The following is a 111,435-nucleotide window of genomic DNA, read 5'->3' as shown; positions in this document are numbered from 1 at the left end:
CAATTTCGTGCTTCCGAACCTGGTCTATCCCGGCGGCGAGGATTTCGGGCGATTGCTGCTCCATGCGATCGTGCTCTCCATTGAGGCCGCGGCCCTCGTCTGGGTCGCCATCACGATCGAACGCATGTTCGGCGCTGTATCGCAGGAGGCCGCCCACGCCGAGCAATCAAGGTTAATGGCCGAACAGAGCCATGACGCCGCACTGGCCGCCGCCAGGGAGGCGGAGACGGCGCGGGCGCGCAACGAGCAAGATCGCGCGCGCGTGATGCAGGACGATGAGACGATCCTCAATAATTTGGCGCTTTCGCTGAGGCGGCTGGCCGAGGGCGACCTGACCGCGACGCTGGATGTCGACCTGCCGGAAAAAGCCGAGGGCCTGCGCGCCGATCTCAACGCAACCGTCAGGAGTTTGCGATCGGTCATGCAGGCCGTGGTGCGCGCGGCCGCCGGCGTCAGGGCGAGCGCCAACGAGATTTCGACCGCGGCGAGCAATTTGTCAGGCCGCACCGAACAGCAGGCCGCCAATCTTGAGGAGACCGCGGCCGCTCTTGACCAAATCACCGCCACCGTGCGCAGGACCGCGGAGGGCGCCGCCCGCGCGCATGCGGTGGTCGGCGCCGCCAGGACAGACGCCGAACATTCCGGCCAGGTCGTGCGTCAGGCCATCGCGGCGATGAGCGCCATCGAAAGCTCGTCGAGCCAGATTGGCCAGATCATCGGCGTCATCGATGAAATCGCGTTCCAGACGAATCTGCTGGCGCTGAACGCGGGCGTCGAAGCGGCGCGCGCCGGCGACGCGGGCCGCGGCTTTGCCGTCGTCGCCACGGAAGTGCGGACCCTGGCCCAGCGCTCCACCGAAGCCGCCAAGGAAATCAAGGCGCTGATCTCGGCTTCGGCGGGCCATGTCGGCCATGGCGTCAAACTCGTCGCGCAGACCGGCGCGGTGCTGGCGCGAATCGTCGAGCAGGTGAACGAGATCAACCGCACTATGGCGGAGATCGCCGCCTCCTCCGGCGAACAGGCGAAGGGCCTCGATCAGGTCAATTCCGCCGTCAATCAGATGGACCAGACGACTCAGCAAAACGCGGCGATGGTCGGCGAATCGACCGCCGCCACCCAAACGCTCGTCCAGGAGGCCGAGGAACTGAGCCGGGCCGTCGATCGGTTCAAAGTCGGCCAGGCCGGCATGGATCATTCCCTTTCGGCGAGGCCGCGCCCGGCCCTCGCCTCCTCGCCCGTTCGGGCGCTCAAGACAGTCGGTCGCGGGGGCGCGGCGTGGAAACCGGCCTGAATGCTGTGCGGGCCGATGGCGCGCATTGACCGTCCGTCGAAAGATGTGATTGCAATATCCGGCGGCGCTCCTGGATGGAGCCGCTCGCTGGAGGGCGCCCGATGAGCGTGGAGGGACTGATTTCGATTCCCAGCGATTTCGACCCGAAGGAAACAATGGATCGGCTCGAAGCGGCGCTGCGGGCCAACGGCGTCACCATATTTGCGCGGATCGATCATGCCGCCGGGGCGGCCAAAGTCGGCGAGGATCTGCGTCCGACCGAACTTCTGATATTCGGCAATCCCAAAGGCGGCACGCCGCTGATGCAAGCCGAGCAGACGATCGGCATCGACCTGCCGCTCAAAGCTCTGGTCTGGCGGGACGCCGCGGGAAAGACCTGGCTTTCCTATAACGAGCCGGGCTGGCTCGCCGAGCGGCACGGGCTCGGCGCCGCGGCAGCCGGCCCAGTCGCCAATATGGCGGCGATGCTCCATGGGATGGCGAACAAGGCGGCGAGAGCAATCAATCCTTGACCCCGCCGCGCGCGGCGGGCAGACCAGCGCCAAATATCGCTGTTTCTCGATTTCGCCAGAGCCCCCGGGACCCCAATGATCCGCTCCGCCCTAATGACTGTGATGACCGGCGCGGCGATCAAGGCCGGGCGCGGGCTCAAGCGCGATTTTGGCGAAATCGGCAATCTGCAGGTTTCGATGAAGGGCCCCGGCGATTTCGTCAGCCTGGCCGACCAGCGCGCCGAAAAGATCATCTTCGATGAGCTCTCCAAGGCGCGGCCGGGCTATGGCTTCGTCATGGAGGAGAGCGGCGTAGTCGAAGGCGCCGATAAGAGCCATATCTGGCATGTCGACCCGCTCGATGCGACGACCAATTTCCTGCATGCGATTCCGATGTTCGCCATTTCGATCGCGCTGGAGCGCGAGGGCCAGATCGTCGCCGGCGTGATCTACAATCCCGCCAATGACGAAATGTATGTCACGGAAAAGGGCCAGGGCGCGTTTGGCGACAACCGGCGTCTGCGGGTCGCCGCTCGCCGCGAACTTTCTCAGTCGCTGATCGGCTGCGGCATTCCCCATCTTGGCAAAGCCGAGCACCATCCGCGCTTCAAGGCGGAATTGGCGACCGTGATGGCGCGCGTCGTCAATGTCAGGCGCATGGGCTGCGCGGCGCTCGATCTCGCCTATGTCGCCGCCGGCCGATTCGATGCGTTTTGGGAGCGCGGCCTGCATTCCTGGGACATCGCCGCCGGCGCCCTGCTGATCCGCGAAGCAGGCGGCTATGTCAGCGGCGCCGACAATGAGGAGAATTTCCTCGAGACCGGCTCGATCTGCTGCGGCAACGAGACCATTCACCGCCAATTGCTCGCGCTACTGGCCGAGGCGAAGTGAGGCGTTCGTCCTCAATGCGCCCCGGCGGCTGAGCCCTGCGCCTTGCGGGCGAACAGCAATGAGATGGCAGCGGCGACCAGCAGCACGCCAATGACCGCGAATGTGTCGCTGAAGCCCATGATGAGAGCCTGGCGCTTGACAACATTGCCGAGGTAGACGACGGCCTCGTGCATCGCCGCGACGCGATCGGTCACCGCATGCGACATGAAATAGGCCGTCATCTGGTCGAGCCGCTGGCCGACCTCGTTGCGGGCCGACGTCACGGACTGCCCGATGATGTTGGAGTGAAACTGCTCGCGTTTGACCAGCACCGTCGCCAGCGTTGCGGTGCCGACCGCGCCGCCGAGATTGCGCAGCATATTCGACAGCCCGGAAGCTGCGCCTGCTTCGCTCGGCGCGATGCCGGCGGTGGTGATCGCGCTGACAGGCGTGATGATAAGGGCCTGGCCGATCGCGCGCACGATATTGGGGATGAAGAATTGATCGCCTGACGTATCGAGCGACAGCGTTGTGTTCATGAAGCAGCTCGCAGCGAACAAAGCGATACCGACAAAAGCGACATAGCGCGCGTCGAAGCGCTTCATCAGCATCGGCACGAACGGGATCAGCAGAAGTTGGGGCAGGCCCGTCCAGGCCAGAACGGCGCCGATCTGCTCAGCGTTATAACCCTGCGCCTGCCCCAGATATTGCGGCAGGATATAGACGGTGCCGAACAAGGCGAAGCCGACCAGCACGTTGGCGATCACGCCGATCCCAAAGTTGCGGCGCGCCAGCAGGCGCAGGCTGACCAGCGGCTTCTTCACCGTCAGTTCTATCCAGATGAAGGCGCCAAGGAACAGGGCGGCGACGATCGCGAGGCGGAAAATGAAGGGCGAGGCGAACCAATCGTCCTTTTCGCCTTCTTCGAGCACGGTCTGGAAGGCCGACAGTCCGATCGCCATCGTGACGATGCCGGCCCAGTCGCCCTCTCTGAGGAGTCCCAGCCGCATCGGCTGCTTTTCGAGCGTGAAGGCGAGCGCGACGACCATGATCGCGCTTGGAAAAGCGTTGATGAAGAAGATCGTCTGCCAGCCGTAATTCTCGGTGAGATAGCCGCCAATGGTCGGTCCGATCGCCGGGGCGAAGGTCACCGACAAAGCGAAAAGAGCAAGGCCGATCGGCTGCTGCGCCTTGGGCAGCTTCGTCAGCACAATGGTGAAAGCCATCGGGATCAGGATCCCGCCGGCAAAGCCCTGCAGGCCGCGCATGGCGATCATCGAGCCCAGATCATGCGTGAAGGCGCAGGCGATCGAAAAAAGCGGAAACAGAACCGCATTGACGAGAAGATAGCGCCGAAACGAGAAGACCTTGCTCAGATAATCGGTCAGCGGAATCACGACGATCTCGCCGATCAGATAAGCGGTCGAAATCCAGGCGCCGTTGTCGACGCCGGTTCCGATGCCGCCTTCGATGTCGAGCAATGAGGCGTTGGTGATCTGGATATTGAGGATCGCCATAAAGGCGCCGATCATGCACGCCAAAACCGCGATCCAGTCTTTCGTGCTCGCGCGGGGCGAGGACGCGACCATGGGAGCCGCCGAGGCGGCCATGCTGATGCTGGACATCGCTTGAGCCCTCCAGGGCTTTTTCCATCAACCCTTGGGGGCGCTTTCAGCCGACGTTTTGACGTCGATGGTCGGCGTGACCGACATGCCCGGGCGCAGGTCTCCCGAATTGGCGCTATTGCGGTCGAGCACGACCTTGACTGGAATGCGCTGGACGACCTTGGTGAAATTGCCGGTGGCGTTGTCGGGCGGCAGCAGCGCGAATGTCTGACCGCTGGCGGGCGCGAGGCTGTCGACATGGCCGTGATAGACGCGGCCCGGGAACATATCGACGGCGATATCGACCGGCTGGCCACGATGGACGTCGGTCAACTGGGTTTCCTTGAAATTGGCCACGACATACGCCTCGGCGCTCGGCACGACCGACATCAATTGCGTTCCCGCCTGAACGTATTGACCGACGCGCAGCGTGCGGTTGCCGACAATTCCATCCGCCGGCGACGCGATCGCGGCATAGCTGAGGTTGAGCTCCGCCTGGCGACGAAGAGCCTCGTCATGGGCCAGCACGGCTTGTGCCTGGGCCAGTTCGGCCTTTTGCAAGGCGACCTGCTTGACCGCCGAGGCGAGCGCCGCGTTGTCGCGCTGAATGCTGGCGTGAGCCGCCGCTATGCGCGAGGTCGCCTGCTGCGCGTTCTGGACGGAGCCGTAGCCCGTCGCGGCCAAATCGGTATAGCGCTTGTTTTCCTGCTCAGCGAAGGTTTCGCTGGCCTGATCGACGACGATCGTCGCTTTGGCGGAATCGATGACCGATTGCTGCGCATCGATCGCCGCGAGCTTGCTGGCGATCGCGGCCTCAGCCGCCGCGACATCGGCTTTGGCCTGATCGAGCGCAACCTGATAGTCGCGATCGTCGATCCGGGCGAGAATCTGGCCAGCCTTGACGGGCTCATTGTCGCCGACCAGCACCTCGCTGAGATAGCCCGACACTTTGGGGGCGATCGTCGTATTGTCGGCTTGGACATAAGCGTCATCCGTCGAGACCTGGAAGCGCCCGACCGTCCAGTAATCCCAAGCGAAATAGGCGCCCGCGGCGAGAACCGCGACGCCGGCGCTGGCCATCAGGAGCCCGCGAAGACGATTTTTCGCCGGCGCGACCGAGGGAGCGGGGGCCTCGACGGGCGCCGCCTCGGCCGCGAGGCGGCCGGCGCCCATCTGCAGCATTTCCCTCGCTTCCTTCTCCGAAATCGCACGATCGATCTCCACCGAACCGGGATGACGCGCCATGACTGCACCCTTTCTTCAGATTGAGCCGAACCGCTTAAAGCCGCCGCCCAACAATTTGGAAACTTGATATTCTCCAAAATAACGTCTACATGGGTTCTGTCAAGAGCGCCCGAGGTAAAATTCGCATGAGCGACATCGAGGCCACCGGTAAACGCCCGCGTGGGCGCCCGCCCACCAGATCGGACGACGAAACGCGCCACCTCATCGCCGAGGCGGCGCAACGCGAATTCATGGCGCATGGCTATGCCGGCGCCTGCATGGACGACGTCGCCAAAGGCGCCGGCGTGTCGAAAAAGACGCTCTATCGGCTGATCCCCGCCAAGGCGGAGCTGTTCAAAATATCCGTGACGGATCGGATCGCCCGCTTCATGCTGGCCGTCGACGAGGAGACAACGGGCTCGCACGACGTCGCCACCGCCCTCGAGCGGCTGTTGATCGAATTCGGCAATCTGACGCTCTCGGCGGAGACGATAGCAATCCAGAAGCTCGTCGCCGCGGAAAGCGACCGGTTCCCGGAACTGGCGGCGAGTTTCTACGCCGACGCGATCCTGACGACCTATGCGGCGATGGAGGCCTTTCTTGCAAGGCAATGCGCGCTGGGCGCGCTGGAGCTTGACGACCCGCATATCGCGGCAGGCATGCTGAGAGGCATGATGGTGATGGAGCCGCAGCGCGCGGTGATATTGGGAAAAGCCGCCGTCCCCACCATCGCCGAGATCGCGCAAAGAGCCCGGATTTGCGCCCGCCTGTTTTTGAAGGGGTGCCTGAAAGACCGCGCCCGGACGATCCCCGCCGCCGTGTGAGCCGCCATGCCAGTCAGGCGTCAGGCCGTCTGCCGGAAATCATAAGGCGCGGATCAAAGGCTCTCAACAGAATGGCGCGCGCTCACAAATCATGCGGGTTTTCGACGCGCGGCCAAATCTCGCGCGAGAGTTTCCTGTATTGCGTCTCGCGCGGATGCGAGGGATAGGGCGCGCCAGCGTCGATATAGATGATCTCTTGCGCGATCGGCGCGAAGCCGGCGTAAAAATGGTTGGTCGACTTGATCAGCAAGATCGCCTTTTGCATGGGATCGACGCCGAGATTGGAGAATACGTCGGGCTCGAAAGTCTGCGTGCGATTGGTGTTGAGGATCACTTCGATGTCGGAGCCCTCCAGCCGCACCAGCGCCGCTGGACCGAGCGTCACGCGGCTGGCGCCAAAACTCTGCCAGGATTCCGGCACGGCCCGTATCACCTCCACGACGGCGTCGATCGGCGCGCCGCCGTTGGGCCCCGCCTTGCCGCCAAAACGCAGAGCCAGCTTCGCGCTCTCGCCGGCCGCCAGGCAGAAGACGACGGCGATGGGGTCCCAGATCGTCGCCACCGCGACATTGCCGATCTTGCGCGCGAGAATGCGGTGCAAGATGAGCGTGCCGTCGCCCGCCACGCCGCCGCCGGGGTTGTCCCAGACGTCGGCCATCACAACCGGTCTGCCCGTCTTCCTCGCGGCGAGCGCCAGCGCGCTGTCGAGTCCCGCGTCAATGCCGAGCATCGGCATGGCCGTGCGCCCGCGCATCGCGAAGACCTCCAACCCCAGGCGCCTGGCCAGGGCCGCGCCCTTCGCGGCATCGCCGTCCGTCACGACCAGCATCTGCGTGCCGAGTTCGGGCACATCGGCGGCCATAAAGCCGTGAATGAGCGAGATGGAAAGGATTCCGTCCTGTCCCTGCAGCGCGCGAATGCGGTCGACGAAGCCGCGCATCGGCTCGCGGCTCGTGGGGAAAACGTCGATCATGCGGCAATCGAACATAGAGATGACGGGCCGGATTTCGCCGCGCAACGCGCGCAGAGCGAGGTCGACCACATGCTCGGCGCGATCGACGAAGTCCGTGTGCGGAAATTCGAGGAAAGCGGCGAGGATGTCGGCGTTCGCGACGCGCTTCCTAGTCAGATGACTGTGCGGATCCAATTCCGCGGCGATCAGAACGCCCGGGCCGACGATGTCGCGCACGCACGCGAGCAGGTCGCCCTCGCAATCGTCATAGCCCTGCGCCACCATCGCGCCGTGCAAGCCGAGCACGACGCCGTCGACCGGGAGAGCGGCGCGCAATTGGCCAAGAATCTCGTCGCGCAATTCCTCATAGGCCTTGCGCTGCAGTAGCCCGCCCGGCTCCGCCCAGGCGGCCGTGCCTTCAATTAAAGTGAACCCCTCTTCCCGCGCACGGCGGCGCAGCACCACGATCGGCGCCGAACATAGCGTCGGCGTGTCGGGATGCTGGCCGGGGCCGGCGTAGAACGCCATTTCGAAACTCGCTCTGTCGGTCGGCACCGGCGAGAACGTGTTGGTTTCGGTGGCGAGAGAAGCAGTGAAAATGCGCATGTCGGCTCTTGCTGGATTATGAATTGGAAATGTCGCGGCGTCACAGCGGCTTATAGGCCACCGCCTCGACCTCGATCTTGATCTCGATCATCAGCCGCGCTTCGATCGTCGTCCGGGCCGGCGGATTCCTGGCGAAATAAGTCGCATAGACTTCATTGAAGGCGTCGAAATCGCGTGCGTCCGCCAAGATCACAAAGGTCTTGATCACATCGGCAAGCTCGCCGCCGGCGAGCTTGAGCGCGGCTTCGATATTCTCCATCGTCTTGCGCGTCTGCGCCGCAATGCCGCCGGAGACCACGGCGCCATTGCTGCCGACGGGAACCTGACCGGACACGTAGATGAAATCTCCGGCTCGCACGGCTGGAGAAAGCGGCACATGCGAGGCGCCAAAATGCTGTCTGTTCATCGCTTGATCCCAAAGTTACTTGACGGCGCCCAGCGCCAGCCCGCGCACGAGATAGCGTTGCAGCCAGGCGAAGATGATCGCGACAGGCACGGAGGCGACGAACGCGGCCGCCATCACATAATGCCAGTCCACGGAATAACGCCCCGCTACCAGCGAGAACACGCGGATCGGCAGCGTGTAGGTCTCCTCGCGCCGCAGCATGGTGAGCGCGATGATGAATTCGTTCCAGGCGTTGATGAAGGTGAAGATCGCGGTCACCACCATCGCCGGCACGGCCAGCGGCAGGAACACGGCGACGAGCGTGCGTCCGCGCCCCGCGCCCTCCATCCAGGCGGCCTCTTCGAGGTCGCGCGGAATCGTCGAGAAATAGCTTTGCAGCATCCATACGCAAAAGGCGATGTTGAAGCCGACATAGACCAGCGTCAGCATGTTGAGGTTGTCGATGAGCCCGACGCCGACAACCAGTCGAAAAAGGCCGATGACCAGCACGATGGGTGACAGCATCTGCGAGACGAGCAGGAACTGGCGGAACGCGCCCTGCCCGGCGAAACGGAAGCGGCTGAGCGCATAGGCCGCCGGGATCGACACGGCGATGGTGAGCGCGGTGGTCAGAGCCGACACGTAAAGCGAGTTGACCAGCGCCGGCGCGAAGCCCGACGTCTCCCACATCTCCACGAAATTCCGCCAACGCCACTCGCTCGGCCACCAGGTCGGATCATGCACCTCGGTCGCCGACTTCAGCGCGGTGATGGTCATCACTGCGAAGGGGAACAGGATGGCCACGACAACGGGCGCCAGGAGCGCCCAGAACAGCAGCGAGCGCAGGATCTTTTTGCGGGTCGTCATGCCGCCTCCTCGCGCATCGCCAGCCGAACATAGATGATCGTGAAGACGAGCAGGATCGCGAACATGATCAGCGACACCGCCGACGCTTCACCCAACTTTCCGAGCCTGAAGCCGAGCTTGTAGAGATAAGTGACGAGAATGTCGGTGGAATTGGCCGGCCCGCCCTGCGTCGTCGCCCAGATGATCGGGAAGGAGTTGAACACGTAGATCGTGTTCAGCACGAAAGCGATGTTGATGAAGGGGCGCAGCAGCGGCAGCGTGATGAGGCGGAATTGGCCCCAGCGTCCGGCGCCTTCGATGGCGGCGGCGTCGTAGAGATCCACCGGCACGGAGGAGAGGCCGCCAAGGAAGATCGTGACGGTGAAGGGGATCGACACGAGGACGCCGATCAGAATCTGCATCGGAAAAGCGGTGGAGGCCTGCGCCAGCCATTGAATGTTCTGGTCCATCAGGCCGAGATCGCGCAGGCCGGAATTGAGCATGCCGCTTTCCCCGTTCAGCGCCCAGCGCCAGATGACGGCGGTCATGGTCAGCGAGATCGCCCAGGGCAGCATGATCAGGATGCGGGCAAGGCCGCGCCCGTAAAAATCCTCATTGAGGATGAGCGCGATTGGCGCCGACACGACCAGCGTGCCAAGCACCACGGCGACCGTCCATTCCAACGTACGCCACAGCGCGGCGTAAAAATCAGGATCGGCGAAAAGTTCACGGAAATTGTCGAAGCCGTTAAACGCCCTCAACACGCCAAAGCGGTTGACGTCGTGCAGCGCCAGCGACACGATCTCCCCGACCGGCCATAAGATGATCGCCGCCGCGAGCAGGAAGCTCGGCAGGATCAGGATGTAGGGGGTGAAGCTGCGGTTCATGCGGCGCGCGCCAGACGGCGGGAGGAGCGACCGCGCCACCTTCCGCCCGGAGCGCGGCGGGAGACGGCGCGGCGTCGATTCAATGTCGTTCAGTTCTTGCTGAGGGTCTCGTTGATCTTGGCCGCCGCATCCTTCAGAAGCGGCTCGATCTCGCCCTGACCGAGATAGATCTTCTGGATGGCGTTCGACGAGGTCTGCGCAATGTCCTCCCAGCCGGGGATCACCGGAGCGAAGCGCGCCTTGGGCAGCACCGAGGCGAACACTTTCAGATCCGGGTCGTCGGCGAACAGCGGATTCTTGGCCTCTTCAGCATTGACCGGCAGGAAACCTTCGATCTTGTCGAACTTGACGCGCTGTTCCGTGGTGAAGATGAAGTCGAGGAATTTCCACGCTTCGTCCTTCACCTTGGAGTTTTCGAACATGACGATCGAATCGGTCACGCCATAGGTGCCCTGATCGCCGGTCGGCCCGGCGGGAATCGGCGCCACGCCATAGTTGAGATTGGGCGCCTCCTTCTTGATCTGACCGGAAAGGAAAGGCGCGGTGATGACGGTGGCGACCTTGCCCTGTTTGAACAGGTTCTGCACATCTTCGCGGTTGTAGGAGGTGACGCCCGGCTCGGTCAGGCCGCCATCGATGAAGCCCTTGTAGAGCTTAGCCGCGTCGATCGCCGCCTGGCTGCCCAAACCCGATTTGCCGTTTTTGACGATCTCGCCGCCATAGGACCACAAGGCGTAATAATAATAGACGTCGGTCTCGATCTCCTTGCCCTGCATGCCGAAGGGAAAGACGCCGCCGCCCGTCGCCTTGATCTTTTCGGCCGCAGTTTTGAAGTCCGCCCAGGTAGCGGGCGGGGCGTCGTAACCGGCCTTCTTGAAGACGTCCTTGTTGTAATACATCGCGCGAGCCGAAGCGGCGATCGGCAGCCCGTAGACCTTGCCGTCCATGACCGAGGGCGACAGGAACGTATCGATGAAGCGCGCCTTGAATGGCGGCGTGATGTGGCTGTCGAGCGGCGTGACGACGCCCTGCTTGACATAGTCGAGCAGCCAGCGCGTGCCGATGATGGAGAGGTCGGCGTTGGCGCCGGCCGAGATGTCGGTCGTCAGCTTCTGCTGCAAATTATCCCACGGCACCACTTCGATCTGAATCTTGGTGCCCGGATTGGCGGCCTCGAACGCCTTGGCGGCTTCATCGAAATAGGGGCCGGTGCCCTTGGAATATTCGGCGATGGTGACGCGCACGGTGCCGGCTTCGGCCGCGCCGGCCAGCGCCAACAGGCTTGCGCCTGCGAAAAGAAAGGCCTTGTTGAACTTTGTCATCTGGTCGTCTCCCCTTTTGAATGTCTCGGCGCAGCCGAATGTCTCCCGCGTCCCTTGCAAAGGCGCCCCGCCGCTCGATCGGACGCGATGCCGAAGACACTCTCTTATGTAATTTAATTTCTTGCAAGGACGTTTTTTGGCTTTCTATTTGTATTTTTATGTTGCTTTATTTCACAGACTGAATTTTTCTGGCGCATGTCCGCGGAGATTCCTCCGCGCGACGCATATGGGCGAACGATGGCGACAGGCGACCTATTCCTTCCCTTCCGTCTCGACGGGAAGCGCGCGCTGATCACGGGCGCTGGCGGCGGCATCGGCCGCGCGCTCGTCGCGCTGTTCGCCGCCGCGGGCGCCGAGGTCTCGGGCGCGGATCGCGAAGCGAGCCTCATGGATGGTCTCGATCTCGCCCATCGCCTGGCCTTCGATCTGGCGGATGGCGCTGCAGTCGATGCGGCGTTTGCCGAGCTTGAAGCCGCCGGAGCCGCGCCGGATGTGCTGGTCAGCAACGCCGGCTTCACGCGCGGCGAGACGCTGGGCGCGGTCAACCGCGCGGTGTGGGATAAGGAACTCGCGATCAATCTCACCGGCGCCTTTAACGTCGCAGCGCCCGTCGTCGAAGGCATGGCGAGGCGCGGCGGCGGCTCGGTCGTCTTCATCGCTTCAGTCAACGCCCTCGCTCACTACGGCAATCCGGCCTATTCGGCGGCCAAGGCCGGCCTGATCGCCTATGCCAAGGCGATCGCGGTCGAGCGCGGCGCGCAGGGCGTGCGCGCCAACGTGGTGTGCCCCGGCTCGGTGCGCACCCGGGCCTGGGATCACCGTCTGAAGGAAGCGCCCGACCTCTTGAGCCATGTGTTGCCGCACTATCCGCTCGGCCGCCTGGTGACGCCGGAAGAGGTTGCGCGCGTCGCGCTGTTTCTTGCCTCGGACGCCGCCTCGGGCGTCACCGGCGCCGTGCTGCCCGTCGACGCCGGGCTGACGGCCGGCAATTTGCGCTTCGTCAAGGACGTGATCGAGAGGGAGTGACATGGCTTCGCTGCGCATCAAGGAGCTGGTGAAGGCCTATGGCGCCGCCCAGGTGCTGCACGGCGTCGATCTCGATGTCGCGGATGGCGAATTCGTGGTGCTGGTCGGCCCCTCGGGCTGCGGCAAGTCCACCTTGCTGCGCATGATCGCCGGCCTCGACGACATTTCGTCGGGCGAGATGTGGATCGGCGACCAGCTCGCCAACGCGCTGCCGCCGCAAGGACGCAACATCTCGATGGTGTTCCAGAGCTACGCGCTCTTCCCGCATATGAGCGTGCGCGACAATGTCGGCTTCGGCCCGCGCATCCGGCGCGAGGCGAAGGACGCCATCGTGGCCAAGGTGGCGAAAGCCGCCGGCACGCTGAGCCTCGCCGCTTATCTCGATCGCTTTCCGCGCCAGCTTTCGGGCGGCCAGCGCCAGCGCGTCGCCATGGGGCGCACCATCGTGCGTGAACCGGACCTCTTCCTGTTCGACGAGCCGCTCTCCAACCTCGACGCCCAATTGCGCGTGCAGATGCGCACCGAGATCAAGGCGCTGCACTTGGCGCTCAAGACCACCGTCGTCTACGTCACTCACGACCAGATCGAAGCCATGACCATGGCCGACCGCATCGTCGTGATGAACGCTGGGCGGGTAGAGCAGATCGGCGCGCCGCTGGCGCTCTACGACCGTCCCGTCAATCGCTTCGTCGCCGGCTTTCTCGGCTCGCCCGCCATGAGCTTCATCCCGGGCATTCTGGAGCGCGGCGATGGGCCAGCCCGGCTGCGCACGCAGGCCGGCGCCGTTCTGCCAGTGGGTGAGACGGCCGCGGCCTCGGGCCAGGCGGTGGAGATCGGCATCCGGCCCGAACATTATCGCCTGTGCGGCGAGGACGCGGGCTTCCCCTTCCAGGTTGCGGTCGTCGAACCGACGGGCGCGGAAACCCAAATCTTCGGCGCCATCGCGGGCACAGAGGTGCGCTGCGTCTTCCGGGAACGCATTGACGCCTCGCCCGGCAGCGTGCTGCGGCTGACTGTCGATCCCACCCATGTCCATGTGTTCGACGCTGCGACAGGCGTCAGACTTTGAGCCGACCGATGCTCCCGCCGCACATCGACATCGTGGCGCGCCTGCGCGAGATCGCGGCGGCTGGCAGCCGGTCCGACCAACGCCTGGCCGCGGAAATCCTCGCCGATCCCGATTTCGCCACCCATGCCGCGATCGCCCTGCTCGCCAAGCGGGCGGAGGTCAGCGAGCCGACGGTGACGCGCTTTTGCCGCGCGCTCGGATGCGCGGGCCTGCGCGACTTCAAGGTGCGGCTGGCCCAGGCCGTCGCCACCACGGGGCGGTACATCAAGCCGGTTGGCGAAGGCCGCGAGGGCGCGCGCGTACCGCAAATCATCGCCACGGCCGCCCATGGAGCCATCGAGGCCGTGTGCGCCGGCATTGACGTCGCCGCCCTCGCGCGCGCCGCGGACCTCATCGTGGGGGCGCGCATGGTACGCGCCTATGGCTCTGGCGGCAGCTCCTCGCTGGCGGCCGTGGAGCTGGAGAACCGGTTGTTTCGGCTGGGCGTCCTGGCCTCCGCGCATGTCGATGGAGAGATGCAGCAGATGACGGCGGCCGCAGCCGATTCCAGCACCGTCATCGTCGCCTATTCGGTGTCGGGCGAGGTGCGCTCCGTGATCGACGCCGTCGCCACGGCGCGGCTCTATGGGGCGTCCGCTATCGCTTTCACGGCGCCGGATTCGCCGCTCGCGGCGGCCGCTTCGCTGGCGCTGCCGTTTCGCGTCGACGAAGGCACGGATATCTTCCGCCCAACCCCGGCGCGCTACGCTCTGCTCGCCCTCACCGACATGCTGGCGCTGTCGGTCGCCGAGCGCATCGGCGCGCCGGCTGTCGAGCGCATGCGCCGAATCAAGCACCATCAAGGACTGAACAAGCGCGACGCCACGCGCCTGCCGCTCGGGGACTGAAGCCGTCGCCTCCCGTCGCGGCGTCGCAAAATCCAGTGTTATGATGATATCCGCCTGATATCCGACGAAGGCCGGCGCGAACGTAACGAAGCGGCGCGATTGACGTTCAGAACGCCGGAGCCGGAGTGTGTCTTTTCGCGGCGCCGTCAGTCAAAGGACCTCCAATGCTCACGCTCTACTTTGCGCCGGGATCAAGTTCGATGGCGCCGCACATCGCGCTGCATGAGATCGGCGCGCCATTCGAGACCCGGCCTCTTTCGTTTGCCAAGAAAGAGAACCGCGCGCCCGCCTATCTCGCGATCAATCGGGAAGGCAAGGCGCCGACCTTGCTGATCGACGGGCGGCCGCTGACCGAGGTCGCCGCGATCCTGTTCTATCTCGCACGGCGCTTCCCCGAGGCGGCTCTGATGCCTGATGGCGATATTGAAGCTGAAGCGCAGGTTGTCTCCTGGATGTCGTTTCTCGCCGCCACCGTGCATCCGGCGCGGCGACAGGGGATCGTCCATGCCAGCGCTGTATACGCGATCGCCGATCAGCGATTGGGGGATCGGGAATGGGCGCTGGGACGCTATTCAATCGCCGACATCCATCTGTTCCGGCTGTTTTGGCGCTTCCGCAACTCCCTCCTCCCGCCGGCTGGCCAATTCCCCAACCTTTCCGCCCATTATGTACGCATGATGGCGCGCCCCGCAGTACGACGAACATGCGAAATCGAAGCCGCGATCGGCTATGAATTGTCGCCTTAGCCGCGCGTCAACCGCTGAATCGATACCTCTCTTAGAACGCGACCTCGATCTTGCCCTTGATCGCATTCTCCTCGTCGCGGTCGCCGAGCGCGCCGGAATAGAATACGCCCACGGTCGCATTGTTCGTGAGTTTCCAGTCGAAGCCCGCTTCCACCACCAGCGCATCGCGCGCGATCGGCGCGCCGGATATCGCGAAAGGAATCGATGGCGCGCTGGCGAAGGCGAGAGTCGAACTCGGCGTTACGTCGCCAAAGACATGACGCCAGCCCAGCATGCCCCGCGCCAGCAGCGGAACGCCCGAAAACAGCGTCGCCTCGGCGCGCACGCCAAGCGTCGTCGCGCCATAATCATAGCCGCGCGAGGCGCCGATGAGCGCAGCCGCGCCGCCCGCCTCGGTAAAGCTCGCCGTGTCAATATGCATCGCCATCAGGCCGACGAAAGGCTCGACGAAGGTCGGCCCGGCAAGGCCCGCCATCGGCAACCGCCAGCCCGCCTCGCCGAACGCCTGCAGCGTATCGCCGCCATAACCGGAGCTTGCCGTATCGTAGAAGCCGGGGAAAGAGATCGCGCGGTCGGCGCCGTACCGATTATAGGCATAGAAGGCGCCGCCGCGCAGTTGCAACGCGTTGAGGCTCGCGCCGCCATAAAGTCCGGCGAATGTGCTGTCGACATGGCCGCTGGAGCCCCGCGCGTCGATGGTGAAGGACGATTGGCTGTAGCCGGCCGCCACGCCAAGCCGATAACGATTGTCGAGAGTCGCATCGACGCCCAAGATGAAGCCGCCCATCGAGCGATCCACCGTCGCGGCATTGCCGTCGCCGCCGATATGGCCGAATGATCCGAACGCCTGTCCCCAGGCGGCGAACACATCGGCCGGCAAGGTCGGCGCGGCGATCGCGTTCATCGCGGCGAAGCCGGCGGCGCCGCCGCCGACCGGCAGGGCGCCATAGGGGCTCGACAATCGGTCGAGCACCGCCTCGCGCGGCAGGCGCGCATCGTCGAACGCCGATGAGACCGCGCTCGCATGAATCTCGCCTGATAGCGCGTCGAAGGCCGCGCGCGCGCCCGCCACGCTCTGGCCGACTACGGCGGTGTAAAGCGGCGCACCAGGACCGAGAATCTGCAGCGTGGTCGCGACCGCGTTCTGGTTTGGCGTCATCGCGACCGAGGGGAAAGCCGCCGTCTGCGCAAATCCGAGATAGACATCGTCCGCGTCATAGCTCAGCCCGGGCGTCAGGAACGCGAGGTTCGAACTCGTGGTCAAGGACGCGAAAGCGCCCGACACGCCCCCGGCAGCGGTCAAAATCGTGAAGCGGGTGGCGGTCGAATAGCTTCCACTTGCCGCCAGCACATTCACTGTTCCCCCCGATAGCGTCGCAGCGCCTGTCGCGGCGATCTTGTCGCTGGCGCCCGCCGCATCGACGTCGACGACATAGGTCGAGCCGGAGAGGAAACCGAGCGCGCCCGCCACATGCAGTGTGTTGTAGGGCGTCAGCGCGCCCGGCGCGACTGTCGCACCCGCGGGAACGACAAAGCCCGGGACCGTGCCCGACCCGCCCAGCGTCGCGCCCGGAGCAATCGTCAGCGACGACGAGGACGCGATCGAACCATCCACCACGAGGGCGCCCACCGAAACAATCGTGGCGCCGGTATAAGTGTTGGTCGCCGTCAGATCGAGCGACCCCGCGCCGATCTTGGTCAGCCCTCCGATCCCCGAAATCACGCCAGACATCGTCTCGTTATTGCCCTGCGTGTCGATCGTCGGATCGACCCCGGGAAAGATAATGGCGTTGGCGAGATTAAGCCCGTTGGCGGTGAATTGCAGAATGGTCCCGTCCTGCATTGTCAGCGGACCCGAGCCGAGCGCGGCGGAATTGCCGACGCCAAGCGTGCCCGCATTGAGATAAGTTCCGCCGGCATAGGTATTGGCGGCGGTCAGCGTCAGCTCGCCCGAACCGATTTTGGCGAGACTGCCCGCGCCGGAAACCACGCCGGACAACGTCAAGGAATTGGCCTGCGCGTCGATCGTATCGGCGCCCGTCAATGTAACCGCATTGGCGAGGACGAGATTATTGGCCACGGCCTGTAAGGTGGTCCCGGCCGCCATCGACAGGCCACCCGCGCCGAGCGCGGCGGAATTGCCGACGCCGAGCGCGCCCGCGTTGAGATCAGTACCGCCGGCGTAGGTATTGACGGCGGTCAGCATCAGCTCGCCGGAGCCGATCTTGGCGAGACCGCCCGCGCCCGAAACCACGCCGGATAGCATCAAGGCATTGGCCTGCGCGTCGATCGTGTCGGCGCCCGTCAATGCGATCGTATTGGCGAGGACGAGACTATTGGCCACGGCCTGTAAGGTCGTCCCGGCCGCCATCGACAGGCCGCCCGCGCCAAGCGCGGCGGAATTGCCGACGCCGAGCACGCCCGCGTTGAGATCAGTGCCGCCGGCGTAAGTGTTGGCGGCGGTCAGCGTCAGCTCGCCGGAGCCGATCTTGGCGAGGCTACCGGCGCCAGAAATCGCGCCGGACAGTGTCAAGGCATTGGCCTGCACATCGATCGTATCGGCGCCCGTCAATGCGATCGTATTGTCGAGGACGAGATTATTGGCCACGGCCTGTAAGGTTGTCCCGGCCGCCATCGACAGGCCGCCCGCGCCAAGCGCGGCGGAATTGCCGACGCCGAGCGCGCCCGCGTTGAGATCAGTGCCGCCCGCATAGGTATCCGTCCCGGTGAGGACCAGCGTTCCGAGGCCGGTCTTCTGCAAACCGCCCGCGCCGACGATCGGCGCCGAGATCGTCGCCGTCAGGCCGCTGTCGACAATGATCGGCGCGACCCCCGTCGGCGTCAGCGCGCCACTTCCCGTCGCCGCCACGACATAGCCCGTCGTCGAGAATTGCAGGCCCTGATAGGAAACCGCTTCGCCGACCGTCACCGTTCCCGCCGCGCCCTCGAAGACCGCCATGCCGCCTTGCCAGGAGGCGTTGATCGTCCCGTTCGGCGTCGTCCAGTTGGCGGCGCTGTTGTTCCATGTTCCGCTACCGCCGTGAATCGTCCCGTCGCCGGCCGTCGTCGCGCCATCCCAGAATTGCGTCAGCGCGCCGGGACCCGAGACGACAAGATTGACCTCGCCAGGGATCGCGGTCTGGATGATACCGGTATCGCCGTTCGGCAGAGATCCGATCGTAAGCTGGCCGCCGCCGCCAAGCGCGCCGGCATAATCGATGATCTGATAGACGCCGAGCCCGAACGAACCGGAATTGGTCACATAGAGCGTGCCGCCGTTGATCGTCAGCGGGCCGTTGACGACGGTGAGGTCGTTGGTCGCCCCGCCGACGACATTGGCCGTTCCGAGCTGATAGGAGAGGATCGAGCCGCTGTTCAGCGTCAGCGCCCCGACATTGATCGTCCCGGGCGCGTCGCCGGGCGTGAGCGTGCCGCCGCTCGCGATCGTCACCGAGCCCGCGATCGAGCCTGTCCCTTCCAGCGTCCCGCCGCTTGCGACCGTCACCGCCGTCTGGCCCAGCGATCCCGCGACATTAAGAACGCCCGCCGAAACCGTCGTCGCGCCAGTGTAGGTGTTGGCCGCGGTCAAGGTCAGCGTGCCCGAGCCGGCCTGCACGACCGCGCCGTGTGCGCCGGCCTCGTCGGAAATAACGCCGTTGAACGCATAGGCGTTCGAGCGATCGAAGATCAGCGCGCCGCCGTCTTGCACGTCGCCGACAAGGGATCCGCTTGTTCCCCCGTTCCCGAGTTGCAACGTTCCGCCGGCAATCTCCGTGCCGCCGGAATAGGTGTTGGCGCCGGAGAGAGTGAGTGTGCCCGTGCCGGTTTTCACCAAGGCGCCCGGACCCGCGCTGAAACATCCACAAGGATTGTAGTCAGCAATCAAGCCGCTCACGGTAGTCGAGAGGTTGTTGCCGCCGACCGTGAGCGTATTGCCGGCCCCGATATGGAAGATGCCGGAGCCCTCGATTGAGCCGGCGCTGACCTGGCCGTCGCTGTTCGGGCCGATGGTGCCGGAGAAGTCGACGATGCCGGTTCCATTGGCGATCAGCCGTGCGTTGCCGCCGGTGCTGTTGTCGTAGAAATAAGTCGCGGCGCCGCTGTTGGTCGTGATGGTGGCGTTGCCGGCGGTGGAGAAGGCGTTGAAGTCCGTCTCAGAGCCTGAATTGTTGGTGATGGCGGCGTTGCCGGCGGTTGGGGTATCGGCGCCCCCGGGCGCGCCGAATATGGTCACGCCGCGCATTTGATTGGTGATGGTCGCGTTCGCACCGGTCGCGGAATCGAAAAATTCCGTTCCGCCGTAATTGCGATTGGTGATGTTGGCGCTGCCGGCGCTGGACATCGCCGCGAAAATCGTTCCACCGTCATTGTTGTCGATGGTTGCGTTCGCAGCCGTGCTCGTATCGGAGCCGCCGGGGATGCCGAAAGCCGTGACGCTGTTAAGATTCGTGATCTTGGCGCTGCCAGCGCTACTACTGTCCAGGAAATCCGTCTCGCCTCCAAACTCGTTCGTGATGGTCGCCGTACCCGCCGTATTCGCGTTGAAGAACTGAGTTTGGCCGCCCTCTGTCGTGATGGACGTAATGCCGGCGGTGTTGGCGTTGACGATGGCGAAATAGCCTTCGTTGGTCACGGCCCCGACAATCGAGCCGGTCGTGCCGGCGTCGCCCAACTGCAAGGCCCCGCATGCGCAGATTGTCGTGCCGCCGGTGTACGCATTGGCGCCGGTGAAGATCACTGTGCCGCCACCGAACGAGTCGATGATCGTCAAAGCGCCCGGGCCGCCGCTGTCATTGATGTTGCCAGCGATCGTGAGAGTGTAGCCGTTGGCGTCGATCGCGCTTCCGCCAACTACGCTGGTGAGCCCGAACGCATTGCTGAAAACAAGACTGCCAGCGCCGGCCTGGAACGCGCCGCCGTTCAGCGTCACCCCGCCCGTCCCGACCGAGCTGTTGTTCGTCACCTGCAGGAAGACGCCGTTGCTGATTGTCGTGCCGCCCGAATAGGTATTGGCGCCAGACAGGACGACAATGCCGCCGGGGCCTGAGCTGTCCGTCACAGTCAGCGCGCCGTGCGCACCGGCCGCGTCGGCGATGTCGCCGGAAAGGGTGAGAAAGTTGGTGTTGGCGTCGATCGTGCCGCCGTTCGCAGTAATCTGCGCCGCGTTGGCGATCGTGTAGGAACTGAAGGCGCCGTCGCCTTGCAGCGTACCGCCGTCAAACGTCAGCGTTCCGGTACCGATTGCAGAGGACACGATTCCGCTCGTTGGATCGCCCGGCGTGTTGAACACCGAATCCACGCCGACCCGAACGATACTGCTGCCGCCCGGCGCGCCGCAGACCGTGCCGCAGATCGTCGTGCCGCCCGAATAGGTGTTGGCGCCCGACAACGTCACCACGCCGCCGCCGTTCGTTGAACTGTCAACGATAATCAGGGCGCCCGGGCCCCCGATATCCAAGATTGTACCGGAATAGGTGAAGGCGTAACCATTCGAGTCGATCGCGCCGACCCCAAAGACGCCCGCTGTGTTGGCGATCGTGAAATTGCCGCCGGCCTGCAATGCGCCGCCGGCAAAGATCAGAGTTCCCGTGCCGATCGCGGACGAGACGATCGCACCCGGCGATCCGACGGTGTCGACGCCGACCTGCGCAATGCCGCTTTCAAGGATCGTGCCGCCGCTATAAGTATTGGCGCCCGTCAGTGCGACGACGCCGCCATTGTTCGCGGTGTCGATAATCGTCAAGGCGCCGGGCGTGGCGCCGTCGGCGATCACGCCGGAATAGGTGAAATGATCGCCATTGGCGTCGATCCCGCCGCCGGCCCCTTCGATGAGCGCCGCGTTGGCGATGGTGAAATTGCCGCCTGCCTGCAGAATGCCGCCGGCGAAGCTCAAAGGCCCTGTGCCGATCGCGGACGAGACGACCGAACCCGGCGACCCGACGGTATCGATGCCGACCTGCACGACGCCGCCCTCCAGGATCGTGCCGCCGGTATAGGTGTTGGCGCCGGAGAGCGTCAGCGTATCGGCGCCGATTTTGACGAGCGAGCCGCCCGTATAGGGAACAACGTTGCCGGGTATCCCGAAGCCGAAGGCCGCTCCGCAAGAAGGATTCGAGACGGGGCCGCAGTCGCTGATGATTCCGCTGACGGTCGTCGACAGGCCATTGCCGCCGACGGTGAGCTGATTGGCGCCTAACCAGAATGATCCGGCGCCTTCGATCGAGCCGGCCGACAGTTCGTAATTGCCGAGCGGGCCGGTGGTCCCGGAAAAATCGACTTCGCCGAATTCATTGATGATAAGCCGGGCATTGCCGAGCGTCGCATTTTGGCCGAGATTGACGCCGCTTTGCGCATTGGAGACGATCGTCGCGTCGCCGCCGGTGCTGTTGTCTCCGAAGTTGATGGTCGAGTTGCCGCCGTTGGCGGTGATCATGGCGTGGTCGGCGGAGCTTGAATCCGCGAAAACAAGCTGGCTTAAGCCCTGGTCGCTCAGAGTCACGGCGGCGCTGCCCGCCGTGGTCGCGTCCTGGAAAAAGAGGACGCTGCTGTTCAGGGCGACGGGGCCTGTGCCGAGTGTCCCGGCGCCTGAAACAAACACTCCGCCCGCGTTGACCGTCGTCCCTCCCGAATAGGTATTGGCGCCCGAGAGCGTAAGATCGCCGGAGCCGACCTTGATGAGCGAGCCGCCGGCGCCGCCGTAATGACCGCCATCGGAAATGATCCCGCTCACCATCGACGAAAGATTGTCGCCGCCGACCGTTAGCGCCTTCGCGCCGAGGAAATAATTTCCCGCGCCCGCGATCGATCCCGCCGTCGTCCCGCCCGAAGTCAGGCCCGAAATGTCGAACGCGCCGCCAGCATTGGTGGTGAAGGCCGCCTCGCCGCCGCTGCTGGCGCCGACGAAGGATATTGTTCCGCCGCTGTTGGTGGTGATGGTGGCGCTGCCGGCGGTGCTCGCATTGCTGAATTGCAAAGCGCCGGAATTGCTGATGGTCGCGGTACCAGCGGAGCTCTGGTTGTTGAACGTCACCGTGGCCCCGCTCGCATTGGCGATGTTCGCGCTGCCGGCCGTCGTCGAATCGAAGAAGTCCATCTCGACGTTGTTGGCGATGTTCGCGCTGCCGGCCGAACTGTTGTTGCTGAATTGGATGATCTCGTTGTTGACGATGGTCGTATTGGCGTTGCCGGCGTTGCTCGTATTCTCGAAATAGATAAAAGCGTCGTTGTTATAGACGACGGCGCCGGCGCCGGCATTCGCCGAGCTGCCGTTCTGGAAGACCAGCGTGCCGGTATTGCCGGTCGACCCGCTGGTCGTCACGTTAAAGGTTTGCGTATTATTGGAATTGTTGACGACGCCCGTCCCTGTGATCAGGAAGGCGTTATAGATATTGATGGTGTAGGCTTGCGCATTGAGGTCGCCCACATTGGGCGTGTCGACGCCGGTGAACTGGATCGCGCCGATCGAGACAAATCCATTGTCATTGTCGATCGATGTGGAGCCGGTATTGGCGAAAGTGGCGGTTCCGGAAGGGACCGTCGTCGTGGTCCAGTTGTTGGGCTCGGTCCATTCGGTCGGGTCGCCGCCATTGCCGCCGACCCAGGTCGCATTCTGGGCGCGCGCGGCGCTTGCGCCCAGACACAAGCCGCCCATCAACGCCGCCGCGCCCAATCGGTTCAGAAGAAAACAGCGGGCGAAAGTCAGCATCTTCCGGCCCCAGATGGCGCCCGCGCGCCAACCTTTCCGCTCGCCCCTCGCCGATCGACAATGCGAAGGGCAGGAAACCCCACGCGCCGTCCGGCCTCCGGTCGCGCCGCCGGCCTTGATATGAAGCGATTGCCGCCCTCGGGAACAAAACAGCCGAGCCAATCAGCTTCTTTCATCGGCGCGCGCACAAACCCGGCGGCCGCGCTACGCAAACTCATCAACGCCCCCAGCGGCCAGAATGCGTGCCGTCCCGGATCCATCCTTTGCAGAACGCCTCGCGGAAAGCCAGTCTCGCCTCAGGTTCGCCACATTTCCTAATAAAGTGTTGCAATCTTGAGACAATCAGGCGCGATCCCGCTGGAGAAGGCGGCGGCCGTAGCCGCGCACTCATTCCATCGACCAAGCCCATGATCGAAATCGCCCCCGCCGCGCGCCGCCAATCGCCGCGCCACGCTAGAAGAGGTTCGCCAAAGCAACAATTTGAATTGGCTGAAGCCGCCCGACTTTTATTGGGAGGATTTTGCGCCGGCGGCTGGGCGTCGCCTCACGCAGAGCCGGTTCGCGACAATTTCACCTTGGGTCAGCCAGGCGACCCCGGAGAGGTGTGGAAAATGAACCGCGCCGCCTTGACGCCGCCGATAGACCTTGGCGCCATCCCCCTCTCATCTGCTAGAACAGCCTTCAAAAGTTCTTTTTTGCTGTTTAGCTGAGGCGGCATGGCCACGAATCCAGAAGTAAAGCCTCTTTCGTCGCCGAACGTTTTTCTCGTCGGCATGGCGTGCTTTCTGATCCTTGTCGGCTTTGTCGCGCTGATTCTCTACAAGCAGATCGCCACCGCCTTTAGCGCCAATCCCGGGCTGAACGGCCTGATCATCCTCGTTCTCGTCATCGGCACCGTTTTCGCCTTTCGCCAGATCATCCGGCTGTTCCGGGAAATTCGCTGGGTCAATTCCCTGCGCAACGAGCGCGTCCAGCCGCCACGGCGAGGCCCGCGGCTGCTGGGCCCGATGGCCACCCTCATCAACGCCGGCGCCGGCGCCCGCGGCCTGTCGACGGCGACCTCGCGCGCGATCCTCGATTCGGTGGGAACGCGGCTCGACGAGGGGCGCGAACTCAACCGCTACCTGATCGGCCTCCTGGTTTTCCTCGGGCTGCTCGGCACGTTCTGGGGCCTGCTGGAGACGGTCCATTCGATCAGCGGCGTCATCAACGCGATGACGACCGGGTCGGATGCCTCGACCATGTTCGACGATCTCAAGACCGGTCTTTCCGCGCCGATCGCCGGCATGAGCATCTCCTTCACCTCCTCGCTGTTCGGCCTGGCCGGTTCGCTCATTCTCGGCTTCCTCGATCTGCAGGCGGGTCAAGCGCAGAACCGCTTCTATACGGAACTCGAAGACTTCCTCGCCAGCCATGCCGAGGCGAGCCCGGCGAGCGCGGAGATCCTGCCCGAGAAAGCCGCCGGCCTCGATCCGCTGGACCAGCGCAAGAGCGCCGCCGCCCTCGCCAATCTCGCCGAGGGCATCCAGGGCCTCGTCTCCCATATGCGCCAGGAACAGCAGCTCATTCGCGATTGGGTCGAAGCGCAGGCGTCGCAGCAGGAGGAAGTCCGCAAACTGCTCGAGCGGCTGGCGAGGGAACACGAGACACGCTGAGGCGAGAGCTCCTACGGAGAGTTGAAAATGGCGCTTGCGCGCGGACGCCGGATTGAAAGCGTCAATTATTGGCCGGGCTTTGTCGACGCCTTGTCGACGATGCTGCTCGTCATCATCTTCCTGCTTTCCGTCTTCATGCTGGCGCAGTTTTTTCTCTCGCGCGAGGTCACAGGCAAGGACACGGCGCTGGCCAAGCTCAACCACCAGATCGAGGAGCTGACCAGCCTGCTGGCGATGGAGCGCACCGCCAAGAACGACGCGCAATCGAATCTTGGGGCGCTGAGCGCCACGCTCGAGGCTTCGAAAAACGAACAGTCGCGGCTGCAGGGGATCATCGCGCAAGGCGCCGCGAACGCGGAGGAGGTCGGCGGCAAGGCTTCGGCCGCGGCGATCGCCCTCGACGCCCAAAAGGATATTTCAGCGCGTGCGCTGGCGCAGGTCGACATTCTCAATCAGCAGATATCGGCTTTGCGCCGCCAGCTCGCGGCGATCGAGGATGCGCTGGCCGCTTCGGAAGCGTCGGGCAAGGACGCGCAGACCAAGATCGCCGATCTCGGATCGCGGCTGAACACCGCGCTGGCGCAAAAGGTGCAGGAACTGTCGCGCTATCGTTCCGATTTCTTCGGACGCCTGCGCCAGATTCTGGGCTCGCGGCCGGGGATCCGGGTCGTGGGCGACCGTTTCGTGTTTGAATCCTCGGTGCTGTTCGAATCGGCCAAGGCGGACGTCAGCCCCGCCGGGCATCAGTCGCTCGACGATCTGGCCGCCGCCATCATCGATCTCGAACGCGAGATACCGCCTGATATTCCATGGATCCTGCGCATCGACGGTCATACCGACAAGCAGCCGATCACCGGTGGCCCGTTCAAATCGAATTGGGAATTGTCCTCCGCACGCGCGGTCGCCGTCGTGCAATATCTCATCACCAAGGGGATACCGCCGGACCGCCTCGCGGCCGCCGCCTTCGGCGAGTTTCAACCGCTCGGCCCGGGCGAGGATGAAGATTCGCTCGCGCGCAACCGCCGCATCGAGTTGAAGCTGACGGAAAGGTGAGGCGGCGCTTTTCGAAGAGGAAGGCGTGCTACGCGACGCTGGCGTCGCCTGATGGATCTCATCAACTCACGCGAGGAATATCCCGATCAGCCGCACGCTCTCCTCGACGATCCCTGCGATCAGGGTCTCTCCCTTTTTCGCCGTCGCGGATGTTGGATCGCCAAAGACGCCGGATTTGTTGAAGCTGTCGAGCCCGATCGGCGCCATTCCGAAAATCTCGGGAAAGACCGGATATTCCGGCGCGGCCTTGTCCATCCGGACGAGTTCCGGCGCGAGCGCAAGCATCATCGAGGTCTCGACCTCGTCGGCATGGTAGAAGGTCGGCGCCGCCGGCTTGCTGTCGCAAATCTTCTCCGCGATCCGCTCCATACCGGGATAGTCGAGATGCATGACAGGAAAACCAACCTCCTGTTTCAGCATGCGCGCTGCGAGCGCGATCGGCTCGCGATTGCCGAAATGGCCGTTGACAATGACGAGCGCTCTGACGCCCGTGCGCTTCAATCCATGTCCGAGATCGAGCAGGATCGCCCGCAGCGTGTCGGGCGAAAGGGAGAGCGTGCCGGCGAAACCCTCATTGTTCCACGCGTCGCCATAGACGATTGGCGGCAGCAGCAAGCCGTCGATCGCTTCGCACACGCGCCGCGCGACGCCATGCGACATGACGCTATCGGTCGAAAGCGGCAAATGAGCGCCGTGCTGCTCAAGCGCGCCGACAGCGAGCACGGCGACCGCGCCTTTTTCGATCGCTTCTTTGACTTCAGGAGAAGTCGCGACGTGAAGGTCGAGCATGGTCAGGCGTCTCCGGAACGTCCAGGCCGAAAGGGAACGCCGAGCGCAGCGGGAGCCCCGCCGCGTCCGACGAAACCGGCTAGGACGACAATGGTGAGAACATAGGGCAGCATCAGTAGAAATTGGAGTGGGACGCCAATCGGTAGCAATTGCGCGCGCAGTTGCAGCGCATCCGCCGCGCCGAACAGGAGCGCGGCGAGCAGTACGCCGATGGGATGCCGGCGACCGAGGATCAGGATCGCGAGGGCGATGTAGCCGCGCCCCGCCGTCATATTGTCGATGAAGACGCCCGTCGCCGAAAGCGAGAGATAGGCCCCGCCCAGACCCGCCAGCGCGCCAGAAATAGACAGCGCCGCATAGCGGATGAGAATGACGTTGACGCCGAGCGTCTCGGCCGCCTGCGGATGCTCGCCAACGGCGCGGACGTTCAAGCCGAAACGCGACTTCGCCGTGACAAACCAGGCCAATGCGATCAACGCCAACGCGATATAGGCGAGCGGATCCTGCCGAAAAAGGAGCGGCCCGACCAGGGGAATATCGGCAAGCTGGCCAAGATCAAGTTGCGAAAAAGCGTCGATACGCGGGCTTTGCGTTCCCGCGCCGAAGATCAGGCGGTAAAAATAGGCGGTGAACCCGGCGGCGAGCAGGTTCATCGCGATCCCGACCACGACCTGATTGGCGCCGAGCGTGATCGCGTAGAACCCCAGGATCAGATCGAAGACGACGCCAGCCAGGATCGCCGCAAGAACGCCGACGACGAGATTGCCGCTCGCGAAAGCCGCGACGAAACCGACGAAGGCGCCGATCAGCATAGCGCCTTCGAGGCCGATATTGAGCACGCCGGACCGTTCCGAAAACAAGCCGCCAAGCGCCGCCAACAGGATCGGAATTGCGAGCCGCATCGAGGCGGACAAGAAGCCCGCGAAAACCGGGTCCGCAAGGAAGGGAAGAAAGCGGCTCACGTGACGCGCCTCGCCGCTATTTTATCGCGAAGCATCGGCGCGGCAGAGCGGCCGATGAGGAAGAGCACGACCAGGCCTTGAATGATCGTCGTGAGCGTGCTCGGAACCCCGGCGGCCGATTCCATCGTGGTCGCGCCGATCTGAAGCGCCGCGAACAGAAAGGCGGCGGCGAGAACGCCGAGCGGGCTCGTCGCCCCCAGCAAGGCGACCATGATCGCGGTATAGCCGAATCCGGGCGAGAGATTCTCGATCATTCGCCGCTGCACGCCGGAAACTTCGGCGAAGCCGGCAAGGCCGGAGAGAGCGCCGCAGATGAGAAAGCCGAACACAATCATCGCGCGCACATTCATGCCGGCGTTCTCAGCGGCTCGCGGATTCAAGCCGACGACGCGAAGGCGGAAACCGTTGGTCCGCTTCCACAAGAAGAGATGCGCGAGCGCGGCGGCGACGATCGCCATTAGAATGCCGGCGTGCAGCCGGGTCCCGGCAAGCAAAACAGGCAGACGCGCCTCGTTCGTCAGGCGCGTCGTCTGGGCGAGCGCGGCGTTGGGATCTTTCAGCGGTCCGTGCAGCAGATACGAGACGAAATGGATCGCCACATAGTTCAGCATGATCGTGGTGATGAGTTCGTCGGCGCGAAAGCGAAGCTTCAGCACGGCGGCGACGCCTGACCAGAGGGCGCCAGCGAGCATGGCGGCCATCGCCATCGCGGGCAGCAGCAGGACGCTTGGCCAGCCAGCGCCGGCGACGCCGACCGCCGCCGCCGCGGTTCCGCCGAGAAAGAGTTGCCCCTCGGCGCCGACATTGAAGACGCCGCTTCGAAAAGCCAGCGCGACGCCAAGGCCGCAAAGCGCAAGCGGCACGGTGCGCAGCAAAGTCTCGGCGATTCCATTCCGACTGCCGAGCGCCGATTCGAATAGCGCTGCATAGGCTGTTAGGGGATTGACGCCTGCCGCGGCGATCAACGCCGCGCCGACCAGAAAGGCGGCGAGCACCGCGAGTGCGCCGCCGGCAAGCGCCGGCGATAGCGCCCATCGCGCCGCACGAGTCGGTTCAGTTGCGCTCACGCCGCGCGCCCCGCCATCATCAAGCCCAATTTCTCCGTCGTCGCTTCCGCGCGCGCGAGTTCACCCATGATCGCGCCCCTGAACATGACGACGATGCGGTCGCAGAGCGCCAAGATTTCGTCGAGCTCGGTTGAGATCAGCAGCACGCCCGCGCCGGCCGCCCGGCGCGCCAAAAGCTCGCGATGCACGAAGGCCGTCGCGCCGACATCGAGCCCGCGCGCCGGCTGCACCGCAATCACAAGCCTGGGATCGCGAGAGAACGCCCGGGCAAGCACGACTTTCTGTTGATTGCCGCCGGATAATGCGCCCACTTTCTGGCCAGGCCCGGCGGCGCGAATGTCGAAGCGGGCCATGACATCCTGCGCCAACTTTCCCGTCGCGCGTCGATCGAGCCATCCGCGCTGCGACAAAGGCGGCGCGCCGACCGTCTCCAAAATGACATTGTCTTCGATCGACATCGACTCGACCAGAGCGGTTCTATGCCGATCCTCTGGGATATGGGCGAGCCCGAGTGCGATGCGTCGTCCGACCGAGGCCGCCGTGACGTCCTCTCCATCGATGAAGACCGCGCCGCTTTCAAGCCTGCGCAGCCCAACGATCGCCTCAGCGAGCTCTTGCTGGCCATTGCCGTCCACGCCGGCGACGCCGACGATCTCGTTGCGATCGACATTGAGGCTGGCGCGATCGACGCGGAGCGCGCCGCGCGCATCGCGGCAAACGGCGCCCTGAACGTAAAGCACGCCGCCGGCCTTGAGCCCACCACTGGTGGAGGAGGCCGACGAGGACGACTGGCGCACCGCGTCCTCCAGCTTCGGCAGGTCGACCTCCGCTCCGACCATCATGCGCGCGAGGCTGCGCGCGTCCGTGTCTCTCGTCCTGACAGTCGCCGCCACCCTTCCCTGCCGCAGAACAGTGACGCGCGAGGACAGCGCCATCACCTCGTTGAGCTTGTGGCTTATGAAGACAATCGCCGACCCTTCGGCCGCCAGTGTGCGGAGGATGCGAAAGAGGCCTTCAGTCTCGGGCGGCGTCAGCACGGCGGTCGGCTCGTCGAGGACCAGAATGCGCGCGCCGCGATAAAGCGCCTTCAGAATTTCGACGCGCTGCTGGCCGGCGATCGAAAGATCGGCGACGTAAGCGAAGGGGTCGACGTCGAGACCGTAGTTTGTCGCCAGCGCGCGAATCTTCAGGGCGGCCGATTTCAGGTCTGGAAAGAAGCGGCCGGTCGAGGCGAGGCCGAGACAAATATTCTCGGCGACCGTCAGGGTCGGCACCAGCATGAAATGCTGATGCACCATGCCGACGCCCAGCCGTATCGCTTCTCTGGGCAAGCCGAGAGGCGCCGGCGCGCCATCGATCCACATTTCGCCCGCGGCCGGCGCGACAAGCCCTGCGAGCACACGCATCAAGGTCGACTTGCCGGCGCCGTTCTCGCCAAGCAGCGCATGAATCTCGCCCGCCTGGACGACGAGATCGATTGCGTCATTGGCGACGAAACGGCCGAACGCGACGCGAATGCCGCGCATGTCGAGTAGAGCCGCCGCCGCCCCTTCCGCCCTAACTTCCCTCGCCGTCATCGCGGGCAAAGCTTAGTCAAGATCGGACGCCTCGGAGAGCTGCGAGCCGCCTTCAACGACGAGGCGCGCCAACCGGCACGACGCGCCGCCCCGATAAACCCACGGCTCAATTCGCATTGCTCGTATCAAGCGGCGGCGTGAAAGCGCCGGATTTGATCGCCTGGAACTTGGCCTGAACCGCCTTCAGCACTTCGGGCGGCACGCCGGCGTCGAGACCATGGAAATCGGCAAGGTTCACTGAACCCTCAGGAATGCCGAAGGACCAGTTCTGGCTCTTCCAGGTCTTGTCTTGAACCGCTTTGCCGGCGGCGGCGACCAGCGGGCCGAGATCCCATGTCACGCTGGTCAACACGACTTTCGGACCCAAATGATTCTGATCGGTCATGGCGCCGAGCGCGTAAACATTTTTGGCGATCGCCGCGTCGATCACGCCGACGCCCTGGGCCGAAAGCACATCGGCGCCCTGCTCCACCTGGGCGATCGCCGCCTCCTTCGCCCTGGGCGGATCGAACCAGGAGCCAATGAACGTATGCAGCACCTTGGCGTTCGGCGCCATTGCCTTGGCGCCCGCCTCGTAAGCATGCAGGTTGGCGAGCATGTTCGGCGCCGGCATGCCTCCGACCCAGCCGATCGTCTTGGTCTTGGAAGCGCCCGCGCCGAGCATGCCGGCGAGATAAGCGCCCTGATAGTCGGGATTGGAATAAGTGCCAACGTTAGAGGCCAATTCCTTGGCCGTTCCGGCCATGAAAATAATGTTCGGAAAGTCCTTGGCGACGTTCAACGTCGCATCGCCATAAGAAAAGGAATGGGCGAAAATCAGCCCGTAACCGCGTGAAGCATAATCGCGCAGCACACGCTCGGAATCGGCGTCGGAGACATTCTCCGAATAGGCCACTTCCACGCCGAGCGTCTTGCCGGCCGCTTTCAAACCGTTGTAGCCGACCGAGTTCCAATCATTGTCGCTGATCGGTCCAGGCAGAACCATGGCGATCTTCAGCCCGTCGGCCTCCGCCGTCGCCGCGCCGCCCAGGCCGCCCAGTATGATGGGCAGCGCGAACGCCGCCATGCGAATTCCCCGTTTCAGTTTCTCGAACATGTGCGCCCTCAAGTCCTCGATCGTTTCGTTCCGCAAAATGGAAGCAATTTTCGGTCCATCAAAACGATCAGCCTCGTCTTGCCGCCCGCTCTCTCCGTTAAAGGATTGCTTCGATACCCTTGCACCGGATGACGTTGAGCAGCACCAAAGCCGGGCCGGTCGGTCGCTTTGCGCCGCGTTCCAGTTGCGAGATATAGCCAACCGTCAGGTTCAGATAGCGGGCAAAAACAGCTTGGCTCATATGCGCTCGCGCGGCGTTCGGATATCGTCGGGCGTGATCGGGGCCGCTGTGGGAGCTTTGCCTATGTCGCCCAAGCGCCGCATGGTATTTTTTTCATAAGCAGCCGCGTCTATGACGCCGCTGGCCTGCATATCCTTGGCCATTTCCAGCAATTCCCCCTTCAGCCGCGTGTTGGTTTTCGCCTTAGCCGTCATGTGGCGCCTCTGTCGCATTTCCCTCCGCGAATATTCGTAGTGGGCGTCAGATCGTATTATTTCTAGAATTTCCATGCGGTTTTATGCTAATTAGGCTTTTATGATCCATCTGTCTCCAGAAACCGAGGCGCTGGCCAGACGCTTGGCTGCGGCGCAACGGCTCTCCCTTGAGGACGCCATCAAGTTGGCGATTGAGGAGAAAGCGTTCGCCGCCGGCGTCGCAACTAAAGCGTCGCGCCAGCGTATGAGCGTTGAGAATATGCTTGCGTTCGGCGCCGAGATCGCGGCCATGCCCCTTCTCGACCGGCGTTCCCCGCGCGAAATCATGGACGATCTTAACGCCGCATGATCGTCGTCGACAGCTCCGCATTGATCGCCATACTTGAAGCGGAGGCTGACGCGGCGACCTACGCCACGGCGATCCAGCAAGCGGACCGGCTGCTGATTTCGGCGGTCAATGTCCACGAGACCGGCATTGTGCTGCGCGCTCGTCACGGCATCGCCGCCGCCAATCGGCTATGGCGCTTTCTCCAAGTTGAAAACGATTTCGAGGTCATCCCCTTCGACGAAACTCAGGCGCGCGAAGCGCTCTCGGCCTTCGACCGCTACGGCAAAGGCATCGATCCAAAAGCGCGACTCAATCTTGCCGATTGCGCGGCCTATGCGCTCGCCAGAACCATGAATTTCCCACTGCTGTTCAAGGGTAGCGACTTCACGGAAACCGACGTGAAGGCGTGTCTTTGATTCTTGCGCTGACTTAACGCCGCCCTCACTCCGCCGCGTTGCGCTCGCTCTCCAGCGCCGCCGCGCCCGCCTCGAATTGCAGCCGAGCGAGGCGCGCGTAGAGGCCGCCCTGGGCGAGCAGGCTCTGGTGCGTGCCTTCCTCGACGATGCGGCCGCCCTCCATCACCAGAATGCGATGTGCGTTGACGATGGTGGCGAGGCGATGAGCGATGACGAGCGTGGTGCGTCCCGTCATTAGCGCGTCGAGCGCGCCCTGGACGAGCGTTTCGTTTTCCGCGTCGAGCGCGGACGTCGCTTCGTCGAGCAATAGAACCGGCGCGTTTTTCAGGATCGCTCTCGCGATCGCCAGCCGCTGCCGTTCGCCGCCCGACAGCGTCACGCCGCGCTCGCCGATCAGCGTGTCATAGCCTTGCGGCAATGCCCTGATGAACAGGTCGGCGGCGGCGCGCTCGGCGGCGGCGCGGATTTGTTCGCGAGTCGCTCCAGGGGCGCCGTAAGCGATATTGTCGGCGATGCTCGCCCCAAAGATCACAGGATCCTGAGGCACCAAGGCGAGACGCGCACGCAATTCGGCCGGATCGACCCGCTTGATGTCGATTCCATCCAGCAAGACGGCGCCACCCGTGGGATCGTAAAAGCGCAGGAGCAATTGGAAGACCGTCGATTTCCCGGCGCCCGAGGGACCGACGATGGCGACGACCTCGCCGGGCGCGACGCGAAAGCCAAGGTTCTTCAGAACAAGGTCGGCCGGCCTGCCGGGATAGGCGAAGGCGACGCGGTCGAACGCGATTTCGCCACGCGGCGGCGCCGGCAACGGCAAAGGATGAGCGGGCGACTGGATCCTCGGCTCGACCGCGAGGATTTCGGCGATGCGGCCGGCGGCGCCGGCGGCCGCCGACACTTCGCTCCAAACCTGGGAGAGTTCGCCCAGTGCGCCTGCGCCCAGCACCGCGAACAGCAGAAACTGCGACAGCGTCCCCCCCGTCATCCGGCCGGCCAGCACATCCTGCGCACCGAGCCACAGCACGACGACGACGCTGCCAAAGGCGAGGAACAAGGCGGCAATCGTGACGATCGACCGGGAGAGGGTCGTCGATCGCGCTGCTTCATAAGCGCCCATCGCCGCCTTGCGGAAACGGGCGACGCTCGCCGCTTCCGCGAGGAAGGCTTGCATGACGCGAACGGCCGAGAGACTTTCGGTCGCGAAGGCGGTGGCGTCGGCGAGCGTGTCCTGGGCCGCCCGGGAGCGCTCGCGCACCGCCCGTCCGGCCGCATAGAGCGGCAGGATGATGAGCGGTATGGCGACGAGCACATAGGCCGAAAGCTTGGGGCTGGTGACGACCATCATCGCCACGGCGCCGATGAACATGAAGAAATTGCGCAGAGCGATCGAGGCTGACGAACCGAAAGCCGATTTCAACTGCGTTGTGTCGGTCGACAGCCGCGAGACAATCTCGCCGGTCTTTTCGGCGTCGAAGAAGCTGGCGTCGAGCCGGGTCAGATGAGCGAAAAGATCGCCGCGCAAATCGGCGACCACCCGTTCGCCGAGCGTCATGACGAAATAATAGCGCAGGCCCGAGGCGAGGGCGAGAACGGCGACCACGCCGATCATCGCGATGAAATAGGCATGGATAAGCCCGGCGCGCTGTTCGGAAAAGCCGTAGTCGATCATCCGGCGCACCGCGATCGGCACCACCAAGGTCGCGCCGGAGGCGACGATGAGGGCGATCAGGGCGCCGGCGATGCGGCCGCGATAGATCAGCGCATAGGGCAAAAGCGGGCGCAAAGCCGCCAGGGACGCGCGCGCGGCTCTATTTCCCGCGTCAGCCGATTGACTCATGTCCCTGCGAGGCTCCCGCCCTAGTTTGTCTCAAGAGCTTACCTATGACTTTTCGCCGAAAATCAAGCTGCGCGGCGGGCAAGCGGCGCTTGTGTCGCAGGCCGGCCTCCATTATAGCAAGCGCCAACGCGCGAGACGCTGGCCATCCAGCGGCTCCAAACCGCTTTGCAAGGACGAGACGATGAAGGCCGACATCCACCCCAATTATCACATGATCAAGGTCGTCATGACCAATGGCGAAGAGTTCTTCACCCGCTCGACCTATGGGACCGAAGGGGCGACGTTGAACCTCGACATCGATCCCAACACCCACCCGGCCTGGACCGGCGGTTCGCAGCAATTGCTGGATCGCGGCGGCCGTCTGTCGCGCTTCAACACGCGCTTTGCCGGCCTGTCGCTCGGCGCCAAGAAGTAAGACGCTCCGGCGCATCGGGAAACGCTGGCGCGTCAGATAGCGCTGGCGCGTCAGGCATAATCGACCCGCGCCAAATACAGCCCGCAGGCCGGCGCGACCTGGCCGCAACGGCTGCGGTCGGCGGCCTCCAGCGCCGATTTGAGATCGGCGGCGCTCCAATAGCCTGCGCCGACGTGCTCAAGCGAGCCGACCATCGAGCGCACCTGCCGATGCAGGAACGACAGCGCGCTGACCCGCATTTCGATAAGATCGTCGACGCGCGCGACCTCTAGGCTCGTCAGGGTGCGGACCGGGCTTGCCGCCTGGCATTGCGAATCGCGAAACGTCGAGAAATCGTGACGCCCGAGCAGCGCCTTGGCGGCGGCGTTCATCGCATCGGCGTCGAGCGCGCGTTTCACATGCCAGGCGCGGCCGCGCTCGAAGGTCAGCGGCGCGCGGCGATTGACGATGCGATAGACATAGTGACGCATGCGCGCGGAATGGCGCGCATCGAAATCGGCCTCGACCTGTTCCGCGCGCAGCACCGCGATGGGCTGAGGCGCAAGATGCGCATTGAGCGCCTCGCGCAGCCGCAAACCGTCCCAGCTCTTGACGAGATCGACATGCGCGACCTGCCCGCTCGCATGAACGCCGGCGTCCGTGCGGCCGGCGCCGTAGGCGACGATCGCTTCGCCGCATAAAGCGAAAAGGGCGGCTTCCAGCGCCCCCTGCACGGAGGGCCCATTGGCTTGTCGCTGCCAGCCCACGAAAGGCGCGCCGTCATATTCAAGCGTCAGTTTGTAGCGCGGCATGAGCGAAGAGGCATGAGAAAGGCAAGCCCCCCAGCGAACCCAGGCAGGGCGCGCCGAGGAGCGCCGCGGGCGCGCGAATGTCAAGCCAGGCTTGCGGCGCGTTGACTTCAAGGGATGGAGGACATCAAAATATAAATTTGACAAAAAAAATAAAATTATGATCTATTTCTTTGTGTTTACAATGATTAATGTTCCTGCCTCGGTCGTGAAATGACGCCATTGACGGGCCTTTGGCCCATTGTGCAAAGTCAGTCCCTGTGCCAGCTTCGAGACATCGGCGGGATTTCACAAGTTCTGCGCGGCGACGCCCGAACGGCGTTGCGCCGGGCATCGTTCTTGCTTGGTCACTTGGCGCGGCCGCCGGCGCATGGAGGGCTTAAGTCAATGTTCAAATCGACCCATAGCTTGCTGCTGGCGGGCGTCAGCCGCCGATCGTTCTTGAAAACCTCCGCGGCTCTGGGCCTCGGCGCCGTCGCTTCGCCCGCCATTGTGAGCCAAGCCCTTTCATCCTCGGGCGAACTCAGCATCCTCAACTGGGATGACGAATTGCCCGATCCCGTCATCCCCGATTTCGAAAAAGCGACCGGCATCAAGGTCAATTCGACGCCGTTCTCGCAGAACGAAGAACAGATCAACAAGCTGCAGGCGACCGACGGCGCGGGCTTCGATCTCTGCCAGCCGACCCATGACCGCGCGCCGCAATTCAAAGACATCGGCGTCCTGCAGCCGCTCGACGACAAGCGCGTGAAGCTCGACCTGATCGTTCCGTCCTTGCTCAAGGCCTCGGCGGCCAATTGGACCTGGGACGGCAAGCTTTATCACGTGCCCCATTGCTGGGGCACGGAGGCGATTTCCTGGCGCAACGATCTGACCAAGATCGCACCCGACGAGCTCTCCTTCGGCACGCTGTGGAACGACGAATACAAGGGGAAGGTGCAGGGGCGCCCGCATTCGCTGCTGCTGGGCATCGGCCTTTGGCTGGACGGGACCGGCAAGCTGCCGACGAACCGCATGCTCGACGCTTTCAAGAACGAAGACCAGATGAAGAAAATCTACGACGTGCTGTTGAAGGAGGCGATCGACCGCAAGGCCTGGATCAAACAATTCTGGGACTCGGCCGACAATACCAAATCCGGCCTGATCTCGAACGGCGTCGTCATCGGCCAGACCTGGGACGGGCCGGTCATCAGCCTGAAAAAATCCGGCAAGCCGATCTCCTATCAGGCGCCCAAGGAAGGCGCGATCGGCTGGGTCGACGGCTGGTCGCTCAGCAAGGCTTCCAAGAATGTCGAGCAGGCTTATGCTTTCCTGAACTATCTGCATTCGCCCGAAGGCGCCGCCAAAGTCGCCGAAGGCTCCGGCTACAATCCTTCGGGGATTGGCGCCGATAAGCTCCTGTCGGACAAGGCGCGCGGCATATTCAGCGAAGCCTATCCCGGCGCTTCGATCGACAAGATGTGGTGGCGCCCGGTCGAGCCCTCATGGTTCGCCGAATTGCGCTCGCAATATGCGGAGAAATACAAGGCGGCTTGATTTCCATCGACGGCGATCGAACCCACCTCCGTCATAGCCGGGCTTGTCCCGGCCATCCACGCCGAGCCGCCGACGCCAGTCTCGGAAGTTATGTGCGATGGCGCCGCGTGGATGGCCGGGACAAGCCCGGCCATGACGACGGGGGCTTAGCGGCCCTCGACAGCCGGCGCGCCTTTTGCATGAACGATCCAGGCTTTGAGATGACGATCGCATGAGCGCAGACATCGAATTGGACCGCGTCACGATCCGGTTCGGCGATTTCACAGCCGTCAAGGACGTTTCTCTTAGGATCAACGGCGGCGAGTTCTTTTCGATTCTGGGTCCGTCGGGTTGCGGCAAGACGACGCTTTTGCGCACGATTTCCGGCTTTCTCGAACCGACCGAAGGCGCCGTTCGCATCGCCGGCCAGGACATGGCCGGCATTGGGTCGAACAAGCGCCCGACCGCCCTGATCTTCCAGAATCTTGCGCTCTTCCCGCTAATGTCGGTCGCCGAAAACATCGGCTACGGCTTGCGCGTGCGCGGCGTCCCGAAGGCCGAGCGCAAGCGCCGGGCCGACGAACTCTTGCGCCTCGTCGCTTTGCCCGATCAGGGCGACAAGCGCATCAGCGAATTGTCGGGCGGTCAGAAACAGCGCGTCGCCGTGGCGCGCGCGCTCGCGGTCGAGCCCAAAGTGCTGCTGCTCGACGAGCCGCTGTCGGCGCTCGACCTTCGCCTGCGCCAGCATATGCGCACGGAACTCCGCGCGATCCAGAAGCGCGTCGGCATCACCTTCATTTACATCACCCATGATCAGGGCGAGGCCTTGACCATGTCCGACCGGATCGCCGTGATGAATGCGGGCCATGTCGAACAGGTCGGCGACGGACGCGCCGTTTATGATCGCCCCGCCACGCCTTTCGTCGCCTCGTTCGTCGGCGAGAACAATGGCGTGTCGGGAATCGTCGAGGACATCGCGGTTGGAATGGCGTCTCTCAAGACGCCGCTCGGCGTTCTGAAGGGACGCGCCGGCGCGGGCCTGACGCAGGGCGCCCTCGCGACGATCTTTCTGCGGCCCGAAGCGCTGCAGCTTTGCCCGCCCGGCGCCGCGCCCGACCTGACCGCCGAATTCGTCAATTCCGCCTTCGAGGGCAATTTCACGCTGGTCTTCCTGCGCGCGGCCAACGGCCAACCGATGACGATGTCGGTCGGGCGCGGCGCCGACATCGCGACATTGGCGCCCGGGGCGCCTGTCGGGCTGACATTTTCGAGCGCCGATGCGCTTGTGCTCCCCCTCTCGCGAAATGAGTGAGGCGGCGCTTTGACCCATCCGTTCACCGCCGCGCTCATTTTCGCAACGCCGCTCGTGGTGATCCTCGCGTTCATCGCAATGGCGTTGCTGGATCGGCGACGCCGCGGTTTTGTCCAGGGCCCGGGTTTCTTCCAGCGCAACGGAACGCCGATCGCGATTTTTCTCATTGGCGCGGCGGTGTTCTGGGCATTGATCCTGATCGTCTTCCCGCAACTTTATATGGTCGATTATTCGTTCCACCCGAAACTGCCGCAGATCAAACGCGGCGGCCCCGAGGACATCTATACGCTCGAGAATTATCGCTACTTCCTGTTCGGCTCAACGCGCAATACCGACCATTGGAACACGACCCATCTCAATGCGTTCTGGATCACGATTTTCGTCTCGACGATCATCACGATCGTCAATTTCGCGATCTGCTATCCCCTCGCCTATTTCATGGCGCAGGTCGCCAAGCCGCAGACCGTGTTGAAATTGATGGTGCTGCTGGTGATCCCTTACTGGATCAATGAAATCCTGCGCGCCTTCGCTTTCCGCATTCTGCTGGGCACCGGCGGGCTCATCAACAATGTCGCAATCGCCGCGGGCCTGATCAGCGAACCCGTGGATTTCATCGGCCACGATGTCGCGCTCTATGCGGGACTCACCTACGCCTATCTGCTGATCATGATGTTCCCGCTCTACAACGCGATCGAGAGTCTCGATCGCAATCAGATCGAAGCGGCGCGGGATCTGGGCGCGCCATGGTGGCACATCCATCTGTTCGTGGTGATGCCCTTCGCCAAGCCTGGCATCGCGTCCGGCGCGACGCTCGTGTTCATGCTGTGCGCCGGCGCCCTGGCCGCCCCGCTCGTGCTGGGCGGACCCAAGACCCTATGGTTCACGCCGATCGTCTATGACCGTTTCTTCCAGGCGTTCAACTGGCCGCAGGGCTCGGCCTACGCGATGATCCTGTTGCTGACCTGCATGGCCTTCGTTTCGCTGACGATGAGGCTGTTCAAGGTCAGCCTGTCGGAGATCACCCGATGAGCGCGCGCTTCGTCTGGAGGCTCATGCTCGGCTTTTACATCGCGCTGTTCTTCGCCTTTCTGTTCGGGCCGCTGATCGTCATGGGCGTTACCGCTTTCAACACGCCCGACTATCCGCAGGTCTGGCCGTTCGAGGGCTTCACGCTCGACTGGTTCGCCAAGCTCACCGCCGATCGCAATTTGATGGAGGGGCTGGTCAACAGTTTCATCATCGGCGCCTTTGTCGTCGCGCTCTCGGTGCCGCTGGGCCTCGCCGGCGCGATCCTGATGACGCAGATCTACCGCCCGGCCCGTTCGCTCTATTATCTGATCGTGGTGTCGCCGGTGCTGACGCCGGGCGTCATCATTGGCATTTCGACGGTGATCTTCTGGAAGGACGTGACCGAACTGACCGGTATGCAATCCTTGTTCAACGGCATATTCCTCGCGACGCTCGGCCAGGCGGCCTTCATCTCGGCCTATTGCATGCTGATCTTTCTGTCGCGCCTGCAACGCTACGACCGGGTGCAGGAGGAGGCCGCGCTCGATCTTGGCGCGAGCCAGACGCAGGTGTTCTTCGACATCCTGCTGCCGTTCCTGCGGCCCGCGATATTTTCGGCGGCGGTGATCGCTTTCCTCTCGTCATTCGAGAATTACAACACGACCACTTTCGCGATCCTCGCCGACAAGACGCTGACGACGGTTCTGGCCGGGCGCGTGCGCGCGGGCACGACGCCGGCGATCAGCGCAATGGCGGTCGTCATCATCGGCGTGACGGTCATCGGCGCGATCGTCTACGAAATCGTCAAGCGCGCGGAACTGCGCCGCGAGGCGGCGCGGGCGAATGCGCTGGCGGCGGCTTGAGCGCAGGCCTGTTGCCTCTTGGCCGACAGATTCCTTGATATAGCTCCTATATTGTAGTAACAATAATTTAATGAAGGTCGAGTTCGATCCCGTCAAGCGAGACCGGACCTTGAAAGACCGGGGCCTCGACATGGCTCGCGCGAATGAAATCTTTGCCGACGAGACGCTGACAGTGGCCGACGATCGGCGCGATTATGGCGAATCGCGCCACATCACGATCGGTTTCCTCGACGCCAGGATGGTCGTTGTCGTCTGGACGCCCCGCGCCGGCGCATTTCGTATTGTAAGCATGAGAAAAGCCAATGACCGCGAACAAAGCCTCTACGGCCCAAGATTTTCAGGACGACGCCCCTGATCTCTCCACGCCCGAGTGGCGCAAAAAGTTCGCGGCCGCGTCTGTCCGGCGCGGCCGCCCGCCGATCACTGCGCCCAAGGTGTCGACGACGATTCGTCTCGACCCGGACATCATCGAGGCCTTTCGCGCGCAGGGGCGCGGTTGGCAGTCGCGCATCAACGCCGCCCTGCGCGAATGGCTCGGGCGGCCTGGCGCGCATAAATAGGACCGGGCGCCGCGCATCCCTGTCTCCTCGATCTTGCTGGCGGGTTCCAGCGCACGAGACTTTTCTTCTACCGGGCACGCGCTGGCGAGCGACCGCGACACCGCTCGACTCTGACGGCTTCGCGCGGCGACGGCGTCACGTTTTGGCGCGCAAGACGCTGACGACCAGGGCGGCCGCGCATCCCAGCACAATCGCGGCCCCCGTAACGATCGACGGCGCGTGCACGCCGAGAGCAAGCACAATCGCCACCGCCACGACGCCAAGGATCGAAAGCGCGAGGCCCTGGTCGTCGACAAAGAGTCCGAGGATCTCGTTGACTATGGCGGCGATGGCTTTCATGGCGAGACTTTCGCATCGGCGGGCCGCGCGATCCGCACAAGAATGAGCGCCGTCGCGAGGAACAGGACGATCAATCCTGGGATGGCGAGATCGGCGCCGGGCCAGGCGACGCCGAGGCCCTCGCCGGTCCAGAATATGCCGAAGGCTGACAGCATGATTCCGACGCAGAATTTGAGCGCGTTTTCCGGAACGCGGGTCAAAGGTTGGCGGATCGCCGCGCCTGCCAGCAGCACGAGCGCGCAGGCCGCCAGGGCGCCGAGACTCGCGGGGACGATCAGGCCGCGGCCGGCGCCGACCGCGATCACGATGAAGACCACCTCGACGCCCTCGATGACCACAGCCTTGCAAGCGGTCAGTCCTGCCAGCCAATCGAGGCGGCTCTCTTGTCCCAAAGCGTCGTCGCGCAGCCGGCCCGTCTCCTTCGCATAGGCGCCCGCCTCGTCATGCAGGCCGATATGTCCCGCCGCGCGCAGAATCGCCTTGCGCAGCCAGCGTAGGCCAAACAGCAGGAGAAGAACGCCGATTACCAGTTGCAGCAGCGAGAGCGGCACGGTCTCGATCGCCGACCCGAAGGCGAGGACGATCGCGACGAGCAGGACCAGCCCGGCCGCTGCGCCAAGCATCGCCGGACGCAAGCCGCGCACGCTGGCGACGGCAAGCACGATGGTGAAGGCCTCGACGACTTCGACAAGCGAAGCAAGGAACGAGGCCAGGACGGCGGGGCCGACGGTAGTCCAGGAGAACATCGAGCGCCTTCCAAGAATGCTTGGCCTACAAAAAAGCGCCTGAAGCCAGGCCAAAGCGTGACGGCCCACTATCGCCGATCAGTTTGCCGCGTGCAGGCTGGTCAGGAAACCCTGCACGAAATCGAGATAGGGCGTTCGATAATTGTGACCGACGGCGATCGCGTCGCCGAACTCGAGGTAGGGATCGCTGACCGCATCATAGGCGGGCCAGCGCGGCAAATTTCCGCCGTTCGGATCGCCAGTCGCCGCGAAGCGCACCCAGGCTTCCATCATGGCGTCGGAAAGCTGTCGATCGGCGGCGTTCATCTTGCCGCGCGGCACCCAGCGCGGCGCGCCGAAATTGCCGAAGACATAGTCGATCTCTTCGCTATGCGTCGGCGCGATCGTCTCGCCGGCGGGCGCATGGGTGAACAGGTAGCGCCAAGTCTTCGGCTGCACGGCCGACATGCCGCGGGCCAGCCCGCGAACGCCATAGTTGAATTGCGTGTCGCCAAACGCATAGGCGAGCGCGGGCTTGACGGATGCATCGCTGTCGAAGCGATACAAAGACATCACCGCATCCGCGGAGCCGCCAAAATTCTGCTCGGCATAGCTGCGGGCTTCCGCACCGGTGTGGATCGGCCAGTCCTTGACGAAGGCGCGGCCCTCATCGCTATTGCCGCCAACGATCAGCGGGACCTTCCGCATCAGGCCGCTTGCGAACGCTTCCGTGTCGGTGCGCGGGACCACCCAGCCGTCGCGGATCGGTCCAAGCGCGCGCGGGGTCGTCAGATGACGCACCGGCGGCACAATCTTGCCGTTCAGCGCCAGCACCTCGGAGGCCGGCATGGCGCGCAGCACCGCAAGATCCGGGCCCGCGACGTCCGCGATGGCTTCGGCCTCCGGCAGCGTGCTTAACGGACGCATGGCGCCTGGGCTTTCAAGGATGGCGCGCTGCATCAGCCCTTCGGACAACGGCGAGACCAGCACCATATCGAGAATGCTGGCGCCGGCGGATTCGCCGAAGATGGTGACGCGATCGAGGTCGCCGCCAAAGGCGCCGATGTTCTGCTTGATCCAGCGCAGCGCCTCGATGACGTCGAGAACGCCGTAGTTTCCTGCAGAATGCTGCGGCGATTCCGCGGCAAGAGCGCGATGGGCGAGGAAGCCGAAGACGCCGGTCCTGTAATTGAGCGTGATCAGGACGACGCCTTTGCGCGCCAGCGCCTCGCCATCGTAGAGCGGCAAGCTCGCCGAGCCCTCGACGAAGCCGCCGCCATAGACCCACACCATCACCGGCAGCCGCTGCTGCGGGGCCTGCGCCGGCGCCCAGATGTTCAGCGTCAGGCAGTCCTCGCTGACGCCAGGAGCGCGGCTGTCGGCGAGCGGCTTCTGCATGCAATCGGCGCCGAACCGCGTCGCGTCGCGAACGCCGGTCCAGGGCGCGATCGGCTCGGGCGGGCGCCAACGGAGAGGCCCGATCGGCGGCGCCGCATAGGGAACGCCCTTGAAGGCGCGTATGTCGCCGCCGCTGCCCGCCAGATCGCCCGATGCGGTATGGACGATCGGCGATTGCGCCTGCGCCGGGATCGCGCAACAGAGGCCGGCCGCCAGCGCGACGGCGGCGAGAATTTTGCAGATGGGCATGGTTCCTCGCAACGTCTCGTATCTGTGCAAGAGTTGCGGGAAGCTACATGGCGGGCCGGACGATGTCACGGTGGGGCGGCGGAGCCGCGACGCCAATCGCCTCGAAAGACTTAACCGACCACGCGCAAAAAAACGCCCGGCGTCATCGCCGGGCGTTGGTCGGGCGGCCGGAGCGCCCTGACAGCGCGTCACACCACCGAATTTCCGTTCGCCGTGGCTTCCGGGATTGCTTCTTTCACATCCCAATGTTCGACGAGCTTGCCGTTGCGAATCCGATAGAGGTCGACGACCGCCGTTCCACGGTCCTCGGCATGGGCCTGGAACAGCGTATGCGCGACGACCAGATCGCCCTCCGCCACCAGACGCGCCACGGTGAAGCGGCCCGCCGGAACCTGGCCGAACAGCCCCTCAAGAAAGCCTTCAAGCGCCGCCCGGCCATTCGCCAGATGGGGATTGTGCTGGATGTAATCGTCGGCGACATAATCTTTCAGCGCATCGAGCGCCTTGGCGTTCCAGACCCTCGCGTAATAATCGGCGACGAGGGCTTTGTTGTGCTCGACTTCAGAGTGAGCGATGCGATTGGACATGGGTCTTCTCCTTGTTTGCCGGAGGTCGGCGGGCTTGCCGGGCCGGGATTGGGTTGCGCCTGGAATGATCAGGCCGAGGCGGCGCAGAGTTCCGGCTTCGCGGCGGCGGCGCGGCGCGACAGCCACAGCGCGCCGAGGCCGCATGTGAGGAAGGCCACCGAGGCCGGCGGCAAAGCCGACAGGCCAAACAGCGGATAGAGGCCGCCGGCGACGAAGGAGCCGGTCGCCATGCCGACATAGATCGCCGAGGAATTGAGCGCGAGAACAAGCCCGTGGACTTCCGGCGCCAGTTCGACCATGCGGCGCTGCTGCGAAGGCATGAAGAGGTCGCTGGCGAGCGCCCAGACGATGATGAGCGCGATGGCGGCCGGGTACCAGGCCGGCGCGGCATAGAGCGCGGCGAAGACGACGATCAACCCGAACAGCGCAACGGCGACGGCGCGGTCCGCGCTCCAGATTCCGGCGATCTTGCGGGCGAGGAAATTTCCCGCGACGCCGGCGACGCCAAGCGTCATGAGCGCGAAGGAGGTCGCCTCCGGGCTCGCGCCGAAATGATCGCGCAGGATCGGCGCGATCATCGTATAGGTGCTGAACATGCCAGCCATTTCCAAAACCATCACGGCGATCCCGCCAGCCGTCGCCGGCCGCCGCAGAATGTCGGCGAGCTGGGCCAGGCGGACGCGCTGGCCGGCGCCGCGATCGCGGACATGATGCGCCACGAGCAGAGCGGCCGCGACCGTAAGCAGGCCGATGATGGCGAACATCGGCCGCCAACCGACCGCCTCGCCAAGCCAGGCCGATAGCGGAACGCCGACAACGGAGGAGATGGTCATGCCGCTGAAGACGATCGCCAAGGCGCGGCCCTGGTCGCGCGGCGGCGCGAGACTCGCGCCGAGCGCCGAAGCCACCGGCCCGATCGCCGCCGCGCCAAGACCGGCGACGATGCGCGCGCCGAGCAACACCGCGTAGTTGGGCGCCAGCGCGGAAGCGGCCGCGCCGATCGCCATCAGCGCCAATCCAGTTAGAATGAGCGTCCGGCGCTGCCAACGGCCAAGCGTCATCTGCAGGATCGGGGCGGCAAGCGCGAAAGTGATGGCGAAGGCCGAGACCAGCATGGCGACGGCGCCGCGGTTCAGCGCGAGCGAACTCGCAATCGACGGAAGCGCGCCGACCACGGCAAGCGAGCCGGTACCCATCGAGAAATAAGCGAGGCTGAGCAGCCTCAACGAAACGGCAACCGAACGATCCGCCATGACATTCTCCGCGTTTGATGGAGCGAACGAATGTCTTGATAGCGGCGGCCATGATATATTAGAAATCGATTGTTTATATCGGACCTATAATCATGATCGATATGAGAGGCGTCGACCTCAATCTGCTGGTTTCGCTCGACGCGCTGATCGAAGAGGCGAATGTGACGCGCGCCGCCGCCCGGCTTGGCGTCAGCCAGCCCGCCCTCTCGGCGCAGCTCGCGCGTTTGCGCGATCTCTTCCGCGATCCGCTGCTGGTGCCATCCGAGACCGGGCGGGGCATGATCGCGACCGCCCGCGCGCTTGAACTGAGAGTTCCGCTCCATGCGGCGCTCAAGGACATCGAGATGGTCGTCAAGCGGCCGCCTGTCTTCGACCCGATGATTGCCGAGCGCGTCTTCTCGATCGCGGCGAGCGATAATGCGACCGTGGTGCTGGGTCTTGCATTGATCGAGCGCCTGCGCGAAACGGCGGGTCCCGGCGTCAGGGTTTCGTTCCGCAACTCCAGCGCGGACCTCATCGCCGCGCAACTCAAAAGCGGCGAGGTCGATCTCCTCATCGGTTCGGAGCGGATGATCGCGCCCGCCATGAAAGCGCGCAAGCTCATCGACGAGCGCTATGTCATGGCCCAACGCAAGGGCCATCCGCGCGGCGCGAAGGCGCTCGATCTCGTCGCCTATTGCAGCCTGCGGCACGTCCTCGTTTCAACCAGCGGCGGCAGCTTGCATGGCTTCATCGACGAGCAGCTTGAGCGCATCGGCTATCGGCGCAATGTCGTGCTCTCGGTCCACCAATTCATTCTGGCGCCGATGATCCTGGCGGCCACCGATTATGTCTGCACCCTTCCCGCGCGCCTCACGCAACGCTTCGCCGACCGGCTCGACATGTTCGAACTGCCGTTCAAGGCCCAGGGCTTCACGCTGTCAGCGGCCTGGCATCCGCGCAACCAGGCCGATCCCCCCCATATCTGGCTGCGCCAGCAGCTTGCCGATGTCGCGGCGGTCCCGACCCATCCGCTCAAGCGCCGCGGCGCGGCCGCCAACGCACCGCTCCATCCGTCTCCGTTACCGCTACGGCGACGCCCATGATGGCTTGGGCCCTGAAGTCTGCTTGCAGCCGCGATGTCATTCAACTTTCATTCGCACGCTATCATTGACGCCGAACGCGCTGTTTGCGCTCTCGCGTCAGAAACACAGGCCGCTTGCGGCCCGGAACGCTCTTCCGCTGGCGCGCTCAATAGCGTAAGCGCCCCGCAACGGTTCCCGGCTCCATACGCAAATGATTCGTCTCGAAAACATCAGCAAGCAGAATGGTCACCAGATTCTCTTCATCGAGGCCTCCGCGGCGCTCCAGAAGGGGGAGAAGGTGGGTCTCGTCGGCCCGAATGGGGCCGGCAAGACGACGCTCTTCCGGATGGTCACGGGCCAAGAGCAGCCCGACGAGGGCCAGGTGGCCGTCGATCGGGGCGTCACTATCGGCTACTTCAGCCAGGACGTGGGCGAGATGTCGGGCCGCAGCGCCGTGTCCGAGACGATGGACGGCGCCGGCCCGGCGAGCGTCGTGGCCGCGGAGTTGAAGACGCTGGAGGCCGCCATGGCCGATCCCGACCAGGCGGAGGACCTGGAGGAGATCATCGAGCGCTACGGCGAGATGCAGGGGCGCTTCGAGGAACTGGGCGGCTACGCCCTGGAGGGGCAGGCGCGCGAAGTCCTCGCCGGCCTGAGCTTCAGCCAGGAGATGATGGACGGCGACGTCGGCGCATTGTCGGGCGGCTGGAAGATGCGCGTCGCGCTCGCCCGTATCCTCCTCATGCGCCCCGACGCCATGCTGCTGGACGAGCCGAGCAACCATCTGGACCTCGAAAGCCTCATCTGGCTGGAGGATTTCCTCAAGGGCTATGAAGGCGCGCTGCTGATGACCTCGCACGATCGCGAATTCATGAACCGCATCGTCACCAAGGTGGTGGAGATCGACGGCGGCGTGCTGACGGCTTATTCGGGCAATTATGCGTTCTACGAGCAGCAACGCGCGCAAAACGAGAAGCAGCAGCAGGCCCAGTTCGAGCGCCAGCAAGCGATGCTCGCCAAGGAAATCAAATTCATCGAACGCTTCAAGGCGCGCGCCTCGCATGCCGCACAGGTGCAAAGCCGCGTCAAGAAGCTCGATAAGATCGAGCGCGTCGAGCCGCCGAGGCGCCGCCAGACGGTCGCGTTCGATTTCCCGCCGGCGCCGCGTTCCGGGGAGGACGTGGTCAGTTTGAAGAACGTGCGCAAGGGCTATGGAAACCGGCGCATCTACGATGGATTGGACTTTGCCGTGCGCCGCAAGGAGCGCTGGTGCGTCATGGGCGTCAATGGCGCAGGCAAGTCGACGCTGCTGAAGCTGGTGGCCGGCGCGTCGCAACCAGACGATGGCGCCGTCGCCCTGGGCGGCAGCGTGAAGATGGGTTATTTCGCGCAACACGCGATGGACTTGCTGGACGGCGAGCGCACAATATTCCAGTCGCTGGAGGACTCGTTCCCCCAGGCTGGGCAAGGCTCGCTGCGCGCGCTGGCTGGCTGTTTTGGGTTTTCCGGCGACGACGTGGAGAAGAGGTGCCGGGTGCTGTCGGGCGGCGAGAAGGCGCGGCTCGTCATGGCGAAGATGCTCTACGACCCGCCGAACTTCCTCGTGCTCGACGAACCCACGAACCATCTGGACATAGCAACGAAGGCGATGCTCATCGCCGCGTTGTCGCAATACGAGGGCGCCATGCTGTTCGTCTCGCACGACCGGCACTTCCTCGCCGCATTGTCCAATCGGGTGCTGGAGCTGACGCCCGAGGGCATCCACAAATACGGCGGCGGCTACACGGAATATGTGGCGCGCACGGGCCACGAAGCGCCCGGCCTGCGCGGCTGAGCGGCGAGGCGAAACGCGAGCGTCATCGCTCGATGACGCCCGTCCGCCGCATTTTCTTTTGCAGCAGCAGCACGGCGTAGAGCAGCGCCTCGGCTGTCGGGGGGCATCCCGGGACATAGATGTCGACAGGCAGGATGCGGTCGCAGCCGCGCACGACCGAATAGGAATAATGGTAATAGCCGCCGCCATTGGCGCATGAGCCCATCGAAATGACGTAACGCGGCTCGGGCATCTGATCGTAAATCTTGCGCAACGCCGGCGCCATCTTGTTGGTGAGCGTCCCCGCCACGATCATCACATCCGATTGCCGCGGCGAGCCGCGCGGCGCAAAGCCGAAGCGCTCGGCGTCGTAGCGCGGCATGGCGAATTGGATCATCTCGACGCCGCAGCAGGCGAGGCCAAACTGATTCCACATGAGAGAGCCGGCGCGCGCCCATTGAATCAGCCGGTCCGTTTTCGTCACCAGCCAGTTCTTGTCCGCGAGTTCCGCGCTGATCCCGGCGAAGAAAGGATCGGGCGTTTTGGTCTGAGCATTCACGGGAATCGTCCATTATGATGGAAGATCGGCGGCGCCCCGCGCCAGCCTGCCCAATATGAACCCGTGGGGATAAATGGTCAATGGATAATTTTATACGACGTATAGAAATAGAAGAGCCGCATGCCGGCCGTTGAAAATCCGGGCCGGCGCGAACGCAAGCGCAGCCGGACGCTCGACCATCTCGCGGCGACGGCTTTCGCCCTATTCGAGGCGCAGGGCTACGATTCCGTGACGATGGAGCAGGTCGCCGCCAAAGCCGATGTCGCCAAAGGCACGCTCTACAATCATTTCCCGGTCAAGGAGGCGCTGCTCGCCCATTGGATCCACAGCGAACTCGCCGCCCATCTCGATTTGCTGGCGGCCGATGTCGCGCGGCAGGCGAGTTTTGCGCCACGCATCTGGGCGGTGCTCAATTCCGCGATCGTCTGGTGCGAGGGACACCGCGCCTATCTCCCGCATTATCTGCGTTTCCGCTTTCTCGACATCAACGCCGGCACGATCGCCGAAGAGGGCGCGATGAGCAACGGCGTCGACCGATTGTTCGAAGCGGCGATCGCGGCGAGCCAGCACTCGGGCGAATTGCGCAAAGACCTCGGCGCCGCCCATCTGGCGGCCTTGTTCAACCACCTCTATCTCGGCGCCCTGATCCGCTGGCTGACCGTCCCCGACTCGAAGCTCGAAGAGGAATTCGCGGCGATCGTGACCTTGTTCGTCGCGGGCGCCGGGGCGGCGCAGAGGCCGGCGAAGCGCGCGGCGTTAGCGAAACAACGCGCGCCCGTTCCCTCACGCAGCGGTGGAAAGCGGCCGGCGAAGCCGGCAAGATAAGGGGCGGCGCCATCCTTTGACGAGATTCTACTGACAGCGGGGCGACGCCAAAATGAGAACGGCTGGCGATCGATGACGCTTGTTGTCTGCAAAGCCAAACCGGCGCAATATCCTCCTGAAACCGGCGGCCCGGGCATGTCGGATTGTCGAATTACGAAGGCGGCCATGAACGAACAACTCGTCGATCGTATTTACGAAAGCTCGTTCGTTCCCGAGCTTTGGCCCGGGGTCCTCGACGAACTCGCTGAAATCGCCAACGCCCGCGGCGGCGTCTTATTCGCCGCCAACACGGAGGTTCTGCGCTGGACGGCGTCCGCCAGCCTTCGCGAAGAAATGGCGCGCTATGTATCCGACGGCTGGTTGATGCGTGGACAACGGCGCGGTCGTTTGTTCGGCGCGCGCCATGCCGGTTTTTTAGCGGAAAGCGATATTTACTCGGACGGAGAACTGGAAGTCGATCCGGTCTATAGCGACTTTCTGCGGCCCGCTGGCCTCGGTTGGGCCGCGGGCACCGGCATTCCGCTGCCGACCGGCGACATGCTCATTGTCAGCCTGGAGCGGGACTATGAACGAGGGCCGGTGGAATCGGCTGTCATCCAGCAGCTCGATCTCCTGCGGCCTCATCTGGCCCGCAGCGCGCTTCTGTCGGCGCGCATGCAGTTGGAGCGCGCCCGCATCGCCAGCGAAACCCTCGCTCTTATCGGCGTGCCGGCTCTGGTGCTGGACGATGGCGCCAAGGTTCTGGCGGCTAATTCATTGATCGAGGCGCTCACGGGCTTTGTCCAATGGCGGGCGAGGGATCGCGTTTCGCTCAAAGATCCCAACGCCGACAAGCTGCTCTTTCAGGCTATGGCGACGCCTGATCTGACAAGCGCCGCGACGCGTTCATTCGCGGTTCGCGACGCGGACAGCGGCGCGCTGATGGTCGCGCATGTCATCCCGATCCGGGGAGCGGCGCGCGATATCTTCGTTCGCTGCGCCGCGGTGCTGGTGATGACGCCTGTCGCCGCGCCGCAAGCACCCCCCGTGGAATTGGTGCAATCGTTGTTTGATCTCACGCCGGCGGAAACGCGGGTGGCCCGGAGTCTCGCCACCGGGCAAACGCTCGATGACATTGCTTCCGCGGGCGGCGTCTCGCGCAGCACCGTCCGTTCGCATTTGAAAGCCGTCATGGAAAAGACGGGCTGCAACCGTCAAGCAGAAGTGGTGGCGCTGCTCGGCGGGATCGCATTTCCGCGCGTCTGATCCACAAGGCAGATAAAGTCACCGTAAAACGTAAAACCTCGCGCCAGTATACTGGCCAGAAATTCCGATGACGCCACCAATAAAATACAATGAGAAATAGATACTAATATTGTGAGAAATATTCGGTCAATCGTAATGACCGGCGCGATCAAAGTAATAATTATCGCTCCCTCTCCTCGTCCATGCAGTTAATACAAATATCGCAAAAGGACAAAGCGCCAGTGGTGAAAATCTGACGCTTGGTTCCCATCGCGCCCGTCGGCAACTGGGGATAGCGGCCAATCGCGGGCGCCGTCTGTTGACTTCATTGCATCATTGGCGAACTGTCCCGCCATCTTCATTCTCGCCGTCAAATGCGAGGCCGGAATGGTCGTCTTGTCCGCCGCCATTAACCCGTTCGTAGCCGACGCTAAGTCCGCAAGAGACGTCTCGCTAGACTACCTCAGAGCGACATTGACGCTGATGGTCGTAGCGCACCATAGCGGTCTCGCTTACACCAATTTCGCCCGCATCGATTCCGCAAACTATTTGGCTTCAACCGCGCCGGTTGTCGACGGAGCGCGTTGGCTCTTCCTCGATTATGCCGAGAACTTCAACGACGTATTTTTCATGTCGCTGATGTTTTTCATATCCGGCCTGTTTGTCTTGCCCTCGCTCAGGCGATCGGGCGCGCCGGCTTTTCTGAGTCACCGATTTCTCCGGCTGGGTTTGCCCTTCGCCGTCGGTGTGACGGTGCTGATGCCGGCGGCCTATTATGCCGCGTGGCGCGCAGCCGGTCATGACGACGGCTACCTCGACTACTGGCGTCAGAATATCACAACCCACGGCTGGCCTCCTGGCCCGCTTTGGTTTGTCTGGATGCTGTTGCTCTTCGACGTCGTCGCGGCGGCTATATTCGCTGTATTTCCCCGGCGCACGTTCAATTGCCCGTCGGCCTTCCGGTGGTTCATCGAGCGCCCGCTGCCGGCCTTCGGCGTGATGCTTGTTGTTTGCGCTTTGATGTATCTACCTATGCTCTCCATCTTCGGCTTTGGCGTCTGGGCTCCTTTGCTGACCAAGCCGTTTTATCTCCAGGTCTGCCGCATCGGTCTCTACCTCGCCTGGTTTTTCGCGGGCGCCTTGGTCGGCGCGCAGAATCTCGATCGGGGTTTGCTGTCGCGGGATGGGGGGCTGGCGCGCAACTGGCGTTGGTGGATCAGGGGCTGTTTTGTCGCGTATAATTTATTGGTCTTTGTCCCGCGCAGCCAAAGCTTGATCAGCATCCTCTCACCGCGCGGCATGGGCGCTTTGGAGTCGATTTTGTGGGTGCTCAGTTGCGTTGCAAGTTGCTTCGGCTTCCTCGCCCTGTTTCGGGGCGCTGTCCGCACGCGCCGCCCCTGGATGGATTCACTCGCGCGCAGCGCCTACACGATCTATCTCGTCCATTATGTCTTTGTTCTCTGGGCGCAATTCATGCTCCTCGATCAACCCGCCCCCGCGAGCATAAAATTCGCGGCGACCTTTACTTTCGCGCTGCTGTTCAGTTGGATGACCGCACAGGCGTTGCTTTGGATTCCGGGCGCGCGGCGCGTCTTGTAATCATGGCTTGGCCACCCCGATGATCTCCTGGTTTTACGGTGGCTACGTAATCAATTCTCTTTTTCTTCTGCAAAACAACAAAATAGGGATTGAGTAAAGCGTCACCGTAAAACTAAAGCGTCACCGTAAAACCGACGTTCGCTTGACAGAAGGAGGATCCGTGCAATCGTGAACCGAAGTAATTCTTTTCGAAATTAGCGGGTCCTTTGCTTATGCCCACCGTGCTGCTCGCTGACAGAGCCTTTGTGCGCGTCGCGGGCCGCGATGCGATTTCGTTTATTGATGGGCTAGTCACATGCGATATGGCCCGACCCTCGGAGAATTATGGCTGCCTTCTGACGCCGGAGGGTAAGATCGCCTTCGATTTCCTGTGGACGCGCATCTTTCATGACCCTAAATTTCCTGATGTTCCGCACTTGTGGCTCGACTGTCCTCGCTCCTTGGCTTCGAATTTCGTTCGCCAACTGATCGAATATCGCCGCGAAGAGAACGTCGTGGTTGAAGATATCAGCAGTGCTTTCTCCGTCGGAGCCTCCTGGGATGCCCGCCTACAGACGAAGTGGCGCACCTACCGGGACGGGCGTCATAAGGACCTAGGCCATCGTTTCATCGTGTACGGCTCCCCTGAACAACAGCACAGGCTTCAATGGCGTGCCGACCCGCACCTTTATGAGGATTTGCGGACGAGGCTGGGCGTCCCAAAAGGCGGAGTCGACTTCGCTTATGGGGAGGTGAGCCCGTTTGAGATCGGGAACGCCTGTTCGAACGGATTGAGCGGAAAGAAGACCCACTACATCGGCTTTGAGAAGATCGCACAACTTCGCAGCGAGGGCGCTGGAACATTGAGCGGTACGCATTCAAAGGTGAGCCTTCCTTGAACGACTTCACGAGGAGCGCCAGTTGACGCTCCTCGTCGGAATCGCTGCCAAACTAGCCTGCGCGTATCACCCGCGCCGCCAACCTCAGAGCCGCGCCTCCTCGAACGCGCGCACCCACATCGCGCAGAGGCCTGAGCGCACGATGTCGTCGAGGGTGAATTCGATCACCGGCACCGGCAGGCCCTGCGCGCGGACCAATTGCAGCACGGCGCGCAGGCCGGAGGCTTCGGCGAGATCGCATTGGCTGACATCGCCATTGACCACGACCGAGCAATCCTCGCCGATGCGGGTGAGGAAGGTCTTGATCTCGGCGGGCGTCGTGTTCTGCGCCTCGTCGAGCAGAACGAAGGCGTTTTTCCACGACCGGCCGCGCATGACTTCGAAAGGGACCATTTCGATGTCGCCCTTCTTGAGGGCGATCTCATAGGCGGCGGCGCCGATCCGATCCTTGATCGCGTCGACGATCGGGGCGGCCCAGGGCGCGAATTTTTCTTCGAGGGAGCCGGGGAAAAATCCGAGCGAGCGGCCGCAGGGGACATTAGGCCGGGTCAGGATGATTTTGGCGATGCGCCGCTTGCGATAGAGATCGGCGGCATAGGTGGCGGCGATCCATGTCTTGCCGGTGCCGGCCGGCCCCAGGACCACCACCTGGGGGGAGTTGCGAAGGGCGTCGAGATAATCTGCTTGGGTCGGGTTGAGAGCCTTGATGGGGGGAAGAGCGCGTTCCGTTTCGAATTTGTCTGGCCGATGGAGTTCGATGATTTCAGCCGTTGCGAATGAACGGCCGTTCCGGCGTTTCTGTTTTTCGAAGCGCTTGCTCAAGGGCAAATTCCTTCTGACAGGCCGACGCAAGATCTCGCGTCCGGACGCCGCGTCGATACGCCCGGACGGTAGTCTTCTGGAAATTTGGGAAAGTGGCGGAAAGCGACGGAAGGACTGGCGAGGCGCGAAACTCTGAACGGGAGTGCGCCGGACCGCTCATTTAATCCTCAACTCCGCGCATCGTATCCGCACCTTGTCGTTAGTATGCTTTGTCGTTGATTCTCATGACAGTTTAACGGAGGCGCCGGCATCGTCAACGCCATCGTCTGAGATAATTGACAAGCAATTATCTGAGATAATCGACAAGCAATTCCTAGGCCAGTTTTACCGCTAAAGCGTGAAAACAATCTTACCGATATGCGCCGAGCTTTCCATCCGCGCATGCGCGCTCGCCGCCTCGGCGAGCGGATAGGTCGAATCGATCACCGGTTTGCAGCGCCCCGCCGCCAGCAGCGGCCAGACTTTCGCATGCAGCGCGTCGGCGATAACAGCCTTTGCCGCCGGGGCGCGCGGGCGCAGGGTCGAACCGGTATGGACGAGGCGCTTGATCATCAACGGGCGCAGATCGAGCGTGGCTTTCGGCCCATTGAGGAAGGCGATCTGCACGATGCGGCCGCCCACCGCCGCCGCCGCATAATTGCGTGCGACATAATCGCCGCCGACCATGTCGAGAATGACGTCGGCGCCGCGCGAATCGGTGGCGGCCATCGTCGCCGCGACAAAATCCGACGTCCGATAGTTCACGACGAAATCGGCGCCGAGCTTGGCGCAGGCGATCGTCTTGTCGTCCGACCCAGCCGTCGCGATCACCGTCGCGCCAAAGGCTTTGGCCAAAGCGATCGCCGTGGTGCCGATGCCCGATGTTCCGCCATGCACGAGCAGGGTTTCGCCCGCCTTCAGAGCGCCGCGATCGAAAACATTGGTCCAGACGGTGAAGAAGGTCTCGGGGATCGCCGCCGCCTCGATCATCGAAAGGCCGGCGGGGATCGGCAGCGCATTGCTTTCATGCGCCACGCAATATTGCGCATAGCCGCCGCCGGGAACCAGAGCCAGAACGCTGTCGCCCAGGGAAAAGCGCGTCGCCTTGGCGCCGAGCGCGACAATCTTGCCCGCGACTTCCAGCCCCAGAGTGTCAGGGGCGCCGGGCGGCGGCGGATAGAGCCCCTGACGCTGCAGCGTATCGGGCCGATTGATTCCGGCCGCCTCGACGGCGATGAGAATCTCGCCCTCGCCCGGCGACGGGCGCGGCCGCTGCTCGACATGCAGCACTTCGGGGCCGCCGGGATGGGCGACGACGACGGCGTTCATCATTTCGGGCAGATCGGACACGGCGGCCTCGCTTCACAATGGGGCGGGCCATGGCGGCCCGGGACTTGGTTCTAGTGCGTCAGAAAATCATGTCCGCGATCTTCTCCCCTCTCCGCGGAGCGGGGAGGGGCCGGGGTGGCTTTCGAGGGCAAAACTCGCTCGCGAGGGTCGATTCGCCGGAGAGGTTCAGCGGCGCGAGACTTGGGCATCCCAACATCGCACAACCCCCACCCCTAACCCCTCCCCCGCTTCGCGGGGAGGGGGAATTGATCAACGCGCGGGCAAGCTGACGGTTGCGCCATCTTCGGCGGGCGCCGCGCGAAACTCTGGCAGTTCTTCGGCGCGTGCGCTGAACGAAGCGATGGCCCCGTAACGCGCCTTGTCGACGATATCGCTGAGATTGCCCTGGGTGAAGGCGAAGGCCGCCGCCAAGGTGATGTCGGCGAGCGTCAGGCGATCCTCGAACAGCCAGCCCCTGCCCTCATTGATCTCCAGCTCCAATGCGTCAAGCCCGGCGAGCAATTGGCCGCGCACGCGCGCCGCCCAGGGCTCATGCTGCTTTTCGGGCGGGCGCAGCTCGCGCTCATAGTGAAACTGCACCGCCTTTTCGCAGACGACGAGCGACAGGCCGATGAGCCTGGCGGCGCGCAGCTTCGCCTTTGGCGCGCGCGGCCAGAGGCTGCGCGCGTCCGGCGCGAGCGTGACCGCATAGTCGATGATCAGCGTCGAATCCATCAGCACGGTTCCGTCGTCGGCGACCAGCGTCGGCGCTTTCAGCAGCGGATTGATCGCTTTGAACTCATCGATGTGACGGAACAGCGAAATCGGCCGGTGCTCGAAGGGCAGATCGAGCCGCATCAGCGCGATGGCGACGCGGCGCACATAGGGAGAATCGAGCATTCCGATCAGTTGCATGGCGAATTCCGTAAGAGCCTGACTGTTGAGGCGAGCGCGGGAGGCGAATATTCCTTATATTCGGCTGAGCAAGCAAGCGGGAGCGACCGATGGCCGTATCTGACGAGGAGAGCATTTTTGGCGCGCCGCGCAAGGCGGCCGCGGTACATGAGATCGGCCAGCCCATCGATTTGCTCTCGGCGCCGGAACTGGCCGAGCGGATCGAGAGCCTCAAACAGGAAATCCTCCGCCTTGAGGCCGCCATCAAGGCGCGCGAGGCGACCAAACAGGCCGCGAGCGCGTTTTTCAAGAGCTGAGGGGATGGGCTGGCGCGGAGAGGAACGAGCCCACGGCTGTCCAGCTGGGGAGCGACGTAGGATGGGCCACGCCGCCGAGCCGCCGTCAACCGGCTGCGCCGGTCCTCCGCTTCGCTTCGGCGCCTTCGGCGTGACTGCGTCTCGTCGGCGCGGCAAGTGGCATCCATGTTGTTTTGGTGCACGAAAGCGGCCTTTTGGGGCCGCTTCGGTCACCAAAACAACATGATCAGCCAAACGCCATCGGCGCGCGCAGCCGTCAAGGGGCGCGTAGCGCCCGCGAAGCGGCTTGCCCTTTACGGCGAGCACGACGATGGCATCCGCACGGTCGCTCGCCGTGCGGGCTTAAGCCTCTCCGGACAGCCCCGCCGATAGCGGAGTAATATTCTGTTTCTGAAAATAAGAATCCATGATAGTGTTCTTGCCTTGTTTCCAAAAGAGATATTCCCGGGGGGAAACCTGGCTTGAACGCTCCCGTCCTCTCCGCGCGAAAGCCCGATCGCTTGAGCCGAGGCGCCCGGCCAGTCCGACTGCCTCGCCGTCCGTCACAGGGCTCGTCGGCTCGATTTGCGCCGGAAAATTTCGATGTGGAAGTCCGAAGGGATCCAAGTCGTTGATATCGCCCGTTTCACGGAAGCCGGCGGCCTTCCGCGCCAGCGAGAATCAAGGACTTAGCAGGGATTTCGACGGGCCGTGTCGGGTCCTTAGGGCGCTCCAGCTATTCCGACGCTATTCCATCGGCGGTCCTCATCGACGTCGTGCGCGGCGCCAGACGATGCGCGAACCGGTCCCGTCACCGTCGAGGGACGCTATGACTGGGCGAAATTCGTCGATCTGGAAGAGGGCGCCGGCCTGATCTGGCTCTGGCTGTCGCGTAATCAGGCGGCGGTGATTCCGGCGCGCGCCTTCCCCGACGCCGAGCAACGCGCCGCCCTGCTCGCGCTCCTACGCGCCAAAATCAAGCGCCGCGAGGCGTAACAATCCGGGAACGCCCCGCCCCGCCCTGTCCGAAATTGAAGCGACCGGCAAGATTTTCTCGTCAGCGGCCGTCCATTTTAACGTCGCGTTAACGATTACCGATTATGAATCAAACCAATCCTTCTTTTTGGATTCTGAATGGCTCCTGTCCATTCTGTTCGACGCCTCCCGTTTTCCAACTCAAAGGCCGCCTCCGGGCGGCTTTTTTTTATTTGCGCGATTTCATTTAACGCCTCGTTAACCTTATCAAAAAGTAAATTGCCAGCTTCGAGTTGGAGGCGTTAATCTTGCGTTGCTCCTTGCGCCGCCGAGGCCGCCTTACCAACAAGGCGGCCGCGGATCGGTCGGCGAGGCAAGGACGAGAGAATTCATCATGACGCGCCAGTTCGACGGCTCCCCGTTCGAGCCTTCCAGGCCGGGCCCCTCCTGGCCCGATTCTTCGAGATCGGGGACCATTTCCTTCGTTCAAAGGCTCACCGCCTCCGACAGCTTCAAGACCCTGTTCAAAGAGGGCATGGCGCTGGTCGAGGAATCGGCCGGCTATCTCGATGGCGCGGGACGCGACGAGTCGCGCCAATTGCGCCGCGCCGCGGCGATGGCCTATGCGAGCGAAAGCATGCGCCTGACGACGCGCCTGATGCAATTGGCGTCGTGGCTGCTGCTGCAGCGCGCCGTGAACGAAGGGGATATGACGGCGACGCAGGCCGCCTCGGAAAAGCACAAGGTCCGGCTGACGCGCCAGGAGATCGCCTGCGCGCCCGAATTATTCGACGAACTGCCGCAGCGCCTGCGCGCCCTGACTTTCAAATCCATGCGCCTGCAGGCGCGGATCGTTCATCTCGACCAATCGCTGTTCGCCGCGCGCGCGCAGGAATTCGGCGGCGCGCCGAGCGCGATCGCGAGCCAGGTGGAGCGCCTGCGCATGGCTTTCGCCGCGCATTAGCGCGACGGACGCCGAAATGAAGCCAGAGCGTCGCCGCTGAGCGCCCAGCGCTTGCGCGGCTCACGTTTTAGCCTCATTGCTCGGCCAAAATCCGCGCCGAGAACAATCCAAGACCATGGCCAATACCCAATCCGGCAAATTATACCTGCTCACGCCGCCCCTGCGCGTGACCGACCTCGACGATTTCGCGTCGACCCTCGCCGCTGCGCTTGAGGCCGGCGATGTCGCCTGCGTGCTCGCGCGCCTCGCGCCGGACGCCGAAGGCGACGCCAAGAAGATCGTCACGCGGCTTGTCGAGATCGCGGCCCATGCCGGCGCGGCGCTGCTGGTCGACAATGACCCTCGCCTAGCCGCCAGAGTCGGCGCCGACGGCGCGCATATGACCGGCGGCGGCGCCGTGCTGAATGAAGCGCTGGCCAGCCTCAAGCCGGAACGCATCGTCGGCGCCGGGCTGCTGCGCACGCGCGACGAAGCGATGAACGCGGGAGAAGCGGGCGTCGATTACGTCATGTTCGGCGAGCCCCGGCGCGACGGCTATACGCCGCCGGCCGACGAGACGGTCGAACGCGTGGAATGGTGGGCCGAGATATTCGAACCGCCCTGCGTCGGCTATGCCGCCTCGCTGGAGGACATCGCCCCACTCGCCGACGCCGGCGCCGATTTTGTGGCGCTCGCCGATGCGATCTGGAGCGCGCCGGCGCCCCTGGACGCGCTGGCGCAGGCGCGGGCGATCCTCGCGCGCCGACCGGACTGACTTTCATGTCGCGGCAGCGCTTTCGCCTTTGCTTCATTCTCGCCGTGCTTGTCGCGTCTGGCCCCGCGGTCGCACAGTTTTCGGTGAATGGCGTCGTCATGCCGCCTCCCGCGAGCGGCGCGCCCGCCGCGCCTCCAGCGGCGCCTTCGTCAGGCCCCCCGCCCGATCTCGCTTTTGGCGCCTATCAGCGCGGCTATTATGCGACCGCGCTGAGAGAGGCGATGAACCGCCTCGCGGCCAATCCAAAAGACGGGCCGGCGATGACTTTGATCGCCGAAATCTACAAGGACGGCGTCAGCGTCAAACGCGACCCCGCCGAAGCCGCGCGCTGGTATCGCCTCGCCGCTGACGTGGGCGACCGCCAGGCGACGTTCGCGCTTGGGCTGATGCTGCTGACCGGCGCGCCGGGCGTGACGAAAGATCGCGCCGGAGCGGCGGCGCTGTTTGAGAAAGCGGCGGCGCAAGGTCATGCGGGCGCGCTCTATAATCTGGGCGTCATGGCGATCGAGGGCGACGGCTCGTCGCCGCCCGACTTCGCCAAAGCCGCCGATTTTTTCCGCCGGTCGGCGGAGGCGGGCGACGACGACGGGGCTTATTCCTATGGCGTGCTGCTGCGCGACGGACGCGGAGTGCCCCTCGATATCGCCGCGGCGGCGCGTTGGCTGAAGCGCGCCGCCGACGGCGGCATCATCGCCGGAGAGGTCGAATATGCGATCATGCTGTTCAACGGCGTCGGGGTCGGCAAGGACGAGGCTGGCGCCGCCAAGCTCTTTTTGAAGGCGGCCGGCAAGAACAATCCGATCGCCCAGAACCGTCTCGCCCATCTCTACGCCACCGGGCGCGGCGTTCCCAAGGACCCGGTGCAGGCGGCGGCGTGGCATCGTTTCGCCAAAGCCGCCGGCATTCAAGACGCCGAGCTCGACGCCCTGACGGCAAGTCTTTCAGCCGAGCAAATGGCCAAGGTCGAACAAGCCGTGCGCCGGCAGGCCGAATTCTAAACCGCTAATCGGACAGCCTGGGGCCGCGCCGCGCCTGCGCTAACGCGCGCGAGAACTTCGAGGCCAGTTCAGCTTTCTGGTCGGGCCCGAGAAAAGAGCCGACCTCAAGGCTGCGCCCCTGGCTGACAAGCGAGAGGCGCTGCGTGCCAAACTCCTCGTGCTCGACCCGCTCGAAACGGACCCATGAGGGATTGAAGCGCCATTCGCGCCGCGCGCCGCGCATGCTGACGCGCGCGAACAAAAGTTCGAGAGACGTCAGACGCAATTCTTCATAGGCGCGGGCCGAGCGAAAATTGGCGCGAAACGCGATGTAAAGCGCCAGGACGTCGAGCCCCATGAAGCCGACCACCGGCCACGCGCCCATCAGATAGAACGGCAGGCTGACCACGGCGCTGAAGGCGAAGGCGGCCATCATCAGCTTGCGAAATCCGCTTGGCCCCAGCGAGCGGTGCGGGTTCAGCCGCGCGTCGAACAATGGCGCTTCATAGGCTCGCGACAGATCGTCCATTGCGTCCTCGCTTCATGAGCGCGCCTGACGAGCGCCCTTGGCGGTCCCGCGCAGGCTCATTATAAGGCGGACGTGGAGCGAGAAAAGCTGAAAAAATTAGCGGCCGCCGGCGTTGCGAAAAAACGCGGCGCGTCTTCGCGCTCCGCTCAGGCGGCGCGGGTGGAGAAGATTTTCGAGCGTTTCGCCGCCGCCATGCCCGAACCCAAGGGCGAGCTTGAATATGTCAACAATTTCACGCTGCTCGTCGCGGTGGTTCTCTCCGCCCAGGCGACGGATGTCGGCGTCAACAAGGCGACCCGCACGCTATTTGCGATCGCCGATAGTCCGGAAAAAATGCTGGCGCTCGGCGAGGCCGGGCTTGCCGAAAAGATCAAGACGATCGGTCTTTACCGAACCAAAGCCAGAAACGTGATCGCGCTGTCGCGAGCCTTGATCAGCGATCACGGCAGCCAAGCGCCTAACAGCCGCGAGGCGCTCGAGGCGCTGCCCGGCGTTGGCCGCAAGACCGCCAATGTCGTGCTCAATATCGCTTTCGGCGCCGAGACGCTCGCCGTCGACACGCATGTGTTTCGCGTCTCCAATCGCATTCCTATCGCCAAAGGCAGAAATCCGCTCGAAGTCGAAACGGGGCTTGTCAAAATCATCCCCGCCCGCTTCATGCGCCACGCCCATCACTGGCTCATCCTGCATGGACGCTACACGTGCAAGGCGCGCGCTCCGTCATGCGGCGTCTGCGTCATCGCCGACCTTTGTCAGTTTGCAGACAAGACCGTTTAATCCCGGGCGCGCAGCGGTTGCCGCCGCAGAGGCGCGCAAAATGATCGGATGATCCGGCTTCAGCCTGTTGTTTCCGCCAGTTCGACATCGGCCGGATCGATCTGACGGGCAAGACCCTGTTTCAGCTTGTCGCGATCAAGCTCGCCTTCCCACCAAGACACCACGATGGTGGCGACGCCATTGCCGGCGATGTTGGTGAGGGCGCGAACTTCGCTCATAAACTTGTCGATGCCAAACACGATCGCCAGTCCGGGCAGCAGGCGCACATCGGCCGAAGCCAGCGTCCCCGCAAGCACGACGAAGCCGGCGCCAGTCACGCCGCTCGCCCCCTTGGACGTCAACATCGCGACGACGAGGATCGTCAGCATCTGACCCCACGAAAGATCGACATGCAGCGCCTGCGCAATGAACAGGGTCGCCAGGGTCATGTAAATATTGGTGCCGTCGAGATTGAAGGAATAGCCGGTCGGAACCACCAGCCCGACGACCTGTTTGGAACAGCCCAGACGTTCGAGCTTTTCCATCAGCGAGGGCAGCGCGCTTTCCGACGAGGACGTGCCCAGCACGATCAGCAGTTCATCCTTGATGTAGCGGACGAACTGAACGATCGAGAAACCCGCGACGCGCGCGATCGCGCCCAGGCAAATGAAAACAAACAGCGCCGACGTCACATAGAAGGTGAGGATGAGATTGAGGAGATTGCCAAGCGCCGACGGGCCGAATTTGCCGATGGTGAAGGCCATCGCCCCGAAGGCGCCGATCGGCGCGACCTTCATGATCATCGCGATGATTGCGAACATCGCATGCGCGCCGTCGTCGATCAGCCCGCGCAAGGCATGGCCGCGCTCGCCCAGTTTCATGAGAGCGAAACCGAATAGAACGGCGAAGAAAAGAACCTGCAAAATGTCGCCAATCGGAAAGATCGTCGGCGCGCCCGGCTTGCAAAGGCCGGGGTCAGGGCTGGAGACGAAAGCGCCGATCACGCTGTCGGGGATAATATGCAGGATGTATTCGACCGGCGTCGTTTTCTGAGCGGCGTCCTTGTAACAGGCGACTTGCGCGAGTTCCGAGGCGCTCAGCTCCTTCACCGGAAAGTTTGCGCCGGGCTGCCAGATGGAGCCCACGGCCAGACCGATGATCAGGGCGAGCGTCGAGACCAATTCAAAATAGACCAGCGCTTTGACGCCGACCCGGCCGACGCTTTTGGCTTCCTGGATATGCGAGATGCCCGACACGATCGTGCAGAAGATGATCGGCGCGATCGCCATCTTGATCAGCTTGACGAAGGCCTTGCCGAGAAACTCGGTCCATTCGTTCTTTGCAAGGTCGGGAAGCAACCAGCCGAAGAGGACGCCCAGAACGATGCCGATGAGCACCTGCACATAGAGAACGGTGTACCACGGCCGGGTCGATTGCATGAGCGTTCCTCAAATCCAGGTCCGCTCATTCATTCGGGCCTTGTCAACGCTTCCAGTCGCGGCGGCGACCACTGGGATGGCGCGGGAATCCAAATCGAGACTCCGCCCGTTTTGTGACAAATATTTCAGGGATGCGCCAGCCGCAATTTGGCAGGGCGGAGCGTATTCGCGGATCGCCCCATCAGGACCAAGCGACAGGCCCGCAAGCCTCGGCCCTCAATGCCGGAACTCCGACGGCTATCCCGCGTGGTACCGCCACCCCGGCTTGAACGGGGGACCTCTAGATCCACAATCTAGCGCTCTAACCAACTGAGCTATGGCGGCCCGGGCGGGAACGCGGCGGAACCTAGTGACAAAGCGGCGTCATTGCAAGGCCCGGAATCCGAGCGCGGAGGCCGCGAGCGGACAGAAAAAAAAACGCCGCTCCGAAAAGGGCGGCGTCTCGGCGCGACGCGGGGGAGGGAACCGCGCGGCGCCAAATTCCAGGCGTCGGTCAGACGGCCAGTTTGAAGGTCTTGGCGATCTGGCTCTTGATCGGCGCGGCCGATTCGTCGGCAACCTTCTGGCTCAAGGCGGCGATTTCCTTGGCCTGAGCGGTGATCGTCTCAGCCTGCTTGCGGGCGTGTTCGCCCTGCAACGCAACAAATTCCGAGACCGACTTGACGCTGATGAGGGCCTTGAGGAAATCGAAATTGGCTTCCGCATTCGTGCGCAGAGCCTCAAGCGCCTTGGTGTTGAATTCGACGACCCCCTTGGCGGCCGTCGCGCGGCTCGACTCCAAGGCGACGCTCGTCTCTTCGGCGGCCGCCTTGGCCTTGGCGTAAGCGGCGCGGGTGTCGGCGACACCCTTTTCGAGGGCCTTGCGGACATTGTCCTGAATCTCGGCGATCGGCGCCGAAAAAGCTTCGACAGTTTTTTCGATTTTGGGCTCGGGCGACTGCGCGACGGGCGCAACTGCGGCGGGAGCGGGTTTTTTGATTGCGGTGGCCATGGGGAACGATCCTTCGTTTGGATTCAAGCGGGACTTCTGAGATTTCAACGCAAGCGAGACTTACTTGGCCGATCGGTCGGCGGTCTTTTGAATCAGCGCGCCCAGTTCTTTGGCCTGACCCTGCAATGCGTCGATCTGCGTCTTCAGGAACTCGCTTTGCAGCGCGAAAGCCTCCTGGGGATCCTTCGCATGCACCAGTTTCTGGGCGAGATCGAAGGCGGCGTTCACATTCTTCTCGGCAAAGCCAAGAATCTGCGAGCCGACATGTTTGGCTCCGGTCTGGGCTTCATGCGCCGCGCCATCGACCGTTCCAGCCGTCTTTTGGGCGACCGTGACAAAGCCCTCGAAGGCTTTGCGCGCCTGATCGACGCTGCGCTCGGCAAAATCGCGCAGTTCATTGGGAATTTCATAGGGAGCGTTGGCCATTTCATTTCCTCCGTATCCGCGCCGGATGCGGCGCCTCGTTTCGACCCGCCTCCAATATAGACCCGTTTATGTTGCATTGCAATATTATATTGCAGCGCACCAGAGAATTTTAACCCTTAGGTGAGGAGAACCTCCCGGCGGCATGGACGAAGCGTAAGGGAAAGCATTAAGGTTTTAGTAACATTTGAACCTTTGGGGAGGTTCCCGATTCTACCAGCCTGCCCTGCCGTAGCGCTTCGATTTCCTGGATCCGATAACCGCCAATGAACCCGATCGATCAGAAAACCGCGGATACGGATATTGCCGATCTTCTCGCGCGATCGTCTTTTGCCGGACCATTGCGCGAGGGCGCCCCTTTGCTCGTCGCCGCCATGGAGCCGCCGCGCATCGTCTTCGCCAATCCGGCCGCCCATGCGATTTTCCGGACCGAAAACCTGGCGCAGATCAACGCCGCTGCGATGGCTGGGACGAGCGCCGGGGCGCGGCGTTTGCGCCAATTGGCGGGCGCGTTGAGCGCCGGCGCGCCGCCCAGACTCGAACTCCTGCGCTTCTACATCGGCCGGCTGCCGACCCAATTGGCGCTGCTTTGCGCGCCTGTGGCCGATTCGCGCGGCGAGGTCTTCCTCGTTGCGACGCCGCCGGCCAGCGCGCAAGACAAGGCCGAGAGCGCCGAGCCGCTCCAGGAGGCGCCGCCGCCGGCAAGCCAACTCTCAAGCCCCACGTCCCGACGGTTTCTGTGGAGCGTCAACGAGCATTCCTGCTTTGAGGCTCCTGCAAAGGGGCTTGTCGACGCCGTCAGCGACGCGGCGCCGCGCCCCGCCGAATCGCTCGACGCTCTGAAAGCCAGGACCGGCCTTGATGAGAGCGGCGAATTCGCCCATGCGCTGGCGGGACGCGCGACCTTCGGATCGTTACATTTGCCCTGGCCGCGCGTTTCCCCTCAGGATTCGGGCGGTCAGGCGATCATCGTCGCCTTGTCCGGGACGCCCATCTTCGATCGGGAGCGCCGCTTTTTAGGATATCGGGGTTTCGGCGTGTTCACCGGCGAAACGGCGCCGTTCGAAGCGAAGCGACAGCCCAGCGAAGAAAGCCCGGACGCCCCGGTTGCGCCTTCCCTCGACCAGCCTATCGAAGCGGCGCCGATATCCGCCCCGACCGCCGACGAACCGATGGCGAGCGAGACGCCGCTTTCGGTTGAGGGTTCTGAATCCGGATCGCCGGCTTCCACCGAGCGCAGCGCCGACATCGTGCCGCTGCGCGCGCCGGGACCATCCTATGCGGCGAGCCCCAATGTCGTGCCGATCAGGCCAGGCGCCCTGCGGCACTTTCTGTCAGTTGATGAGAGCGCGCGGCGCGGCGAAGACGACGAGAGCGTCGAGTTGACGACGCATGAGCGCGACGCGTTCCGCGAAATCGCACGCGCGCTTGGCGCGAAGGTCAAGGATCGGAGCGAGCCCGCGACAAAGGAGCCCGAGGAGCTTGCCCCGCCAACGGAGGAGCAAGCCCGCGATCTGATCGATCTGGGCGCTCCCGATGCGCCGCACGGCGCCGCGCCGCTATCAGAGAATGCTGTCGCACCCGCGGCCGCGCATGACGGCGCGGTGGCGCTTTCCCCCGATTCAGCCGCGCGCAACGCCAGCCGCTTGCTTGATCGGCTGCCGATCGGCGCGTTGGTCGCACGCGGCGGCGAGGCGCTCTATCTCAACCAGACGCTCCTCGACCTGCTGGGCTATCAGGATTTGGCGCAGTTTCGCGCGCGCTCTGGATTGACTCAAATTTTCAAAGGGCGTCGGCCTGAGCAAGTCGGCCCGCCAAGCGAAAGCGGCGCGTTGTCGCTCGCGGCGGCCAATGGCGAGCCCATTGCTGCGGACGCACAGATTCAGACGATCGAATGGGATGGCGCGCCCGCGACATTGATCGCCTTGCGCCGCTCGTTCGAAGCGGAATTCGCGCCCAAGCTGCGGGCGCTGGAATTCGATGCGCGGGCGCGCGAAAGCGAAGCGCGGGAGCTCTCGACCGTGCTCGACACGGCGACGGATGGCGTCGTCATGCTCGATTCGCAGGGGCGGATTCTCTCCTTGAACCGGCCGGCCGAAGCCCTGTTCGGCTTCGATCAGAAAGAGGTCGCAGGCGAGAATTTTCTCACGCTGCTTTCGCCCGAAAGCCACGCGCCGATCAAAGCCTATTTCGACGGTTTGCAGAAAAGCGGTCTGGCCAGCCTTCTCAATGACGGTCGCGACGCGCTGGGGCGGGAGCGCCATGGCCGGGCCATTCCGCTGTTCATCACAATGGGGCGCATGAATTCGTCGCCCGACGCCAAATTCTGCGCCGTGCTGCGCGACATGACGCAATGGAAAACGATCGAGCGCGATCTTGAGACGGCGCGCGGACAGGCCGAAAAGGCCAGCGCGCTAAAATCGGAATTCCTGGCCAAGATCAGTCACGAAATCAGAACGCCGCTCAACGCCATCCTCGGCTTCGCCGAAGTCATTATGGACGAACGCTTCGGCCCCATCGGCAATGATCGCTACAAGGAATATCTCAAGGATATTCATTCGTCCGGCGCGCATGTGATGAGCCTGGTCAATGACCTGCTCGATCTCTCGAAGATCGAGGCGGGGAAGCTCGATTTCAACTTCGCTGCGATCGACGCCAACAGAATCATCCAGGAATGCGTTTCCCTGATGCAGCCGCAGGCCGCGCAGGAAAGAATCATCATGCGTCTGTCGCTGTTCGACAAGCTTCCGCGAGTCATCGCCGACGAACGTTCGCTGCGGCAAATCATGCTGAATCTGATGTCGAATGCGGTGAAGTTCAACGAGCCGGGCGGACAGGTCATCGTCTCGACTGCTATGAACGATTCCGGTCAGGCCGTGATCCGCGTACGCGACACCGGCATCGGCATGAGCGATGCGGAACTTGGCACGGCGCTCGAGCCCTTCCGGCAGATTTCCTCCGCGCGCCAAAAGGGCGGCACCGGTCTTGGCCTGCCGCTCACCAAGGCTTTGGTTGAAGCCAACCGCGCCGGCTTTTCGATCAAAAGCCGCAAGGAACAGGGAACGCTGGTGGAAGTCGCGTTCCCGACGGCCCAGGCCGCGGCCGCGCAATAGTCAGCTCAAGGCAGCGGAAAGTCCGGCTTGGCGAGGGGCCGCAACGTGGCGTAGGGGATTTTGCAGGTGAAGGAGCCCTCCACATAGGAGCCCACTGCGTAAGGGTCATAGCTGACATCGGCGGCGTCCGCGCCAAAACTCCAGGTGCTCAAGACGCCGGTGGCGGCGGCGACGTCCTTGCGCAAGCTCTTCAGCCCTTCGGCGTCGAGATCGCCATCGGCGCCTTCGTTGCTTTTTCTGTCGGCGACGACCTGATCCATGCAGAGGGTGAAAATCTTCTCCGCGCCGGTCTTGTCGAGCAATGAGTCGAAGGTTGCTTCGCGCCCGGCGCCGACATCGATATTGATGTCCTTGCTATAAGTATTGGGATGCGCGCCGCCCAGCGAGGCATAGCCGTCGGCATGCGCGGAGATGAGGCGCGGCGAAGCGTAGGCGAGGCGCATGTTCCAGGAGTAGGCGTAATCGTCGCGCTTGGCGTCTGAATTTTCCGGCTGGAAAATGTCACTGGACAATTTGTCGACGGCGGCGTTGAAGGCGCGCTCGCTGGCATTGGCCGGAGCAGGGAATCGAAGAACCTCGATATCGACGTCCGTGCGGCCTACGCCGCCCGCTTCAATCCTGAAGGCAGGAACAAGCTTGCCGGGATATCCCGGGCCAACCAGCGCGCCGCCTGAAAGGAAAAGCCGGCGTTCGTTGCTTTCGCCGGCGAGACAAGAGGCCAGCGCGGCGCCTTCCTTGTTGAAGCAGGCGCCGTCGCGATTGGTGATCCATTCGACCTGCGACTTGAGCAGAGCGGTGCGTTGCTTGGCGTCGAGAGCGGCGTGCAGCGCGCCATAAGCTTTTGTCATATCCGCATCGGCAGCGAGCGCGGCGGGGTTGGCGCAAATCGCTTTCTCCGTCGCGCTTGCGGCCTTGGCGCAATCAAGCGCCAAAGCGGGACCAGCCGTAATGCAAAAACTGAGCGCGACAAGACATGCGAAAATCGAACAACGGGACATGGCTGGCTCCTGCACCGAACGTTGTTACGGGATGAGAAGCCTAGCGATCGCGCATCCTGCGAGGAGATCGGCCGTCGCCTGACATCAAGTCCGGAGCGCCCGACGAACCGGCGCCGAAGAGACTCGAAGCGCGCAAAAAATCCCCGCTTCGTTCAGTGCGACCTTGTCCATTCCACCGTCTTGCAGATGAGGCCGCCAAAAACGCAGCCGGCGGTGGAAAGATGATCGCCTGCGAGCGTCATCTTGCCGGTATATTCCCTGCCGTCTTCGGGATTGAAAGCCGAACCCGCCCAGGCGTCGTCGCCCTTGGGCTTCATGTCGAAGAACACGCGCTGACCGACCTTGCCGGCGCCGCTTGTGTCCTTCAACCAGGTGATCGCGCCGCACACCGCCGCGCCGCAAGGCGCAAAGCGCACTCTCGCCTTGCCGTCGTCGCGCGACCATTCGCCAAGAACGTCGCCCGCCAAAGCGAAATTAATCGAAGCGGCAAGGGCGAGAAAAGCGATAAGCGATCGATGGGCCATGTCTTCCCCCTCACCTTTTCTGGTTGCACGAAGTCGCGCGATTTGGCCGCAAAGCCGCCGGCGCGTCAAGGCGTCGACGCGGCCCATCGCGGCCGATAGCCCGCTGCGATCGCGCTAACGATCGAAGCCGGCGTCAGCACTGGCGCGGCGCCTTCGCCGGGCCGCCTGCGCGGCGCCCCATAGCCGTCAAAGCTCCACGGCAGGAGCGCGTCGCCGCGAATGGCGTAAGCGCGGCCTTCCAGCGCGACCATGGCGCCGTCGGGCAATTGCGCGAACGCGCTTTCCCAGAGACGTTTGCCGCGACCCTCACGCCGCTCCGCATGCAAAATCGCATCCATTTGCGGCGCGCTCAAACGCCTGGCGCCGCCAAAGAATGCGCGAAACGCCTCGGCCTCCGCGCGCCGGCATTCAAAACAAGGGCGGTGGCCGGCAGCAAGCGCGGTGACCTCATCGAGAAAGAACAATTGCGTATAGCCAACCGCCCAAACAGCGCGCCTTCGGCCCTTGAAGGCGCAGACGCAGGCGATCCATTGCTTTGAGGCCCAACGCCGGCGCCCCAGACTCTGGTCGTCGCGATGAAACTTGCCGCCGCGATTGCCAAGCAGCATGCCGCGCGCGGGCGTCGCGACAAGCTCGCCAAAAGGATCGACGCGATTTTGCAGGGGTCGCCGCGCGCTCATCGCGCCGGCGTAGGCTCTGGATTGACGGCGGGCGCGGCGGTCAGCGGCGCGGCGTTGGCGGTCGCTTCGCCGACCGTGTCGATGCCATAGACATCGTCGCGGAAACTGACGAGCCCGTCGCCATTGGCCCAGCCGGTGAGATAGACCCAGATGACGGGGACGATTTTCGCAAGCTTGATGTCTTCGCGCGCGCCGTCCTTGATCTTGGCGAGCAAGGCTTCCTTATCCCAGACGCCGTTGCCGGCGGGCGTGCCTTCCAGCAGCCATTGCGCGAGATCATAGACGCCCTGGACGCGGACGCAGCCATGCGAGAGGAAGCGGTAATCGGCGCCGAACAGACCTTTGGACGGCGTGTCATGCATATAGACCGCCAGCTTGTTGGGCATGCCGATGCGGATGGCGCCAAGCGAATTGCTCGCCCCCGAATCCTGCCGCAAGGTGTAATTGACCGCGCGCTGGCTGTTCCAGTCGACGCTCTTCGGATCGACGACATTGCCGGCGCCGTCGAGGATGCGGATCTTGGCGCGCGTGAGATAGCCAGGATCTCTCTGCATCTTCGGGATAATCTCCTTCTTGATGATGGAGGTCGGCACGGTCCAGGTCGGATTGAGGTTGATGACAGATATTTTGGCGGAAATTTCCGGCGATTGATGTTCGACGCCGCCGACGATCGCCACATAATGATGCACGACGCGGCCGTTCTCGATCGCCTCGACCGATGTCGAGGGAAGGTTCACAACGACATAGCGATCGCCAAAGGGAAAATTGACGCCGGCCAGCCGCTGGGCGCTGGAGGCGAGCTGCTTGAAGCGCGTGGCGGCGGGAACATTCATCGCCGTCAGCGTCGCGCCCGCAACGGCGCCGGTCTGGCGCAGCCCCATACGCGACTGGAAATGCTTGACCGCCGCGGTGACGTCCTCGTCCCAGACGGCGCTTGAGGGACCCTCGGCCGCCTTGGCTGAATCGAGATCGCCCTCAGCCGCCAGACGCTGGCGCAAGATCGCCACGCTGGCGCCTTTGGTCCCGGCTCTTAGCGGCCCCGGAACGCGAGGCCAGCCGCCGGCGTCGGCGATCGCCGCGTAACGCTCCGAGGCCTTGGCGGTCGCAAAGAAAGTGTCGGGCTGGAAAGTCGGGGTCGGACTGTCGGACAAAGCCGTCTCGCGCGGCGGCGCCACATGGACGATCTTCTTCGGCTTGGGCGTCTCGATCTTGGGCGGCTCGATCGGCGGCGTTGCGCCCACATCAGCGGGAATCGGCAAAGCCGCCCCGCCGGGCACAGCGGGAATGGGCGCAGGCGTCAAGGCGGGCGCGGGGGTCACGGCGGGGCTTGGGGCGGCGGCGGCCGGCGCGGGCGCGCTCGGAGCGGACTGAGCCGGGGCGGCCGGCGCGGGAGACGAAACATCCTCCGCCACGGCGGCGCCGGCCCAAACCAGGGCGAAAGCCAGAAAGCCGCCTGTTGATATCAGCCGCAACGCCATCGTTTATGCCCAATCATCCCAAACACCGGAACGCCTAGAAGCAGAATCAGACCCATTGTTGACCAGTAAATAGCACAGACGGCTTTCTTGCGGCGAAACCGCTACGCCCCTTTGACGATCACGATATGCAGCCGGCGCGGTCCATGGGCGCCCAAAAGCAGCGTCTGTTCGATATCGGCCGAGCGCGACGGGCCCGTAATAAAATTGACGGTTCGCGGCATCGCGCCCTTGCCGTAACCGCCCCGCAGCTTGCGCCAGACGCTCTCGTAATCGCCGACAATGTCGCTAGCCGCCACAACGACGAAATGATTGTCGGGCAAGAAATTCAGCGTCGTCGGATTATCCGGACCGGAGACCAGCGCCAGAGTGCCCGATTCGGCGATTGCGGCGAAAGCGGCGCTGACCGCGTTCAGATCATGGCCGTCGGAAGCGCCATGGGCGGTGTCCAGCGCCGTCGCGCTCCAGGGCATGGCGGCAAGACGCGGGTCGTCGCCCATGCGTAAAGTCGCAGGCAAATTGCTGTCGCGCAGGAAGCGCGCGATCTCGCCGGGCGCGTCGGCGGCGGTTTCGACCTCGACGACGCTCGCCTGCGCGCGCTCGGCCTCGTCCTTAAACGTTGCGACGCGCGCCGCCTGATCGCCCTGTCCGCGCTGCGGGATGATTCCCGAACGCGCCTGCGCCAGGCGATCGTCCACCGCCATCCGGCGCGGCGCTTCGGCGCCCGTGACGCCAAGCGAACGGCGGATATTGGCGAGAATCTCCTCGCGCGCGCTCAATGCACGCTCCCGCTTTTAGCGCGCCATTGGCTCTGGAATGTCGCGCCCTGGGGCGCCGGCAGATCGCGATATCTAGTCCAGCCGCCGGCGAACGGCAGCGACGCGAAGCGCCCCTTGGCGCGGCCAAGCCAATGCAGCGCGCGCATCGCGACATTGGTCGACAGCCGGTAGAGCGTCGGACGCTTGGCGAAGAAGGCCCAGAATCCGATGCCGTAGCGCATCGCTTTGGGCGACAGATGCCGCTCGAACTCGCGCTCGCGCCAGTGGCGCATCATATTGGGCAACGGAATGCGCACCGGGCAGACCGCTTCGCAGCGTCCGCAAAAAGTCGAGGCGTTCGGCAATTGGCCGCCCTCTTCGACGCCGATCAGCGACGGCGTCAGCACCGCGCCCATCGGGCCGGGATAGACGGAACCGTAGGCATGTCCACCCACCGCATGATAGATCGGGCAATGGTTCATGCAGGCGCCGCAGCGGATGCAGCGAAGCATATCCTCGAAATCGCCACCCAGCATCGAGGAGCGGCCATTGTCGATAAGGATCACATGATATTCTTCCGGGCCGTCGGGATCGCCCGGGCGGCGCGGCCCGGTCGACAGCGTCGTATAGACCGACATGTCCTGGCCCGTCGCCGAGCGCGCAAGCACGCGCAGCAATTGCGAGGCGTCTTCCAGCGTCGGCACGATCTTCTCGAGCGAGGCGAGAACGATGTGAACCTTGGGCAGGATCTGCGTGAGATCGCCATTGCCTTCGTTAGTGACGATGATCGAGGTGCCCGTCTCGGCGATCAGGAAATTGGCGCCGGTAACGCCGATGTCCGCCGACAGGAACTTGTCGCGCAGGATGCCGCGCGCCTCGGTCAGCAATTGCACGGGCTGCGACAGATCGCGATCGCTTGGCAGATCGCGATGCACGCGGCGGAAGTCCGCCTCGACCTGCTCTTTGTTGAGATGCACCGCCGGCGCGATGATGTGCGAGGGCGCTTCGCCGCGTAGCTGGATGATATATTCGCCAAGGTCGGTCTCGATCGGATCGATCCCCGCCGCTTCAAGCGCCGCGTTCAGGCCCATCTCCTCGGCGATCATCGATTTGCCTTTGGTCACGGCCTTGGCGCCGCGCTCATGGCAGAGTTTCAGCACGATATCGACGCCATCCTTGGCCGTCATCGCATAGTGAACATGGCCCCCCGCTGCGACAACCCGCGCCTCATAGGCCTCGATATAAAGATCGAGGTTGGCGAGCGTATGGTCCTTGATGTCGCGCGCGCTATCGCGCAACGCCTCGAATTCGGGGAGGCGCGCGACGGCTTTGGCGCGCTTGTCGATGAAATTGACGCGCACATGTTGAAGCGCCTTTTGCAGAGGCGCGTCATGCAACGCCGCATGGGCGTTTTCCTTGAAATGCGAAGAGGTGGGCGTCTCGGTCAATGGGGCGCCCCCGCGCTGGGCGTCGCCGCCTTCGGCGCGCCGATCGCCGGCTCATCGGTCATGCCCGCGAGCACTTCAGCGACATGACGCACGTTCACCGCGCTTCCTTGCCGTTGCAGCTTTCCCGCCATGTTCATCAGGCAGCCAAGATCGCCCGCCAGCAAGGTCGGCGCGCCGCTCGCCAGAATATTGGCGGTTTTCTGCGCGACGATGGCGTCGGATATTTCGCCGTATTTGACGGCGAACGTGCCGCCAAAGCCGCAGCAGACATCGGCGCCCGTTAGCTCGACCAGTTGCAGTCCCTCGACGCTGCCGAGCAGCTTGCGCGGCTGCGCGGCGACGCCCAATTCGCGCAGGCCCGAACAGGAATCGTGATAGGCGACTTCGCCCTCGTAACGCGCCGAAACTTTCGTCACTTTGAGCACGTCGACAAGAAAGCTGACAAGTTCGAAACATCGGGCGGCGAAGGCGTTGGCCTTGCGCGCCAGATCCGGCTCGCCGGCGAACAGTTCGGGATAATGTTTGGCGAGCATGCCTGCGCAGGAGCCGCTCGGCGCGACGACATAATCGCAATCCTCGAAGGCGGCGATGGTCTGGAGGGCGATCTCTTTCGTCGTCGCCCGATCGCCCGAATTATACGCCGGCTGTCCGCAGCATGTCTGGCTTGGCACGAAGACGCGACAGCCCGCATCCTCCAGCAATTTGACCGCGGCAAAGCCGACGCTGGGTCGGATGAGGTCGACAAGACAGGTGACAAAGAGCCCGACCCGAATCGGGGCGCGAGTCGGGGGTTCGGCGGCGTCGACCAAGGCAAGATCCTTCATTCCCACGGGCGGCGCGACATTGTACCAGCGGGTCGAGGGTTTCAAGCCGTCTTCCGATGCGCCCCGGCCTGGACGCAGGCGGCTCACGCCATTCTGCTTCATAAAGAATTCGAAATTGACGCGACCGCGAAAGGAGAAGTCATGGCTTTGACGATCAGGTCCATATCATGTTCCGAAATATTGAGCAGACCAAAACGAAAGGCGTAACCCCAGTTTTGCTTGTCTCTCGTCAGTTCAAGGCGCATCCGCAAGGCATGGATCGGCGCCTCGACCGATTGCCGCCATTCCACGTCGCGGCGAAACGGGCGGAAGCCGCCGCCCATATCGACCTGATACGCTTGCTCGCCGCGAACCGTCCCGATCGCGGTGAAAGCCTGCCGCTTCTCCCGGCCGCCGAAAACGATGGTCGGCGAGTAATAGGCGACGCGATCGCCGGCGCGAACGCGCCCGAGCGGACCCGCCTTGCCGTGGCAGACCTGCATCATTCCAAGTTTTCGGCCGCGATCGACATGATCGGCGCAGGCGACCGCCACCCAGTTTCGACGCGGCGGCGGCGCGTCGACGCCTTCGCAAGGGCAGGAAAGCGTTGGTTTCTTGAGAGTGACGGCGCGCATGGCGGCTCCTTTCGTTCGGATCCGCTTCTAGCGCCCCTCACTGTCAGTTTATGTCAGCAGCAAACGGGGCGGCGCAGCCTAACAGGCTCCTCGCCCCATTGGCGGCCGGAACAGGGTTCACGCCCTTGATCGCCCGATACGGCCTGGACCGACCCGGGTTTGCCACGCGCATCCATGCACAAGCGGCGCACTCGATCGTGTTTCCCCCATCCCTTGTCGTCTCCGGCACAAGCCTCTACGTTCGCCGTCATGCTCCCCGATATCGCCACGCGCGTTCACAACCACACCTTCCGCATCGACCCGATCGTGCGCACGCTGCTCGATACGGATTTCTATAAGCTGTTGATGTTGCAGATGATCTGGAAGCTGCACGGCCAGCGCAAAGTGACGTTCCAGCTTATCAACCGGACGTCCAGCGTCCGGCTCGCCGACATTGTCGACGAGCGCGAATTGACCGACCAACTCGATCACGCGCGCTCGCTGCGCCTGGCCAAAAACGAATTGATCTGGCTCGCCGGCAATAGTTTTTACGGCACCAAGCAGATTTTCGAACCCGCCTTCATGGAATGGCTCGCCAATTTTCGCCTGCCCGAATATGAGCTGGTTCGTCGCGACGGCCAGTATGAGTTGCGCTTCGAGGGCGCGTGGAGCGAAACCACGATGTGGGAAATCCCCGCGCTCGCCATCATCAACGAATTGCGCGCCAGGGCGGCCATGCGTTTCATGAGCCGGTTCGACCTCGACGTGCTCTATGCCCGCGCCAAAGCCAAGCTGTGGCTCAAGGTGGAGCGGATGCGCATTCTGGCGCGCGAAGGGCCGCTGCGCATTTCGGATTTCGGCACGCGCCGGCGCCATAGCTTTCTATGGCAGCGCTGGTGCGTCGAAGCGATGCAAGAGGGCCTGGGCGAGAGCTTCATCGGCACGTCCAACGTCAAACATGCGATGGACACCGGGCTGGAGGCGATCGGCACCAACGCCCATGAATTGCCGATGGTTTATGCGGCGATGGCCGACAGCGACGAGGCGCTCCGCGACGCGCCTTATGACGTTTTGCGCGACTGGGCGAAGATGTATGGCGGCAATCTGCTCGTCGTGCTGCCTGATTGCTTCGGCACGACCGCCTTCCTCGAACAGGCGCCCGACTGGGTCACCGACTGGAAGGGCGCGCGTCCTGATTCCAAGCCCGCCATCGCGGGCGCCAGAGAGCTGATCGCCTGGTGGAAGGCGCGCGGGCGCGACCCGCGCGACAAGCTCGTCGTTCTGTCCGACGGATTGGACATCGACACGATCGAGGACGCGGTGCGATCCTTACGCGGCCTCGTCAATGTCTCGATCGGCTGGGGCACCAATCTGACCAATGATTTCATGGGCTGCGCGCCAGCCGGCATCGATGGCGAGTTGCGCTCGATATCCCTCGTGTGCAAAGTGGTCGAGGCGGACGGGCGCCCGACTGTCAAGCTCTCCGACAATCCCAACAAGATGCTGGGGCCGGCGGACGAAATCGAGCGCTATCGCCGCGTTTTCGGCGCGGCGGGCATGGCGCCCTTGCCGGTTCTGGTGTGAACGGGCACGGACAGGCCGCGTTATATCCCGCCCGGCGCGAGCTTGACGGCGCCTCCGCCCGAAACGATCGTTTGTTCGCTGAGCAGATCGCCGCGCTCTATCGCATCGCGCCGACGGGAATCGTCGGCGCAGTGATCGCAGCGTTCGTCCTGGCGGGCGTGGTCGTCCAGCTCGGCGGCATATCGATCTCCATCCGGGCGATCTGGCTGGCTTGCCTGACCGTCGCCGCCATCAGCCATCTGCTTGTCTGCTACGCCTACTGGCGCGCCCGTCCCAAGGCGGCGGAATGGCGCCGCTGGGGGCGCTGGTTTGCGTCGCTAAGCTTTGCCGAGGGGCTCACTTGGGGATTAGGCGCGTTCATCATGATGGCGCCGGATAATCTCGATCAGCAGCTCTTTTTCCTGGTCTTCGTCGGCGTGATCAGCGTCGGCTCGGTTCTCGCCTTCGGTTCTTATCTGCCAGCATGTTTTCTGTTCGTCTTTCCAATCATCGCGCCCTTGATGGTTTTCATGATGTGGCGCGCGACGGAGGCCGTGGAAATTCGCTACAGCCTGGGCGCGATGAGTGGGCTGTTTCTTGTGGTGATCACGATAATGGCGCGCAGCTTCAACGCCAATTATGTCGACGCCTTGCGTCTACGCTTCGAGAACCTCGACCTCGCCGAAGACCTGCGCCGCCGCAACGAGCTCGTCGAACAGGCCAGTCTCGACAAATCACGCTTTCTGGCGGCGGCCAGCCATGACCTGCGCCAACCTATTCATGCGCTCGGCCTGTTCGTCGGCGCGTTGCGCGCCACCCGCCTGCCCGCCGAAGCGATTCGGTTGGTCGAGCAGATTGAGGCCTCGGCCGCGGCGATGGACGGATTATTCAGCTCCTTGCTCGACATTTCCCGTCTCGATGCCGGCATCGTCCAGGCGCGCAGACAATCCTTCGCCATCCAGCCGCTGCTCGACCGCATCTGCCGCGACTACGGGGAGGAAGCGAAAGCAAAGTCGATTTTGCTTGTGACGCATCCCTGCTCGGCGATCGTGCGCACCGATCCGGTCCTGATGGAGCGCATCTTGCGCAACCTTATCGCCAATGCGGTCCGTTACACCATGCGCGGCCGCGTCGTGGTCGGCTGCCGGCGACGCCAGGGCGCGATACGCGCGGAAATATGGGACACCGGCCCCGGCATTCCCGATGCGCAGCAGGAAAAAGTGTTCCAAGAATATTTCCAGTTGGAGAATCCCGAGCGCGACCGCGCCAAGGGACTCGGGCTCGGACTAGCGATCGTCCGGCGCCTGACCAATCTTCTCGACAGCGAACTCGCGCTACGCTCGCAACCCGGGCGCGGCTCCTGTTTCAGCGTCGCCATCCCATTGGCGAGCGGCGCGCCCGACTATGGCGAATCTCCGGATGAGCGTTTCATCGGCGCGCCGGTGCTTGGGCTCGTTCTGGTCGTCGAAGACGAAGCCGCTATTCGAGACGGGATGGCGAGCCTGCTAACCTCCTGGGGGTATGGGGTCGTCACAGCGGGTTCGGGCGACGAGATGCTCGCTGAACTCGCGCAATGCCCTGATCGCCCAGCGCTGATCATTTGCGATTATCGCCTGCGCGCGAGCGAGAACGGCATCGAAGTCATCGAAAGATTGCGATCGGAATATAACGAAGCGATTCCCGCGATGCTGATTACCGGCGACACCGCCGAAGATCGCCTGAAAGAGGCGCAAGCGAGCGGCTTGCCGCTGCTTCACAAACCTGTGTCCAACAGCAAGCTGCGCGCGGCGATCGCCAATCTCATCGCTGCTTCCGGCGCGGACGATGGCGCGGAGGAAGCGCAGACCTCGTCGGTCAAATGAGGCCGCCCTTGCGCCCGACCAAGACGGGTGGTCGCGCTTGGCGTGTGCGAGCGCACCGATCCATCGTTGCTGCGGCGCAACAAATTTGTATGATGCGCCTGCAGCTTTCGAGCTCCTTCCCCGCCCCCTGGCGCAAAGAGCGACCTCATGTTCAATGATATAACGATATTGCGGATGGCAGGCGGCATCGCGCGGCGATTGGGAACGCCGCCGCCGGGAACGAACAACCGGCTGCGCGCCGCGCAGGTGGAGGCGTTATTCCAGACAGTGTTCTTCGGCGCTTTCGGCGCGGTCGGAGGCGCCGTCATCCTGGCGGCTTCGCTGGTCCATTTGGGCGAACTGAACTGGATCGTCGGCGTCGCCTGGGCGGGAGACATCGGCGTGGGCGCCTGCGGCCATATCCTGCTTCGGTTCGCCTATCGCCGGGCCAAGCCCGCCGAGGACCATTGGCGGCCTTGGGGGATCGCCTTCACGGCCATCAGCCTCTATCAGGGGATGGGATGGGGATGGGCCGCGACCTCGCTGGTGAGCCACGACCATTTCGACCTGGAGATGCTGCTGGTCGTCGTCACGCAGACCATCGCCGCCGGCGCGGTCCCCGCCTATGGCTCCTATCTCCCGGCGTTTCTCGCCCTTTACTTGCCGTCCACCGTTCCAAGCCTGCTATGGAGCTTCACGGCCGGTCAATTCATCCCTGCGGCGAACGTGATGTTCGGGCTCACGCTGCTGTATATCCCGGCCATGGGACTGCTGGGCGTGCGCGCGAACCGAAGTTTCAAGGAATTGGTCGAATTGCGCATTCGCGCCGATGGGCTCGCGAAGGACCTGCACGAACAGAAGGATGTGGCGGAGCGGGCCAACCTTGCCAAATCCACGTTTCTCGCGGCGGCCAGTCATGACCTCCGCCAGCCCGTCCATGCGCTCGGCCTGTTCGTTGGCGCGCTGCGCGGAGTGGCGCTGCCGCCCGAAGGGAGCCGGCTGGTCGAGCAGATCGACACCTCCGTCGTCGCGATGGATGGTCTGTTCAGCGCCCTTCTCGACATTTCGCGTCTCGACGCCGGCATCGTCGAAGTGCATCGTCAATCCTTCGCCATCCAGCCCTTGCTGGAGCGCATTTGCCGCGATTATGCCGGCGAGGCGGAGGCGAAGTCGATTTCGATCGTACAGCATCCTTGCACAGCGACGGTGTTCACGGACCCGGTCCTGATGGAGCGCATCTTGCGCAACCTTGTCTCCAACGCGATCCGTTACACCGATCGCGGCCGCGTCGTCGTCGGCGGCCGCCGAAGCGGCGGCCGCATCCGCATCCAGATCCTGGATACGGGGCGCGGCATTCCGCTCGCGCAGCAAGAACGGGTGTTCGAGGAATATTTCCAGTTGGGCAATCCTGAGCGCGACCGCACCAAAGGGCTGGGGCTGGGCCTCGCGATCGTCCGCCGGTTGACCCGGCTTCTCGATTGCGAACTTACGTTGCGCTCCGAGCTGGGCCGCGGCTCCAGTTTCAGCGTGGATGCGCCTCTGGCGAGCGGCGGCGTCGATTACGCCGAGCCGCCGGAAGAAAATTTCGCCACAATGCCGGCGCCCGGCTTGGTGCTCGTCATCGACGACGAAGCGGCGATCCGCGACGCCATGTCGAGCCTGCTGAAAGGCTGGGGCTATGAGGTCGTCACCGCGGGTTCTGGCGACGATATGCTGGCCGAACTCGCGCACAGCATGCATCGTCCCACACTGATCATCTGCGATTATCGCCTGCGCGCCGGCGAGATCGGCATCGAAGTCATCGAAAGGTTGCGATCGGAATATAACGACGCGATCCCCGCCATGCTGATCACCGGCGACACCGCTAGGGATCGACTGGCGGAAGCGCAGGCGAGCGGCCTGCTGCTGCTCCACAAGCCCGTCTCCAACAGCAAGCTGCGCGCGGCGATCGCCAATCTCATCGCGGCTTCCGGCGCCGACGATGGCGCGGAAGAAGTGCAGATATCGTCAGTCAAATGAGCCCGGCCTCGCGGCCGACCGCAGCCGCCTGCGTACGGTTGACGACGTTCAGCGCCCTGAAAATGGCGGTGATATGCGCCTTGACAGTCTTCTCCGACAGATCGAGCTGCGCCGCGATCGTCTTGTTGGGCTGGCCACCGCTGAGCATCGACAGGATTTCGACTTGCCTTCCGGTCAGCCGCGCGGCGCGTGGCTCCGCCATGGCGCCCCGGCGCTCAGTCGCGCCGGTGAGCTCGTTGAGGACGAGAGGCGGGACATAGAGATCGCCGTTCAGCACGGTCTGTATCGCATGGAGCAGCAGATGCTGGCTCGCCGATTTGGGGACATAGCCTAGAGCGCCGAGAGCCATCGCCTTGCGCGCGTCCTGCGGGTCCTCCGACGACGACAGGACGATCACCGGCAATTCCGGCCGTTTGCGCCCGAATTCGGAAATCGCCCGCCATCCGTCCATGCCCGGCATCATGAGGTCCAGCACCACAACGTCGAGATCGACGTGATCCTCGACAAGCGCGAGACCCTCGCTCGCGTCGCACGCCTGCAGGATTTCGGCGCCCGGCCCGGCCTGCCGCAGCAGAGCCGCGAGCCCCTCCCGCAAGACAGGATGATCGTCGACGATCAACAGTTTCATATTGCGATTATGCTTCAAAATGCTTGCCGCGAGCAAGCAAGCCAAAGGTCCTAGGACTTCAATCCAATTTACCCTGAAATGAAAACCATCGACGTTGTTCTGTCAGCCGCGCGGATCCGTCGTTCGGCCGATCGCGGGCGGTCCTATCAAGGAGGGACGAAATGAAGACGCAATTCGACACGCGGCGGTGGCTTGTGATCGGGGGTTTAGTCATCGCGGTTTCCGGGTTCGATTCGGCTCGTCGCCACGTCGAACAACCGGCGCCCGAGCGGGTCGCTTTTTGCAACGTCCGTTGCGCCCCCTTTGCCGGCGGACACGGGTCCTCGTCGGGCGCCGCCAGTTCATCGAGCGGCAGCAGTTCCTCAGGCAGCAGCTCCTCGAGCAGCGGTTCGTCGAGCAGCAGCGGCGGTTCCCCGAGCGCCGGCAGCGGTTCGTCGGGCAGCGTCGGCAAAAGCTGATCGGGAACGACCGACCGGAACGGCGCGCCAAGCGACATATTCGAGGAATGGGATATTCCAGAACGGGTTTGCCGCCGGCGTTCTCTAGATTCCTTGAAAACGCGCGCAATTGGCGAAAAACCGGCATCCACTTTTTCGCGGCGCGCTCCATGCGCCTGAGGTGCTTTCACATGTCGTTGCAATAAAGCGAAAACGCTCGATATCAGGTCCGCGACCATGCTGACCGAGCTTCGGGGCCATATCGTCTTATGCCAAGACTCTGAAAGAGCGACTCTTTGGTCGTACTATTTTGTGAACCCCCAGCCGTGATGACCGCGCTTGTCACGGTCATCCCGCAGATGAGGTAGTCGCGGCAGGTCGGGCTCATCGATTCCTGGCGTTACCCGTCGATCCGTCGGCGGCGCTGGCCGGAATTCGTCGCAGCCGCCCTCAGCCATCGACTAGCCGCTCAAATGAGTCCGGCCTCGCGGCCGACCGCGGCCGCCTGTGTGCGGTTGACGACGTTCAGCGCCCTGAAGATGGCGGTGATATGCGCCTTGACCGTCTTTTCCGAGATGCCGAGCGCCGCGGCGATTGTCTTGTTGGGCTGCCCCATGCTGAGCATCGCGAGGATTTCGATCTGCCTCGCCGTCAACCGTACGGCGCCCTGCTCCGCTCGGCCGGCTTGGCGCTTCGCACCGCCGGGGAGTTCGCCGAGGACGACAGGCGGAACATAGAGATCGCCGTTTAGCACAGTCCTGATCGCCAAAAGCAACACATGCGGGCTCGCCGATTTCGGGACATAGCCGACGGCGCCGAGAGCGAACGCCTTGCGCGCGTCCCGCGGGTCCTCCGACGACGAAAGAATGATCACCGGCAGTTCGGGCCGTTTGCGTCCGAATTCGGAAATGGCTCGCAACCCATCCATGCCGGGCATGGCGAGGTCGAGCAATATCGCGTCGAGATCAGCGTGGTCGTCGACAAGCGCGAGACCTTCGCTCGCATCGCCCGCCTGCAAGACATCGATGTCTTGCCCAGCCTGTTTAAGCAGGGCCACGAGCCCCTCCCGTAATACGGGATGATCGTCGACAATCAGAAGTTTCATGCGTCGACTATGCTTCGAAGCGATTGCCGCGAGCAAGCAACATAAAGGTCCTAGGACCTTCGTCCGATTTACCTCGCCGCTGAAATCGATGAGCGTGATTCGCTGACGATGCGAATCGACCGTCGGTTAAGACGGTTCGCAGTGGCGGGGCCGCGATGTTTTCGAGCTTTTTGCTGCGTCCACACTTGCCTGGCGGCTTGAGGCGTCTTCGCGCCGCTCGTGCGGCAGCTCCGATTTGCGTGGTCTCTACTTGCTGCTGTGCGCCCGGCGGCAAATCACGGCGTCGTATCGCCGTCCTTTTGTGCGCGACCGCCTTGACGCCGCTGAGCGCTGGAAATGTTTCGGCAGCAGCGTCTGATGGGCAGATACAAGGCCTCAACGTAGCGATTGGCATCATCGATTCGTATCAAGGCACCAACGATGATTCTAGGCCCATAGCCTATGTTCTGGGCACTGCGGCGAAAGCAGAATTGGAACTCAACGGAGACACTTTCGAAGGAGAATCTTCTGTCAACTCCTTCCTGTACGGGGTCGATCCGCTCTACGGGATCATTGCGCCGCCCGGCACGAACCCAACCAATGGGGTCTTTGGCGCCGCGATCGGACTCAATGCCGACAATCTCCCCGTTGTCGTCGGCTATAGCGAAGCAACTTTGCCGCCGGCGTGCCGGGCTTCGGCCTGGTGACGCCGACCCAGCTCGGGCGCCCCGTATGGGCCGAATATGGCGCACGCCTCGGCTACAAGATCACGCCGGCGACCATCGTCGACCTCTACGCCGACGGCGTCAGCGGTCACGCCGCCATCGGCACGGATGTCCGCGTCGGCGCCGGCATGACATATACGTTCTGAACGCTCCAGCGGCCCCGTTTTATGGTTGAAGCCGCGTTATTCGTTCAATTCAACCATCAGGTCGATGATCCCACGTAGCCGACGTTCGCCAGCGGCTTCGTCTATTGACGAAGCGAGAAAACCTCGCGCGCCTGAACCGGGAGCGGCAGCCAAATTCAAGCTGCCGCGCCGCTGGTTCAGGCGGCGAGGCTTCAAATTTTGGCGGATGCGTAGCTGGTGACTTCCATGCCGATGCATACTTCAGTGGTAACCGGGGTGGTCCAGGACATAGCGAGCTCCCTCAGGTTGTTTGTGCGGGAAACGAAATCTCACACGATAGGCTGCATATCACGTGGCGTCGGTTTGACAAAGTAAGCAGCGAATGAAATCGAGACCGCACGAAGTTGTGATGACGTCATCACGCCTGTCTCTCAAGATCAGCGCAGCCGCTCATTCGACAGCGGCATGTTATCGAAGGCTTTTTTGTCTTTGCGTCAAGTCGGGATTGCCGCTCGTCGCTCCGAGCCGCTCGACGACACAGGAAAACGCGTGACGCCAAACTATTCCACGATGCGGAATGTCGGATAGATCAGGCAAGGCTCGCTATCGGGCCTTTCTGCATGTCAACTCTTTGTTATAGGGCGATAAGCGTTACGCTTTCCACGATGCGGGAAAAGAACGTCCCAACGCTGCGACGGCGGTCGCATTCATGCAATTATTCGTAGGCCGTCCGTTGAGAAGCATGATGCGGCAAGCGATTGTCGCAAGGCGCCGCGCGGCGAACGGGAGGACGCAGAGGTTCATACTGAAGTTCCATAAGGCGGAAAAATCCGATTTCACTGTTTGGGTTCTCAAGAGGTCGTGTTAAATATTCCGATGTCTTCGGGCGCGAATATGCAGTCGAATACTTAGAGGCGCGCGCGAGCGTAGGTCGGCGCTCAGGCGCCGAACAACAAGTCCAACCATAAATGCACAAGGGAGGGTTCGATGAAACTTCGCATTGCTGCTATGTTAGCGGTAACTACCGCGTTGGCTTATCCCGGCGTCGCCATGGCGGACGCCCTTCAAACACTCGAAGACATGCATATGACGCCGCCGATGGAGTGGCCGACGATTCCGCAGACCGGCGAGAAGGCCGATCAGGTCAAGCAGATCCTGACCAAGATCAAACTGCCGCCCGGGTTCCACATCGGCCTTTACGCACTGGTTCCCGACGCTCGCCATATGGCGGTGGGGCCGCAAGGCGTCGTGACGTTTGTCGGAACGCGCAAGTCCAAGATCTGGGCGGTCACCGACCGCGCCCGCAGCGGCGTCGCGGAAGAGGTGAAGGAATTCGCGCCATCGCTTCCCAAGAAACTGCCCAACGGACCCTGCTTCTCCAAGGATGGGTTCCTGTACGTGGTCGAGCAGAACCGGGTGCTGCAATATGCGGCCGCCGAATTCTTCTACGAGAGTCCTGACGTCGCTGTGAGCGTGGTCGTTCCCGAAGGCCAGTTGATCCCGAAGAGCGAAGAAAGCTTCAACCACACCGCGCGCGAGTGCCGCGTCGGGCCGGACAATAAGCTCTACATCCAACTTGGCCAGCCCTACAATGTGCCGCCCAAGGACAAGGCGGAACTGGATCGAAAAGTTGGCATGGGCGGCATCATCCGCATGGATCAGGATGGCAAGAATCGCGAAATCTACGCGCTTGGCCTGCGCAACCCGGTCGGCATGGATTTCAATCCGAAGGACAAGACGCTCTGGTCCAATGACAACCAGGTCGACGGCATGGGCGACGACATTCCGCCCGGCGAAATGAACCGCATCGACAAGATCGGCGAGAACTTCGGCTTTCCGTGGTATGGCGGCGGGCATACGCGCACCAACGAATACAAGAGCGAGACCCCGCCGGCCGACGTCGTATTCCCCGAAGTCGAGCAGGTCGCCCACGCGGCCGACCTCGGCCTGATGTTCTATACCGGCGACATGTTCCCGGCGAAATACAAGGGCGCGATCTTCTCCACCCAGCATGGATCGTGGAACCGCACCGTGCCGGTCGGCGCTCGCGTCATGGTGACTTTCCTCAAGGATGACGGCCATGTCACCGGTCCGTCCATTCCGTTCGCTGAAGGCTGGAACGAGGATGGGCACTATCTGGGCCGCCCGGTCGATGTCGCCCAATATTGGGACGGTTCTCTACTGGTTTCCGACGATCTGGTCGGCGCGGTCTACCGCATCTGGTACGACGGCAAATGAACACCGCATAATGGCGCCCGACGGCTCCGGCGAAAGCCGGGGCCGTTGTCTTTAGGCCCCGCCTGGCAGGGTTAAGGTGTGCGATGAGATTGACGCGTCCGATACTGGCAAGAGTTGGAGTTTTCACGCTGTCGCTGGCCTTTTTCGTCGCGGGTCCTAGCGGGGCCGGCGCACAGGGCGACGTGAAGGCGGGGCGCGAAAAGGCGCAGAAATGCGAGGCGTGCCACGGTCTCGACGGTCTGTCGAAAATCCCGGAGGCGCCGAGCCTCGCCGGACAGAACGAACAGTACATCAACGAGCAGTTGAACGCCTTCAAATCCGGGGAACGCAAGAACGACATGATGTCGCTGATCGTTCCGACGCTGTCGCCACAGGATATCGAAGATCTCGCCGCCTATTACGCGGCGATCGAAGTCACAGTGGGAAAAATTCCAGGCCAATGAAGCAAGAGGGCAAACGCGCCGCACGGGAGTCTGGCTTTTCTGGCGAACAGGCCGAAACGCCGGCGCCGGACGGCGGCGCGTTGCGCCACAAGAGAACGGCGGAGAGGACTGGCGGCGTCCAGTCGCTCCGACGCGCTCTATCGATTTTGAAAGTGATCGCGGCCGCCGGCGACGGCGTGACATTGACCGAGATCGCGCGCGCCACCGATCTGGCTTCCTCGACGGTCCATCGTCTTCTGACCACTCTCCAGCAAGACCGCTTCATCCAATTCAAGTCGGCCGGCGCGCGCTGGGTGATTGGCGTCGACGCTTTCACCGTCGGCAGCGCCTTTCTGGGCGTGCGGGATATTGCAAGAGGCGCGCGGCCGCTTCTGCGCCGCCTTATGGAGCAAAGCGGCGAGACCGCCAATCTCGCTGTGCTCAGCGAAGACATGGCTGTCTATATGGAGCAAGTGGAGAGCCTGCAGACGGTGCGCGCGATCTGTAAGCCGGGCGGCCGGGTGGTGCTCCACAGCACGTCGCTGGGCAAGAGCATGCTCGCCGCAATGCGGCCGGAGGAAGTCAACCGCATTCTCAATACAAAGGGGATGACCCGCTTCACGCGCAAGACCATCGACACGCCCGCCGGGATGGCGAGCCATCTGAGCGAAGTGCGCGCCGCCGGCTATGCAGTCGACGATGAGGAATATTCGGTGGGCCTGCGCTGCGTGGCGGCCGCGGTGCTGAACGAGCATGGCGACCCGATCGGCGCCATATCGGTGTCCGGCCCGGCGATACGCGTCGCGCGCGAGCGCTTGCCTCAAATCGGCTCCCTCGTGCGCGCCATCGCGAGCGAGTTGACCCTTGAACTCGGCGGAAGGGCCGCCGCTCCGGCCCGGCGCGACATATGGGAAGTTTCGACAACGCGAAACGACGGACAAGCCGCCCCGCGCCGCGCGCCGATCAGAATTTCAAATGTTTGATTGCCCACGCAAACGTGACGGCGGTCAGCGGGATCGCCAGCGGTTTCCGCGACCTTGTTTGCCGTACGCAGGAATAGCGTTACGCTGCGCAAAACACGATACCAACAAATAAAAGGGGGGAGCCCATGTTCCAGCAATTGTTGACGCCCGTGTCGGGAAGCCTCGGCCTTTCGTTTGTTGTGGCGAGCCTACCGATCCTGACCGTACTGATCCTGCTGGGCGCGCTTCGTCGACCCGCCTGGCAGGCCTCGCTCGCAGGCCTGATCGTCGGCCTGATCATCGCCGTCGCGGTCTGGAGCCTGCCGGTCGGGCTGGCGCTCAACGCGGTGTTCAACGGCATCGTCTTCGCGCTCTGGCCGGTCATGTGGATCGTGGTCAATGCGCTGCTGCTCTACAATATCGCGGTGCGCTCGGGACGGTTCGAATCTTTTCGCGCCTGGCTGATCGCCAATCTGCCCAATGACCGCCGCGTGATTCTGGTCGTGGTCGGGTTCTGCTTCGGGGCGTTGCTGGAAGGCGTCGCGGGCTTTGGCACGCCCGTCGCGATCACCAGCTCCTTGCTGATTCTGGTCGGCTTCCCGCCGCTCGAAGCTTTGGTGTTCGTGCTGATCTTCAACACGGCGCCAGTGGCGTTCGGGGCGCTGGGGGCGCCAGTGACCGTGCTTGGCGCGGTGACGGGCCTGCCGGCGACCGCGCTGGGGGCGATGATCGGACGGCAATTGCCTATCATGGCGCTGATCCTGCCGTTTTACGTGATGACTCTCTACGGCGGCCTACGCTCGCTGCGCGCTTTATGGCCGATGCTGCTGGTGGCGGGCGCGAGCTTTGCGCTTTCGCAATTCATCGCCTCGAACTTCCTCGACTACACGCTGACCGACGTGCTCGCTTCGCTCGGCTCGCTGGTCGTCACCTTGCTGTTCCTGCAGGTCTGGCGTCCCGCGCCCGATCCAGAATTCGCCGTCAAGCAAACCGCGCCGGCGGCCCTGAGCGCAGGCGTTTCGACGCCGGCCTGGCAAGGCTGGCTGCCGTGGATCATCGTCTCGGCGGTGGTGATCGTCTGGACATCGTTCAAGATATTCGCGATCGGACAGGCGAGCATCCATTGGCCCGGGCTCGACAACGCCATCTCGATCACGCTTTACAACAACAAGCCTTATGCGGCGGTTTGGGTGTTCCAGCCTCTCGCGACGGGTACCGCCATTCTATTGGCGGCCGTCCTGACGGCGCTGATATTTCAGCTCAGTCCAGCGGCGTTCTTTTCCTGCGTCAGGGACACGATTCGCCAGATCTGGATCGCCGTCGTCACGGTCTGCTGCATTGTCGGCCTCGCCTATCTCATGAATTATGCGGGCCTCGCCTACACATTGGGCCTGGGCGTCGCATCGACCGGGGCCGCCTTCGTCTTGCTGTCGCCGTTCCTTGGCTGGATCGCCGTCTTCCTGTCGGGCAGCGACACCTCAGGCAATGCTTTGTTCGGCAATCTGCAGGTCGTCGCCTCCAAACAGCTCGGGCTCAATCCGCTGCTGTTCGCGGCGACCAATTCGTCGGGCGGCGTCATGGGCAAGATGATCTCGCCGCAGAATATCGCCACCGGCGTCTCGGTGACCGATCTGAAGGGTCAGGAAGGCCTCGTCTTCGCGCGCACCTTCGTGCATAGCGTGGTTTTCACGATCCTGCTCGGCCTGCTCGTCGCCTTGCAGCAATATGTGATCCCATGGGTGATCCCGGTCGTCGCGCCATAACGCAGCCTTCTCCCGAGAATCGGGAGAAGGATTGTTCGTCAGCGCATCTTTTCCATGCGGCGATAGGCATAGGCGGCGGCGCCCAGCGGCGCGCTGTCCCGGCGCGCGATATCGGCCATCATCGCGTGGCGCGGCGACAGATGGCAGGCCGGATCGGTCGCGCGCGCGTCGCCCAATAAGGCGAGCGCCTGGCAGCGGCAGCCGCCGAAATCCACCTCGCGCCACTCGCAACTGCGGCAGGGTTCGCGCATCCATTCCGTGCCGCGAAAGGCGTTGAAGGCGGGAGATTTCTCCCAGATCTCGGCGAGGGAATGTTCGCGCGCATTCCAGAACTCTAGCCCGGGCACGCTTTCGGCGGCGTGGCAGGGCAGCGCCTTGCCGGTCGGCGAGATATTCAGCGTGCGGCGGCCCCAGCCGCCCATGCAGGGCTTTGGCGTGCGCGCGTGATAATCGGGCGCCACATGATCGACAACGATCTTGCCCTCGACCTTGGCGCGCAAGGCCTCGACCTCGCTCCAGGCGGCATCCGCCTCTTCGCGCGAAGGCATCAACTGGGCGCGGTTCTTGAGGCCCCAGCCGTAATATTGGGTGTGGGCGATTTCGACGCGGCGCGCGCCAAGTTCGATCGCCATCTGCACCATGCCCGTCGCGCGCTGAACATTGGCCCGGTGGATCACCGCATTGATCGTCAGCGGAATGCCGGTCGCGACGACCCAGCGCGCGACCTGGAGTTTTTTGGCAAAGGCGCCTTTGTAGCCGGCGATGCGGTCGGCGCTCTCTTCCTCGCAATCCTGGATCGACAATTGCACATGATCGAGCCTGGCTTCGGACAGACGCGCGACACCCGCTTCGCTCAGGCCGATTCCAGAGGTGATGAGATTGGTATAGAGCGAGAGCCGCGCGCAATGGGCGACGATCTCGGTGAGATCGCGCCGCGCCGCCGGCTCTCCCCCGGACAAATGCACCTGCAGCACGCCCAGTTCCGCCGCCTGCGAGAAAATGCGCAGCCAAGCCGCCGTATCGAGCTCGCTGGCGCGCGCATCAAGTTCGAGCGGATTGGAGCAATAGGGGCAGCCGAGTGGGCAAACATGGGTCAGTTCAGCCAGCAGGCCGAGCGGGCTTTCTATCGCGGATTTAATCCTGATCGGCTCGTTCACAGGTCGAGCATCCTCTTGGCGGCAAGATCGGCCAGAAGCGCCCGCACATCGGCCTCGATGCGCTTGGCGTCGCCTTTATAGACCTCGCAAAGCTCTTCGACGAGCTTGTTCAGCGTGCGCGTGCCGTCGCAACGCTCCAGAATGGCCACGGCGACAGCGTCGGCGCGCACCACGCGCTCGGGCGCGAGCAGCACCGTGCCGCCGCGCGCTTCGTCAAACTTCAGCCGGACGCCGCGCGGCAGCCGCGGCCGCGCCTCGCCCGAAATCTCCTCGCCCGCGCTCATGCGCCCTCCCCGCGCCAGGCGCCGGGCGGCACATGGCCTTCGACATAGGCGTGCATCAAAGCGTCGCTCTGCGCCCAAAGCACATCGCATTTGAATTCCAGCGCGCGGAGCACGGCCTGCTGCTGCTCGACGGTGCGGGCGTGCTCCTTGACCCATTCAATGGCGAAGTCTGAGTCGCGCTGCGCCTGCACAGGACGCGCGGTGAAATAGGCCAGCGTCTCTCGGGTGACGAAATCATAATTGGCCAGCATTCCCGAAACGCGTTCGCCGATGATGTTGGACGAGAAGAGTTCGGTCAAAGACGATGCGATCGCCTCAAGCAGCGTTTTGGTGGCGCAGAAATGGATATAGGCCTCCACCGCATAGCGGGTCGTCGGCAGGATGGCGCGGGCCTGGACGACGAGTTCGCGATCGAGCCCGAGACCCTCGGCGAGCTTGATCCAGCGATAGATGCCGCCATCCGCCTCATGTTCGCCGTCGTGATCGATGATGCGCTGGCGCCAGATTCGGCGCAAAGCGGCATCCTCGATGCGCGACAGAATCGTGGAATCCTTCACCGGGATCATCGCCTGGTAATAATAGCGGTTGAGCGCCCAGGCCTGGAGCTGCGTCTTGGTGCAGCGCCCCTCATGCATCAGCCGATGCAGCGGATGCAGATTGTGATAGCGCGTCGCGCCGATCTGGCGCAGCGCCGCCTCCAGTTCTTGCGGGTTCATCAAGGGCGTCAAGGAGCGACCTCCATGCCGTCGAAGGCAAGCTCCCAACCCGCGTCCTCGACAAGACGGCGTTCGGGCGAGCCGGCGACCAGAGCGGGGTTGGAATTGTTGATGTGAATGAAAATCTTGCGACCGACTCTGGCGTCGGCGAAACGCTGCAGCGCGCCATCGGGACCGGACATCGGCGTGTGACCCATGCGCTGGGCGGTTTTCTGCGAAAGGCCATGCGCGATCATCTCGTCATCCGTGAAGGTCGTGCCGTCAAAGAACAGAACATCGGCCCCTTCGACGCGCTGGAGCAGCGCTTCCGTCACCTGCGCGCAGCCTGGCGCATAGACGATGCGCTTGCCATCCGCGCGAAATTCAAGACCGACCGTCGTCTCGCTCTCGCCGCCGATCTCGACATGATCGCCCTCCAGCCACAGAGCGACCTTGCCCGGCAAGGGAAAAGCGGCGACTTCGAGCCCGTCGAGCGGCGCGAAAGGCATGTCCAGCGCGACCGCCTTGCGTTCGACGCAATCGGCGGCCATCACATTGAAGATCGCATTGGCGCGCAGCATTTCAAGCGTCCCGGCGGTGGCGTGCAACGTAAACGCTTGCCGCTCGCGCAGCGTCAGAAGCCCGGCGATATGATCGACATCGGCATTGGTGACGATCACATGCTTGATCGGGTTGTGACGCAAGCCATGCGGATGCAAAGCGGGGGTTGCGACAATCTGCTGGCGCAGATCGGGCGAGGCGTTGACGAGCGCAAAGCTCTCGCCATCAAGCGTCACCGCCAGGCTGGATTGGGTGCGCCTCGCCACGCGCGCATCGCCAGACCACGCCAAAGCGCAAACCGGACACGCGCAATTCCACTGCGGCACGCCGCCGCCGGCCGCCGATCCCAGCACAAAGACGCGCAGGCTCAAGAGCTTTGCCGACCATGCGGCCACCGGTCAGAGGCGAGCGGACGCGTAGCTCGTGACTTCCATGCCGATTTCAATTTCGCAAATGCTCGGGCTTGTCCAATTCATCGCTTCCTCCATCAGACCTGCGCGGTCATTGTCGGGCGTCTGCGCCGAGGCGAAAATAGCATGACAGGCGGGACGGCGCCAAGGCGCGGGATGGGCTCGCCAGCGCGCTGAGAACCCTTCTCCCGCTTGGCGCGAGAAGGTGGCCTTCGCGTAAGCGAAGGTCGCGGACGAATGCTTTGCATTCGCCTTGGGATGAGGGCGGCGAAGCTGGGCGCCGCAGAAAAAGGGCCATCACGCCGAGAGGCCCTCATCCGGCCGGCTCCGCCGGCCACCTTCTCCCGCGAAGCGGGAGAAGGATTAGCGCTGCGCATTTGTTCAGAAATGCGCTAAGATTCCCTCTTCGTTTTGGAGCCCCGCCTTGTCGCAGATCGCGTTTCCAACACCCGAGCCCGGCATCATCGAACGGCGGGACTCGATCCTGGCCGGTCTCGCCGCGCTTTTGCCGATGGGATCGCTCATCACGCAGGAAGACGAACGCCGCGCTTTCGAGACCGATGCGCTGACGGCCTATCGCCGCCTGCCGCTTGCCGTCGCCCTGCCGACCTCGACCGAGGAAGTCTCGCGCGTCCTGAAATATTGCCGCGACGCCGGGATCTATGTCGTGCCGCGCGGCGCCGGCACTTCGCTTTCGGGCGGCGCCATTCCGCAGGAAGACGCCATCGTCGTCGGCCTCTCCAAGATGAGCCGGATTATCGAAATCAACCTGACCGATCGTTATGCGCGCGTGCAGGCCGGCGTCACCAATCTGGCGATTTCGGAAGCGGTCGTCGCCGATGGCTTCTTCTACGCCCCCGATCCCTCCTCGCAACTCGCCTGCACGATCGGCGGCAATATCGGTATGAATTCGGGCGGCGCACATTGCCTTAGATATGGCGTGACGACGAATAATATTCTGGGCGTCACGCTTGTGACTCTCGATGGCGAAATCATCGAGCTCGGCGGCGCGCATCTGGATTCCGGCGGGCTCGACCTGCTCGGCCTGATGGTCGGCTCGGAGGGCCAGCTTGGAATCGTGACGGAGGCGACCGTCCGCCTGCTGCGCGCGGCCGAAGGGGCGCGCCCCGTGCTGTTCGGTTTCGATTCGGCGGAGGATGCGGGCCAATGCGTCGCCGCGATCATCGGCGCCGGCCTCATCCCCGTCGCGATGGAATATATGGACAGGCTCGCCATCGAGATTTGCGAAGGCTTCGCCCATGCCGGCTATCCCCTCGATGTCGAGGCGATGCTGATCATCGAAGTCGAAGGCAGCGAGGCCGAAATGGAGGCGCAGCTCGCCAAAATCAACGCCATCGCCACGGCGCATGGCGTCAAGGTCATCCGCGAATCCATGTCGGCGATGGAGAGCGCGCTGATCTGGAAGGGCCGCAAATCGGCTTTCGGCGCGACGGGGCGGATCGCCGATTATATCTGCATGGACGGTACCGTGCCGACCAGCCGCTTGCCCGAAGCGTTGAGGCGGACAGGAGAAATCGTCGCCTCCTATGGCCTGCGCGTCGCCAATGTCTTTCACGCCGGCGACGGCAATATGCATCCGCTGGTCCTCTACAACGTCAATGACGAAGCCGAACAGGCCAAGGCCGAGGCGGCGGGCAATGAATTGCTCAAGCTTTGCGTCGATCTCGGCGGCTGTCTCACCGGCGAACATGGCGTCGGCATCGAAAAACGCGATCTGATGCCCCATCAGTTCAACCCGCAAGATCTCGCCCAGCAAATGCGCGTGCGCGCCGTGTTCGACCCCGACTGGCGCCTCAACCCCGCCAAGGTGTTTCCGCTGGCGGGGAGAGTTTTGGCGTGACGCAACGCATGGTCGAAACGCTGAATCCGGCCTCCGAGGCCGAGGCCGCGCAACTCGTACTGGAGGCGCGCGCCAAGGGGCGAAAGCTCGATATTGTCGGCGGCGGCACGCGCGCCGGTCTTGGACGTCCGTCCCATGCCGACACAGCGATCAGCACGGCGAAAATGGCGGGAATCGCCTTCTACGAGCCCGCCGAAATGGTCATCTGCGCGGAGGCGGGAACGCCGGTTCGCGAAATCGAGGCTTTGATCGCGCAGCGCGGGCAAATGCTGCCGTTCGAACCGATGGATCATCGCGGCCTCTATGGAACGCCGGGCGAGCCGACGATTGGCGGCTTGGTCGCGGGCAATATTTCGGGCCCGCGCCGCATCAGCGCCGGCGCCGCGCGCGACGCGCTGATCGGCCTGCGCCTCGTCAACGGACGCGGCGAGATCATCAAGAACGGCGGCCGCGTGATGAAGAACGTCACCGGGCTCGATCTCGTGAAGTTGAACTGCGGCGCCCAGGGCACGCTCGGGCTCGTGACGCAGGCCACGTTCAAGCTGCTGCCCAAGCCCGAATGCGCGGCGAGCATCGTCATCCGGCGGCTGGACGACAAGCGCGCCATCGAAGCTCTATCGATCGCGCTGGGCTCGCCTTTCAGCGTGAGCGGCGCGGCGCATATTTCGGCCGGCATGGGGCGCGAATTTCCGCGAACCTTCCTGCGCATCGAAGGCTTTCGCGCTTCCGTCGACTATCGCATCGCTTCGCTGCTCGCGCTGCTGGAGCCGTTCGGCGCCAAGCATGCATTGGAGGACGAATATTCCGAGCGGATCTGGCGCGCCATCGGCGACGCAACGTTTCTCACGACCCCAGAGGAATTGGCCATCTGGCGCGTCAGCCTCGCGCCTTCCAAAGCGGCTGATTTCGTCGCGCGGGTTGGCGCGCATGCGCAGGCGCATTTCTACGATTGGGGCGGCGGCCTTGTCTGGCTCAGCAGCGAGGCCACGCCCGACGCCGCCGCCACGATACGCGCCGCGCTGGCGCCCTTGGGCGGGCATGCGACGCTTGTGCGGGCTCCGCAAGAATTGCGCGAGACGATCGATGTGTTCGAGCCGCTGTCCGCACCACTGATGCAGATCACCAAGGGCGTCAAGACGAGCTTCGATCCGGACGGCGTGTTCAACGCCGGGCGCATGTACGCAGGGGTGTGAGATGCAGACCAACTTCTCCCCCACCCTGCTCGCCGACCCGCATATGCAGGCGTCGGAAAAAGTCATCCGCTCCTGCGTCCATTGCGGTTTTTGCACCGCGACCTGTCCGACCTATCTGCTGCTCGGCGACGAGCTCGACAGTCCGCGCGGCCGCATCTATCTCATCAAGGATATGCTCGAAAACAACCGGCCGCCGCCGGCCGAGGTTGTCAAGCATGTCGATCGGTGTCTCTCGTGCCTGGCCTGCATGACGACCTGCCCGTCAGGCGTCCATTACATGCATCTCGTCGATCACGCGCGCGCCTATATCGAAGCGAGCTATCAGCGCCCGCTCGCCGACCGCCTGATGCGCGCGACGCTTGCCCGCGTCCTGCCGTCACGCAACCTGTTTCGCGCGGCGCTGCTGATGGCGCGGATCGGCAGGCCGCTGGCGCCCGTCGTCGCGCGCATTCCGAAACTCGGCGCGCGGCTGACAGCCATGCTGGCGCTTGCCCCCGCGCAATTGCCCGCGCGCGTCGCCACCGAAGGCCCTGGCGCCTTTCCCGCCGCGACGGCGCACGGCAAACGCCGCCGCGTCGCGCTACTGACTGGCTGCGCCCAAGCGGTGCTGGCGCCGCAGATCAACGCCGCGACGATCCGGCTGATCAACCGCGCCGGAATCGATGTCGTTCTGCCCAAGGGCGAGGCCTGCTGCGGCTCGCTGACCCATCATATGGGGCTGGAGGCGCGCTCATTGGCCCAGGCCCGCGCCAATATCGACGCCTGGACGCGAGAAATCGAGGACGGCGGCCTTGAGGCGATCGTCGTCACGGCGTCCGGCTGCGGCACCACGATCAAAGACTATGGTTTCATGCTGCGCGACGATCTGCTTTACGCCGAAAAGGCGGCGCGCATTTCGGCGCTCGCCAAGGACGTGACAGAATATCTCAGCGGTCTCGATCTGACCTTCGCCCATCCGAACGGGCTTATCGTCGCCTATCATTCGGCTTGCTCGATGCAGCATGGGCAGAAGATCATGAACGAGCCCAAGGCGCTGCTGCGCCGCGCGGGCTTTGTTGTGCGCGATGTGCCCGAAGGCCATATCTGCTGCGGCTCGGCGGGCACCTATAATATCCTGCAGCCGGAAATCGCCGGGCAATTGCGCGCGCGCAAAGTCGCCAATATCGCGCGCGTGAAGCCCGACATCATCGCCGCCGGCAATATCGGCTGCATCACGCAAATCGCGGGGGGAACAGCGATCCCGATCGTTCACACCGCCGAACTGCTCGATTGGGCCTGCGGCGGGCCGAGGCCGCAGGGCGCGCCGGAGAGGAAGCCAGCATGAGTTTCAAAGGATTTGGCGCCGACGCGCTGCCCTTCTTCAAGGCGCTCGGCTTCCATCAGACGAAGGAATGGTTCGACGAGAATCGCGCGACTTATGAATCTCAGATCAAGGCGCCGTTCGGCGACCTCATCGAAGACCTGTCCGCCGCCTTCGCCAAAGCGGGCGTGCCGCTAAAGGGCGACCGCAAGGCCTCGCTGTTTCGCCTCAATCGTGACATCCGCTTCGCCAAGGACAAGAGCCCTTACAAGACCCATGCCGGCGCTGTGCTGACGCGTGGCGGCGCCAAGAACGACAAAGGGCTTTTCTACATCCATATCGCGCCCGACGGATGCTTTGTCGCGGCGGGCTTCTATCACCCCGAGCCCGACGATCTCGCCCGGCTGCGGCGCGCCATCGCGCGCGCGCCGAAGGATTACGAGAAGGTGATGAAAGGGCTTGATAAGGCCGGGATCGGCATGAGGGACGACGAGAGCCTGACGCGGCTGCCGCGCGGCTTCGAGACGGTGACCGACCCCAAGATCGCCGCGGCGGTGATGAAGAAGTCCTTCATCGGCTCAAAGCCGATCGCGGCGGCGCGGCTCGCCAAGCCAGCCTTGATCGACGACCTCGTCGCCTTCGGCAAACAGGCGCTGCCGTTGCTGCAATGGGGCTGGGGTGCGGTTGTCGACGAGCGGTGAGGTCAAACGCGCGCTATCCGTCTCGTCGGAGCAAAGCCGTTCGAACGGTCGCGAATGGCAACACCAGCGACAGGGAAGCATCGTGCAATCGAACAGCTCCATAGCCCTCATACCAAGCCACGGCTTGATCGTCCTTGGCGTCGATCAGCAACGCGACGCCGCCAACCTCCTCCGCGACCGCTATGCAGCGCTCTGCGGCGCGTAGAAGCAATCCACCGCCCAATCCCCTTCCCTGTGAGGAGCGATCGACAGCCAAACGGCCGAGTCGGAATACCGGAACTTCGTATCTCGCAAGGCCGCGGCGAGCGACGTCAGGCGTGCGAGCATAATCGAGCGACGCCGGGCTCAACGAATAGAAGCCGAGGATTTGCGCGGACGCAGCCTCCGTAACCGCCACAAAAGTTTTCGCCCCGCCGCTCTCGTGATTCTGCCGTGCAAACCGCGCCAAATACAGATTGAGATCGTCGACGCCGCAATCGAAATCTTTGCGATTGTGATGCTTGCCGATCGCGACATCTTGCCAAGCGATCGCGGTCACGGAAGAGTCTGAGCAGCCTTCGCGGCGCGCGCCAAGCGAACGGACGGAGCAGGCGGATTCTCAAGCAGATCAAGAACGCGCAATGTATCTCGATCCGACAAAACAACCCGCCCCGCATTTTTGACAACGGATCGAGCTTTCGGTAGCACGGTACGTAAAATGAAGCCTGTGAGGTCGAGCCTCTCCAAGGCGGCGGCGCGCGTGAGCAACGCTTTGTCGTCGGGCCGGATTCGAAGATCGATCCGATCATTCTCGATCGCGATGCGCGCCATCTCGAACTCCTTTTCCAGCTAACATACCGTACGGATTGAACCCTGACAACGATGATCTGTGACGATCGAGCCGCGGGCGTCCCTCACGCCGCCGCCGCTTGCTTCAATTCTCCGATCGTCGCGCGGATCGCGTCCGCCAGGGCGGCGGCTTCGTGGGACTGGTGGCCGGGGGCGCGGATGAGGCCCATGCGCGATGTCGGCAGGTGGGGCAGGCCAAATTCCGGCCCGAGCACGCGCAAATCGGCAGGCACCGTGCCGAGCGGCAGGATCGTCACGGCGAGGCCCGCGCGCACGACCGGCGCGATCGCCGAATAATTATTCGAGGCGAGCAGCGGCCGGGTGGCGCGATTGCAATTGCGCAGCGCCTCTTCCGCCACTTTGCGCCAGACGCAGATCGTGCTGGACAAGGCCAGCGGCAAAGGCGCATCGGGAGCGTGCTGGAACCGCTTTGAAGCGACCCAAACCAGCCGATCCTCGCGGATGACTTCGACGTCCTGCATGCCCTCGGTGTCCGTGACGACGGCAAGGTCGAGCGCGCGCGCGCGCACCGCCGGCGCCAGCGACATCGAGGCGTCGCATACGACAGAGGTTTCGACGAGGGGATGGCGCTGGCAAAAGCGCGTCAGAATGTCGGCGAGGAAGAATTCGGTATAATCGTCCGGTATGCCCAGCCTGACGCGGCCGCTAAGCCCCTTGCGCGACAAAGCCGCCATCGCCCCCGCCTCAATCTGCATCATGCGGCGCGCGAAATCGATCAGTTTCTCGCCCTCTTCGGAGAGGCGGGCGCCGCGGCCCTGTTTGACGAAAAGCGCGCAGCCAAGCTGCTCCTCAAGCCGGCGCACATGCATGGAGACGGCCGATTGCGTCTTGTTCACGCGCTCGGCGGCGCGGGTGAAGGAACCGGTGTCGACAATGGCGAGGAAGGAACGGAGCTGGTCGGTGTCGAGCATGACGAATGATCCTGAAACGCGATGGGTTACTCTACAAACATTCGTTGGACCGATCAATAGAAATTCGGCATATTCAGGGCATCAACAAACGAGACCGACGCGCAGCGCCTCTTGGCGGCGGACGGGATCGCTTTGCCCGAAGGAGAAGTCCGATGAATAGTTTCGCCCCCACCTGCCCCGACGACGGCCGGAGCCATCGCCCCCTGCTGTCAGCCCTTGGCGCCGGGATTGTGCGCGCGGTGCTGTGGCCTTCGCGCGTCCTTGAAGCCAGGCGCACGCTTTCGCAGCTTGCCGGCCTTTCCGAATATGAGCTGCGCGACATCGGTCTTTCCCGCCAGGACCTGGTCGATTTCACGGCCCGGCCGCTCGACGAAGACCCGACGCCGCATCTGGCCGATTCCCGCGCCGCTCGGGCGCGGACGGCGCGCCACAGCGTGCACGGCTGAACGCCCGCGACAAGCGCCGCCCCGGCCGAGCCGGAGCGGCGCATTTGACGTGCGCCTCCCGCTTTCGTGACGCCGGGGGCCCTCCACATCGCCGCAAAATGCTCTATACGACGTGCCCAAGCCGCTTTTGATGCGGCAAAGAGGGCGCCAATGAGCATTTCCACCCTGATCGATCCCGCCGCCGGCGTTGCGGTCCTTGGTCCGCAGGGGCCGCGTTTCGACGAAATCCTGACCCCGGCCGCCCTCGCCTTTCTCGCCGGGCTGCATCGCAGCTTCGACGCGCGCCGGCGCGAATTGCTGGACAAGCGCGCCGCGCGCCAGAAGCTGTTCGACGCGGGCGAAACGCCGGATTTTCTCAGCCAGACCCGGGCGATCCGCGACAGCGACTGGCGGGTCGCCGACATCCCCGCCGATCTTCTCGACCGCCGCGTCGAAATCACCGGCCCGGTCGACCGCAAGATGATCGTCAATGCGTTGAATTCCGGCGCCAAAGTGTTCATGGCCGATTTCGAGGACGCCACTTCCCCCGTCTACGCCAATATGATCGAGGGCCAGATCAACCTTAGAGACCGCTGGGCCGGCAAGATCGATTTCACCGATGCGGGCAACGGCAAGAGCTACAGGCTCGGCGCCGATCCCGCCGTGCTGATGGTGCGCCCGCGCGGCTGGCATCTTCCCGAGCGCCATGTCACCGTCGATGGCGAGGAAATGTCGGGCGCTTTGTTCGACTTCGGCCTCTATGTCTTCCACAACGCCAAGGCGCAGATCGCGCTGGGCGCGACGCCGGCTTTCTACCTGCCCAAGATGGAGAGCCATCTCGAGGCGCGGCTGTGGAACGATGTGTTTCTGTTTGCGCAGGAAAAGCTCGGCGTCGCCGCCGGAACTTTCAAGGCGACGGTGCTGATCGAAACGCTGCCCGCCGCTTTCGAGATGGATGAAATCATCTACGAATTGCGCGACCATATGGCCGGCCTCAATTGCGGCCGCTGGGACTATATTTTTTCCTATATCAAACGGCTCGGCAAGAATGCGAAGTTCCTGACGCCCGACCGCGCGGCGATGACGATGGGCAAGGCGTTTCTTGCGAGCTATTCGCTGCTGCTGATCAAGACCTGCCATCGGCGCGGCGCTTTCGCGATGGGCGGCATGGCTGCGCAGATCCCGGTCAAGGGCGACCCAAAGGCCAACGAGGCCGCCTTCGCCAAAGTGCGCGCCGACAAGGAGCGCGAGGCGACCAACGGCCATGACGGCACCTGGGTCGCCCATCCCGATCTCGTGCCGGTGGCGCGCGAAGTGTTCGACCGGCTGATGCCTGGACCCAATCAGCTCGGCGTCAAACGCGACGATGTCGCCGTCACGCGCGAAGAGCTGCTGCAGGTGCATGAAGGCGTGCGCACCGAGGGCGGCCTGCGCGAAAACATGCGCGTCGGCGTGCAATATATCGAGGCCTGGCTGCGCGGCCGCGGCGCCGTGCCGCTCTACCATCTGATGGAGGACGCCGCGACGGCGGAAATCTCGCGCGCCCAGATCTGGCAATGGCTGAAGCTCGCCGCCCACCTCGACGACGGCCGCGTGGTGACGCCGGCTCTATTCACATCGGTCTATGCCGACGAAATGGCCAAAGTGCGCGAAAGCGTCGGCGCGACCGCCTATGAATCAGGGCGTTTCGGCGACGCGATCAAGCTCTTCTCCGACATGTCGCTGAGCGCCGACTTCGAGGAATTCCTGACGCTGCCGGCCTATCGGCTGTTGGGGTGAGGCGGAGCAAGACTACAGAAGCGCGGGCCGCCGCCATACAAAGCTCGCGAAGAATCAATCCATCTCGATGCGCCTTACATCGCCGAGGATGAAAATATACGACAGTGCGCCGATCAGCGCGATGGCGCCGACGAAGGCGAGGGCGCCAACGAAAGAGCCGGTCGCGTTGACGATGAAGCCGATCGCCAATGGCGTGACGATGCCGGCGAGATTGGAGGCGAAGTTGAACAGGCCGCCCGTCAGGCCCATGAGCTTTTTCGGCGCGATGTCCGAGATCAGCGTCCAGCCCAGCCCGACCATGCCCTGCCCGAAGAAGGCGATTGACAAGACGGCGATGACGGCGGAATCGCTGCCGACATAATTAGCGGCGACGATACAGGACGCGAGCAGCAACCCCGCGATGATCGGCAGCTTGCGCGCGATATTGGCCGAGCCCGTCGCGGTAAGCAGTTTGTCCGAAACGACGCCGCCCGCGATCACGCCGATCGCCGCGGCGATGAAGGGCATGATGGCGAAGAAGCCGACCTTGACCCATCCCATGTGACGCTCGTTGGCGAGATAGGTCGGGAACCAGGTGAGGAAGAAAACAAGCGTCGAATTGCCCGCGAACTGGCCGATGCCGGCGCCCCATATCTGACGATAAGAGAGGAGCCGCCCGACATTCTCCCAGGAGAACGGGACCTTATCCACCGCCTCCTTGGCGAGGCCGCCGCCGACGGCGATATAGTCCAGTTCCGCCTGGTTCGCCGACCGGCTGTCGGCGGGTTCGCAATAGCAAAACCACCAGACGGCGCCGAAGGCGATGCCAGCGACGCCGACCACGATGAACAAGGCGTGCCAGCTCCACTGACTCATGATCCAGAACAGTAGCGGGCTGAACAAAGCCAAGCCGACATATTCGCCCACCGTATAGACGCCGGTCGCGCGAGCACGCTCGGATTGGGGAAACCAGGCGCCGACGATGCGGCTATTGGTGGGAAAGCACGGCGCTTCGGAGACGCCGAGACCGAAGCGGAAGAACAACAGCGAATAGAGTCCTGTCGCTAGGGATTGCAGGAGCGTAAACAGCGACCAGAAAGTGATCGACAGGAAATAGGTCAGCTTCGACCCGAACCTGTCGAGAAACACGCCGCCGGGAATCTGCGCAATCGCATAGGTCCAGGAAAAGGCCGAGAACACCACGCCCATGGCGGTCGCGTCGATGCCGAGATCTTTGGTCAGCGACGGCGCTGCGATACCAAGAACCGTGCGATCGAGGTAATTGATCATCGTGCCGACAGCGAGCAGAGCGAGGATGCCGAACCGAACATAGGTGCGGCTTTGGGGCCGCGTCGCGGAAAGTGGGGCCGCAGCCGCCATTGGATTGCTCATGGACGCATCTCCCTGTTTTCTCTTGTGTTGGCCATCCGTGATCGCTTGGTCCGGAAAGCTTCCTTCGTCTTTTGCCTATCGCCCGCTCCTTGCCGTCATCAATCAAACGCGCAAGCCTTTGCGGGGCGAGCGGATAGCCTTGCGCGTTTCCTTGCTCATTCCTATCCGGCGCTTGTCGCCCCTCCATGGCCATCGGCGGCGTCGCGGCAGACCCTGAACAGGCGCTGCGTCGCCTCAAAGATACGTCGCGCATGGCGTTCGGGCGAAGTTTCACCGGCGATCGGTACTTCCACGGAAAGCACGACCGTTTCTGGAAGCGCCGCCAGCAGTTCCCGCAAAGGCAGGTCGCCCTCGCCGGGCGGCAGTCGTCCCGATCGCGCCTCTTGAATGATCGCTGTCTCGGTGGGCGGGCGCGTTGCAGGCGCGTCGCATAATTGCGCGCTTCGGATCAGGCTGGCTGATGCGCTCCTCACATCCGCCGGCGACCCGCCGGTGCGCGCAAGATGCAGGGCGTCGACGAGCGCACCCCCGTTCGGGCGGTCCGCCGCCGTTACGATCCGCACCGCGTCGAGGAAGCTCGCGACCTTGCGCCACGCCATGCCTTCGAGATCGACGCCCATGCCAAAGGGCGCCGCGAGATCGCAGAGCGCGGCGAAATTGGCGATGAGACGGGACCGATCCGGGTCGTCGCCGCAAAGGCTGAGACGTCTGGCCCCAAGCTCCGCGGCGCTTTCCAGCACCGGCTTCAGGCTTTCCGGCTCAAAGCCGGCGTCGATGGTCACAAATTCAATATCGTAGACGGTCAGGCCGGCGCCAGCGAGGCGGGCGCGCATGTCGCGTATAAGCGCGCTTCCCGGCGCGATCTCGTAAAAGGGCGCCCCGGGAAAGGCGGGATAGAGCCTCAGCCCGACGGCGGCGTAACCGACGCGCGCCGCCATCTCGACAAAGCTTGCCGGCTCCACATTGATCGTCGTAAAATGCGCGATGCCGAGCGGCGGCGGCGACGCGTGGCGGAGATTCATGGGTTCGCGTTTCCCCTGATCACGGCTGAAGCTGGTCGGACAGGCGGGTGCGCAGATTGGCGCCTGTGCGCAGAATGTGCGCACGCAGGCTGGCGCAGGCATATTCGGAATCGCGCGCGACGGCGCCCTGGGCGATCTCGCTATGCTCGGCCGCGACATTCCGGTCGCCGCCCCGCGCGATGAGAAAAACGCGGCGATAGCGGTCGTTCAGATTGTGCAGCATAAGGCAAAAATTAAGCAGCAACGGCATCGCGCAACCCGCCAGAAGAATCATGTGGAAATCGCGATGGGCGTGTTCCCAGGCGCGCAATGTCGCGGGATCGGCGGGGTCGCGCGCGATGCCATTCATCTGATGCAAGGCGCGCATGACCTCGCTTTCCCATTTCAGATCGCCGGCCGCAATCGCGGCCGATAGCGCGAGGCTCTCGAATTCGACGCGCAGCCGCGTGATCTCGGCCAAATTGCTCAATGAGACCGGCGCGACGGAGTAACCGCGGTTATCCTGAAGTTCGACGAGCCCCAAGGCGATCAGGCGCGCCAGCGCCTCCCGCAGCGGACTAAGACTGACGTCGAATTGGCGCCGGACAATTTCGAGATTGATCTTCGAACCCGGCGTCAACTCGCCCGACAGGATCGCTTCGCGCAGACGGTCGACCAGTCGCGAAGCTTTCGTGTTGCCGGCCTCGTCGGATCCGGCGCCTGGCGGCCCACGCATTGTCAACGTGATCGGGCGGACCGCAAGGGTCGACCTCGACCCGGGCGGCGGAACGATCCCCAGCGCCTCAGGCGCGTTGTTCATGAGCAGTCTTTCGCCCGCTGTCGAGCCAATCCGGCCGCCATCTCAGACATTCCCGCCCCCGAATGCGTATTTCATCGGACCGCAAAATAATCGATATAAGGTACAATAAACGATTATTATTGTCAAATTATTGTCGCGACTGATAAGCCTGAGAAAGCGAACGATGGCCTTCCGTGACAAAAATTCGTTTAATATCAAATTAATAACATGATGATCGACATTCAAACTCTCAGGCCACAAGGATCCAACTCGACGTTCACTTGACATATAATCGATTATTTGTGAGACGATCGCTTCGGGAGGAAGTGATGATCATCAGGACCTTGGACGACGTCACGTCCGACGCGCTCGCCGCGATGGAGCGCGGCGCGAACCCTCGCTTGCGCGAAATCATGACGTCGCTGATCAAGCATCTGCACGGATTCATCCGTGACGCGAGGCTGACCGAAATCGAGTTTCGCGAGGCCGCCGCCATCCTCAGCGAGATGGGCAAGCTGACGACGGACACGCATAACGAATTCGTGCTGATGGCGGGCTCACTCGGCGCGTCCTCTCTCGTCTGCCTCCTCAACAATGGCGAAGATGGCAATGCGGAGACGTCACAATCGCTGCTTGGCCCGTTCTGGCGGCTGAATTCACCGCACGTCGCCAATGGCGGCGCGATCATTCGATCGGATACGCCGGGAGCCTCCTTGCTGGTCAACGCACGCGTGTTGGATCAGGCTGGCGAACCGATCGCCGGCGCCGAAGTCGACATCTGGCACGCCTCGCCCATTGGCCTCTATGAGAATCAAGACCCCGAACAGGCTGACATGAATCTGCGCGGCAAGTTCACCACCGATGACGACGGCCGTTTCTGGTTCACGACGGTCAAAATGGTCGGCTACCCCATTCCGACCGACGGCGTCGTCGGACGGCTTCTGAAAGCACAGAACCGGCATCCCTATCGCCCGGCGCACCTGCATGCCCTTATCGTCAAGCCAGGCTTCAAGGTCCTGATCTCGCAGGTCTACGATCCCGAGGACCCGCATATCGACACCGACCCGCAATTTGGCGTCACGAAGGCGCTTTTGGGCGACTATCTGCGTCACGACGCGCCGCACCCGTCGGACGCCAGAATCCGCTCGCCATGGTATTCCCTGGATTACACCTACGTCATGGAGCCGGGCGAGGCGATATTACCCAAGCCGCCGATCAAATAGCCCGACAGCTCCCTTTTATTTTTCATGCATCTAGCGAATCCTTTCGGAGATTTCGATGCTGACTGAAGAAGCGCGACGCCGCGGCGCCGAACAACTCGTGCGAGCCGAGCGCGAGCGCAAGGCCATCCCGCAACTCAGCAAAACCTTTCCGAACATCGAGATCGCAGACGCTTATCGAATCCAGGATCTCTGGGCGGAGGCGAAAATCGCCGCTGGCGTCGGCGTGGCGGGCCACAAGATCGGGCTCACGTCCCGCGCCATGCAGATGGCCTCCAAAATGACCGAGCCGGATTACGGCCGCATATTCGACAACGCCATCTACAATGACGGCGCGCAAATCCCGGCCGCAAGCTTTCTGAAGCCGCGGCTTGAGGTCGAACTCGCCTTCATCATGGGCGAGGATCTGGAGGGTCCTGGAAAGCGCATTTATGACGTGATGCGCGCGACAGAATTGGTCGTGCCCGCGCTTGAGATCATCGATTACCGAACTGAGGTTCCGCGTGCGATTACCGACACGATCGCCGACAACGCCGCCTTTGGCGCCATTGTGGTCGGCGGGCGTTCGATCCGGCCGATGGACGTCGACATCCGCTGGGTCGGCGCGACCCTTTCGAAAAACGGGATCATCGAGGAATCCGGCGTTTCGGCGGCTATTATGGGCCATCCGGCCGCCGGCATTGCCTGGCTCGTCAATAAACTCCACGCCGTCGGCGCCAAGTTGACGAAAGGCCAGATCGTTCTGGCGGGCTCCTTCACCCGGCCTGTCGATATCGCAGCCCGCGATGTCATCCACGCGGATTATGGTCCACTCGGCGCCATCGGCGTCTCATTTCTTTGAGGTTATCATGGACCTCCCTGCCAATCTCTTCAAACGCGCGCTCGCCGAGGGCCGCCAGCAGATCGGACTGTGGCGCCCCCTCCCCGGCGCCTACGCGGCCGAAGCATTAGCCAGATCCGGCTTTGACTGGCTGCTGTTCGACACCGAGCACTCGCCGGGCGATCCCCTGACCGTGCTGGCCCAACTTCAGGCCATCGCGGCCTATCCCGTTGCGGCGGTGGTCCGGCCGGCCAGCAACGACAACTCTACCTCCTGGTGCAGGTTGAAACCCAGGAAGCGCTGGACAAGCTCGAAGAGATCGCGGCGGTGGAGGGCGTCGACGCGGGCTTTCTGGCGCGGGCGACCGAAAAGCTCGCACGGGAATTTCGAGCGGCTGAGGATTGGCGGCAGGGCGGTCTCCGTTTCTAAGCCGAGAAACTCTTGAGCGCGTCGACGAAACGGCGGGAGAAGCGCTCGCCGTCGGCCTGCATGCACACATCCGCATTACGCCGGTCGGCCGCCGTGCGCCGGCGGTCGGCGACGGTCTGGCCGCGCGTCAGCGCGCCGGCAAGCTCGATGTCTACGCACATGCGCTCGGTCGCAGCGAGCGACGGGTCCTCCGCGATCGCCACCGCGAGCGGATCGTGCAGGCCGCAGCCGTCAATGCCGGGATACATAGCCGCGTAGGAATCGACATAGAACTGGGCGATTTTCATCATCGTCGCGCCGACGCGCCCGCCCTCGCGCGCAATCTCCTCGCGCATCACGGCGGTGAGCCGCACGCCCATCGTCACATCCATGCCGACGAGCACGATTTTCGCGCCCGAGCGCAGCACGATCTGGGCCGCTTCCGGGTCGTTCCAGAAATTGGCGTCAGCCATCGGCGAGGGAATGCCCTGGATGCCGGGATGAAAAATCGTGCTGCCCATGATGACGATCTCCTTGAGCAGCGTGGCGATATCGGGCGCCTTGGCGAGCGCGATCGCGACATTGGTGATCGGACCGACAGGGCAGAGCGTGATGGCGCCCGGATTCTCGCGCGCCATGCGGATGATGAGATCGGACGCGTGTTCGGCGACCGGGCGCGCTTTGGGCGCCGGCAGGATCACGTCGCCAAGGCCATTGGCGCCATGCACATGATCGGCGCCCTTGACGAACGGGCGCAGCAGCGCGCGCCCGGAGCCGCGCGCGACGGGAATGTCGGCGCGCCCGGCGAGTTCGAGAATCCGCAGCGTGTTGCCGGTCGCCGTGTCGACGTCGGTGTTGCCAAAAGTTGTCGTCAGCGCTTCGAGGCGAATGCCCGGCCGGTTGAGCGCATAGAGAATGGCCATGGCGTCGTCGATGCCGGTGTCGACGTCGAGGATCATGCGGCAGGGTTGGGTCATGGGGGGCTGTCCTGACTCTACGAGGGGCTCCGGCGGCTTATCTCCCGCCACGCCGCCGAGCCGCCGTCAAGCGGCTGCGCCGCTCCTCCACTTCGTTTCGGCCCTTCGGGTGACTGCGTCGCGTCGGCGCGGCAAATGGCATCCATGTCCTTTTGGTGCGCGAGAGCGGCCTGCGGGCCGCTTCGCTCACCAAAAGGACATGGTGAGCAAAAGGCCATCGTCGCGCAGAGCGGTCACGGGTCGCGAAGCGACCGCGAAGCGGCTTGCCCTTTACCGCGAGCACGGCGATGGCACCGCGCCGCTCTCCAAACGGAGTGCGCAAAACCATCATCGCGCATCCGCCTGCGGCTCGGCCATGCCGCCCGGCGTCGCCGCTGCGACTTCGGGCGAGACAAGCGCGCGCGTGCGTCGGCGATGGCTGAGCACGAGCGCGGCGAGCGTCACCACATAGGGCGAGATGTCGGTCAATTGATTGGGCAATCCCTGGCTTTGCAGCTTGACGCTGAAAGCGTCGGCGAAGCCGAACAGCACGCAGGCGGCCGCCGCGTAGAGCGGGTTGCGGCGCCCGAGCATCACCGCCACCACCGCGATCCAGCCGCGCCCGGCGGTCATGTCTTCGGCGAAGACGCTGACCGCGCCGAGCGAAAGCTGCGCGCCGGCAAGCCCGGCGAGCGCGCCAGCGACAAGAACGGTCACGACGCGATAGGCGCGTACGTCGATTCCCAAAGTCTCGGCGGCGTCGGGCTGCTCGCCGACGCCGCGCAGGCGCAGGCCGAGCGGCGTCTTGAACAGAACGACGCTGACGATCGCGACCAGCGCCCAGGCCGCCCAGGTGAGCGGCGTCTGCCGTGCGAAGCCCCAGCCGACGATCGGAATGTCCTGGATCGCCGTGATGCGGATCTTGGCGAGACTGACGATCGCCGGGTCGCTGAATGTGCCGCTGACCCCGAACATCACGCGCAGGAGATAGGCGGTGAGGCCGGAGGCGAGCAAATTCATGCCGATGCAGATCACCACCGAATCGCCGCGAAAGATCGTCGCGCCATAGGCGAGGATCAGCGAGAAAACGACCGCGGCGAGCATCGCCGCCGCGACGCCGCCAGCCGCGCTATGCGTGACATAGCTGCCGACGACGCCCGCGAAAGCGCCGATCAGCATCTGCCCTTCGAGCGCCATATTGAAAACGCCGACGCGTCCGCATAGCACGCCGGCCAGCGAAGCCAGCAGGATCGGCGTGATCGCCTGGACTGCCGATTGCATGAGGAAAGGCGTGATGAGGCCGCTCATTCCCGGCTCTTCCCGGCGCCGTGGCGAACCGCCAGAAACAGGATGACGATCGATTGCAGCACCATCGTCAGCACGCGCGGCACCGAGGTCTCGCGCTGCATGGCGAAGCCGCCGGTCTGCAAAGCGGCGAAGAACAGGCCGGCGAGGATCGCGCCGGCCGGCTCGCCATTGGCGAGCAGCGCCGCCATCAGTCCCGACCAGGTGTAGGAGGGCGTGAGCAACACGTCGTCGATGAAACGGAATTGCGAGCCGAGCACGATGATGGCGCCGACGAGCCCGGCGATGGCGCCGCTGACGAACATGATTCGCATCGCCTGCCGGTCGAGACGCACGCCGCCATAGCCGGCAAAGCGCAAATTGATCCCGCGCATGTGCAGCTCGTAGCCGACGACCGTGCGCCGGTCGACGAACAGGACGAGCGCTGCGATCGCCGCGATGAGGATGAGGCCGACATTCAGCACGCCGTTCAGCGCCATCAGACGCGCGCCTTCGGGAACGAGCGCGGTCTGCGGCAGGCCGGTCGTCGTGTCGCGCAGGGGGAAGCGCACGATATAGGAGGCGACGCCGACCGCGGGATAGCTCAGCAGCAGGCTCGATATCAGCATGGGCACGCCATGGCGCGTCTCGCCCCAGGCGGCGAGCGCCGCATAGAGCCCGGCGGCGACGGCGGCGGCGATCAGCGCGGCGATCGCCACCAGCGGGCCGGGGCCTGGCAAATAGATCGCGACGATCGCCGCGACCAGCGCGCCGATGATCAACTGCCCGTCGCCGCCAAGGTTGATCATGCCGCCGCGCAGCGGGATCGCCGCGACCAGCGTCATGCCGACCAGCGGCGTCGCCCAATTCAGCGTATTGGGCCAATTGTCGAGAGCGAAAGCGCCCATGAAAATCTGGGCATAGGCTTCGGCCGGATTGACGCCGGAAGCGAGGACCAGCGCGCCGCCGACGAGCGCGGCGAACAGAATGGCGATCGCCGCCGATGGCGGGCGCCAGCGCGATAGGGCGCGCGCATCCGGCTGCGGGGCTGCGCTCACGCGGCCTCCGGCGCGCGTCCGGCCATCAGCAGGCCGAGCGTTTCCTCATTGGCCTTGTCTTGCGGCACATCGGCGAGGACGCGCCCCTCATACATCACCAGGATGCGATCGCTGAGCGCGAGAATTTCGCTGAGCTCGGACGAAACGAGCAGCACGGCGCGCCCGGCGGCGCGCTCGGCGACGAGCTGGCCATGGATGAATTCAATGGCGCCGACATCGACGCCGCGCGTCGGCTGTTCGGCGATCAAAGCGGGCGCCGCATGCGACAATTCGCGCGCGACGACAACCTTCTGCAAATTGCCGCCCGACAGCGATCCAACCGGCGCGCTCTCGCTTGCGATCTTGACGCCGAATTTGGCGATCAGCGCGCGCGCCCGCCTCGCCACAGCCGCCGCGTCGATCAGGCCGCCGCGCGCGAGCGGCGGCGTGCGGTGAAAACCCATCGCGAGATTGTCGGCGGCGCTGGCGGCGAGCGCCGACCCGACGCTGGCGCGATCCTCGGGAATATAGGCGATTCCCGCCGCGCGCCGCGCCGCGACATCGGAATCCGTCACGTCGATTCCGCCAACCAGCACCTTGCCGCCATCGAGGCGCCGGAGGCCGACCAGCGCCTCGACAAGTTCGCTCTGACCGTTGCCCGCGACGCCGGCGAGCCCGACGATCTCGCCACCGCGCACCTTCAGCGCGATCTTGTCGACGAGCGGCTTGCCGCCCGGCGCGGCGATGGTGAGGTCGATCGCCTCCAGCAGCGTCGCGCCGGGATGCGAGAGCCCCTTCTCGACCGTCAGGCTGACGCTGCGCCCGGTCATCGCGCGCACGATCTCGCGCGGATTGGTCTCGGCCGTGGTCATCCGCTCGACCACGCGGCCATCGCGCAGCACGGTGACGCGATCGGTGATCGCCATCACCTCATGCAGCTTATGCGTGACGAACAGGATGGTGCGTCCTTCGGCGGCGAGATGGCGCATCACCGCGAACAGGCTGTCGCGCTCCTGCGGCGTCAGCACGGCGGTCGGCTCGTCGAGAATGAGGATGCGCGCATCGCGGTAGAGCGCTTTCAGGATTTCCACGCGCTGGCGCACGCCGACGGAAAGTTTCGATACGATCGCGTCGGGATCGACGGCGAGGCGATGGCGGGCCGCGAGATCGGCGACGGCGCGCCGCGCGGCTGCCCGATCGATGAACACGCCGCGGCGCGGCTCCGCGCCATAGACGATATTCTCCCAGACGCTCAGCGAATGGAACAGTTTGAACGCCTGGTGGACCATGCCCATGCCCTTGCCGATCGCGTCGAGCGCCGAGCGGAAATGCACTTCCTCGCCGCGCAGCAGCACCCGACCTTCGTCGGGCTGTTGCAGCCCGTAGAGAATGCTCATCAGGGTGGATTTGCCGGCGCCGTTCTCGCCCATGACGGCATGAATCTCGCCGCGCGCGACGGAGAGATCGATATGATCGTTGGCGAGCAAGGCGCCGTAGCGCTTGACGATGCCGGTCGCTGAGAGCTCGGGGGCGGCGGGGGGCGAAGCGGTTGGGAGGGATCCGTCGTTGGGCATGAGGGAGCGTGTTTCACCGATGAGAGCTTGTCAACGACCTGCAAGGCTTGCGCCGCCCCTCATCCGCCCGGCTCCGCCGGGCACCTTCTCCCGCTTCGCGAGAGAAGGGGTGCGCGTCTTCCTTCTCTCGCGAAGCGGGAGAAGGTGGCCTTCGCGTTAGCGAAGGTCGGATGAGGGGCGGCGCGACCTCGGCCGCGCTTATTTCGCCGCCATCGGATCAGCGATCACGAGCGCGCCGCTGACGATCTGGTCGCGCAGGGCTTTCACCTTGGCGATCGCCTCGGGGAAATCGGCGATCGTGCATTTGGAATCCTTCACGGCGTCGCCAAGGCCGGTCAGCGCCATGCCGCCTTCCTTCAAGCCAAGCGCGGCGATCGGCGGCTGCGTGCCCGCGACAATGCCTTTGACCGCGAGTTCGACGGCGATGTCGGTTTTCTTTTCGACATTGTCCATCACGAAGCCTGGCGACTGCGGGCATTGATTGACGTCGACGCCGAAAGAGGCCGCGCCGGGCGCGTCTTCCACCGCCTTGAAGATGCCGCCGTTCGAGCCGGCCCCCGCCGC

At 63.7% G+C, this 111,435-nt stretch carries 106 protein-coding genes, 1 tRNA gene and 2 pseudogenes (2 of these 109 only partly in view); 51 read left to right on the top strand and 58 right to left on the bottom strand.

Annotated features, from left to right (window positions below; genetic code table 11):
* The 3 genes from GSQ90_RS25960 to GSQ90_RS25950 form a co-directional block, all read left to right on the top strand.
* Positions 1-1,291, top strand: partial view of a methyl-accepting chemotaxis protein gene (locus GSQ90_RS25960; RefSeq protein ID WP_158817856.1) — the 3' portion only. It extends 389 nt beyond the left edge of the window; 1,291 of the gene's 1,680 nt are visible here — the last part of the coding sequence; its start codon lies beyond the left edge, outside the window; its stop codon occupies positions 1,289-1,291.
* A 101-nt stretch (positions 1,292-1,392) separates the two neighbouring features.
* Positions 1,393-1,803 (top strand): DUF302 domain-containing protein, encoded by a 411-nt coding sequence (locus GSQ90_RS25955; protein WP_158817855.1) that lies wholly within the window; start codon positions 1,393-1,395, stop codon positions 1,801-1,803.
* Positions 1,804-1,878: 75 nt separating this feature from the next.
* Entirely contained in the window at positions 1,879-2,673 is a 795-nt protein-coding gene (locus GSQ90_RS25950; RefSeq protein ID WP_158817854.1) for an inositol monophosphatase family protein, read from the top strand.
* An 11-nt stretch (positions 2,674-2,684) separates the two neighbouring features.
* On the opposite strand, the gene GSQ90_RS25945 is transcribed toward GSQ90_RS25950, so the two are convergent.
* On the bottom strand, positions 2,685-4,262 hold the full coding sequence (locus GSQ90_RS25945) for a DHA2 family efflux MFS transporter permease subunit (RefSeq protein WP_158818185.1): 1,578 nt from the start codon (positions 4,260-4,262) through the stop codon (positions 2,685-2,687).
* A 42-nt stretch (positions 4,263-4,304) separates the two neighbouring features.
* Complete coding sequence (locus GSQ90_RS25940) at positions 4,305-5,438, bottom strand: HlyD family secretion protein (RefSeq protein WP_371418455.1); 1,134 nt, start codon at positions 5,436-5,438, stop codon at positions 4,305-4,307.
* A gap of 188 nt (positions 5,439-5,626) precedes the next feature.
* Here GSQ90_RS25940 and GSQ90_RS25935 point away from each other — a divergent pair, with 188 nt between their 5' ends.
* On the top strand, positions 5,627-6,304 hold the full coding sequence (locus GSQ90_RS25935; RefSeq protein WP_158817852.1) for a TetR/AcrR family transcriptional regulator: 678 nt from the start codon (positions 5,627-5,629) through the stop codon (positions 6,302-6,304).
* 82 nt (positions 6,305-6,386) lie between these two features.
* Here the strand turns inward: GSQ90_RS25935 and GSQ90_RS25930 are convergent, their stop codons facing one another.
* From GSQ90_RS25930 to GSQ90_RS25910, 5 genes are all read right to left on the bottom strand, one after another.
* Positions 6,387-7,862 (bottom strand): M81 family metallopeptidase, encoded by a 1,476-nt coding sequence (locus GSQ90_RS25930; protein ID WP_158817851.1) that lies wholly within the window; start codon positions 7,860-7,862, stop codon positions 6,387-6,389.
* Positions 7,863-7,902: 40 nt separating this feature from the next.
* Positions 7,903-8,268, bottom strand: a complete 366-nt coding sequence (locus GSQ90_RS25925) for a RidA family protein (protein WP_158817850.1) — start codon at positions 8,266-8,268, stop codon at positions 7,903-7,905.
* Between the two features lie 15 nt (positions 8,269-8,283).
* Entirely contained in the window at positions 8,284-9,114 is an 831-nt protein-coding gene (locus GSQ90_RS25920; RefSeq protein WP_158817849.1) for a carbohydrate ABC transporter permease, read from the bottom strand.
* On the bottom strand, positions 9,111-9,980 hold the full coding sequence (locus GSQ90_RS25915) for a carbohydrate ABC transporter permease (RefSeq protein WP_158817848.1): 870 nt from the start codon (positions 9,978-9,980) through the stop codon (positions 9,111-9,113). Before GSQ90_RS25915 ends, GSQ90_RS25920 begins: the two co-directional genes overlap by 4 nt.
* Before the next feature lie 89 nt (positions 9,981-10,069).
* Entirely contained in the window at positions 10,070-11,302 is a 1,233-nt protein-coding gene (locus GSQ90_RS25910) for a sugar ABC transporter substrate-binding protein (RefSeq protein WP_158817847.1), read from the bottom strand.
* A gap of 237 nt (positions 11,303-11,539) precedes the next feature.
* On the opposite strand from GSQ90_RS25910, the gene GSQ90_RS25905 reads away from it, so the two are divergent.
* The 4 genes from GSQ90_RS25905 (at position 11,540) to GSQ90_RS25890 (ending at position 15,030) form a co-directional block, all read left to right on the top strand.
* The gene (locus tag GSQ90_RS25905) at positions 11,540-12,328 is read left to right on the top strand and encodes an SDR family NAD(P)-dependent oxidoreductase (protein ID WP_158817846.1); all 789 of its coding nucleotides are present in this window, start codon (positions 11,540-11,542) and stop codon (positions 12,326-12,328) included.
* Position 12,329: 1 nt separating this feature from the next.
* Positions 12,330-13,397, top strand: coding sequence for an ABC transporter ATP-binding protein (locus GSQ90_RS25900; protein ID WP_158817845.1), 1,068 nt, complete (start codon positions 12,330-12,332; stop codon positions 13,395-13,397).
* A gap of 8 nt (positions 13,398-13,405) precedes the next feature.
* Entirely contained in the window at positions 13,406-14,284 is an 879-nt protein-coding gene (locus tag GSQ90_RS25895) for a MurR/RpiR family transcriptional regulator (RefSeq protein ID WP_158817844.1), read from the top strand.
* Between the two features lie 164 nt (positions 14,285-14,448).
* Positions 14,449-15,030: a glutathione S-transferase family protein gene (locus tag GSQ90_RS25890; protein ID WP_158817843.1), complete on the top strand. Its 582-nt coding sequence runs from the start codon at positions 14,449-14,451 to the stop codon at positions 15,028-15,030.
* A gap of 31 nt (positions 15,031-15,061) precedes the next feature.
* On the opposite strand, the gene GSQ90_RS32770 is transcribed toward GSQ90_RS25890, so the two are convergent.
* Positions 15,062-22,735 carry an autotransporter-associated beta strand repeat-containing protein gene (locus GSQ90_RS32770; RefSeq protein ID WP_158817842.1) on the bottom strand — a complete coding sequence of 2,558 codons (7,674 nt, stop codon included), beginning with the start codon at positions 22,733-22,735 and terminating at the stop codon, positions 15,062-15,064.
* Positions 22,736-23,142: 407 nt separating this feature from the next.
* On the opposite strand from GSQ90_RS32770, the gene GSQ90_RS25880 reads away from it, so the two are divergent.
* The 3 genes from GSQ90_RS25880 to GSQ90_RS25870 are packed head-to-tail and all read left to right on the top strand — an operon-like array spanning position 23,143 to position 25,443.
* On the top strand, positions 23,143-23,445 hold the full coding sequence (locus tag GSQ90_RS25880; RefSeq protein WP_158817841.1) for a hypothetical protein: 303 nt from the start codon (positions 23,143-23,145) through the stop codon (positions 23,443-23,445).
* Positions 23,446-23,451: 6 nt separating this feature from the next.
* On the top strand, positions 23,452-24,390 hold the full coding sequence (locus GSQ90_RS25875; protein WP_158817840.1) for a flagellar motor protein MotA: 939 nt from the start codon (positions 23,452-23,454) through the stop codon (positions 24,388-24,390).
* A 27-nt stretch (positions 24,391-24,417) separates the two neighbouring features.
* A complete protein-coding gene (locus GSQ90_RS25870) occupies positions 24,418-25,443 on the top strand; it encodes a peptidoglycan -binding protein (protein ID WP_158817839.1) in 1,026 nt (341 codons plus the stop codon).
* Between the two features lie 66 nt (positions 25,444-25,509).
* On the opposite strand, the gene GSQ90_RS25865 is transcribed toward GSQ90_RS25870, so the two are convergent.
* The 7 genes from GSQ90_RS25865 to GSQ90_RS32540 all read right to left on the bottom strand — a co-directional run bounded on the left by GSQ90_RS25865 (position 25,510) and on the right by GSQ90_RS32540 (position 31,444).
* Positions 25,510-26,232 (bottom strand): creatininase family protein, encoded by a 723-nt coding sequence (locus GSQ90_RS25865; RefSeq protein ID WP_158817838.1) that lies wholly within the window; start codon positions 26,230-26,232, stop codon positions 25,510-25,512.
* A 2-nt stretch (positions 26,233-26,234) separates the two neighbouring features.
* Positions 26,235-27,194: an ABC transporter permease gene (locus tag GSQ90_RS25860; RefSeq protein ID WP_210254984.1), complete on the bottom strand. Its 960-nt coding sequence runs from the start codon at positions 27,192-27,194 to the stop codon at positions 26,235-26,237.
* Positions 27,191-28,261 carry an ABC transporter permease gene (locus tag GSQ90_RS25855; RefSeq protein ID WP_158817837.1) on the bottom strand — a complete coding sequence of 357 codons (1,071 nt, stop codon included), beginning with the start codon at positions 28,259-28,261 and terminating at the stop codon, positions 27,191-27,193. The genes GSQ90_RS25860 and GSQ90_RS25855 overlap by 4 nt, the downstream gene beginning before the upstream one ends.
* Complete coding sequence (locus GSQ90_RS25850) at positions 28,258-29,838, bottom strand: ABC transporter ATP-binding protein (RefSeq protein ID WP_158817836.1); 1,581 nt, start codon at positions 29,836-29,838, stop codon at positions 28,258-28,260. Before GSQ90_RS25850 ends, GSQ90_RS25855 begins: the two co-directional genes overlap by 4 nt.
* A gap of 106 nt (positions 29,839-29,944) precedes the next feature.
* Positions 29,945-30,934, bottom strand: a complete 990-nt coding sequence (locus GSQ90_RS25845) for a BMP family protein (RefSeq protein ID WP_158817835.1) — start codon at positions 30,932-30,934, stop codon at positions 29,945-29,947.
* 97 nt (positions 30,935-31,031) lie between these two features.
* On the bottom strand, positions 31,032-31,175 hold the full coding sequence (locus tag GSQ90_RS32545; RefSeq protein WP_246731781.1) for a DNA-binding transcriptional regulator: 144 nt from the start codon (positions 31,173-31,175) through the stop codon (positions 31,032-31,034).
* Positions 31,172-31,444: a hypothetical protein gene (locus GSQ90_RS32540; RefSeq protein ID WP_246731780.1), complete on the bottom strand. Its 273-nt coding sequence runs from the start codon at positions 31,442-31,444 to the stop codon at positions 31,172-31,174. The genes GSQ90_RS32545 and GSQ90_RS32540 overlap by 4 nt, the downstream gene beginning before the upstream one ends.
* Before the next feature lie 25 nt (positions 31,445-31,469).
* On the opposite strand from GSQ90_RS32540, the gene GSQ90_RS25835 reads away from it, so the two are divergent.
* Entirely contained in the window at positions 31,470-31,718 is a 249-nt protein-coding gene (locus GSQ90_RS25835; RefSeq protein WP_158817834.1) for a type II toxin-antitoxin system VapB family antitoxin, read from the top strand.
* Positions 31,715-32,113, top strand: a complete 399-nt coding sequence (locus GSQ90_RS25830; protein ID WP_158817833.1) for a type II toxin-antitoxin system VapC family toxin — start codon at positions 31,715-31,717, stop codon at positions 32,111-32,113. Before GSQ90_RS25835 ends, GSQ90_RS25830 begins: the two co-directional genes overlap by 4 nt.
* A 25-nt stretch (positions 32,114-32,138) precedes the next feature.
* Here the strand turns inward: GSQ90_RS25830 and GSQ90_RS25825 are convergent, their stop codons facing one another.
* Entirely contained in the window at positions 32,139-33,953 is a 1,815-nt protein-coding gene (locus GSQ90_RS25825; RefSeq protein WP_158817832.1) for an ABC transporter transmembrane domain-containing protein, read from the bottom strand.
* A 181-nt stretch (positions 33,954-34,134) separates the two neighbouring features.
* Here GSQ90_RS25825 and rpmE point away from each other — a divergent pair, with 181 nt between their 5' ends.
* Positions 34,135-34,368: a 50S ribosomal protein L31 gene (gene rpmE / locus GSQ90_RS25820; protein ID WP_158818183.1), complete on the top strand. Its 234-nt coding sequence runs from the start codon at positions 34,135-34,137 to the stop codon at positions 34,366-34,368.
* A gap of 50 nt (positions 34,369-34,418) precedes the next feature.
* Here the strand turns inward: rpmE and truA are convergent, their stop codons facing one another.
* Positions 34,419-35,159, bottom strand: coding sequence for a tRNA pseudouridine(38-40) synthase TruA (gene truA, locus GSQ90_RS25815; protein WP_158817831.1), 741 nt, complete (start codon positions 35,157-35,159; stop codon positions 34,419-34,421).
* Positions 35,160-35,543: 384 nt separating this feature from the next.
* Between truA and GSQ90_RS25810 the strand changes: the two genes are divergently transcribed.
* From GSQ90_RS25810 to GSQ90_RS25785, 6 genes are all read left to right on the top strand, one after another.
* Positions 35,544-36,692: a substrate-binding domain-containing protein gene (locus GSQ90_RS25810; protein ID WP_158817830.1), complete on the top strand. Its 1,149-nt coding sequence runs from the start codon at positions 35,544-35,546 to the stop codon at positions 36,690-36,692.
* 211 nt (positions 36,693-36,903) lie between these two features.
* The gene (locus tag GSQ90_RS25805) at positions 36,904-37,983 is read left to right on the top strand and encodes an ABC transporter ATP-binding protein (protein ID WP_158817829.1); all 1,080 of its coding nucleotides are present in this window, start codon (positions 36,904-36,906) and stop codon (positions 37,981-37,983) included.
* 9 nt (positions 37,984-37,992) lie between these two features.
* The gene (locus GSQ90_RS25800) at positions 37,993-39,012 is read left to right on the top strand and encodes an ABC transporter permease (RefSeq protein WP_246731779.1); all 1,020 of its coding nucleotides are present in this window, start codon (positions 37,993-37,995) and stop codon (positions 39,010-39,012) included.
* Entirely contained in the window at positions 39,009-39,854 is an 846-nt protein-coding gene (locus GSQ90_RS25795; protein ID WP_158817828.1) for an ABC transporter permease, read from the top strand. Before GSQ90_RS25800 ends, GSQ90_RS25795 begins: the two co-directional genes overlap by 4 nt.
* 70 nt (positions 39,855-39,924) lie before the next feature.
* Positions 39,925-40,209, top strand: coding sequence for a BrnT family toxin (locus GSQ90_RS25790; RefSeq protein ID WP_158817827.1), 285 nt, complete (start codon positions 39,925-39,927; stop codon positions 40,207-40,209).
* The gene (locus GSQ90_RS25785) at positions 40,157-40,414 is read left to right on the top strand and encodes a BrnA antitoxin family protein (RefSeq protein WP_158817826.1); all 258 of its coding nucleotides are present in this window, start codon (positions 40,157-40,159) and stop codon (positions 40,412-40,414) included. Before GSQ90_RS25790 ends, GSQ90_RS25785 begins: the two co-directional genes overlap by 53 nt.
* 135 nt (positions 40,415-40,549) lie before the next feature.
* On the opposite strand, the gene GSQ90_RS25780 is transcribed toward GSQ90_RS25785, so the two are convergent.
* The 5 genes from GSQ90_RS25780 to GSQ90_RS25760 all read right to left on the bottom strand — a co-directional run bounded on the left by GSQ90_RS25780 (position 40,550) and on the right by GSQ90_RS25760 (position 44,965).
* Positions 40,550-40,753, bottom strand: coding sequence for a hypothetical protein (locus GSQ90_RS25780; RefSeq protein WP_158817825.1), 204 nt, complete (start codon positions 40,751-40,753; stop codon positions 40,550-40,552).
* Positions 40,750-41,499 carry a COG4280 domain-containing protein gene (locus tag GSQ90_RS25775; RefSeq protein WP_158817824.1) on the bottom strand — a complete coding sequence of 250 codons (750 nt, stop codon included), beginning with the start codon at positions 41,497-41,499 and terminating at the stop codon, positions 40,750-40,752. Before GSQ90_RS25775 ends, GSQ90_RS25780 begins: the two co-directional genes overlap by 4 nt.
* Positions 41,500-41,577: 78 nt before the next feature.
* Positions 41,578-43,125, bottom strand: a complete 1,548-nt coding sequence (locus tag GSQ90_RS25770; RefSeq protein WP_158817823.1) for a carboxylesterase/lipase family protein — start codon at positions 43,123-43,125, stop codon at positions 41,578-41,580.
* A gap of 188 nt (positions 43,126-43,313) precedes the next feature.
* The gene (locus GSQ90_RS25765; protein ID WP_158817822.1) at positions 43,314-43,712 is read right to left on the bottom strand and encodes an ester cyclase; all 399 of its coding nucleotides are present in this window, start codon (positions 43,710-43,712) and stop codon (positions 43,314-43,316) included.
* 68 nt (positions 43,713-43,780) lie between these two features.
* Positions 43,781-44,965: an MFS transporter gene (locus GSQ90_RS25760; protein ID WP_158817821.1), complete on the bottom strand. Its 1,185-nt coding sequence runs from the start codon at positions 44,963-44,965 to the stop codon at positions 43,781-43,783.
* A 92-nt stretch (positions 44,966-45,057) separates the two neighbouring features.
* On the opposite strand from GSQ90_RS25760, the gene GSQ90_RS25755 reads away from it, so the two are divergent.
* Both GSQ90_RS25755 and GSQ90_RS25750 read left to right on the top strand, forming a co-directional pair.
* Positions 45,058-46,050, top strand: coding sequence for a LysR family transcriptional regulator (locus tag GSQ90_RS25755; protein ID WP_158817820.1), 993 nt, complete (start codon positions 45,058-45,060; stop codon positions 46,048-46,050).
* 190 nt (positions 46,051-46,240) lie between these two features.
* Entirely contained in the window at positions 46,241-47,863 is a 1,623-nt protein-coding gene (locus tag GSQ90_RS25750; RefSeq protein ID WP_158817819.1) for an ABC-F family ATP-binding cassette domain-containing protein, read from the top strand.
* 22 nt (positions 47,864-47,885) lie between these two features.
* On the opposite strand, the gene GSQ90_RS25745 is transcribed toward GSQ90_RS25750, so the two are convergent.
* Positions 47,886-48,401 (bottom strand): NADH-quinone oxidoreductase subunit B, encoded by a 516-nt coding sequence (locus tag GSQ90_RS25745; RefSeq protein WP_246731777.1) that lies wholly within the window; start codon positions 48,399-48,401, stop codon positions 47,886-47,888.
* A gap of 120 nt (positions 48,402-48,521) precedes the next feature.
* On the opposite strand from GSQ90_RS25745, the gene GSQ90_RS25740 reads away from it, so the two are divergent.
* The 4 genes from GSQ90_RS25740 to GSQ90_RS25725 all read left to right on the top strand — a co-directional run bounded on the left by GSQ90_RS25740 (position 48,522) and on the right by GSQ90_RS25725 (position 52,927).
* Positions 48,522-49,226 carry a TetR/AcrR family transcriptional regulator gene (locus GSQ90_RS25740; protein ID WP_158817818.1) on the top strand — a complete coding sequence of 235 codons (705 nt, stop codon included), beginning with the start codon at positions 48,522-48,524 and terminating at the stop codon, positions 49,224-49,226.
* 165 nt (positions 49,227-49,391) lie between these two features.
* On the top strand, positions 49,392-50,471 hold the full coding sequence (locus tag GSQ90_RS25735; RefSeq protein WP_158817817.1) for a helix-turn-helix transcriptional regulator: 1,080 nt from the start codon (positions 49,392-49,394) through the stop codon (positions 50,469-50,471).
* A 366-nt stretch (positions 50,472-50,837) separates the two neighbouring features.
* Positions 50,838-52,049, top strand: coding sequence for an acyltransferase (locus tag GSQ90_RS25730; protein ID WP_158817816.1), 1,212 nt, complete (start codon positions 50,838-50,840; stop codon positions 52,047-52,049).
* Positions 52,050-52,261: 212 nt separating this feature from the next.
* Positions 52,262-52,927: a hypothetical protein gene (locus GSQ90_RS25725; protein WP_158817815.1), complete on the top strand. Its 666-nt coding sequence runs from the start codon at positions 52,262-52,264 to the stop codon at positions 52,925-52,927.
* An 84-nt stretch (positions 52,928-53,011) separates the two neighbouring features.
* Here the strand turns inward: GSQ90_RS25725 and GSQ90_RS25720 are convergent, their stop codons facing one another.
* The 3 genes from GSQ90_RS25720 to GSQ90_RS25710 all read right to left on the bottom strand — a co-directional run bounded on the left by GSQ90_RS25720 (position 53,012) and on the right by GSQ90_RS25710 (position 55,972).
* Positions 53,012-53,686: a PhoH family protein gene (locus GSQ90_RS25720; protein WP_158818180.1), complete on the bottom strand. Its 675-nt coding sequence runs from the start codon at positions 53,684-53,686 to the stop codon at positions 53,012-53,014.
* A gap of 393 nt (positions 53,687-54,079) precedes the next feature.
* Entirely contained in the window at positions 54,080-55,078 is a 999-nt protein-coding gene (locus tag GSQ90_RS25715; protein WP_246731776.1) for an NAD(P)H-quinone oxidoreductase, read from the bottom strand.
* 249 nt (positions 55,079-55,327) lie between these two features.
* Complete coding sequence (locus GSQ90_RS25710; protein WP_158817814.1) at positions 55,328-55,972, bottom strand: glutathione S-transferase family protein; 645 nt, start codon at positions 55,970-55,972, stop codon at positions 55,328-55,330.
* 89 nt (positions 55,973-56,061) lie between these two features.
* On the opposite strand from GSQ90_RS25710, the gene GSQ90_RS25705 reads away from it, so the two are divergent.
* The 4 genes from GSQ90_RS25705 (at position 56,062) to GSQ90_RS25685 (ending at position 59,938) form a co-directional block, all read left to right on the top strand.
* A complete protein-coding gene (locus GSQ90_RS25705) occupies positions 56,062-56,268 on the top strand; it encodes a DUF1192 domain-containing protein (protein WP_158817813.1) in 207 nt (68 codons plus the stop codon).
* A gap of 1,348 nt (positions 56,269-57,616) precedes the next feature.
* The gene (locus tag GSQ90_RS25695; RefSeq protein ID WP_158817812.1) at positions 57,617-58,186 is read left to right on the top strand and encodes a DUF1465 family protein; all 570 of its coding nucleotides are present in this window, start codon (positions 57,617-57,619) and stop codon (positions 58,184-58,186) included.
* Between the two features lie 115 nt (positions 58,187-58,301).
* Entirely contained in the window at positions 58,302-58,940 is a 639-nt protein-coding gene (locus tag GSQ90_RS25690; protein WP_158817811.1) for a thiamine phosphate synthase, read from the top strand.
* A gap of 5 nt (positions 58,941-58,945) precedes the next feature.
* On the top strand, positions 58,946-59,938 hold the full coding sequence (locus GSQ90_RS25685) for a tetratricopeptide repeat protein (protein WP_158817810.1): 993 nt from the start codon (positions 58,946-58,948) through the stop codon (positions 59,936-59,938).
* 4 nt (positions 59,939-59,942) lie between these two features.
* On the opposite strand, the gene GSQ90_RS25680 is transcribed toward GSQ90_RS25685, so the two are convergent.
* On the bottom strand, positions 59,943-60,446 hold the full coding sequence (locus GSQ90_RS25680) for a DUF2244 domain-containing protein (RefSeq protein ID WP_174247537.1): 504 nt from the start codon (positions 60,444-60,446) through the stop codon (positions 59,943-59,945).
* Positions 60,447-60,518: 72 nt separating this feature from the next.
* Here GSQ90_RS25680 and nth point away from each other — a divergent pair, with 72 nt between their 5' ends.
* Positions 60,519-61,223 (top strand): endonuclease III, encoded by a 705-nt coding sequence (gene nth, locus GSQ90_RS25675; protein WP_158817809.1) that lies wholly within the window; start codon positions 60,519-60,521, stop codon positions 61,221-61,223.
* 59 nt (positions 61,224-61,282) lie between these two features.
* Here the strand turns inward: nth and dctA are convergent, their stop codons facing one another.
* From dctA to GSQ90_RS25655, 4 genes are all read right to left on the bottom strand, one after another.
* The gene (gene dctA, locus GSQ90_RS25670) at positions 61,283-62,641 is read right to left on the bottom strand and encodes a C4-dicarboxylate transporter DctA (protein ID WP_158817808.1); all 1,359 of its coding nucleotides are present in this window, start codon (positions 62,639-62,641) and stop codon (positions 61,283-61,285) included.
* A gap of 247 nt (positions 62,642-62,888) precedes the next feature.
* A tRNA-His gene (locus GSQ90_RS25665) sits at positions 62,889-62,965 on the bottom strand.
* A 169-nt stretch (positions 62,966-63,134) separates the two neighbouring features.
* Positions 63,135-63,632 (bottom strand): phasin, encoded by a 498-nt coding sequence (locus tag GSQ90_RS25660; RefSeq protein WP_158817807.1) that lies wholly within the window; start codon positions 63,630-63,632, stop codon positions 63,135-63,137.
* A 60-nt stretch (positions 63,633-63,692) separates the two neighbouring features.
* Positions 63,693-64,058 carry a phasin gene (locus GSQ90_RS25655; RefSeq protein WP_158817806.1) on the bottom strand — a complete coding sequence of 122 codons (366 nt, stop codon included), beginning with the start codon at positions 64,056-64,058 and terminating at the stop codon, positions 63,693-63,695.
* A 263-nt stretch (positions 64,059-64,321) separates the two neighbouring features.
* On the opposite strand from GSQ90_RS25655, the gene GSQ90_RS25650 reads away from it, so the two are divergent.
* The gene (locus GSQ90_RS25650; protein ID WP_158817805.1) at positions 64,322-67,168 is read left to right on the top strand and encodes an ATP-binding protein; all 2,847 of its coding nucleotides are present in this window, start codon (positions 64,322-64,324) and stop codon (positions 67,166-67,168) included.
* 5 nt (positions 67,169-67,173) lie between these two features.
* On the opposite strand, the gene GSQ90_RS25645 is transcribed toward GSQ90_RS25650, so the two are convergent.
* From GSQ90_RS25645 to GSQ90_RS25610, 8 genes are all read right to left on the bottom strand, one after another.
* Positions 67,174-68,166, bottom strand: a complete 993-nt coding sequence (locus GSQ90_RS25645) for a lysozyme inhibitor LprI family protein (protein ID WP_158817804.1) — start codon at positions 68,164-68,166, stop codon at positions 67,174-67,176.
* A gap of 152 nt (positions 68,167-68,318) precedes the next feature.
* Positions 68,319-68,690 carry a DUF2147 domain-containing protein gene (locus GSQ90_RS25640; protein WP_158817803.1) on the bottom strand — a complete coding sequence of 124 codons (372 nt, stop codon included), beginning with the start codon at positions 68,688-68,690 and terminating at the stop codon, positions 68,319-68,321.
* A 65-nt stretch (positions 68,691-68,755) separates the two neighbouring features.
* Positions 68,756-69,370, bottom strand: a complete 615-nt coding sequence (locus GSQ90_RS25635; protein ID WP_158817802.1) for a hypothetical protein — start codon at positions 69,368-69,370, stop codon at positions 68,756-68,758.
* Complete coding sequence (locus tag GSQ90_RS25630) at positions 69,367-70,848, bottom strand: murein L,D-transpeptidase (RefSeq protein ID WP_158817801.1); 1,482 nt, start codon at positions 70,846-70,848, stop codon at positions 69,367-69,369. Before GSQ90_RS25630 ends, GSQ90_RS25635 begins: the two co-directional genes overlap by 4 nt.
* 101 nt (positions 70,849-70,949) lie before the next feature.
* Positions 70,950-71,624 (bottom strand): lactate utilization protein, encoded by a 675-nt coding sequence (locus tag GSQ90_RS25625; RefSeq protein WP_246731775.1) that lies wholly within the window; start codon positions 71,622-71,624, stop codon positions 70,950-70,952.
* Entirely contained in the window at positions 71,621-73,051 is a 1,431-nt protein-coding gene (locus tag GSQ90_RS25620) for a LutB/LldF family L-lactate oxidation iron-sulfur protein (RefSeq protein WP_158817800.1), read from the bottom strand. The genes GSQ90_RS25625 and GSQ90_RS25620 overlap by 4 nt, the downstream gene beginning before the upstream one ends.
* The gene (locus tag GSQ90_RS25615) at positions 73,048-73,875 is read right to left on the bottom strand and encodes a (Fe-S)-binding protein (RefSeq protein WP_158818175.1); all 828 of its coding nucleotides are present in this window, start codon (positions 73,873-73,875) and stop codon (positions 73,048-73,050) included. The genes GSQ90_RS25620 and GSQ90_RS25615 overlap by 4 nt, the downstream gene beginning before the upstream one ends.
* Before the next feature lie 98 nt (positions 73,876-73,973).
* Entirely contained in the window at positions 73,974-74,489 is a 516-nt protein-coding gene (locus GSQ90_RS25610) for an EVE domain-containing protein (RefSeq protein WP_158817799.1), read from the bottom strand.
* 249 nt (positions 74,490-74,738) lie between these two features.
* On the opposite strand from GSQ90_RS25610, the gene GSQ90_RS25605 reads away from it, so the two are divergent.
* The 3 genes from GSQ90_RS25605 (at position 74,739) to GSQ90_RS25595 (ending at position 79,891) form a co-directional block, all read left to right on the top strand.
* Positions 74,739-76,052: a nicotinate phosphoribosyltransferase gene (locus GSQ90_RS25605; RefSeq protein ID WP_158817798.1), complete on the top strand. Its 1,314-nt coding sequence runs from the start codon at positions 74,739-74,741 to the stop codon at positions 76,050-76,052.
* Between the two features lie 71 nt (positions 76,053-76,123).
* Positions 76,124-77,893: an ATP-binding protein gene (locus tag GSQ90_RS25600; protein WP_158817797.1), complete on the top strand. Its 1,770-nt coding sequence runs from the start codon at positions 76,124-76,126 to the stop codon at positions 77,891-77,893.
* A gap of 147 nt (positions 77,894-78,040) precedes the next feature.
* Positions 78,041-79,891: a hybrid sensor histidine kinase/response regulator gene (locus tag GSQ90_RS25595; RefSeq protein ID WP_158817796.1), complete on the top strand. Its 1,851-nt coding sequence runs from the start codon at positions 78,041-78,043 to the stop codon at positions 79,889-79,891.
* Here GSQ90_RS25595 and GSQ90_RS25590 read toward each other — a convergent pair.
* The 3 genes from GSQ90_RS25590 to GSQ90_RS25580 all read right to left on the bottom strand — a co-directional run bounded on the left by GSQ90_RS25590 (position 79,884) and on the right by GSQ90_RS25580 (position 82,061).
* Positions 79,884-80,519, bottom strand: a complete 636-nt coding sequence (locus tag GSQ90_RS25590; RefSeq protein ID WP_158817795.1) for a response regulator transcription factor — start codon at positions 80,517-80,519, stop codon at positions 79,884-79,886. The genes GSQ90_RS25595 and GSQ90_RS25590 overlap by 8 nt on opposite strands.
* A 58-nt stretch (positions 80,520-80,577) precedes the next feature.
* Entirely contained in the window at positions 80,578-81,015 is a 438-nt protein-coding gene (locus tag GSQ90_RS25585) for a hypothetical protein (RefSeq protein ID WP_210254983.1), read from the bottom strand.
* A gap of 410 nt (positions 81,016-81,425) precedes the next feature.
* The gene (locus tag GSQ90_RS25580) at positions 81,426-82,061 is read right to left on the bottom strand and encodes a response regulator transcription factor (protein ID WP_158817793.1); all 636 of its coding nucleotides are present in this window, start codon (positions 82,059-82,061) and stop codon (positions 81,426-81,428) included.
* A 314-nt stretch (positions 82,062-82,375) separates the two neighbouring features.
* Between GSQ90_RS25580 and GSQ90_RS25575 the strand changes: the two genes are divergently transcribed.
* Together GSQ90_RS25575 and GSQ90_RS25570 are read left to right on the top strand one after the other, a co-directional pair.
* Positions 82,376-82,747, top strand: a complete 372-nt coding sequence (locus tag GSQ90_RS25575) for a hypothetical protein (protein WP_158817792.1) — start codon at positions 82,376-82,378, stop codon at positions 82,745-82,747.
* Complete coding sequence (locus GSQ90_RS25570) at positions 82,744-82,911, top strand: hypothetical protein (RefSeq protein ID WP_158817791.1); 168 nt, start codon at positions 82,744-82,746, stop codon at positions 82,909-82,911. The genes GSQ90_RS25575 and GSQ90_RS25570 overlap by 4 nt, the downstream gene beginning before the upstream one ends.
* A gap of 191 nt (positions 82,912-83,102) precedes the next feature.
* Here the strand turns inward: GSQ90_RS25570 and pqqA (GSQ90_RS32960) are convergent, their stop codons facing one another.
* Positions 83,103-83,180: a pyrroloquinoline quinone precursor peptide PqqA gene (gene pqqA, locus GSQ90_RS32960; RefSeq protein WP_158818174.1), complete on the bottom strand. Its 78-nt coding sequence runs from the start codon at positions 83,178-83,180 to the stop codon at positions 83,103-83,105.
* Between the two features lie 697 nt (positions 83,181-83,877).
* On the opposite strand from pqqA (GSQ90_RS32960), the gene GSQ90_RS25560 reads away from it, so the two are divergent.
* The 4 genes from GSQ90_RS25560 to GSQ90_RS25545 all read left to right on the top strand — a co-directional run bounded on the left by GSQ90_RS25560 (position 83,878) and on the right by GSQ90_RS25545 (position 88,275).
* Positions 83,878-85,128 (top strand): PQQ-dependent sugar dehydrogenase, encoded by a 1,251-nt coding sequence (locus GSQ90_RS25560; RefSeq protein ID WP_158817790.1) that lies wholly within the window; start codon positions 83,878-83,880, stop codon positions 85,126-85,128.
* 83 nt (positions 85,129-85,211) lie between these two features.
* Complete coding sequence (locus tag GSQ90_RS25555) at positions 85,212-85,571, top strand: cytochrome c (RefSeq protein WP_158817789.1); 360 nt, start codon at positions 85,212-85,214, stop codon at positions 85,569-85,571.
* Positions 85,568-86,533, top strand: coding sequence for an IclR family transcriptional regulator (locus tag GSQ90_RS25550; RefSeq protein WP_158817788.1), 966 nt, complete (start codon positions 85,568-85,570; stop codon positions 86,531-86,533). Before GSQ90_RS25555 ends, GSQ90_RS25550 begins: the two co-directional genes overlap by 4 nt.
* Positions 86,534-86,658: 125 nt before the next feature.
* Complete coding sequence (locus GSQ90_RS25545) at positions 86,659-88,275, top strand: L-lactate permease (RefSeq protein WP_158817787.1); 1,617 nt, start codon at positions 86,659-86,661, stop codon at positions 88,273-88,275.
* A gap of 38 nt (positions 88,276-88,313) precedes the next feature.
* Here the strand turns inward: GSQ90_RS25545 and pqqE are convergent, their stop codons facing one another.
* The 4 genes and pseudogenes from pqqE to pqqA (GSQ90_RS32955) form a co-directional block, all read right to left on the bottom strand.
* On the bottom strand, positions 88,314-89,432 hold the full coding sequence (gene pqqE, locus GSQ90_RS25540; RefSeq protein ID WP_158817786.1) for a pyrroloquinoline quinone biosynthesis protein PqqE: 1,119 nt from the start codon (positions 89,430-89,432) through the stop codon (positions 88,314-88,316).
* A pseudogene (pqqC, locus tag GSQ90_RS25530) lies at positions 89,429-90,432 on the bottom strand (pyrroloquinoline-quinone synthase PqqC). The gene pqqE and the pseudogene pqqC overlap by 4 nt, the downstream one beginning before the upstream one ends.
* A gap of 8 nt (positions 90,433-90,440) precedes the next feature.
* Positions 90,441-91,337 (bottom strand): pyrroloquinoline quinone biosynthesis protein PqqB, encoded by an 897-nt coding sequence (gene pqqB, locus GSQ90_RS25525; protein WP_158818173.1) that lies wholly within the window; start codon positions 91,335-91,337, stop codon positions 90,441-90,443.
* Positions 91,338-91,370: 33 nt separating this feature from the next.
* On the bottom strand, positions 91,371-91,448 hold the full coding sequence (gene pqqA / locus GSQ90_RS32955; protein WP_371418453.1) for a pyrroloquinoline quinone precursor peptide PqqA: 78 nt from the start codon (positions 91,446-91,448) through the stop codon (positions 91,371-91,373).
* Positions 91,449-91,806: 358 nt separating this feature from the next.
* On the opposite strand from pqqA (GSQ90_RS32955), the gene GSQ90_RS25515 reads away from it, so the two are divergent.
* From GSQ90_RS25515 to GSQ90_RS25500, 4 genes are read left to right on the top strand one after another with little or no spacing between them, the layout of a single operon-like run.
* Positions 91,807-93,243: an FAD-linked oxidase C-terminal domain-containing protein gene (locus GSQ90_RS25515; protein ID WP_246731774.1), complete on the top strand. Its 1,437-nt coding sequence runs from the start codon at positions 91,807-91,809 to the stop codon at positions 93,241-93,243.
* An 8-nt stretch (positions 93,244-93,251) separates the two neighbouring features.
* A complete protein-coding gene (glcE, locus tag GSQ90_RS25510; protein ID WP_158818171.1) occupies positions 93,252-94,436 on the top strand; it encodes a glycolate oxidase subunit GlcE in 1,185 nt (394 codons plus the stop codon).
* A gap of 1 nt (position 94,437) precedes the next feature.
* Complete coding sequence (glcF, locus tag GSQ90_RS25505; RefSeq protein WP_158817782.1) at positions 94,438-95,760, top strand: glycolate oxidase subunit GlcF; 1,323 nt, start codon at positions 94,438-94,440, stop codon at positions 95,758-95,760.
* A complete protein-coding gene (locus tag GSQ90_RS25500; protein ID WP_158817781.1) occupies positions 95,757-96,437 on the top strand; it encodes a TIGR02453 family protein in 681 nt (226 codons plus the stop codon). The genes glcF and GSQ90_RS25500 overlap by 4 nt, the downstream gene beginning before the upstream one ends.
* A 13-nt stretch (positions 96,438-96,450) precedes the next feature.
* On the opposite strand, the gene GSQ90_RS25495 is transcribed toward GSQ90_RS25500, so the two are convergent.
* The 3 genes from GSQ90_RS25495 to GSQ90_RS25485 all read right to left on the bottom strand — a co-directional run bounded on the left by GSQ90_RS25495 (position 96,451) and on the right by GSQ90_RS25485 (position 98,197).
* Positions 96,451-96,975 carry a GNAT family N-acetyltransferase gene (locus GSQ90_RS25495; RefSeq protein ID WP_158817780.1) on the bottom strand — a complete coding sequence of 175 codons (525 nt, stop codon included), beginning with the start codon at positions 96,973-96,975 and terminating at the stop codon, positions 96,451-96,453.
* Positions 96,972-97,247 (bottom strand): DUF1778 domain-containing protein, encoded by a 276-nt coding sequence (locus GSQ90_RS25490; RefSeq protein ID WP_158817779.1) that lies wholly within the window; start codon positions 97,245-97,247, stop codon positions 96,972-96,974. The genes GSQ90_RS25495 and GSQ90_RS25490 overlap by 4 nt, the downstream gene beginning before the upstream one ends.
* A gap of 83 nt (positions 97,248-97,330) precedes the next feature.
* Positions 97,331-98,197: a LysR family transcriptional regulator gene (locus GSQ90_RS25485; protein ID WP_158817778.1), complete on the bottom strand. Its 867-nt coding sequence runs from the start codon at positions 98,195-98,197 to the stop codon at positions 97,331-97,333.
* 152 nt (positions 98,198-98,349) lie between these two features.
* Between GSQ90_RS25485 and GSQ90_RS25480 the strand changes: the two genes are divergently transcribed.
* Together GSQ90_RS25480 and aceB are read left to right on the top strand one after the other, a co-directional pair.
* Positions 98,350-98,643 (top strand): DUF1127 domain-containing protein, encoded by a 294-nt coding sequence (locus tag GSQ90_RS25480; RefSeq protein ID WP_158817777.1) that lies wholly within the window; start codon positions 98,350-98,352, stop codon positions 98,641-98,643.
* 150 nt (positions 98,644-98,793) lie between these two features.
* A complete protein-coding gene (aceB, locus tag GSQ90_RS25475) occupies positions 98,794-100,401 on the top strand; it encodes a malate synthase A (RefSeq protein ID WP_158817776.1) in 1,608 nt (535 codons plus the stop codon).
* A 54-nt stretch (positions 100,402-100,455) separates the two neighbouring features.
* On the opposite strand, the gene GSQ90_RS25470 is transcribed toward aceB, so the two are convergent.
* The 3 genes from GSQ90_RS25470 to GSQ90_RS25460 form a co-directional block, all read right to left on the bottom strand.
* Positions 100,456-101,772, bottom strand: coding sequence for an MFS transporter (locus GSQ90_RS25470; protein WP_158817775.1), 1,317 nt, complete (start codon positions 101,770-101,772; stop codon positions 100,456-100,458).
* Between the two features lie 161 nt (positions 101,773-101,933).
* Positions 101,934-102,794, bottom strand: coding sequence for a sugar phosphate isomerase/epimerase (locus GSQ90_RS25465; RefSeq protein WP_158817774.1), 861 nt, complete (start codon positions 102,792-102,794; stop codon positions 101,934-101,936).
* A gap of 19 nt (positions 102,795-102,813) precedes the next feature.
* Entirely contained in the window at positions 102,814-103,509 is a 696-nt protein-coding gene (locus GSQ90_RS25460; RefSeq protein WP_158818170.1) for a GntR family transcriptional regulator, read from the bottom strand.
* A 392-nt stretch (positions 103,510-103,901) separates the two neighbouring features.
* Here GSQ90_RS25460 and GSQ90_RS25455 point away from each other — a divergent pair, with 392 nt between their 5' ends.
* From GSQ90_RS25455 to GSQ90_RS32950, 4 genes and pseudogenes are all read left to right on the top strand, one after another.
* Positions 103,902-104,795, top strand: a complete 894-nt coding sequence (locus GSQ90_RS25455) for a dioxygenase (RefSeq protein WP_158817773.1) — start codon at positions 103,902-103,904, stop codon at positions 104,793-104,795.
* Positions 104,796-104,850: 55 nt separating this feature from the next.
* A complete protein-coding gene (locus GSQ90_RS25450; protein ID WP_158817772.1) occupies positions 104,851-105,633 on the top strand; it encodes a fumarylacetoacetate hydrolase family protein in 783 nt (260 codons plus the stop codon).
* A gap of 7 nt (positions 105,634-105,640) precedes the next feature.
* Positions 105,641-105,874: pseudogene (locus tag GSQ90_RS25445) on the top strand (aldolase/citrate lyase family protein); the annotation flags it as partial.
* A gap of 14 nt (positions 105,875-105,888) precedes the next feature.
* On the top strand, positions 105,889-106,041 hold the full coding sequence (locus GSQ90_RS32950; protein WP_371418452.1) for a hypothetical protein: 153 nt from the start codon (positions 105,889-105,891) through the stop codon (positions 106,039-106,041).
* Here GSQ90_RS32950 and GSQ90_RS25440 read toward each other — a convergent pair.
* The 5 genes from GSQ90_RS25440 to GSQ90_RS25420 form a co-directional block, all read right to left on the bottom strand.
* Complete coding sequence (locus GSQ90_RS25440; protein WP_158817771.1) at positions 106,038-106,997, bottom strand: nucleoside hydrolase; 960 nt, start codon at positions 106,995-106,997, stop codon at positions 106,038-106,040. The genes GSQ90_RS32950 and GSQ90_RS25440 overlap by 4 nt on opposite strands.
* A gap of 327 nt (positions 106,998-107,324) precedes the next feature.
* Positions 107,325-108,284, bottom strand: coding sequence for an ABC transporter permease (locus GSQ90_RS25435; RefSeq protein ID WP_158817770.1), 960 nt, complete (start codon positions 108,282-108,284; stop codon positions 107,325-107,327).
* Entirely contained in the window at positions 108,281-109,318 is a 1,038-nt protein-coding gene (locus tag GSQ90_RS25430) for an ABC transporter permease (protein ID WP_246731773.1), read from the bottom strand. Before GSQ90_RS25430 ends, GSQ90_RS25435 begins: the two co-directional genes overlap by 4 nt.
* On the bottom strand, positions 109,315-110,871 hold the full coding sequence (locus GSQ90_RS25425) for an ABC transporter ATP-binding protein (RefSeq protein ID WP_158817769.1): 1,557 nt from the start codon (positions 110,869-110,871) through the stop codon (positions 109,315-109,317). The genes GSQ90_RS25430 and GSQ90_RS25425 overlap by 4 nt, the downstream gene beginning before the upstream one ends.
* Before the next feature lie 198 nt (positions 110,872-111,069).
* On the bottom strand, positions 111,070-111,435 hold the end of the coding sequence (locus GSQ90_RS25420; protein ID WP_246731772.1) for a BMP family ABC transporter substrate-binding protein. It continues 651 nt past the right edge of the window; 366 of the gene's 1,017 nt are visible here — the last part of the coding sequence; the start codon falls outside the window, past its right edge; its stop codon occupies positions 111,070-111,072.

Source organism: Methylocapsa sp. S129, from assembly GCF_009765995.1.
In the GTDB taxonomy this organism is placed as follows: Bacteria; Pseudomonadota; Alphaproteobacteria; order Rhizobiales; family Beijerinckiaceae; genus Roseiarcus.
This window is presented reverse-complemented; position numbering and strand designations above follow the sequence as displayed.

What these genes read in the sequence shown, in the direction of transcription:
- GSQ90_RS25955 (WP_158817855.1), top strand. Translation starts at nt 1,393, where the DNA reads ATGAGCGTGGAGGGACTGATTTCGATTCCCAGCGATTTCGACCCGAAG.
- GSQ90_RS25950 (WP_158817854.1), top strand. Translation starts at nt 1,879, where the DNA reads ATGATCCGCTCCGCCCTAATGACTGTGATGACCGGCGCGGCGATCAAG.
- GSQ90_RS25945 (WP_158818185.1), bottom strand. Translation starts at nt 4,262, where the DNA reads ATGGCCGCCTCGGCGGCTCCCATGGTCGCGTCCTCGCCCCGCGCGAGC.
- GSQ90_RS25940 (WP_371418455.1), bottom strand. Translation starts at nt 5,438, where the DNA reads ATGCTGCAGATGGGCGCCGGCCGCCTCGCGGCCGAGGCGGCGCCCGTC.
- GSQ90_RS25935 (WP_158817852.1), top strand. Translation starts at nt 5,627, where the DNA reads ATGAGCGACATCGAGGCCACCGGTAAACGCCCGCGTGGGCGCCCGCCC.
- GSQ90_RS25930 (WP_158817851.1), bottom strand. Translation starts at nt 7,862, where the DNA reads ATGCGCATTTTCACTGCTTCTCTCGCCACCGAAACCAACACGTTCTCG.
- GSQ90_RS25925 (WP_158817850.1), bottom strand. Translation starts at nt 8,268, where the DNA reads ATGAACAGACAGCATTTTGGCGCCTCGCATGTGCCGCTTTCTCCAGCC.
- GSQ90_RS25920 (WP_158817849.1), bottom strand. Translation starts at nt 9,114, where the DNA reads ATGACGACCCGCAAAAAGATCCTGCGCTCGCTGCTGTTCTGGGCGCTC.
- GSQ90_RS25915 (WP_158817848.1), bottom strand. Translation starts at nt 9,980, where the DNA reads ATGAACCGCAGCTTCACCCCCTACATCCTGATCCTGCCGAGCTTCCTG.
- GSQ90_RS25910 (WP_158817847.1), bottom strand. Translation starts at nt 11,302, where the DNA reads ATGACAAAGTTCAACAAGGCCTTTCTTTTCGCAGGCGCAAGCCTGTTG.
- GSQ90_RS25905 (WP_158817846.1), top strand. Translation starts at nt 11,540, where the DNA reads ATGGCGACAGGCGACCTATTCCTTCCCTTCCGTCTCGACGGGAAGCGC.
- GSQ90_RS25900 (WP_158817845.1), top strand. Translation starts at nt 12,330, where the DNA reads ATGGCTTCGCTGCGCATCAAGGAGCTGGTGAAGGCCTATGGCGCCGCC.
- GSQ90_RS25895 (WP_158817844.1), top strand. Translation starts at nt 13,406, where the DNA reads ATGCTCCCGCCGCACATCGACATCGTGGCGCGCCTGCGCGAGATCGCG.
- GSQ90_RS25890 (WP_158817843.1), top strand. Translation starts at nt 14,449, where the DNA reads ATGCTCACGCTCTACTTTGCGCCGGGATCAAGTTCGATGGCGCCGCAC.
- GSQ90_RS32770 (WP_158817842.1), bottom strand. Translation starts at nt 22,735, where the DNA reads ATGCTGACTTTCGCCCGCTGTTTTCTTCTGAACCGATTGGGCGCGGCG.
- GSQ90_RS25880 (WP_158817841.1), top strand. Translation starts at nt 23,143, where the DNA reads ATGATCGAAATCGCCCCCGCCGCGCGCCGCCAATCGCCGCGCCACGCT.
- GSQ90_RS25875 (WP_158817840.1), top strand. Translation starts at nt 23,452, where the DNA reads ATGGCCACGAATCCAGAAGTAAAGCCTCTTTCGTCGCCGAACGTTTTT.
- GSQ90_RS25870 (WP_158817839.1), top strand. Translation starts at nt 24,418, where the DNA reads ATGGCGCTTGCGCGCGGACGCCGGATTGAAAGCGTCAATTATTGGCCG.
- GSQ90_RS25865 (WP_158817838.1), bottom strand. Translation starts at nt 26,232, where the DNA reads ATGCTCGACCTTCACGTCGCGACTTCTCCTGAAGTCAAAGAAGCGATC.
- GSQ90_RS25850 (WP_158817836.1), bottom strand. Translation starts at nt 29,838, where the DNA reads ATGACGGCGAGGGAAGTTAGGGCGGAAGGGGCGGCGGCGGCTCTACTC.
- GSQ90_RS25845 (WP_158817835.1), bottom strand. Translation starts at nt 30,934, where the DNA reads ATGTTCGAGAAACTGAAACGGGGAATTCGCATGGCGGCGTTCGCGCTG.
- GSQ90_RS32545 (WP_246731781.1), bottom strand. Translation starts at nt 31,175, where the DNA reads ATGAGCCAAGCTGTTTTTGCCCGCTATCTGAACCTGACGGTTGGCTAT.
- GSQ90_RS32540 (WP_246731780.1), bottom strand. Translation starts at nt 31,444, where the DNA reads ATGGAAATTCTAGAAATAATACGATCTGACGCCCACTACGAATATTCG.
- GSQ90_RS25835 (WP_158817834.1), top strand. Translation starts at nt 31,470, where the DNA reads ATGATCCATCTGTCTCCAGAAACCGAGGCGCTGGCCAGACGCTTGGCT.
- GSQ90_RS25830 (WP_158817833.1), top strand. Translation starts at nt 31,715, where the DNA reads ATGATCGTCGTCGACAGCTCCGCATTGATCGCCATACTTGAAGCGGAG.
- GSQ90_RS25825 (WP_158817832.1), bottom strand. Translation starts at nt 33,953, where the DNA reads ATGAGTCAATCGGCTGACGCGGGAAATAGAGCCGCGCGCGCGTCCCTG.
- rpmE (WP_158818183.1), top strand. Translation starts at nt 34,135, where the DNA reads ATGAAGGCCGACATCCACCCCAATTATCACATGATCAAGGTCGTCATG.
- truA (WP_158817831.1), bottom strand. Translation starts at nt 35,159, where the DNA reads ATGCCGCGCTACAAACTGACGCTTGAATATGACGGCGCGCCTTTCGTG.
- GSQ90_RS25810 (WP_158817830.1), top strand. Translation starts at nt 35,544, where the DNA reads ATGTTCAAATCGACCCATAGCTTGCTGCTGGCGGGCGTCAGCCGCCGA.
- GSQ90_RS25805 (WP_158817829.1), top strand. Translation starts at nt 36,904, where the DNA reads ATGAGCGCAGACATCGAATTGGACCGCGTCACGATCCGGTTCGGCGAT.
- GSQ90_RS25795 (WP_158817828.1), top strand. Translation starts at nt 39,009, where the DNA reads ATGAGCGCGCGCTTCGTCTGGAGGCTCATGCTCGGCTTTTACATCGCG.
- GSQ90_RS25790 (WP_158817827.1), top strand. Translation starts at nt 39,925, where the DNA reads ATGAAGGTCGAGTTCGATCCCGTCAAGCGAGACCGGACCTTGAAAGAC.
- GSQ90_RS25785 (WP_158817826.1), top strand. Translation starts at nt 40,157, where the DNA reads ATGACCGCGAACAAAGCCTCTACGGCCCAAGATTTTCAGGACGACGCC.
- GSQ90_RS25780 (WP_158817825.1), bottom strand. Translation starts at nt 40,753, where the DNA reads ATGAAAGCCATCGCCGCCATAGTCAACGAGATCCTCGGACTCTTTGTC.
- GSQ90_RS25775 (WP_158817824.1), bottom strand. Translation starts at nt 41,499, where the DNA reads ATGTTCTCCTGGACTACCGTCGGCCCCGCCGTCCTGGCCTCGTTCCTT.
- GSQ90_RS25770 (WP_158817823.1), bottom strand. Translation starts at nt 43,125, where the DNA reads ATGCCCATCTGCAAAATTCTCGCCGCCGTCGCGCTGGCGGCCGGCCTC.
- GSQ90_RS25765 (WP_158817822.1), bottom strand. Translation starts at nt 43,712, where the DNA reads ATGTCCAATCGCATCGCTCACTCTGAAGTCGAGCACAACAAAGCCCTC.
- GSQ90_RS25760 (WP_158817821.1), bottom strand. Translation starts at nt 44,965, where the DNA reads ATGGCGGATCGTTCGGTTGCCGTTTCGTTGAGGCTGCTCAGCCTCGCT.
- GSQ90_RS25755 (WP_158817820.1), top strand. Translation starts at nt 45,058, where the DNA reads ATGATCGATATGAGAGGCGTCGACCTCAATCTGCTGGTTTCGCTCGAC.
- GSQ90_RS25750 (WP_158817819.1), top strand. Translation starts at nt 46,241, where the DNA reads ATGATTCGTCTCGAAAACATCAGCAAGCAGAATGGTCACCAGATTCTC.
- GSQ90_RS25740 (WP_158817818.1), top strand. Translation starts at nt 48,522, where the DNA reads ATGCCGGCCGTTGAAAATCCGGGCCGGCGCGAACGCAAGCGCAGCCGG.
- GSQ90_RS25735 (WP_158817817.1), top strand. Translation starts at nt 49,392, where the DNA reads ATGAACGAACAACTCGTCGATCGTATTTACGAAAGCTCGTTCGTTCCC.
- GSQ90_RS25730 (WP_158817816.1), top strand. Translation starts at nt 50,838, where the DNA reads ATGGTCGTCTTGTCCGCCGCCATTAACCCGTTCGTAGCCGACGCTAAG.
- GSQ90_RS25725 (WP_158817815.1), top strand. Translation starts at nt 52,262, where the DNA reads ATGCCCACCGTGCTGCTCGCTGACAGAGCCTTTGTGCGCGTCGCGGGC.
- GSQ90_RS25710 (WP_158817814.1), bottom strand. Translation starts at nt 55,972, where the DNA reads ATGCAACTGATCGGAATGCTCGATTCTCCCTATGTGCGCCGCGTCGCC.
- GSQ90_RS25705 (WP_158817813.1), top strand. Translation starts at nt 56,062, where the DNA reads ATGGCCGTATCTGACGAGGAGAGCATTTTTGGCGCGCCGCGCAAGGCG.
- GSQ90_RS25695 (WP_158817812.1), top strand. Translation starts at nt 57,617, where the DNA reads ATGACGCGCCAGTTCGACGGCTCCCCGTTCGAGCCTTCCAGGCCGGGC.
- GSQ90_RS25690 (WP_158817811.1), top strand. Translation starts at nt 58,302, where the DNA reads ATGGCCAATACCCAATCCGGCAAATTATACCTGCTCACGCCGCCCCTG.
- GSQ90_RS25685 (WP_158817810.1), top strand. Translation starts at nt 58,946, where the DNA reads ATGTCGCGGCAGCGCTTTCGCCTTTGCTTCATTCTCGCCGTGCTTGTC.
- GSQ90_RS25680 (WP_174247537.1), bottom strand. Translation starts at nt 60,446, where the DNA reads ATGGACGATCTGTCGCGAGCCTATGAAGCGCCATTGTTCGACGCGCGG.
- dctA (WP_158817808.1), bottom strand. Translation starts at nt 62,641, where the DNA reads ATGCAATCGACCCGGCCGTGGTACACCGTTCTCTATGTGCAGGTGCTC.
- GSQ90_RS25660 (WP_158817807.1), bottom strand. Translation starts at nt 63,632, where the DNA reads ATGGCCACCGCAATCAAAAAACCCGCTCCCGCCGCAGTTGCGCCCGTC.
- GSQ90_RS25655 (WP_158817806.1), bottom strand. Translation starts at nt 64,058, where the DNA reads ATGGCCAACGCTCCCTATGAAATTCCCAATGAACTGCGCGATTTTGCC.
- GSQ90_RS25650 (WP_158817805.1), top strand. Translation starts at nt 64,322, where the DNA reads ATGAACCCGATCGATCAGAAAACCGCGGATACGGATATTGCCGATCTT.
- GSQ90_RS25645 (WP_158817804.1), bottom strand. Translation starts at nt 68,166, where the DNA reads ATGTCCCGTTGTTCGATTTTCGCATGTCTTGTCGCGCTCAGTTTTTGC.
- GSQ90_RS25640 (WP_158817803.1), bottom strand. Translation starts at nt 68,690, where the DNA reads ATGGCCCATCGATCGCTTATCGCTTTTCTCGCCCTTGCCGCTTCGATT.
- GSQ90_RS25635 (WP_158817802.1), bottom strand. Translation starts at nt 69,370, where the DNA reads ATGAGCGCGCGGCGACCCCTGCAAAATCGCGTCGATCCTTTTGGCGAG.
- GSQ90_RS25630 (WP_158817801.1), bottom strand. Translation starts at nt 70,848, where the DNA reads ATGGCGTTGCGGCTGATATCAACAGGCGGCTTTCTGGCTTTCGCCCTG.
- GSQ90_RS25615 (WP_158818175.1), bottom strand. Translation starts at nt 73,875, where the DNA reads ATGAAGGATCTTGCCTTGGTCGACGCCGCCGAACCCCCGACTCGCGCC.
- GSQ90_RS25610 (WP_158817799.1), bottom strand. Translation starts at nt 74,489, where the DNA reads ATGCGCGCCGTCACTCTCAAGAAACCAACGCTTTCCTGCCCTTGCGAA.
- GSQ90_RS25605 (WP_158817798.1), top strand. Translation starts at nt 74,739, where the DNA reads ATGCTCCCCGATATCGCCACGCGCGTTCACAACCACACCTTCCGCATC.
- GSQ90_RS25595 (WP_158817796.1), top strand. Translation starts at nt 78,041, where the DNA reads ATGTTCAATGATATAACGATATTGCGGATGGCAGGCGGCATCGCGCGG.
- GSQ90_RS25590 (WP_158817795.1), bottom strand. Translation starts at nt 80,519, where the DNA reads ATGAAACTGTTGATCGTCGACGATCATCCTGTCTTGCGGGAGGGGCTC.
- GSQ90_RS25585 (WP_210254983.1), bottom strand. Translation starts at nt 81,015, where the DNA reads ATGTCGCTTGGCGCGCCGTTCCGGTCGGTCGTTCCCGATCAGCTTTTG.
- GSQ90_RS25580 (WP_158817793.1), bottom strand. Translation starts at nt 82,061, where the DNA reads ATGAAACTTCTGATTGTCGACGATCATCCCGTATTACGGGAGGGGCTC.
- pqqA (WP_158818174.1), bottom strand. Translation starts at nt 83,180, where the DNA reads ATGTCCTGGACCACCCCGGTTACCACTGAAGTATGCATCGGCATGGAA.
- GSQ90_RS25560 (WP_158817790.1), top strand. Translation starts at nt 83,878, where the DNA reads ATGAAACTTCGCATTGCTGCTATGTTAGCGGTAACTACCGCGTTGGCT.
- GSQ90_RS25555 (WP_158817789.1), top strand. Translation starts at nt 85,212, where the DNA reads ATGAGATTGACGCGTCCGATACTGGCAAGAGTTGGAGTTTTCACGCTG.
- GSQ90_RS25550 (WP_158817788.1), top strand. Translation starts at nt 85,568, where the DNA reads ATGAAGCAAGAGGGCAAACGCGCCGCACGGGAGTCTGGCTTTTCTGGC.
- GSQ90_RS25545 (WP_158817787.1), top strand. Translation starts at nt 86,659, where the DNA reads ATGTTCCAGCAATTGTTGACGCCCGTGTCGGGAAGCCTCGGCCTTTCG.
- pqqA (WP_371418453.1), bottom strand. Translation starts at nt 91,448, where the DNA reads ATGAATTGGACAAGCCCGAGCATTTGCGAAATTGAAATCGGCATGGAA.
- glcE (WP_158818171.1), top strand. Translation starts at nt 93,252, where the DNA reads ATGGTCGAAACGCTGAATCCGGCCTCCGAGGCCGAGGCCGCGCAACTC.
- glcF (WP_158817782.1), top strand. Translation starts at nt 94,438, where the DNA reads ATGCAGACCAACTTCTCCCCCACCCTGCTCGCCGACCCGCATATGCAG.
- GSQ90_RS25500 (WP_158817781.1), top strand. Translation starts at nt 95,757, where the DNA reads ATGAGTTTCAAAGGATTTGGCGCCGACGCGCTGCCCTTCTTCAAGGCG.
- GSQ90_RS25490 (WP_158817779.1), bottom strand. Translation starts at nt 97,247, where the DNA reads ATGGCGCGCATCGCGATCGAGAATGATCGGATCGATCTTCGAATCCGG.
- GSQ90_RS25485 (WP_158817778.1), bottom strand. Translation starts at nt 98,197, where the DNA reads ATGCTCGACACCGACCAGCTCCGTTCCTTCCTCGCCATTGTCGACACC.
- GSQ90_RS25480 (WP_158817777.1), top strand. Translation starts at nt 98,350, where the DNA reads ATGAATAGTTTCGCCCCCACCTGCCCCGACGACGGCCGGAGCCATCGC.
- aceB (WP_158817776.1), top strand. Translation starts at nt 98,794, where the DNA reads ATGAGCATTTCCACCCTGATCGATCCCGCCGCCGGCGTTGCGGTCCTT.
- GSQ90_RS25470 (WP_158817775.1), bottom strand. Translation starts at nt 101,772, where the DNA reads ATGAGCAATCCAATGGCGGCTGCGGCCCCACTTTCCGCGACGCGGCCC.
- GSQ90_RS25465 (WP_158817774.1), bottom strand. Translation starts at nt 102,794, where the DNA reads ATGAATCTCCGCCACGCGTCGCCGCCGCCGCTCGGCATCGCGCATTTT.
- GSQ90_RS25460 (WP_158818170.1), bottom strand. Translation starts at nt 103,509, where the DNA reads ATGCGTGGGCCGCCAGGCGCCGGATCCGACGAGGCCGGCAACACGAAA.
- GSQ90_RS25455 (WP_158817773.1), top strand. Translation starts at nt 103,902, where the DNA reads ATGATCATCAGGACCTTGGACGACGTCACGTCCGACGCGCTCGCCGCG.
- GSQ90_RS25450 (WP_158817772.1), top strand. Translation starts at nt 104,851, where the DNA reads ATGCTGACTGAAGAAGCGCGACGCCGCGGCGCCGAACAACTCGTGCGA.
- GSQ90_RS25440 (WP_158817771.1), bottom strand. Translation starts at nt 106,997, where the DNA reads ATGACCCAACCCTGCCGCATGATCCTCGACGTCGACACCGGCATCGAC.
- GSQ90_RS25435 (WP_158817770.1), bottom strand. Translation starts at nt 108,284, where the DNA reads ATGAGCGGCCTCATCACGCCTTTCCTCATGCAATCGGCAGTCCAGGCG.
- GSQ90_RS25425 (WP_158817769.1), bottom strand. Translation starts at nt 110,871, where the DNA reads ATGCCCAACGACGGATCCCTCCCAACCGCTTCGCCCCCCGCCGCCCCC.